The organism is Labilithrix sp. (assembly GCA_019637155.1).
GTDB lineage: Bacteria > Myxococcota_A > Polyangia > Polyangiales > Polyangiaceae > Labilithrix.
Genome location: JAHBWE010000001.1, coordinates 749,149 through 863,826, shown reverse-complemented (window position 1 = coordinate 863,826; position 114,678 = coordinate 749,149). Strand labels below are relative to the sequence as shown.

At 70.6% G+C, this 114,678-nt stretch carries 102 protein-coding genes (2 of these 102 cut by a window edge); 40 read left to right on the top strand and 62 right to left on the bottom strand.

All coding sequences use genetic code 11. The features are described 5' to 3' along the window. On the bottom strand, window positions 1-1,075 hold the 5' portion of the coding sequence (locus KF837_03745) for an OmpA family protein (GenBank protein MBX3226394.1). Its footprint begins 941 nt before the window's first position; only the first 1,075 of its 2,016 coding nucleotides appear in the window; its start codon is at window positions 1,073-1,075; its stop codon lies beyond the left edge, outside the window. A gap of 12 nt (window positions 1,076-1,087) precedes the next feature. On the opposite strand from KF837_03745, the gene KF837_03740 reads away from it, so the two are divergent. The 4 genes from KF837_03740 to KF837_03725 all read left to right on the top strand — a co-directional run bounded on the left by KF837_03740 (window position 1,088) and on the right by KF837_03725 (window position 6,944). Continuing rightward, window positions 1,088-2,698 carry a zinc ribbon domain-containing protein gene (locus KF837_03740; protein MBX3226393.1) on the top strand — a complete coding sequence of 537 codons (1,611 nt, stop codon included), beginning with the start codon at window positions 1,088-1,090 and terminating at the stop codon, window positions 2,696-2,698. A 249-nt stretch (window positions 2,699-2,947) separates the two neighbouring features. Next, window positions 2,948-4,723 carry a zinc-ribbon domain-containing protein gene (locus KF837_03735; protein MBX3226392.1) on the top strand — a complete coding sequence of 592 codons (1,776 nt, stop codon included), beginning with the start codon at window positions 2,948-2,950 and terminating at the stop codon, window positions 4,721-4,723. Window positions 4,724-5,098: 375 nt separating this feature from the next. Beyond that, window positions 5,099-6,436 carry a CAP domain-containing protein gene (locus KF837_03730; protein ID MBX3226391.1) on the top strand — a complete coding sequence of 446 codons (1,338 nt, stop codon included), beginning with the start codon at window positions 5,099-5,101 and terminating at the stop codon, window positions 6,434-6,436. A 40-nt stretch (window positions 6,437-6,476) separates the two neighbouring features. Beyond that, window positions 6,477-6,944, top strand: coding sequence for a DUF2452 domain-containing protein (locus KF837_03725; GenBank protein MBX3226390.1), 468 nt, complete (start codon window positions 6,477-6,479; stop codon window positions 6,942-6,944). 268 nt (window positions 6,945-7,212) lie between these two features. Here KF837_03725 and KF837_03720 read toward each other — a convergent pair whose 3' ends face one another. Next, a complete protein-coding gene (locus KF837_03720; GenBank protein ID MBX3226389.1) occupies window positions 7,213-8,940 on the bottom strand; it encodes an OmpA family protein in 1,728 nt (575 codons plus the stop codon). 219 nt (window positions 8,941-9,159) lie between these two features. Between KF837_03720 and rpmH the strand changes: the two genes are divergently transcribed. The 5 genes from rpmH (at window position 9,160) to KF837_03695 (ending at window position 12,559) form a co-directional block, all read left to right on the top strand. Next, a complete protein-coding gene (rpmH, locus tag KF837_03715; protein MBX3226388.1) occupies window positions 9,160-9,318 on the top strand; it encodes a 50S ribosomal protein L34 in 159 nt (52 codons plus the stop codon). Window positions 9,319-9,389: 71 nt separating this feature from the next. Next, complete coding sequence (gene rnpA, locus KF837_03710) at window positions 9,390-9,794, top strand: ribonuclease P protein component (GenBank protein MBX3226387.1); 405 nt, start codon at window positions 9,390-9,392, stop codon at window positions 9,792-9,794. Between the two features lie 249 nt (window positions 9,795-10,043). Continuing rightward, window positions 10,044-10,265 carry a membrane protein insertion efficiency factor YidD gene (gene yidD / locus KF837_03705; protein ID MBX3226386.1) on the top strand — a complete coding sequence of 74 codons (222 nt, stop codon included), beginning with the start codon at window positions 10,044-10,046 and terminating at the stop codon, window positions 10,263-10,265. A 23-nt stretch (window positions 10,266-10,288) separates the two neighbouring features. Next, window positions 10,289-12,010, top strand: coding sequence for a YidC/Oxa1 family insertase periplasmic-domain containing protein (locus KF837_03700; protein MBX3226385.1), 1,722 nt, complete (start codon window positions 10,289-10,291; stop codon window positions 12,008-12,010). A gap of 18 nt (window positions 12,011-12,028) precedes the next feature. Further along, entirely contained in the window at window positions 12,029-12,559 is a 531-nt protein-coding gene (locus KF837_03695; GenBank protein MBX3226384.1) for a KH domain-containing protein, read from the top strand. Here the strand turns inward: KF837_03695 and KF837_03690 are convergent. Together KF837_03690 and KF837_03685 are read right to left on the bottom strand one after the other, a co-directional pair. After that, entirely contained in the window at window positions 12,546-13,616 is a 1,071-nt protein-coding gene (locus KF837_03690; protein MBX3226383.1) for a proline dehydrogenase, read from the bottom strand. The genes KF837_03695 and KF837_03690 overlap by 14 nt on opposite strands. Before the next feature lie 74 nt (window positions 13,617-13,690). After that, window positions 13,691-14,707, bottom strand: coding sequence for an acyl-protein synthetase (locus KF837_03685; GenBank protein MBX3226382.1), 1,017 nt, complete (start codon window positions 14,705-14,707; stop codon window positions 13,691-13,693). A gap of 163 nt (window positions 14,708-14,870) precedes the next feature. Here KF837_03685 and KF837_03680 point away from each other — a divergent pair, with 163 nt between their 5' ends. Then, the gene (locus KF837_03680) at window positions 14,871-15,437 is read left to right on the top strand and encodes a 2OG-Fe(II) oxygenase (protein MBX3226381.1); all 567 of its coding nucleotides are present in this window, start codon (window positions 14,871-14,873) and stop codon (window positions 15,435-15,437) included. Between the two features lie 2 nt (window positions 15,438-15,439). Here the strand turns inward: KF837_03680 and KF837_03675 are convergent, their stop codons facing one another. From KF837_03675 to KF837_03655, 5 genes are all read right to left on the bottom strand, one after another. Further along, window positions 15,440-16,492 carry a hypothetical protein gene (locus tag KF837_03675; protein MBX3226380.1) on the bottom strand — a complete coding sequence of 351 codons (1,053 nt, stop codon included), beginning with the start codon at window positions 16,490-16,492 and terminating at the stop codon, window positions 15,440-15,442. Between the two features lie 158 nt (window positions 16,493-16,650). Further along, a complete protein-coding gene (locus KF837_03670; GenBank protein ID MBX3226379.1) occupies window positions 16,651-17,421 on the bottom strand; it encodes a hypothetical protein in 771 nt (256 codons plus the stop codon). A gap of 37 nt (window positions 17,422-17,458) precedes the next feature. Continuing rightward, window positions 17,459-18,625, bottom strand: a complete 1,167-nt coding sequence (locus KF837_03665) for a glycosyltransferase (protein MBX3226378.1) — start codon at window positions 18,623-18,625, stop codon at window positions 17,459-17,461. A 27-nt stretch (window positions 18,626-18,652) separates the two neighbouring features. Beyond that, window positions 18,653-20,416 (bottom strand): hypothetical protein, encoded by a 1,764-nt coding sequence (locus KF837_03660; protein MBX3226377.1) that lies wholly within the window; start codon window positions 20,414-20,416, stop codon window positions 18,653-18,655. Beyond that, window positions 20,413-21,768, bottom strand: coding sequence for a hypothetical protein (locus KF837_03655; protein ID MBX3226376.1), 1,356 nt, complete (start codon window positions 21,766-21,768; stop codon window positions 20,413-20,415). The genes KF837_03660 and KF837_03655 overlap by 4 nt, the downstream gene beginning before the upstream one ends. A gap of 93 nt (window positions 21,769-21,861) precedes the next feature. Here KF837_03655 and KF837_03650 point away from each other — a divergent pair, with 93 nt between their 5' ends. After that, window positions 21,862-23,625: a hypothetical protein gene (locus KF837_03650; protein MBX3226375.1), complete on the top strand. Its 1,764-nt coding sequence runs from the start codon at window positions 21,862-21,864 to the stop codon at window positions 23,623-23,625. On the opposite strand, the gene KF837_03645 is transcribed toward KF837_03650, so the two are convergent. Genes KF837_03645 through KF837_03635 form a run of 3 tightly spaced genes read right to left on the bottom strand, consistent with a single transcriptional unit; the run spans window position 23,607 to window position 26,679 of the window. Next, complete coding sequence (locus tag KF837_03645) at window positions 23,607-24,893, bottom strand: aminotransferase class III-fold pyridoxal phosphate-dependent enzyme (protein ID MBX3226374.1); 1,287 nt, start codon at window positions 24,891-24,893, stop codon at window positions 23,607-23,609. The two genes, KF837_03650 and KF837_03645, sit on opposite strands and share 19 nt — an antisense overlap. After that, window positions 24,893-25,804 (bottom strand): diguanylate cyclase, encoded by a 912-nt coding sequence (locus KF837_03640; GenBank protein MBX3226373.1) that lies wholly within the window; start codon window positions 25,802-25,804, stop codon window positions 24,893-24,895. Before KF837_03640 ends, KF837_03645 begins: the two co-directional genes overlap by 1 nt. A gap of 14 nt (window positions 25,805-25,818) precedes the next feature. Then, window positions 25,819-26,679, bottom strand: a complete 861-nt coding sequence (locus KF837_03635; protein MBX3226372.1) for a tetraacyldisaccharide 4'-kinase — start codon at window positions 26,677-26,679, stop codon at window positions 25,819-25,821. Between the two features lie 51 nt (window positions 26,680-26,730). Here KF837_03635 and KF837_03630 point away from each other — a divergent pair, with 51 nt between their 5' ends. Both KF837_03630 and KF837_03625 read left to right on the top strand, forming a co-directional pair. Then, a complete protein-coding gene (locus KF837_03630) occupies window positions 26,731-27,702 on the top strand; it encodes an aldo/keto reductase (protein ID MBX3226371.1) in 972 nt (323 codons plus the stop codon). A 13-nt stretch (window positions 27,703-27,715) separates the two neighbouring features. Further along, window positions 27,716-29,098: a hypothetical protein gene (locus KF837_03625; protein MBX3226370.1), complete on the top strand. Its 1,383-nt coding sequence runs from the start codon at window positions 27,716-27,718 to the stop codon at window positions 29,096-29,098. 365 nt (window positions 29,099-29,463) lie between these two features. On the opposite strand, the gene KF837_03620 is transcribed toward KF837_03625, so the two are convergent. From KF837_03620 to KF837_03575, 10 genes are all read right to left on the bottom strand, one after another. After that, on the bottom strand, window positions 29,464-29,772 hold the full coding sequence (locus KF837_03620; protein ID MBX3226369.1) for a hypothetical protein: 309 nt from the start codon (window positions 29,770-29,772) through the stop codon (window positions 29,464-29,466). Between the two features lie 142 nt (window positions 29,773-29,914). Then, the gene (locus KF837_03615) at window positions 29,915-31,216 is read right to left on the bottom strand and encodes a 2-oxo acid dehydrogenase subunit E2 (protein MBX3226368.1); all 1,302 of its coding nucleotides are present in this window, start codon (window positions 31,214-31,216) and stop codon (window positions 29,915-29,917) included. Window positions 31,217-31,678: 462 nt separating this feature from the next. Beyond that, on the bottom strand, window positions 31,679-32,980 hold the full coding sequence (locus KF837_03610) for a Sun protein (GenBank protein ID MBX3226367.1): 1,302 nt from the start codon (window positions 32,978-32,980) through the stop codon (window positions 31,679-31,681). An 8-nt stretch (window positions 32,981-32,988) separates the two neighbouring features. Further along, window positions 32,989-35,073, bottom strand: coding sequence for a hypothetical protein (locus KF837_03605; protein MBX3226366.1), 2,085 nt, complete (start codon window positions 35,071-35,073; stop codon window positions 32,989-32,991). 5 nt (window positions 35,074-35,078) lie between these two features. Next, a complete protein-coding gene (locus KF837_03600; GenBank protein ID MBX3226365.1) occupies window positions 35,079-37,106 on the bottom strand; it encodes an IPT/TIG domain-containing protein in 2,028 nt (675 codons plus the stop codon). Next, on the bottom strand, window positions 37,103-38,869 hold the full coding sequence (gene rseP / locus KF837_03595) for an RIP metalloprotease RseP (GenBank protein ID MBX3226364.1): 1,767 nt from the start codon (window positions 38,867-38,869) through the stop codon (window positions 37,103-37,105). Before rseP ends, KF837_03600 begins: the two co-directional genes overlap by 4 nt. A 109-nt stretch (window positions 38,870-38,978) precedes the next feature. After that, window positions 38,979-39,773 carry a hypothetical protein gene (locus tag KF837_03590; protein MBX3226363.1) on the bottom strand — a complete coding sequence of 265 codons (795 nt, stop codon included), beginning with the start codon at window positions 39,771-39,773 and terminating at the stop codon, window positions 38,979-38,981. Window positions 39,774-39,925: 152 nt separating this feature from the next. Continuing rightward, the gene (locus KF837_03585) at window positions 39,926-40,561 is read right to left on the bottom strand and encodes a hypothetical protein (protein MBX3226362.1); all 636 of its coding nucleotides are present in this window, start codon (window positions 40,559-40,561) and stop codon (window positions 39,926-39,928) included. A 20-nt stretch (window positions 40,562-40,581) separates the two neighbouring features. Continuing rightward, on the bottom strand, window positions 40,582-40,833 hold the full coding sequence (locus tag KF837_03580) for a DUF1883 domain-containing protein (protein MBX3226361.1): 252 nt from the start codon (window positions 40,831-40,833) through the stop codon (window positions 40,582-40,584). Between the two features lie 7 nt (window positions 40,834-40,840). Continuing rightward, entirely contained in the window at window positions 40,841-40,996 is a 156-nt protein-coding gene (locus KF837_03575; protein ID MBX3226360.1) for a hypothetical protein, read from the bottom strand. A 438-nt stretch (window positions 40,997-41,434) separates the two neighbouring features. On the opposite strand from KF837_03575, the gene KF837_03570 reads away from it, so the two are divergent. Then, window positions 41,435-41,704: a helix-turn-helix transcriptional regulator gene (locus tag KF837_03570; GenBank protein MBX3226359.1), complete on the top strand. Its 270-nt coding sequence runs from the start codon at window positions 41,435-41,437 to the stop codon at window positions 41,702-41,704. Between the two features lie 37 nt (window positions 41,705-41,741). Here KF837_03570 and KF837_03565 read toward each other — a convergent pair whose 3' ends face one another. The 3 genes from KF837_03565 to KF837_03555 all read right to left on the bottom strand — a co-directional run bounded on the left by KF837_03565 (window position 41,742) and on the right by KF837_03555 (window position 44,689). Next, window positions 41,742-43,517 carry a site-specific DNA-methyltransferase gene (locus KF837_03565; protein MBX3226358.1) on the bottom strand — a complete coding sequence of 592 codons (1,776 nt, stop codon included), beginning with the start codon at window positions 43,515-43,517 and terminating at the stop codon, window positions 41,742-41,744. 201 nt (window positions 43,518-43,718) lie between these two features. Next, window positions 43,719-44,033, bottom strand: coding sequence for a hypothetical protein (locus tag KF837_03560; GenBank protein MBX3226357.1), 315 nt, complete (start codon window positions 44,031-44,033; stop codon window positions 43,719-43,721). Continuing rightward, on the bottom strand, window positions 44,033-44,689 hold the full coding sequence (locus KF837_03555; GenBank protein ID MBX3226356.1) for a hypothetical protein: 657 nt from the start codon (window positions 44,687-44,689) through the stop codon (window positions 44,033-44,035). The genes KF837_03560 and KF837_03555 overlap by 1 nt, the downstream gene beginning before the upstream one ends. A 271-nt stretch (window positions 44,690-44,960) precedes the next feature. On the opposite strand from KF837_03555, the gene KF837_03550 reads away from it, so the two are divergent. Both KF837_03550 and KF837_03545 read left to right on the top strand, forming a co-directional pair. Beyond that, entirely contained in the window at window positions 44,961-45,725 is a 765-nt protein-coding gene (locus KF837_03550; protein ID MBX3226355.1) for a Uma2 family endonuclease, read from the top strand. A 76-nt stretch (window positions 45,726-45,801) separates the two neighbouring features. Then, the gene (locus KF837_03545) at window positions 45,802-46,368 is read left to right on the top strand and encodes an NAD(P)H-dependent oxidoreductase (protein MBX3226354.1); all 567 of its coding nucleotides are present in this window, start codon (window positions 45,802-45,804) and stop codon (window positions 46,366-46,368) included. A gap of 507 nt (window positions 46,369-46,875) precedes the next feature. On the opposite strand, the gene KF837_03540 is transcribed toward KF837_03545, so the two are convergent. Then, entirely contained in the window at window positions 46,876-48,693 is a 1,818-nt protein-coding gene (locus KF837_03540) for an OmpA family protein (GenBank protein MBX3226353.1), read from the bottom strand. A 109-nt stretch (window positions 48,694-48,802) separates the two neighbouring features. Here KF837_03540 and KF837_03535 point away from each other — a divergent pair, with 109 nt between their 5' ends. After that, entirely contained in the window at window positions 48,803-50,356 is a 1,554-nt protein-coding gene (locus KF837_03535) for a hypothetical protein (protein ID MBX3226352.1), read from the top strand. 6 nt (window positions 50,357-50,362) lie between these two features. Here KF837_03535 and purQ read toward each other — a convergent pair whose 3' ends face one another. After that, complete coding sequence (purQ, locus tag KF837_03530; GenBank protein ID MBX3226351.1) at window positions 50,363-51,043, bottom strand: phosphoribosylformylglycinamidine synthase subunit PurQ; 681 nt, start codon at window positions 51,041-51,043, stop codon at window positions 50,363-50,365. Window positions 51,044-51,110: 67 nt separating this feature from the next. Here purQ and KF837_03525 point away from each other — a divergent pair, with 67 nt between their 5' ends. The 5 genes from KF837_03525 to KF837_03505 all read left to right on the top strand — a co-directional run bounded on the left by KF837_03525 (window position 51,111) and on the right by KF837_03505 (window position 57,935). Continuing rightward, window positions 51,111-53,288 carry a diguanylate cyclase gene (locus KF837_03525; GenBank protein MBX3226350.1) on the top strand — a complete coding sequence of 726 codons (2,178 nt, stop codon included), beginning with the start codon at window positions 51,111-51,113 and terminating at the stop codon, window positions 53,286-53,288. Further along, entirely contained in the window at window positions 53,285-53,722 is a 438-nt protein-coding gene (locus KF837_03520; GenBank protein MBX3226349.1) for a hypothetical protein, read from the top strand. The genes KF837_03525 and KF837_03520 overlap by 4 nt, the downstream gene beginning before the upstream one ends. A gap of 15 nt (window positions 53,723-53,737) precedes the next feature. Next, the gene (purL, locus tag KF837_03515) at window positions 53,738-56,062 is read left to right on the top strand and encodes a phosphoribosylformylglycinamidine synthase subunit PurL (GenBank protein MBX3226348.1); all 2,325 of its coding nucleotides are present in this window, start codon (window positions 53,738-53,740) and stop codon (window positions 56,060-56,062) included. A 25-nt stretch (window positions 56,063-56,087) separates the two neighbouring features. Further along, window positions 56,088-57,116 carry a hypothetical protein gene (locus KF837_03510; GenBank protein ID MBX3226347.1) on the top strand — a complete coding sequence of 343 codons (1,029 nt, stop codon included), beginning with the start codon at window positions 56,088-56,090 and terminating at the stop codon, window positions 57,114-57,116. Window positions 57,117-57,191: 75 nt separating this feature from the next. Continuing rightward, window positions 57,192-57,935 carry a hypothetical protein gene (locus KF837_03505; protein MBX3226346.1) on the top strand — a complete coding sequence of 248 codons (744 nt, stop codon included), beginning with the start codon at window positions 57,192-57,194 and terminating at the stop codon, window positions 57,933-57,935. Window positions 57,936-58,146: 211 nt separating this feature from the next. Here the strand turns inward: KF837_03505 and KF837_03500 are convergent, their stop codons facing one another. Continuing rightward, window positions 58,147-59,787, bottom strand: coding sequence for a hypothetical protein (locus tag KF837_03500; protein MBX3226345.1), 1,641 nt, complete (start codon window positions 59,785-59,787; stop codon window positions 58,147-58,149). Window positions 59,788-59,872: 85 nt separating this feature from the next. On the opposite strand from KF837_03500, the gene KF837_03495 reads away from it, so the two are divergent. Beyond that, window positions 59,873-60,574, top strand: coding sequence for a hypothetical protein (locus tag KF837_03495; GenBank protein MBX3226344.1), 702 nt, complete (start codon window positions 59,873-59,875; stop codon window positions 60,572-60,574). Here the strand turns inward: KF837_03495 and KF837_03490 are convergent, their stop codons facing one another. The 4 genes from KF837_03490 to KF837_03475 are packed head-to-tail and all read right to left on the bottom strand — an operon-like array spanning window position 60,575 to window position 64,585. After that, window positions 60,575-61,753 carry a hypothetical protein gene (locus tag KF837_03490; GenBank protein ID MBX3226343.1) on the bottom strand — a complete coding sequence of 393 codons (1,179 nt, stop codon included), beginning with the start codon at window positions 61,751-61,753 and terminating at the stop codon, window positions 60,575-60,577. It abuts the gene before it with no gap. Beyond that, window positions 61,750-62,217, bottom strand: a complete 468-nt coding sequence (locus KF837_03485; protein MBX3226342.1) for a hypothetical protein — start codon at window positions 62,215-62,217, stop codon at window positions 61,750-61,752. Before KF837_03485 ends, KF837_03490 begins: the two co-directional genes overlap by 4 nt. Next, the gene (locus KF837_03480) at window positions 62,214-62,678 is read right to left on the bottom strand and encodes a hypothetical protein (protein ID MBX3226341.1); all 465 of its coding nucleotides are present in this window, start codon (window positions 62,676-62,678) and stop codon (window positions 62,214-62,216) included. Before KF837_03480 ends, KF837_03485 begins: the two co-directional genes overlap by 4 nt. A 17-nt stretch (window positions 62,679-62,695) precedes the next feature. Beyond that, window positions 62,696-64,585, bottom strand: a complete 1,890-nt coding sequence (locus KF837_03475; protein ID MBX3226340.1) for a protein kinase — start codon at window positions 64,583-64,585, stop codon at window positions 62,696-62,698. A gap of 46 nt (window positions 64,586-64,631) precedes the next feature. Between KF837_03475 and KF837_03470 the strand changes: the two genes are divergently transcribed. Beyond that, on the top strand, window positions 64,632-66,884 hold the full coding sequence (locus tag KF837_03470; GenBank protein ID MBX3226339.1) for a hypothetical protein: 2,253 nt from the start codon (window positions 64,632-64,634) through the stop codon (window positions 66,882-66,884). Window positions 66,885-67,146: 262 nt separating this feature from the next. Here KF837_03470 and KF837_03465 read toward each other — a convergent pair whose 3' ends face one another. The 5 genes from KF837_03465 to KF837_03445 all read right to left on the bottom strand — a co-directional run bounded on the left by KF837_03465 (window position 67,147) and on the right by KF837_03445 (window position 72,568). Continuing rightward, window positions 67,147-67,896: a hypothetical protein gene (locus tag KF837_03465; GenBank protein ID MBX3226338.1), complete on the bottom strand. Its 750-nt coding sequence runs from the start codon at window positions 67,894-67,896 to the stop codon at window positions 67,147-67,149. A 192-nt stretch (window positions 67,897-68,088) separates the two neighbouring features. Then, window positions 68,089-68,373 carry a hypothetical protein gene (locus tag KF837_03460; GenBank protein ID MBX3226337.1) on the bottom strand — a complete coding sequence of 95 codons (285 nt, stop codon included), beginning with the start codon at window positions 68,371-68,373 and terminating at the stop codon, window positions 68,089-68,091. 940 nt (window positions 68,374-69,313) lie between these two features. Beyond that, the gene (locus KF837_03455) at window positions 69,314-70,669 is read right to left on the bottom strand and encodes a cytochrome P450 (GenBank protein MBX3226336.1); all 1,356 of its coding nucleotides are present in this window, start codon (window positions 70,667-70,669) and stop codon (window positions 69,314-69,316) included. After that, entirely contained in the window at window positions 70,662-71,810 is a 1,149-nt protein-coding gene (locus KF837_03450) for a DUF1343 domain-containing protein (protein ID MBX3226335.1), read from the bottom strand. Before KF837_03450 ends, KF837_03455 begins: the two co-directional genes overlap by 8 nt. A 20-nt stretch (window positions 71,811-71,830) precedes the next feature. Beyond that, window positions 71,831-72,568 (bottom strand): neutral zinc metallopeptidase, encoded by a 738-nt coding sequence (locus KF837_03445; GenBank protein ID MBX3226334.1) that lies wholly within the window; start codon window positions 72,566-72,568, stop codon window positions 71,831-71,833. 129 nt (window positions 72,569-72,697) lie between these two features. Between KF837_03445 and KF837_03440 the strand changes: the two genes are divergently transcribed. The 3 genes from KF837_03440 to KF837_03430 are packed head-to-tail and all read left to right on the top strand — an operon-like array spanning window position 72,698 to window position 76,103. After that, window positions 72,698-74,062, top strand: coding sequence for a sigma-54-dependent Fis family transcriptional regulator (locus KF837_03440; GenBank protein ID MBX3226333.1), 1,365 nt, complete (start codon window positions 72,698-72,700; stop codon window positions 74,060-74,062). Further along, the gene (locus KF837_03435; protein ID MBX3226332.1) at window positions 74,059-75,006 is read left to right on the top strand and encodes a hypothetical protein; all 948 of its coding nucleotides are present in this window, start codon (window positions 74,059-74,061) and stop codon (window positions 75,004-75,006) included. Before KF837_03440 ends, KF837_03435 begins: the two co-directional genes overlap by 4 nt. Beyond that, window positions 74,994-76,103: a hypothetical protein gene (locus KF837_03430; GenBank protein ID MBX3226331.1), complete on the top strand. Its 1,110-nt coding sequence runs from the start codon at window positions 74,994-74,996 to the stop codon at window positions 76,101-76,103. Before KF837_03435 ends, KF837_03430 begins: the two co-directional genes overlap by 13 nt. On the opposite strand, the gene KF837_03425 is transcribed toward KF837_03430, so the two are convergent. Then, complete coding sequence (locus KF837_03425; GenBank protein ID MBX3226330.1) at window positions 76,104-76,604, bottom strand: TerB family tellurite resistance protein; 501 nt, start codon at window positions 76,602-76,604, stop codon at window positions 76,104-76,106. A 54-nt stretch (window positions 76,605-76,658) separates the two neighbouring features. On the opposite strand from KF837_03425, the gene KF837_03420 reads away from it, so the two are divergent. Further along, on the top strand, window positions 76,659-78,992 hold the full coding sequence (locus tag KF837_03420) for a hypothetical protein (protein MBX3226329.1): 2,334 nt from the start codon (window positions 76,659-76,661) through the stop codon (window positions 78,990-78,992). Window position 78,993: 1 nt separating this feature from the next. Here KF837_03420 and KF837_03415 read toward each other — a convergent pair whose 3' ends face one another. After that, window positions 78,994-79,545, bottom strand: coding sequence for a hypothetical protein (locus KF837_03415; protein ID MBX3226328.1), 552 nt, complete (start codon window positions 79,543-79,545; stop codon window positions 78,994-78,996). 37 nt (window positions 79,546-79,582) lie between these two features. On the opposite strand from KF837_03415, the gene KF837_03410 reads away from it, so the two are divergent. The 3 genes from KF837_03410 to KF837_03400 are packed head-to-tail and all read left to right on the top strand — an operon-like array spanning window position 79,583 to window position 82,543. After that, the gene (locus tag KF837_03410; GenBank protein MBX3226327.1) at window positions 79,583-81,097 is read left to right on the top strand and encodes a serine/threonine protein kinase; all 1,515 of its coding nucleotides are present in this window, start codon (window positions 79,583-79,585) and stop codon (window positions 81,095-81,097) included. Beyond that, window positions 81,094-81,945: a hypothetical protein gene (locus KF837_03405; GenBank protein MBX3226326.1), complete on the top strand. Its 852-nt coding sequence runs from the start codon at window positions 81,094-81,096 to the stop codon at window positions 81,943-81,945. The genes KF837_03410 and KF837_03405 overlap by 4 nt, the downstream gene beginning before the upstream one ends. Before the next feature lie 55 nt (window positions 81,946-82,000). After that, window positions 82,001-82,543: a hypothetical protein gene (locus KF837_03400; protein MBX3226325.1), complete on the top strand. Its 543-nt coding sequence runs from the start codon at window positions 82,001-82,003 to the stop codon at window positions 82,541-82,543. A gap of 27 nt (window positions 82,544-82,570) precedes the next feature. Here the strand turns inward: KF837_03400 and KF837_03395 are convergent, their stop codons facing one another. The 10 genes from KF837_03395 to KF837_03350 form a co-directional block, all read right to left on the bottom strand. Then, window positions 82,571-83,161, bottom strand: coding sequence for an ABC transporter ATP-binding protein (locus tag KF837_03395; GenBank protein MBX3226324.1), 591 nt, complete (start codon window positions 83,159-83,161; stop codon window positions 82,571-82,573). Beyond that, window positions 83,158-84,306, bottom strand: a complete 1,149-nt coding sequence (locus tag KF837_03390; protein ID MBX3226323.1) for a hypothetical protein — start codon at window positions 84,304-84,306, stop codon at window positions 83,158-83,160. The genes KF837_03395 and KF837_03390 overlap by 4 nt, the downstream gene beginning before the upstream one ends. A gap of 162 nt (window positions 84,307-84,468) precedes the next feature. Then, entirely contained in the window at window positions 84,469-86,745 is a 2,277-nt protein-coding gene (locus KF837_03385; protein ID MBX3226322.1) for a DUF4388 domain-containing protein, read from the bottom strand. Between the two features lie 46 nt (window positions 86,746-86,791). Next, entirely contained in the window at window positions 86,792-87,445 is a 654-nt protein-coding gene (gene udk, locus KF837_03380) for a uridine kinase (GenBank protein MBX3226321.1), read from the bottom strand. Next, on the bottom strand, window positions 87,430-88,146 hold the full coding sequence (locus KF837_03375) for a hypothetical protein (GenBank protein MBX3226320.1): 717 nt from the start codon (window positions 88,144-88,146) through the stop codon (window positions 87,430-87,432). Before KF837_03375 ends, udk begins: the two co-directional genes overlap by 16 nt. 63 nt (window positions 88,147-88,209) lie before the next feature. Then, entirely contained in the window at window positions 88,210-89,088 is an 879-nt protein-coding gene (locus KF837_03370; GenBank protein MBX3226319.1) for a hypothetical protein, read from the bottom strand. A gap of 17 nt (window positions 89,089-89,105) precedes the next feature. Then, on the bottom strand, window positions 89,106-90,002 hold the full coding sequence (hemC, locus tag KF837_03365) for a hydroxymethylbilane synthase (GenBank protein ID MBX3226318.1): 897 nt from the start codon (window positions 90,000-90,002) through the stop codon (window positions 89,106-89,108). Between the two features lie 268 nt (window positions 90,003-90,270). Then, a complete protein-coding gene (gene hemA / locus KF837_03360) occupies window positions 90,271-91,638 on the bottom strand; it encodes a glutamyl-tRNA reductase (protein ID MBX3226317.1) in 1,368 nt (455 codons plus the stop codon). Next, window positions 91,635-92,468: a cytochrome c biogenesis protein CcsA gene (gene ccsA / locus KF837_03355; protein ID MBX3226316.1), complete on the bottom strand. Its 834-nt coding sequence runs from the start codon at window positions 92,466-92,468 to the stop codon at window positions 91,635-91,637. Before ccsA ends, hemA begins: the two co-directional genes overlap by 4 nt. Next, on the bottom strand, window positions 92,468-92,887 hold the full coding sequence (locus KF837_03350) for a hypothetical protein (GenBank protein ID MBX3226315.1): 420 nt from the start codon (window positions 92,885-92,887) through the stop codon (window positions 92,468-92,470). The genes ccsA and KF837_03350 overlap by 1 nt, the downstream gene beginning before the upstream one ends. Between KF837_03350 and KF837_03345 the strand changes: the two genes are divergently transcribed. Together KF837_03345 and KF837_03340 are read left to right on the top strand one after the other, a co-directional pair. Next, window positions 92,886-93,530: a hypothetical protein gene (locus KF837_03345; GenBank protein MBX3226314.1), complete on the top strand. Its 645-nt coding sequence runs from the start codon at window positions 92,886-92,888 to the stop codon at window positions 93,528-93,530. The genes KF837_03350 and KF837_03345 overlap by 2 nt on opposite strands. Then, window positions 93,531-94,247, top strand: a complete 717-nt coding sequence (locus tag KF837_03340; GenBank protein MBX3226313.1) for an FAD-dependent oxidoreductase — start codon at window positions 93,531-93,533, stop codon at window positions 94,245-94,247. It begins immediately after the preceding gene. Here KF837_03340 and KF837_03335 read toward each other — a convergent pair. Next, a complete protein-coding gene (locus KF837_03335) occupies window positions 94,244-94,489 on the bottom strand; it encodes a hypothetical protein (protein MBX3226312.1) in 246 nt (81 codons plus the stop codon). The two genes, KF837_03340 and KF837_03335, sit on opposite strands and share 4 nt — an antisense overlap. Here KF837_03335 and KF837_03330 point away from each other — a divergent pair. Further along, window positions 94,488-94,982, top strand: coding sequence for a hypothetical protein (locus tag KF837_03330; GenBank protein MBX3226311.1), 495 nt, complete (start codon window positions 94,488-94,490; stop codon window positions 94,980-94,982). The genes KF837_03335 and KF837_03330 overlap by 2 nt on opposite strands. Window positions 94,983-94,990: 8 nt before the next feature. Here the strand turns inward: KF837_03330 and KF837_03325 are convergent, their stop codons facing one another. After that, on the bottom strand, window positions 94,991-96,376 hold the full coding sequence (locus KF837_03325) for a LysM peptidoglycan-binding domain-containing protein (GenBank protein MBX3226310.1): 1,386 nt from the start codon (window positions 96,374-96,376) through the stop codon (window positions 94,991-94,993). Then, window positions 96,373-97,146 (bottom strand): tol-pal system protein YbgF, encoded by a 774-nt coding sequence (ybgF, locus tag KF837_03320; protein ID MBX3226309.1) that lies wholly within the window; start codon window positions 97,144-97,146, stop codon window positions 96,373-96,375. The genes KF837_03325 and ybgF overlap by 4 nt, the downstream gene beginning before the upstream one ends. Before the next feature lie 94 nt (window positions 97,147-97,240). Here ybgF and pssA point away from each other — a divergent pair, with 94 nt between their 5' ends. Beyond that, window positions 97,241-98,065, top strand: a complete 825-nt coding sequence (gene pssA, locus KF837_03315) for a CDP-diacylglycerol--serine O-phosphatidyltransferase (protein MBX3226308.1) — start codon at window positions 97,241-97,243, stop codon at window positions 98,063-98,065. Here the strand turns inward: pssA and KF837_03310 are convergent. Further along, window positions 98,062-98,748: a YceI family protein gene (locus KF837_03310; protein ID MBX3226307.1), complete on the bottom strand. Its 687-nt coding sequence runs from the start codon at window positions 98,746-98,748 to the stop codon at window positions 98,062-98,064. The genes pssA and KF837_03310 overlap by 4 nt on opposite strands. 69 nt (window positions 98,749-98,817) lie before the next feature. On the opposite strand from KF837_03310, the gene KF837_03305 reads away from it, so the two are divergent. Together KF837_03305 and KF837_03300 are read left to right on the top strand one after the other, a co-directional pair. After that, window positions 98,818-100,647 carry a HEAT repeat domain-containing protein gene (locus tag KF837_03305; protein MBX3226306.1) on the top strand — a complete coding sequence of 610 codons (1,830 nt, stop codon included), beginning with the start codon at window positions 98,818-98,820 and terminating at the stop codon, window positions 100,645-100,647. A 231-nt stretch (window positions 100,648-100,878) separates the two neighbouring features. Beyond that, window positions 100,879-102,000, top strand: a complete 1,122-nt coding sequence (locus KF837_03300; protein ID MBX3226305.1) for a protein kinase — start codon at window positions 100,879-100,881, stop codon at window positions 101,998-102,000. Window positions 102,001-102,434: 434 nt separating this feature from the next. Here the strand turns inward: KF837_03300 and KF837_03295 are convergent, their stop codons facing one another. The 3 genes from KF837_03295 to KF837_03285 all read right to left on the bottom strand — a co-directional run bounded on the left by KF837_03295 (window position 102,435) and on the right by KF837_03285 (window position 106,631). Then, window positions 102,435-104,102: an HNH endonuclease gene (locus KF837_03295; GenBank protein MBX3226304.1), complete on the bottom strand. Its 1,668-nt coding sequence runs from the start codon at window positions 104,100-104,102 to the stop codon at window positions 102,435-102,437. 574 nt (window positions 104,103-104,676) lie between these two features. After that, window positions 104,677-105,555, bottom strand: a complete 879-nt coding sequence (locus KF837_03290; GenBank protein ID MBX3226303.1) for a hypothetical protein — start codon at window positions 105,553-105,555, stop codon at window positions 104,677-104,679. Between the two features lie 140 nt (window positions 105,556-105,695). After that, complete coding sequence (locus tag KF837_03285) at window positions 105,696-106,631, bottom strand: TIGR01777 family oxidoreductase (protein ID MBX3226302.1); 936 nt, start codon at window positions 106,629-106,631, stop codon at window positions 105,696-105,698. A gap of 155 nt (window positions 106,632-106,786) precedes the next feature. Here KF837_03285 and KF837_03280 point away from each other — a divergent pair, with 155 nt between their 5' ends. Continuing rightward, window positions 106,787-107,704, top strand: a complete 918-nt coding sequence (locus KF837_03280; GenBank protein MBX3226301.1) for a hypothetical protein — start codon at window positions 106,787-106,789, stop codon at window positions 107,702-107,704. A gap of 8 nt (window positions 107,705-107,712) precedes the next feature. Here the strand turns inward: KF837_03280 and KF837_03275 are convergent, their stop codons facing one another. The 4 genes from KF837_03275 to KF837_03260 all read right to left on the bottom strand — a co-directional run bounded on the left by KF837_03275 (window position 107,713) and on the right by KF837_03260 (window position 111,190). Beyond that, on the bottom strand, window positions 107,713-108,471 hold the full coding sequence (locus KF837_03275) for an ABC transporter ATP-binding protein (GenBank protein MBX3226300.1): 759 nt from the start codon (window positions 108,469-108,471) through the stop codon (window positions 107,713-107,715). Then, window positions 108,471-109,448, bottom strand: coding sequence for an ABC transporter ATP-binding protein (locus KF837_03270; GenBank protein MBX3226299.1), 978 nt, complete (start codon window positions 109,446-109,448; stop codon window positions 108,471-108,473). Before KF837_03270 ends, KF837_03275 begins: the two co-directional genes overlap by 1 nt. Continuing rightward, window positions 109,448-110,407 carry a branched-chain amino acid ABC transporter permease gene (locus KF837_03265; GenBank protein MBX3226298.1) on the bottom strand — a complete coding sequence of 320 codons (960 nt, stop codon included), beginning with the start codon at window positions 110,405-110,407 and terminating at the stop codon, window positions 109,448-109,450. Before KF837_03265 ends, KF837_03270 begins: the two co-directional genes overlap by 1 nt. A 132-nt stretch (window positions 110,408-110,539) precedes the next feature. Beyond that, complete coding sequence (locus KF837_03260) at window positions 110,540-111,190, bottom strand: hypothetical protein (GenBank protein MBX3226297.1); 651 nt, start codon at window positions 111,188-111,190, stop codon at window positions 110,540-110,542. A gap of 54 nt (window positions 111,191-111,244) precedes the next feature. Here KF837_03260 and KF837_03255 point away from each other — a divergent pair, with 54 nt between their 5' ends. Further along, window positions 111,245-111,916 carry a hypothetical protein gene (locus tag KF837_03255; GenBank protein MBX3226296.1) on the top strand — a complete coding sequence of 224 codons (672 nt, stop codon included), beginning with the start codon at window positions 111,245-111,247 and terminating at the stop codon, window positions 111,914-111,916. Here the strand turns inward: KF837_03255 and KF837_03250 are convergent. Together KF837_03250 and KF837_03245 are read right to left on the bottom strand one after the other, a co-directional pair. Continuing rightward, the gene (locus KF837_03250; GenBank protein ID MBX3226295.1) at window positions 111,877-113,424 is read right to left on the bottom strand and encodes a protein kinase; all 1,548 of its coding nucleotides are present in this window, start codon (window positions 113,422-113,424) and stop codon (window positions 111,877-111,879) included. The genes KF837_03255 and KF837_03250 overlap by 40 nt on opposite strands. Further along, complete coding sequence (locus KF837_03245) at window positions 113,421-114,242, bottom strand: hypothetical protein (protein ID MBX3226294.1); 822 nt, start codon at window positions 114,240-114,242, stop codon at window positions 113,421-113,423. The genes KF837_03250 and KF837_03245 overlap by 4 nt, the downstream gene beginning before the upstream one ends. 42 nt (window positions 114,243-114,284) lie before the next feature. Between KF837_03245 and KF837_03240 the strand changes: the two genes are divergently transcribed. Next, on the top strand, window positions 114,285-114,678 hold the 5' end (the start) of the coding sequence (locus KF837_03240; protein ID MBX3226293.1) for a hypothetical protein. The gene runs 791 nt beyond the window's last position; 394 of the gene's 1,185 nt are visible here — the first part of the coding sequence; it begins with the start codon at window positions 114,285-114,287; its stop codon lies off the right edge, out of view.

Here is a 114,678-nt window from a genome sequence, read left to right as displayed (position 1 = left end):
CGTCGCGGTCGCCGATCGACGGCTCGAAGATGAAGCCGATGAACGCGCGGATGTCCGCCGCCTCGAAGCCCTGCGTGTAGCGCGGACCGCCGCCGAGGAGGAGGTAGCTGTTGCGCTCGACGAAGACCTTGATGCCGCCGGTGACCTCGTTCGACGGCTTGATCTTCGAGGCCGCGTCGGAGAGGAGGTACGTGCCGTACGTATCGGCGACGAGATCGAGGGCGGGGAGCACGCGGTACGAGAGGCCGAGGCCGTAGGTCACGCGGTTTCCGTCGCGGAGCCGGCCGTCCTTCAGGTCGATGATCGTGTCGCTCACCGCGTGGCCGCGGAAGCCGGCGTTGAGGCCGATCCGGAACTGCCCCGTCGAGCCGAACCGCTTCTCGCCGATGACCTGCGGCCAGTACCAGAAGCCCGGATCGCCGGCGCCGTTCTGCGGCGCGTCCGCGATCGGGACGCCGACCTGCGCCGCGACCGCGAGGCCGAAGCCGCGCTCGACGCGGAGGATGCGCGCCTTCGCGTGGAGCGCGATGAAGCCCGCGTTCTGGAAGTCGACGAGCTCGGGCCGCCACTGCGTGCCGTTCGGGGTGCCGTTGCCGAGCGGGCCGGTCTGCGCGGGGGCGCCGGAGCGATCGGTCTGCGCCTCGCCCGACATGAGCTGGATCGGGAGCGTGACGCCGGCGACGAGGAAGTTCGCGAAGCCGTAGTTGAAGGAGAAGCTCCCCTTGAACGAGTGATCGATGAGGTTCGTGCTCTCCTGCCCCTTGTCGGCGGTGCGGAGGAGGCCGTGGCCGTAGTCGATGACGAGGCCGAGCGAGAGGTCGTTCGCGCCGAGGACGTCGGTGCCGTTCGTGTGGAAGAAGCCCTTCGAGTCGAGGGCCGGACGGAAGAGGTGCGTGTCGAAGCCCTTGCCGTTCTCGGTCGGGATCGTCTGCGCCGCGGCGTCGTGCTCGAAGCCGACGACCGCAGTGCCGAGCCCTACGGCGGCTGCCAGGAAACGAAGACCGGATCGAATGCTCGGAGCGCGCACGGGCGCGACCCTAACACAACAGGAATCGACGCGACAAAATAGGTACACTGGGGGTCGCGCATGCGCGTGTGGCTGATTTTTGCGGCGCTCCTCGCGCTCGTCCTCGGATGGTCGGGCGAGGCCCGCGCCGATCTGAAGGTCGACAGCAAGTGGCGCCAGAGCGCGCTCCGCGAAGACTTCACCGTGGTGCAGTGGCTCGACGCGAGCTGCGGCGCGCCGCCGAAATCGTCGACGAGCGGCGGCGGCGAGAGCATCGACATCAAGGTCGAAGGCGACGAGCTCGCGTTCATCGGCGGCGGCCGCGTCTACCGCACGAACATCTGCTACGACCCGATGCCCGGCCTCCAGCGCGCCTCGCACTCGCGCGACGGCAAGACCTGGCGCACGCGCTGCGCGACGCCGCCCTCCGACGCGCGCAAGGTCGTCCTCAACACGCTCGTCGTCGCGACGTCGGACACGCACATCGAGATCGTGGAGACGGGCCGCTACGAGATGTCGCTCGAGAGCGGCAAGTGCGTCGCCGACGTGAAGCGCACACGCAGCTTCGACGCCGTCGGCGACACCGCGCCTGCAGCCGGCACGAGCACCGAGACCGGGCCGTCGCCCGCGCCCGCGAAGAGCAACGCGCCCTCGGAGGCGCCGCCGCGGCCCGCGCTCTGCGGCGTCGTCGGAGAGGCGCAGAAGCTCGAGGTGCGACCTTCGCAGAAGCTCCTCCGCCCCGGCGAGACCTTCCGCTTCCGCGCGGTCGTGCTCGACGCGAAGGGCTGCGAGACCAGGACCGGCACCGCGTTCCGCCTCGCGCCCGACGCGACCGGCAAGGGCGTGAAGGTCGACGCGCTCGGCAACGTGACCGCGGCGAAGGAGGCGACGGAGGGCGCGCTCGAGATCATCGCGTCGGCGGGCGGGAAGGAGACGCGCGTCACGGTCGAGATCGTGAGCGCGGCGCGCTACGACGAGCTCCTCCAGCGCTCGGGCTTGAACGCCGAGGGCGAGAGCGACGAGGCGGCGTCCGTCGTCATCGCCTCGCAGTCGATCGGCGCGGACGAGTCCGTGGTCGAGGACGGCGCGCGAAAGCGGCGGCTCGTGTTCCTCGGCATCATCGGCGCCGCCCTCGCGGGCCTGCTCGTCGCGGGGATCTTCGTCCTCCGGCGCAACCGGCGCGCGAAGGAGCTCATGCACGCGGCGGAGGAGCGGCACGAGGAGCGCGTCCGCGAGGTGCTCGAGCGCCGGCGACGGCGTGAGGCCGAGCACGCCGCGCAGCAGCGCGCGCACGAGGAGAGCGTGGCCGCCGCGCGCGCGGTGTCGAGCTCACGCAGCGTCGCGGCCGAGCCTGCTCCGCCCCTCCGCCGCGCGGACCTCGTGTGTGCCTCGTGCGGCCGCGAGATGGAGCCGGGGACTTCCTTCTGTCCTCACGACGGCACGCCGCTCGTCGCGGCCGGCGCGCCGGAGAAGCGCGGCGGTGGCATCTGCCCGGTGTGCAACACGGTGTTCGGGAGCGAGGTGACGCGCTGCCCGAAGGACAAGCAGGTGCTGATCCCTTATCCGGTGCAAGCGATGGCGCAGCGCAGCGACGCGCCGCGCGGGAAGATCTGTCCGTCGTGCGGTGAGCGCTTCGACGGCGGCGCCGACTTCTGCGGAAAAGACGGGACGCAGCTGGTGCTGCTGAACTGACCCAAGGTCCGAGGGGCCTCGCGCGTCCATTCTGAGTCGCGCTTTGTCTGCGAGACCCACACGTCGGGCCATGGACACCATTTCGCAACCTCACGAGAACTCTCCATCTTCTCGGACGTCGCTAGCTTGATCATGCGGATCGCGGGTCGCTATACTCGGCAAGCCGGTCGGATTCCGCGCTCGCTGATTTCCACCAATCCGCGCTTCGCTCTCAACTCTACACACGCCCTTTCTCGAGGACGGTAGGCGATGAAGATTCAGTGCCAGTCGTGCCAGGCCAAATACACGATCGCGGATGAAAAGGTCCTGGGGAAGGTCGTCAAGATCCGCTGCAAGAAATGCAGCTCGACGATCGTCATCAACGGCAACGACCAGGCGGCCGACGCTGGCGGCGATCAGAACGCGTTCGACTACGCGGGCGGTGGCGGCGGCGATCAGTGGACCGTGAACGTCGCCGACGGCGATCAACGCACGATGACCGTCGGCGAGATCGCGACGGAGTATCGCGACGGCGTCGTCAACGACGAGACGTATTGCTGGAAGGACGGGATGGCCGACTGGCTGCCGCTCCGCGAGATCGATCAGATCTACTCCGCGGTGAAGAGCGCGACCCGCGCCCCGGAGGAGATGATGTCCGTCGCGCCGTCGGCGTCGGTGCCTCCTCCCGCGGCCGCTCCTCTCTTCGCGGGCGGCTCCACCGCGCCGGCCGACGCGTTCTCGGGCAGCGTCTCGCCGGGCGGCAACGGCGCGGCGGGCCTCTTCGCGAGCCCCGCGGCCGAGCCGGCCCCGGCCGCCGCGGCGCGCCGCGCGGGTGGGCGTGCGCAGGGCGCCGACCTCTTCGGCAACGTCGAGAAGGCGGGCGGCGAAGACGAGGTGATGACGAGCGCGTCGAACGCCGCGGTGGCGGCGAACGCGGCGGCGGCGGCGGGCGTCTCCGGCGCCGACGAGAAGCTCACCGGTCAGCGCAACGAGAACAGCGTCCTCTTCTCGCTCTCGGCGCTGACGGAGAAGGCGCCGGCGAAGAACGGCGACGTCGGCGGCGGCGCCGGCAAGACCACGGCGACGGGCGACGGCTCGGGCCTCATCGACATCCGCGCGCTCAGCGCGAACATGGATGACGACAAGAAGAAGGACAAAGGCGCGCGCGTCGACGACATCATGAACCTCAGCGGCGGCGGCGCGTTCGGCGCCGCCCTCGCCGCGCCGATCCTCGCGCCCCCGCCGCTCGAGGCGGTCGACCTCGGCGTCACGGCGCCGGTCGAGCAGCCCAAGTCGAACAAGGGCATGATCTTCGCGATCCTCGGCGGGTGCGCGTTCATCGCGATCGGCATCGTCGCCGCGGTCATCCTCACGCGTCCGCCGGCCGCGGCCGACGGGGCGACGCCCACTCCGTCCGGCGCGCTGACCCCGGAGCCGGGCACCGGCGACAACAGGCTCGCCGGCAACGACACGACCTCCGGCGGCAGCGACAACCCCAGCACCGGCACCTCGTCGGGCGGCACCGCCGCGAACGAGCCGGCGCCTCCGGGCACCGGCAGCAACGCGGGCAAGACGCCCACGGTCAACCCGGGCGCTCCGGCCCCGAGGACGGGCCCCGCCGTCGCGGCTGCACCGAAGGCGGGCGGAGACTCGCCGGCGCCTGCAGCGGCCCCTGCCCCCGCACCTCCTCCGAAGCCCGCCTCTCTGGCGGAGGGCATCGCGGGCGCGGTCGGCCAGCCCGCGGGTGGTGGCGGTGGCGGTGGCGGCGGTGGCGGCTCCACCGCGTCGTTCGACAAGGGCGCAGCCGCGGGCTCGCTCGGCAAGATCGACGTCCAGAGCTGCAAGAAGGCCGACGGCCCGACGGGCCCGGGCCACGTGACGGTCACGTTCAACCCCGACGGCTCGGTCGGCACCGCGGTCGTCGATCAGGGCCCGTACCCGGGCACCGCCGTCGGCGGCTGCGTCGCCGGCAAGTTCCGCGGCGCACACGTCCCGGCCTTCGCGGGCGCGCCCGTCCGCGTCGGCAAGTCGTTCGTGATCAACTGAGCTCTCAAGTCAACGTCGGGGGCTTCGCCCCCGACACCCCCACCCCAGACACGGCCCTCGCGCTTTGCGCGAGGGTCGCTTCGCGACCGCTTGCGCGGCCGCTTCTGGGGCCCCGGCGTGAAGCACGCGTTAGGGAGGGGGCATCGTGAATGGTCTCTTGGCCGCGCTGTGTGCTGTCGCGGGGTTCATTCTGGGCGTGCGCGTCGGCTTTGCCCTCGCGCGCCGCAACGACGCGAAGCGGCGCGCGAAGAAGTGAGCGGTCTGTCAACGCCGGGCTTTGCGCGGCAGGCACCCCGAAGGAGCCGCGTTTCATGCACTCCCCGTCGGCCACTCGCCGCCGGCGCTGCGGAGTCCGTATGCGCACCCGCGGCCGGCATGCTCGCGGCGACCCGCGCGCTCGCGACTGCCGAGCACCGCGAGCACGGCGGCCACGCGCACGTGCTCGCGACCTGCGGGCACCGCGCACGCGCGCTCGTGGTCGGAGTGGTCGCCGCGTGGTTGGTTGGGTGTGCGGCGGAGCCGGTGCCGGTGACGCCGCGTGGAGGGGCGAGCCTCGCGCCGATCGGCGACGTGCCGGCGCCGGCGAGCTCGTGGCGGGACGTGACCGAGTCGCCGCAGGAGGCCGCGCCGCCGGCCGATCCACGCGTCGCGGCGATCGCGAAGTCGTGCCGGACGCTCGACGCGGCGCTGATGCGCGTCGCGGAGAGCGTCGTCGCAGACGGCGCCGACGTGGACGTGGAGCGCGTGACTCTCCTCCTCCGCGAAAACGGCGCGCCGTACGTCCGCCCACGCGTGCTGATCGGTGCGTCGATCGAGAAGGCGCTCCAATCGTTGCATGGCGCAAGCACCCGCTGCGGTATCGCGACGGCGACGGCGACGGCGGCAGCAGCGACGACGGCATCCGCGCCGCCGACGACGACCGCGGCGGCGGCGACGACGGGCACGCGGGAGCTCGCGATCGTCGCCGATGCGCTCGCCGATCTCGAGCCGCTGCCGGTCCGCTCTCGCACCGGGGCCTGGCTCGATTTTCGGGCGCGCGTGAACGTCCCCGCGAAGGGGGCGCGCGTGGTGCTGCTCGGCGCGCGCGGCGCACCGCGCACGGTGGCCACGGCCTTCGACGCGACGAGCGGAAGCGCGCGCGCGCGGTTCGCGCTCGACCGGCCCGGTCCGTTCACCGTGCAGCTCGTCGCCGATCTCGAAGAGGGACCACGCCCCGTGCTCGAGGCGCGCGTGTTCGCCGACGTCGCACCGTCGCACGCCAGCGACGTGGCACCAGGCGAGGATGCCGCCAACGACGACGTCACCGGCGGCGACGTCACCGGCAAGGGCGCGTTCGACGACGCGACTTCGCTCGAACGCATGATCGCGGCGGTGCGCGCGAACGAGTCACTGGGTCCGCTCCAGCGTGATCCGCGCCTCGACGCCATCGCGCGCCGCCACGTCGAGGGCCTCGCCCGCGTCCGCGCCGTCGCGCACGACCTCGGCGACGGCGACCCGAGGGCGCGCTTCGAAGCGGAGAACCTCCACGCCGGCGTCATGGGCGAAAACGTCGCGCGCGGACGCACGCTCGCACTCGCTCACCGCGCGATCCACGCGAGCCCGTCCCATCGCCTCAACCTGTTGAATGCAAAATACACCCATCTCGGCGTCGCGGTGGCGCGTGACGCCGACGGTCGCGTTTACGTATGCGAGGTCTTCTCTTCGCCGCTCTGAGCTCTTCTCCTCGCTCCTCTCGTGATGGCATGCTGAGCACGTGAGCGACGACGACGATCCGCCGCGTCCGATGACGAGCCCGCCACCCGAGGTCGATCCCGGGCGCTACGACGGACCCGCGCGCGCGGCGCCCTATCCGCTGAGCCGGATGGCGCCCGCGTTCGACCTCGTGAACGTCGCCGCCGCGATCCAGGCCGCCGACCAGACGCTGGCGACGATGACAGGCGGGAAGCTGAACCTCATCGCCGACCAGATCAAGCGGCTCCAGGCCGAGGCCCACGCGCTCCTCGCGAAGGCGAAGCGCGACGCCGAGCTCCATCGCGTGAGCTGCGCGTTCGAGAAGAAGCCGGGCGGCACGTACCACCTCTATCGCCGCGCCGACGGCGCCCTCTGGTTCTCCCGCCTCGCCCCCGAGGAGTGGCTCACGCCGCAGCCACAGACCTACGAAGGAACCTACGTCCTCGAGCTCGATCAGTCCTTCACACGCATCGACTCCACTGAGGAGTAGGGGGGCTTCTCAACGTCGGGGCTTCGCCCCGACACCCCACCCCAGACACGGCCCTCGCGCGTTGCGCTCGGGGCGCTGCGCGCCCGCTTCCGCGGCCGCTTCTGGGGCGCTTCTCAACGTCGGGGCTTCGCCCCGACACCCCCACCCCAGACACGGCCCTCGCGCGTTGCGCTCGGGGCGCTGCGCGCCCGCTTCCGCGGCCGCTTCTGGGGCCCCTTCGAGGTGGGGCCGACGGGTCCGGCCTCCTTCGAGGCGGGCCCGAGGGCTCCTACTTCGAGTCTTGCTTTACGATGTTGAACTCGACGCGGCGGTTCTTCGCGCGGTTCTCGGCGGTGTCGTTGTCGACGAGCGGCTTCTCCATGCCGTAGCCGTTGGCCTCGAGGCGATCGGCGGCGATGCCGTGCGAGGTCAGCCAGTTCATGCACGCCGCGGCGCGCTCTTGCGACAGCCTCTTGTTGAGCGCGGCGGAGCCCTTGTTGTCGGTGTGGCCTTCGACGGCCATCTTCTTGATGCCCGGCGTGGCCTTCAGGTAGTCGGCGACCTCCTGGAGGATCGGGAAGCTCGCGGGGCTGAGCTTCGCGGTGCCGAACTCGAACTCGACCTTCTGGAGGACGCGGATGTTGCCCGACTCGTCGACGTCGATCGTCGTCGGACAGCCGTTCCGCTTCGGGTCCTTGTTCGGCTTGCCCGGCACGCGCGGGCACGCGTCGGTGACGTCGGGCACGCCGTCGTTGTCGACGTCGTCCTCGGGGCAGCCGTCGCCGTCGTCGATGCCGTCCTTGTCCTCCGGCTCGTCGGGGCACTTGTCGTACTGATCGGGGATGCCGTCGCCGTCGCGGTCCTTCGGCATCGGACAGCCGTCGTTCGGATCGTTGCCGAGGTGGTCCTCGGGCTCGTCCGGGCACGCGTCGATGTCGTCGGGGATTCCGTCGCCGTCGCGATCGCCGACGTGCTCCTGCCGCCACTTCTTCGTCTCGGCCTTCCGGTCCGGCGACTTCGGATCGGTGTCGAGGATCGGAATGTAGAGGCCGAACACGCCGAGGAGGCGGAGGTCGGGCGCGCCGTAGCCGCGGAGGATCGAGGAGCCGGCGCCGGCGCCGAGGTACCAGTGATCGGCCGGGCCGAAGCGCATGCGGCCTTCGATGTTGAACTCGACCGGCGTGTTCCGCTTCGTGAACGCCGTCTTGCCGATGACGTTGTCGCTCTCGAAGCCGGTCTGGCCGAAGATGCTGCCGCCGAGGCGGTACTTGCCGTCCTTGAACGGGATGAACGCGCCGACCGCCCAGCGCCACTCGTTGCCGACGCCGAGGCCGTTGCCGACGTTCGGATCGTTGATCGAGTGACGCGGCCGGAAGTGGAGGCCCGTGTTCGCGGTGAGGATGAGGAACTTCACCTGCGTCTCGGCGGTGACCATCGCGAGGACCGACGCCTTGTCGTCGCCGCCGAAGTTCGACGGCGTGCCGGTCGGGAAGAACACGTTGAGCTGGGCGCCGAGGGCGCTCTTCCTGTCCTCGCTGCGCACGAGGACGCCGCGGAGATCGAGGCGGAGGTCGCCGGCCGCGGGGCCGCCGGTCACGACGTTGGTGGTGCGCGTGACGCCGGGCGACGGGAGGCCGCCGCCGGCGGTGTAGATCGGGTTCTCGCCGGTCTGGACCGGCCACCACGGAAACGAGAGACCGATGGTGGCGCGATCGAAGAGCTGGAACCCGGCGTTGCCGTAGACCGCGAGCTGGTCCTGGACGACGGTGGACGACGAGCGGTTGATCGTCGCCTGGTCGGTCGTGACCGTGCTCGTGCGGAGAGGCCGGAGCTGGTAGCCGATGCCGAGCTGGCCATAGAAGATCGTGCGCTGGTTGGTGACCGGACGGAACAGCGTGAGCCCGTCTTCCGGCGCGCCTGGCATCTCGAGGCGGTCCAGCTTGAAGGTCTTCTGTTGAGCTTCGGCGGTACCAGCCGTCGCGCCAAGGAGGAGCGCGCCGACCGAACCGGCGACCATTGCACGTGATTTCAGGCTCATGGGGTAAAAGCTCGCGCGCGGCGTTTTTGGGTCAGAAGGAGCGCGGCACCATCGCATCACTTCGGACGCGGCAGGAGCAACTATCCGGCTCTTACTCAAGTCGCGGCCTGCTGTCGCTCGCGTTCGACATGACGCGACCCGCTTGACAGCCAGGCGCCGCAGTGGTTGTTTCCCCGGCCCCCTCACGGGATACGAGTCATGGCAAAGCCGAAGCGTACTTATCAGCCCCACAACAAGCGCCGCCTCCGCACGCACGGCTTCCTCGCTCGCATGGCGACGCGCGGCGGCGCGAAGGTCCTCGCGAACCGTCGCCGCAAGGGTCGCGCCCGGCTGACCGTCTCGATCTACAAGAAGTAGATCGCATCGACGCCGCCGCCCTTCGGCTGACGTTCGGAAAAGAGCGACGGATCCGCCGTCGCGCCGACTTCGTGCGCGTTCAATCGCAAGGCGAGCGCGCGACGAGCAGGCACTTCGTCTTCCTGGCGGCCGCCGGCACCGCGCCGGACGCCCCCTCGCGCATCGGCATCGTCGCGACGAAGAAGGTCGGCGACGCGACGATGCGGAACCGCATCAAGCGCGTCTGCCGCGAGTGCTTCCGCCAGTGGCCGGACTTCGTGCCGCGCGGCATCGACCTGGTCGTCATCGCCCGCGAAGGCGCCCACGCCCTCCCCCTCGCCCAGCTCCGCGACGAATGGTCGCGCGCCCGCCCCTCCCTCCTCAAGGCCTGCACCAAGGCCCTCACCAAGCCGCCGCCCGCCCCCGCGAAGCCGCCGCCCGCCCCCGCGAAGCCGCCGCCCGCCCCCGCGCGTGCAGAACCGGTTCGCAAGCCCTGACCTTCCCGTGCACCCTTGCGCGATTCGCGCACGAAACCGGTGCAAAGCTCGACCGCGCAAGCGGGCGACTGTCGCACCCCCGCGAACATCGCACCGCCCCCATCGGCGAGCACCGGAGGATGCGTGCGTCTTCGCACGCGTCCTACGGGTGCGAGCGGGGTGCAGGGGGCGTAGCCCCCTGCGTTGGGAAGATTCGTGTCGACTGGCCTGGCGCGCGGGGCGATCTCGACGCATGGTGGCGCGGGTCGGATGGTCGCCCGCTGTCTTCTCGCGCTCATTCGCTTCTACCAGCTCGCGATTTCGCCTTGGTTGGGGCGCGCCTGTCGCTTCGAGCCGTCGTGCTCGCGGTATGCGTTCGCGTGCATCGAAGGGCACGGCGCGGCGCGCGGCAGCTTGCTTTCGGTGAAACGCCTGTGTAAGTGCCACCCGTTTCACGCTGGCGGGTTCGACCCTCCCCCACCGGCTCGGTAACGCGAAGAGGAACAAGCCGCCGAATGGACCGTAACAGTCTCCTCCGCGTTCTCGCGATCGCGGGCGCCCTCCTCCTCTTCTGGAAGTTCGGCATGCCGCTCATCAGCGGCTCGAACGACACGGTCCAGGCCCTCCCCGCCGAGGAATACGCGAGCGCGCCCGGCTTCGTGCCCGACGTGCTCGATCCCCCCGCCGCCCCGAACGAGCCCAACAAGCCCGTCGAAGGAGAGCTCTGCAAGATCGACGGGCGCCGCTTCGACGCGACGCTGTCCACCCGCGGCGCCTCCGTCGTCGCCTGGCACCTCGAGGGCGGCAAATACGAGGGGATGGACCTCTCGACGACGCCGGACCACGAGCGCTGGCGCTCGCTCCGCACCCTCTTCCGCGGTCCCGAGGGCAACGACCAGCTCAAGTTCGATCGCTTCCCCTGGAAGCTCGAGGACCACGACGGCCGCGTCTGCTCGTTCTCGTACGAAGACGAGGACGTCCGCATCGTGAAGAAGTTCACGGCGGGGGAGCGTCCGTTCGAGCTCGAGGTCGCGACGACGGTGACGAACCTCGCGCAGGAGCCGCGAAAGCACCAGCTCTCCATCGGCGTCTACGCGTTCCGCAAGAACGTGGACATGAAGGGCTCGCTCGGACGCCAGTCGCCGTGGGAGACCGAGGTCGCGTGCGCCGCCGGCGGCGACGTCGTCCGCAAGACGAAGGACGAGTTCAAGTCCGGGTGGTTCGCGCTCCCGAGCAGCGATCGCTACGCGGCGGTGAACAGCCACTTCTTCACGCAGGCGCTCATGCCGAACGCCGGCCCCAACATGGTCGCGGACGTGCCGCGCTGCGAGCTCCTCGCCGAGGAGTGGCTCGCGCCGGGCCAGGGCCGCGACGACGATGAGGCGCCGACCATCTTCCACGCCAAGCTCGTCTACGCCGGCAAGGAGCTCGCGCCGCAAGCGTCCGCGACCTACGGCGAGACCGCGTTCTTCGGTCCGAAGGAGCGCGAGGTCCTCACCCACGCGGGCGGCAGCGATCGCCTGAAGGACACGATCAACCTCGGGTTCTTCCGCCCCGTCGCGCGCGTGCTGGTCGGGTTCCTCGTCTTCCTCCACGACAAGGTCACCTTCGGCAACTGGGGCGTCGCGATCATCCTGCTGACGGTGTGCCTCCGCACGCTCCTCTTCCCGCTCACGTTCAAGTCGATCAAGACGACGATCGCGATGCGGAAGCTGAAGCCCGAGGTCGACGCCTTGAACGAGAAGTTCAAGGACGACGCGCAGGCGAAGAACCTCGCGATGATGGAGCTCTGGAAGAAGCACGGCGTGAACCCGTTCGGCGGGTGCCTGCCCCAGCTCGTCCAGATGCCGGTGTGGTTCGCGATGTACACGACGCTGCGGACCGCGGTCGAGACGTACCACGTGAACTTCCTGTGGTTCCGCGACCTCTCCGCGCCGGACCCGTTCTACATCCTGCCGCTCCTGCTCGGCGCGTTCATGATCATCCAGCAGCGGATCGTGCCGCAGCAAGGCATGGACCCGGTTCAGCAGAAGATGATGATGTGGATGATGCCCATCGTCTTCACCGTCATGATGTTGTTCCTTCCGGCGGCGCTCGGTGTTTACATGCTGACGAACAGCATCCTCGGTATCGTCCAGCAGCTCGTCCTCGAGCAGGTCGCTCCCCGCGGCAAGCCGCCCGGCGAGATCGTCGTGAAGCAGACCGGCGAGAAGAAGAAGCTGCAGACGTCGTCGTGATCGGAAAGGAAGAAGCTCGTGTCTGAAGTAACGCAGAAGGACGACGGCGCGATCAAAGGCCCGTCCGACGAGGTGACCGATCCGCAGGCGCTCCGCGCGCTCGGCTTCGTGCAGATGCTGATCGAGAAGATGGACATGGACGCCGAGGTCTCGCTCGCGCCGGATGACGGCGAAGGCTCGGCCGACGAGATCCGCCTCGAGATCGAAGGGCCCGACGCGGGCCGCATCATCGGCAAGCGCGGCAACGTGCTCGAGGCGATCCAGTATTTGACCACGCGCGTCGCCCACAAGCCGGGTGAGCCGCGGAAGCACATCGCGGTCGACGCCGAGGGCTACCGCGCGCGCCACGAAGACCAGCTCGCCGAGATGGCGCAGAAGCTCGCGCGCCGCGTCGCGAAGGAGGGCAAGGTCATCACCTTCGACCCGATGACCGCGCGCGATCGGCGCGTCGTCCACATGGCGCTCAAGGAGATGACCGACGTGCGGACGGAGAGCCATGGCGAAGGTCCGGACCGCCGCGTCCAGATCATCCCCGTCAACAAGAACTGATCGCGTACGGGTCGCGCAGATCGACCGGACCGTCGAGGGGCGGTCGTTGCATCGCGCCGAGCGAGGCCAGGCGGGCCCAGCTCGGCGCGATTCGTTTGGCGGCCTCGAGGTCGTCGCTGCCGACGCCGGTGATCGCCTTCGCGAGCGGGGTGAGCACCGCGCGCGCGGCGTCCTCCGTCGCGACGCCCGCGACGACGTGCACGTGGCGGTACGCCGGCGCCGGCACGAGCGGCGCGCCGGCGGGGGCGATGCCGATCGCGTGCGCCGCGCCGACGAGCGCGCGGCACGCGTACGTCATCGTCGCGACGTAGCGATCGGACGCGGCGCGCTCCTCGGCGGAGAGCTGCCCGCGCGGGACGGTGCGCTCACGCTCCTCGAGCTCGGCGTGGAGCGCCTCCGCGAACGCGTCGGCGTTGCGGCCGCCCCCGACCGTGACCGCGACCGCGTCCTCGTGCTCGACGAGGACGATGCGTGGGCTGAGGCAGCCGCGTTGATCGAAGACGACCACGTCGTCGGCGACGAGACGCGCCGCCTCGGCGGGAGACGCGCGCTTCGAGATCCACACGACGCCCATCCCGGCGCCGTGGCCGCGGACGGGGACCTTCGCGCGGGCGCGGACGTCCGCGATGGTGTCGTCCGTGCCGTAGACGTGGAGCTCTCCGCGCGTGACGGCGGCGAAGTCGAGCGACTCGTCGAGCCGCAAGCGATCGGAGCCGACCGCCGCGACGAGGGCGCGCGCGAAGGCGGGATCGCGGCGCGAGGGGCGAACGACGACCTCCGGCGCGGCGGCGCGCGCGAGCGCGAGCGCGCGGAGGGCGCCGACGAACACGTTGGACGAGAGCACCACGAAGACCGCCTCCGCGCTCCCCGCGCGCTGCAGCAAGCGCGCGAGGTCCACGTCCGTCGCGTCGAGCTCGAGGTGCCGGTCGAACGCGAGATCGACGCCGGCGCGCGAGAGCCCGCTCGCCTCGACGACCGCCTCGCGCAGCGCCGGATCGCCCGCGACCGACCGCGCCGCGCGGAGCAGAGCTCGGATGTCGTCCTCGCCGCGCGACATGCGACTTCATTCTAGATCGCCAGGCACGATCGAGGAGGCCGCAATTCGGCGCGGTCGCGCGCAGACACCCGCGCTCAACCGCCGAGGAGGTCGTCGATCGCGATCGAGCATCCGCGCGACGGGGCGCCGGGGGCGCGGCCGAGGAGCTCGAACGAGTCGCCGATGCGGCGGACGCGGTCCTGCGTGAGGATCGCGACGGCGCTGTCGACGTTGAGGAGGTCGATCACCTTCGCGATGCCGATCTCGCCGTCGGCGACGGGGGCGAGCGTGTCGGGATCGACCGGGACGACGCGGGCCCACGGAGGCTCGGCGTAGCGGTTGTGCGGCGTGTCCGGCTCCCAGAGCGTGCGCTCGTAGAACTGGCTCGAGAGCTCCGTCATCCCGTACTCGGCGACGATCGCGCGCGGGTCGACGTCGAACACGCGCGCGAGCTCGGACCGCAGCTGCTCGGCCCCCACCTCCCGCGATCGGCCCTTGAAGCCGCCCGTCTGCATCACGCGTGAGCCGGGCGGGAGCGAGAACGTGTCGTCGCCGACCGCGTCGAGGAAGTGGACGAGCGCGAACGACGTCGCGAGGACGAGCATCGGCCGTCCGTGCGCGAGCGCGGCGGCGACGCGCTCGTCGAAGACCGAGACGTCGATGACGTCGCCGTCGATGAGGAAGGTCTCCTCGTGCGAAGCGGGCTCGCCGAACGCCTCCGCGAAGCGAGCGCACATGTGCTGGAGCGACGAGTCCGTCACCGCGCGCGGTCCCAGCACCGCGATCGAGATCCGCTCGCGATCACGGAGGAGCCAGCGCCGGCCGAACGCGATCGCGCCGCGATCGTAGGTCGACACGTCACGCATCTGGTGCGTGCCGCGCACGTCCGCGGTCGTGCCGCTCGTGCGGAAGGTCGCCTCCGCCTCCGCCTCCGGGAACGTCGCCACGCGCGTGAGCTTGAACGCGTCGGTCGGGACGGCGGGGATCGCGCCGGCGTCGGTGAGCGCGGCGGGATCGACGCCGCGCGCGTGACAGAGGCGCGCGAAGCCCGCCGTCGCGCGCGCCTGGAACCGCGCGAGGTCGCACGCGAGCGCGTCGAAGGGCTCCGGCATCGGCGCGCCGGCCTCGAACGCGGCGACGAACGCCTTCGCCCGCGCGTGCAGCGCGCCGCTCGATGCCACGTTGGAATCCACGCCCCGTCCTTACCACGGTCGCCGAGGGAGCGCGTCGCGGGGGAGCGCGTCGCGGGGGCGCGCCGTCCGCTATGATCGCGGCGTGTACCTCGGACACCTCGACCTCGACGCGCCGCTCGTGTGGACGGTCGACGACGCGCTCTCGCCGGCGGAGTGCGCGGCGTACGAGGCGAAGCTCCGCCGCGAGGAGCGTGAGCTCGCGCCGATCGTCGGGCACGACGGGCAGCCCGCGATCGACCTCGCGGTGCGGAACAACACGCGCGTCATGTGGGACGACGAGGCGGAGGCGAACGCGCTCCTCGCGAAGGTCGCGCGCTCGGTCCCGACGACGCTGAGCGGCAGGACGCTCGCCGGCGCGAACCCGCGGCTCCGCCTCTACCGCTACGAGCCGGGGCAGCGCCACGGGACGCACTGGGACACCGTCGTCGAGCTCGGCGACGGCGTGGAGAGCGCGCTCACCCTCGTCTTCTATTTGAACGACGGCTTCGAGGGCGGCGAGACCGACTTCCCCGAGCTCGGAAAGAAGATCGCGCCGCGCACCGGGCGCGCGCTCCTCTTCCAGCATCGCATCCTCCACGAAGCGACCGCCGTGCACGCGGGCACGAAGCACGTGCTCCGCACCGACGTCCTGTATCGAGCCCGGCGCTGAGATCAGCGACCGAGCGCGTCGAGGCCGAACGCGACGCGGCGATAGAACCGGATGTGATCGAAGCGCGACCAGAGCGCGGGCCTGCCGGCGCCGATGCGCTGGCCGACCTCGTCCATGTGATCGGCCGGGATGCAGCCGCGGAACACGCCCCACTTCGCGCTCTCGACCGAGACCATGCCGTCGTTCGCGTCGCCGCCGACGATGGGGGCCGCGAGCTGGAGCTGCGCGCTCGAGATCGGACCGTGATCGAAGAGCTGGTCGTGGCGGTTCTTGTAGCTCTCGACCTTGCCCTCGCAGACCGCGATCTCGCGATCGTCGATGTGCGTGTCGACGTAGCTCGTGATGCCGGCCCACGACTGGTAGTAGACGCCGGGCGCGTTCGTCACGTCCGCGTTGAACGCCGGCGCGTTCGCGACGCTGATGCCGTGGAGCGCCGCGCGCACGTCGCTCCCCGCGGCGAGGTCGTCGTCCGTGAACGTCCGCGCCCACAGACCCGCCGCCGCGTTCACGATCGGGTCCCCCTTCTTCGGGAGGACCGAGAGCACCTTGTCGGCGAAGGCCGAGCCGCGGTGCGGCGTCGAGATCGTCGTCACGCTCGCGACGAGGTCCTTGTACGGCTTGCCCTCCGGGCTCGAGAGCTTCGCGACGACGTAGCGGCTGTCGAGGCCGCCCATCGAGTGCGCGATGATGTGGACCTTCCGCGCGTCGCAGCCGCGCTTCGCGGCGCACTCGGCGCGCGCTTGATCGACGTGCTTCGCGAGCTCCTCCGCGCGCGCGGCGACCGACTGGTACGGCTGCACGCGCGCCGAGTGGACGAGATGCCCGTCCTGCGTGAGCGCCTCCGCGACACCGTTGAAGGACCAGCGGTTCGTGTCCGACGCGTCGAACCCGTGCGCGAGGACGATCGCGTGCTTCGACGCGACGCCGCGCGGGTCCTCCCCGATCTCGGCGAGCTGGTCCTCGCTCGTCCCCGTCTCCTCCTCGTCCACCGGCTCCGCCGCGCACGCCGCCACGCCGAGGACGAGAACCAGCCCAACCGACCGAAGGACGCTCATGGCTCCGATGTGTGCGAAGGACATACCAAGGAGCCCCTATGGAAATCATTCACCATTTCGGCCCGTTCATCGTCGCCGCGGCCGGACACGGCGGATCGCGAGGAACCCAGCTCACGCATCGGCGAGCAGCGGAGGATGCGCGCGTCTTCGCGCGCGTCCTACGGCTGCGAGCGGGGTGCAGGGGGCAGAGCCCCCTGCGTTGTTGAAGAGCGGACGAAGCGGACGGCGTCGCCGCAGGCGTCGCGGAGGGCGTGGTCGACCTCGCCCTGCGGCGCGGCGACGTGAAGCGTGAGGAGGAGATCGCACGTGAGGATCGTCCGCTGCTCCGGCGCGGGGCGCACGGTGAAGACGAGGTGCATCCCCTTGATGTTGCCTTTGACGAACTCGCCCTGAATGACCTCGCCCTCACCAGGGACGGGCCGCGGATCGCCGAACCGCGCGACGTACCAGATCGTGACCGCGCCGCGCATGATCGGGAGCTGGAAGTAGAGGTCGCTCCCCGCCGCGCTCTTGTCGACGAGCGACACCTTCTTGAACTTCGGGCCCGCGAGCTCGTCGTAGTGCGCGAAGTCGGCGAGCCGGCCGCGCACGGCGGCGTAGTCGGCCGCGATCAAGCCCTCCGCGTGGCCGTAGCGCTCTCTCTTGCCCGGCGGTGTCCAGTTCGACTTGATCGGACCGGCGTCCTTCTCCAGCCGCTCGAGCTGCGCGCGCTTCTCTTCCTCCGTCTGGCCGACGAGCGGCCACGCCTCGCCGGCGCGCGCATGAGAGTTCGCGACGGGCGCGGCGCCGGCGTCTGCGTCCGTCGCGGGAGCGTTCGCGGTCGCAGGCGGCGCCTGGCTCGCCGGGCTCGCGTTGGGCTCCGGCGAAGCGCCTCCGCACGCGAGGAACAGCCAGGCCGCCGAGGCCGCGACGAGTCGATGACGAATCATGCGGACGCGATGATAGTCCGGACCGGCGCCCGGCACGCTATTGCGTGACCGCTCGGCTCCGCCGCCGCAGCTCTTCCTCGTAGAGCGCGAAGAGCTCGTCGAAGTGCTCGGTCGAGGTCCGGAGCCGGCCCGCGACGTCGGGCGCGGCGCCCGCCGGTCGATCGAGGCTGCGCAGCAGCGCGTCCGCGATCGCGCGCGGTCCGCCGTAGGCGGGGTAGGCCTCGCCGAGGCCGGGGCCGACGAAGTCGTACGCCGCCCCCGCGTCGGGCACGACGATCCGCGTGCCGGCGAGGAGCGCCTCGCCGAGGACGAACCCGAACGTCTCCGCCGCCCCCGCGTGCACGAACACGTCCGCGCTCGCGACGAGCTCCGCGAACTCGGAGCGCGGGAGGAAGCCGGGGAACACCACCTGCGGCAGCTTGCGGGCCTGCTTCTCCAGGCGCGCGCGCTCGGGTCCGTCGCCGAGGACGACGAGCGCGAGCGGCCGCTCCTCGTTCACGAGCGCGACCGCGTCGATGATCTGGTTGACGCGCTTCTCCACCGCGAGCCGGCACGCGACGAGCGCGAGCGCCGCGTTCGGCTTCGCGGCGAGGTCGCCCATCATCTGCCGCCGCCGCTCGGCGCTCGGCGGACGCGGCTGGAAGATGTCCGCGCGCGATCCGAACTTCACGAGGCGGACGCGCTCGCAGCCCGCCTCGACGAGGATCTTCGCGATCGTCTCGCTCGGCGCGACGGTGAGGTCGAAGCGACGCGCGAGCGCGCGCGGCCAGGCGTTCACCGCGTGGAGCACCGAGCGACGCAGCCGCTCGCTCCCCACCTTCTGGAGGATCGGCTCGACGTAGGTCGCGATCTGATCGGAGTGATAGACGAACACGCGGAGCGGCGCCTCGAGCCGCGTCGCGAGGAGCGCCGGGAGATAAGGGCTGCTCGCCTGGAGCACGTCGGGACGGACCTCGCGGACGAGGGAGACGATCCGATCGATCCGCCAGAGCAGGTGGTAGCTCGGATCGTACGGCATCGGCGGCCCCGCGAGGCGGACGAGGCGGCCGCCGCCGGGGAGCGCGTCGTCGGCGTCGCGCGGGCCGGGCGCGACGACGGTGATCTCGTGACCGCGCTTCGCCCCTTCGCTCGCGAGCTCACCGAGGTACGAGCGCACCCCTCCGCCGCGCTCGGAGAAGAAGTCGCAGATGTCCAGGACCTTCATGGCGGCGGGCTACGACGTTTAGCACGATCAGTCGCGCTCGAAGGTCGTCGCGCGGCAGTTCAGGCTCGCGTGGAATTCGACCGGCTCGAACCAACCGGGGAACGGCGGGGCCTCGTGCGCGACGTGGTAGCCGAGCCTCCCCGCGAAGAGCCCCTGGAAGAACTCGTTGGGATCGCGGTCGACCGCCTCGCGCTGCTGGCCGACCGGGTACATGCGCCCGGGGCCGGCGTCGCGCGCGGCCTCCTCGGCGAGGTAGCGCCAGACGAAGCACTTGCTCACGACGATGAAGCGCGGGCGCCGAGACGCGATCTCGGAGTATGGGGCCTCGACCTCGACGACGCCGGGGAGCGGCGCGCGCCGCTTCGGATCCGACGGACCGACGCGGACGATCCGCGCGGGCGGAAAGCGCGGGAGGTACACGTTGAGACCGTGGATCTCGATCGTGTCGTCGGGGCCGACGTTCGCGGCGAGGAACGCCTCCGTCGCGTAGCGCGGCTCGTAGAGGAGCATGAAGTCGACGCGGAGCGACGTCCACAGCGACAAGAGCAAGAGCGTCACGACGATCGCGCGCCCCCCGAGCCGGCCGAGCGTCCAGACGCGCTCGAGGCCGATCCCGGCGTAGACGGAGAGGAAGAGCATCTGCGGGAGGACGAACCGATCGTCGGTGCGCCGCGCCGCGACGTTGAACGCGAGGGTGAAGGAGAGCCCGAAGAGGAGGGGCGCGAGCGCGATGGTACGGCGTCGCGTCGCGCGGAGCGCGAGCACGATCCCGCCGAGCACGAACGGCGCCATCGCGAGCGGATAGGAGCGATCGAACCCACGCGCGACGTCGACGAAGATCGCGACGACGCCACGCACGCCGCGCTCGTAGTTCGAGAAGTCCTGGCTCGCCGGCCCACGCAGGAACGCGACCCGCCGCGCGAAGCCGCTCGGGTTCGTAATCGCCCCATCGACGAGCAAGAGGACCCCAGCCCCAAGGAGCACCGCAATCCCAATCTCCCGCAAAAGAAGCTTCTCTTGTTCGAGAGGGCTCTGCCCTCTCGAGCTCTCCCGCCAGGGGCCTCTCCGCGCGCGGAGCGCGCTCCGCCGCCCCTGGACCCCCGAGAGGGTCTTCGCGAACCATGGGGCGAGGAGGATGGGGATCGCGACGATGAAGAGGGCGTAGGTTTGGTCCTTCGTCGCGACCGCGCACGCCGCGAGGAGCGCGGCGCCGCGCAGGCGGCGAGGCTCCTGCCGCGCCGCGGCGCGCACGAACGCGAGCGCGGCGAGCGACGCCCAGAAGAGCGACGGCATGTCGAGGTTCGACATGTGCGCGTAGTAGTTGAACGTCATGCCCACCGACGCGACGGCGGCGGTGAAGACGCCGGCGCGCCGCGCGGACGGATCGTCGCGTCCGGCGATCTCCTCCGTCATCTTCGCGAGCGCCACCGCCACGCCGAGCGACATCACGAGCGACGTCACGCGCGCGGTGAGCGAGAACGCGGTCATGTACGGCGGCTGGAGGATCTCCGCGATGACGTCCGGGAGCGCGGTGGTGGGCGCGCGGAAGACCGCGATGAGCGTGACCGGCAGCGTCAGGAGCGCGAGGAGCGCGAGGTGGAGCGGCGGGTACGTATAGAACTGCCCCGGCGTGAAGGTCGCCGCGAGCCCGGGCAGGATCTCGCGCGGCGCGACCCCGTCGTTGTCCCACCCCGTCGACGACGGCAGCCCCCACGAGAGCCCGATGACGTGCAGCACCGCCGCGAGGAAGAGCACGATCCGCAGCGCGCGCGGCAAGCGCGGCAGCCTCACGACTCGAGCCCGTCGTAGCGGCCCCACGCGCCGACCGCGCAGCAGAGCGCGCCGAAGACGTTGTAGTACTCGTTGCAGAATGCATGCGTACTCCAGATGTACAAGCTGAAGTGCGTCACGCCCGCCATCAACGCGAAGCCGCCCGGAGTGCGCGGCGCGCGCAGCGAGCCGAGGAGCATCACCGGCACGATCGCGACGAGGCCCGCCCACTTCGAGAGCGTCACGATCCCGTGGTTGTGGAGGAAGGCGACGAGCCCGAGCGAGTCGACGCGGAACATCTCGCGGATGTCGAGCACGCTCTTCGCGAAGGCGTGGAAGTCCCAGAGCGCGAGCGGGAGCGTCACCAGCGCGGCGACGCCGGCGGCCTTCGCGGTGAGCACCGCCGTGTCGCGCCAGCGAATGGGGCGCGGCAAGAGCAGGAACAGCGCCGGGACGCCGATGAACATGTGCTGCTTGAGGCACACGTAGAGGCCGATCGGGACGAACACCCAGCGCGGTCGCCGGAGCGCGAAGAAAGAGACCGCCGCCGTCAGCATGACGACGAAGGGATCGGTCCAGGCGCGGTCCATGACGAAGAACGACCGCGGCATGAAGAGGAGCAGGAGCGCGGCGAGCTTCGGCAGGCGGCCCTCCCGCGCGTACCCGATGAAGAGCGCCGAGATCGCGATCGCGGCGAGCGTCGACCAGCGCGTGTCGCCGCCGAGGACGTAGCCGGGCACGCACAAGAGGAGCGCGAGCGGCGGGTACACGAACCCGAACTGGAGCCGCCCGCCGACGGAGGTCCCTTCCGGGAAGTAAGGAGACGTCCCGGCGTACGGATCGACGAACGTCATCGCGAACGGGTTCTCGCCGCGGAGCAGCGCCGGCACCGCCTCCATCTCGATGCTCCACACGTCGATCGACGGCTTCTTCGCGACGTGGATCACGACCGCGCCGAGGACGAAGTAGAGCCCCACGAGCGCGGGGAACAGGAGGCGCTCGAAGCGCGCGGGGCCGAGCGCGAGCGCGCCGCAGCCGATCAGCGCGACGACGACGCCGGCGTAGAACGGCACGAGCCCGGGGCGCCACTCCGGGAGGATGTCGTCGGTGGGGACGTTCGTGAGGAGGAGCACGACGAACGTGCCGAGCGTGAGCGTGACGAGGCGGGGGAGCCAGACGTCGGCCCGCGGGACGCGTACGCGGCCGAGGAGCGCGACGAGCGCGAGGACCCACGCGATCGCGACGAGGACGACCGCGAAGGAGCGGTACATGCCGTTCGTCCGCTGGAGGACGCCCGCCATGATCCCGAGGACGAGCACCGCGAGCAGCGGCGTCGTGGATTCCGTCGCCGAAGCGTCACGCCCTGTGCTCATCGCGCCGCGGAGGTCGGTTTAGCCGGCGGCACGGCGAAGAGTCAACGGAACTTCGTGGTTGCGCGGCGGGGCGCCCTCGTCGATCGTGCGAGGGTGAGCGGTCTCCGCGTCGCGCCGTTCATCGCCGCGCTCTTGCTCGTGGCGGGCCCCGCCGCGGCGGACAACTCGCCGAAGTCCGTCACGACCGAGTACTCGGCCTACGAGATCGAGACGATCAAGGGCGCGGAGAAGTCGCTCGGAGCGACGGTGGACCCGAACGCGGAGGGGAAGATCGTCGAGAGCATCGAGCTCGTGCGGCTCGATCCGATCGAAGAGCGCGACCCCGCGCCCGTCGCGCTCAACAAGGCGCACGTCACGACGAAGGAAGACGTCATCCTGCACGAGGTGCTCCTCGGCGTGGGGAGGCCTTACCGCGCGTACCTCGCCGACGAGACGGCGCGCAACATCCGCCGCTTCATGCACGTCAGCGTCGTCGTCGTCGTCCCGCTCCACGGCAGCGCGCCGGACCGCGTGCGACTCGTCGTCATCACGAAGGACGTCTGGAGCCTCTTCCCCGACGTCGACTTCCGCGTCACGAGCGGCGGCCCCGAGTACCTGATGTTCGAGCTCAAGGAGACCAACCTCCTCGGACGTCAGGTCGAGATCACGACGCGCTCGATCGTCCAACCCGAGAGCTATTCGCTCGGCGGCGCGTACGTCGCGCCGCGCTTCGCGGGCCGCTTCCTGTCGCTCCACGCCGAGGCCAACGTCATCCTCAACCGCCGGAGCGGCGATCCGGAGGGCAGCTACGGCGACACGAAGGTCGAGAGCCCGCTCTTCTCCACCCGCACGAGCTGGGCGTGGGGTCTCGGCTTCGCCTGGCGCGACGAGATCTACCGCCGCTACACCAACGCCGCCGTCGCGCAGTACGACGACACGTTGCCGTGGGTCTACCGCTCGCGACGGATCGAGGAGGGCTTCTACGCGACGCGCTCGTTCGGCTGGGCGCGGAAGCACGACATCTCGCTCGGCGCGTCGATCGTCCGCGACGAGTACCTCGTCCCCAACATCGCCGACCACGATCCCGCCGTCGTCGGCGAGTTCACGCGCAGGTTCCTCCCGGTCGGGGAGCGCCGCACGTCCGCGTACGCGCAGTGGAGGCACTACGGGAACGACTTCCTCCGGATCGTCGACTACGAGACGCTCGGGCTGCAGGAGGACTACCGGCTCGGCTACGACGTCGTCGTCCGCGCCTACCCGGTCGTGAAGTCGTTCGGCTCGACCCGCGATTTCGTCGGCGTGCGCGCGGGCGCGCTCTACACCGTCGCGCTCGGCGACGGGTTCGTGCGCGCGCTCGTCGACACCGTGACCGAGTCGGAGAAGACGCGCATCGCCGACGCGTCGATCACGACCGAGCTCCGCGTCGTGAGCCCGCGGACGCCGCTCGGCCGCCTCATCTTCGACATCGACCTCGTGCAACGCTGGCGGAACTACCTGAACCGCCTCACCCTCCTCGGCGGCGAGGATCGCCTGCGCGGGTGGCCGACGCGCTACTTCGTCGGCGAGGACATGTTCTCGATGAACCTCGAGTTCCGGACGCGTCCGATCAACCTCTTCTCCGTCCTCTGCGGCGGCGCGTTCTTCTACGACGTCGGCCGCGCCTACACCGGCCGGCTCGACGAGGTCTCGCCCGTCCAGTCCGTCGGCGGCGGCTTCCGGATCGTGCTCCCGCAGATCGATCGCTCCGTCATCCGCGGCGACTTCGGGTTCCCGATCGTCAACGGCGCGCTCCCGGCCGGAGTCCAGCCGATGTCCTTCTTCTTCGCGTTCGGTCAGGCCTTCCGCTCGAAGGGCATGCCTTACCCGTTCGGGCCCTGACGAAGCGCGGCCGCGAACGCGGAGAGCTGCGCGGGCGCGATCGTGAGCGGCGGCGACAGCGTGAGGATTTCGCCGCGCGCGCCGCCGGTGAGCACGATGAAGCCCACGGCGAGGAGCGCGCGTGACGCCGCGAGCGCCGCGCGTGCGTCGGCGAGCCGGACGCCGACCATGAGCCCGCGCCCACGCGCGGCGTCGCCGAGCTCGCTCCGCCACGCCTCGCCGAGCTCCGCCGCGCGCGCCGGGAGCCGGAGACTCGCGATCGCCTCGAGCGTCGCGAGCGCGGCCGCGCACGCGGGCGGCGATCCGAAGTGCGTGCCGGTGTGGACGCGCGTGCCGCCGTGCCCGCCCCACGCCGCCATCACATCCGCGCTGCCGACGCACGCGGAGATCGGGAGGCCGCCGCCGAGGCCCTTGCCGAGGCAGAGCACGTCCGGGACGACCGGCGCGCTCGCGAGCATCGCGCCGCTGCGCCCGAGGCCGCTCCAGATCTCGTCGACGACGAGGAGCGCGCCCGACTCCGTCGCGAGCGCGCGCAGCTCCGCGAGGAACGACGCCGGCGGCACGACGCAGCCGCCGCGACCCAGGATCGGCTCGACGAGGATCGCGCCGGCGTCGCCACGCCGGAGCATCGCGCGCACCGCGCTCAGCGACGCGTCGAGCTCGGGCTCGGCGGCGGGGTACGGCGCGAAGGTGACGGGCACGCCGAGGTGCGGGGCGAACGGCTCGCGGAAGCCGGGGGCGAAGCCGAGCGCGGCGAGCGGCCCGTACGAGAGGCCGTGGTAGCTCCCCTCGAACGCGACGACGGCGGGCTTGCCGGTGGCGAGGAGCGCGGTCTTGAGCGCGCACGTCACCGCGTCGGCGCCGGAGAGGCCGAGCATCACGCGCGCGCCGGGCGAAGGATGCAGCGCCGCGATCGCCTCGCACGCGCGGACCTTGATCTCCGACGCGTAGACGTCGCCGAGCGCGAGGGTGAGGTCCGCCGCCGCGCGCGCCGCCGCCTCCGTCGCCGCGTTCGGACCGTAGCCGAGCAAGAGCGCGCCGAAGCCGGCGGTGAGGTCGACGTAGCGGTTGCCGTCCGCGTCGAAGACGTTCGCTCCTTCTCCGCGCTCGTAGACGATCGCGGCGTGGTCCTCGCCCGAGAGCTCCTCGCGCGCCGCGCGGCGCGCGTCGAACGCCGGCGACTCGACCGCGGAGAGCCGAGCCGCGAGCGCGCGCGACCGCGGACCCGGCGGCGGGACGACGACGTGCGGGAGCTCGTCGCCGGACACTACGCCGCGACGACGCGGTTGCGGCCGCCGCGCTTCGCTTCGTAGAGCTTCCCGTCCGCGTTGCGGATCAGGTCGAGCGCGGTCTTGTCGCTCGCGAGGAGCACCGCGACGCCGATCGAGATCGTGACCGGGATCGTGTCGCCCTGGAACACGAAGCGGCTCTGCTCGATCTTCTCACGCAGCCCCTCCGCGAGCGCGCGCGCGCCCTCGAGGTTCGTCTCCGGGAGGACGATCGCGAACTCCTCGCCGCCGTAGCGCGCGAAGACCTCGTCGCGACGGATGCGCCCCTGGACGATGCGCGCGAGCTCCTTCAGCACGAAGTCGCCGGCGAGGTGGCCGTGGTGGTCGTTGATCTTCTTGAAGTGATCGATGTCGAACATGATGAACGCAAGCTCGCGTTCGTGCCGGCGCGCGCGGATGATCTCCTTCTCGAGGGCCTCCAGCAGGTAGCGCTTCACGTGCGCCTGCGTGAGGCCGTCGATGATCGTCATCCGGTAAATTTCTTCGTGGTACTGCGCCTCGACGTCGGCGCCGGAGAGGTACTTGAAGATGGTGGGGCCGACCTTGATGCGGTCGCCGTTCTGAAGCCCGAACTCGTGGTTGATCTGCTCGTCGTTGACGTAGGTGCCGTTCGTCGATCCGTCGTCGACCGCCCACCACACGTTCGCCCTCTGCTCGAGGTGCGCGTGCCGGCGCGAGACGCTGTCGCCCTCGAGCACGATGTGGTTCTCCGCGCCGCGGCCCACGCGGATCGGCGTCGTGTCGAGCACGAAGCGCTTCCCGAGGAGCGTGGGCTCCTTGGTGTAGATGACGACGATGCAGTCGTTGTTGCGCGGGCCGCCCTCGACCGCCTCACCGGCAGGTTTTTGGACGATCGTCGTTACGCGTGTCTTCTCGTCCAGCTCACTCACAGGCTTCGGAAAGACTATTCGTGGGGCCTCGGCACGGTCAAGGCAGCCCATGTAGGTGTGAGCTTGAAATCATCACGCAAGACGTGCGCGGCGACGCCGAGCTCCTCCAGATGAAGGGCACATTTCGGGGTCGCGACCCACGCGACGTCCCGCGAAATCGCGCGCGCGTCGGCCGGACCGTGGTCCGGCGCCGACACGACCACATCGGGCTCGAGCGCACGGATGAGCCTCTCGGGGCGCGCGAGCGCGGTGAAGAGCCCGAACGGCCGCGGCGGCAGCGCGGCGAGGTCGATCGATCGCGGGACGTGGATCACCTCGTCCGCGAGCGCGAGCAGGACGTCACGCGGCGCGCGGAGATCGCCCGCCGGAGCTTGCCGGCCGTCGCCCCACGGCGCGTCCGCGTCGAGCGCGAGGATCGAGAGCCGGCGCGGCGGCGGGCTCGTGATCGCGAGCGGGCCGTCGAGGACGAGGGTGTCGGTGTGACGCGACGCGAAGTCGATCGCGCGCTGGCGGCTCTCCGCGATCACGACGCGGAGGCCCGCGCGCGCGGCGACGAGCGCCTCGTCGCCCGCCGCCGCGACGCTCTCGCGCGGATCGACGAACCGCGCGGTGCGATCGCGCGCGCAGTAGCCGTGCCCGACGAGGATGCTCCCTTCGAGCGCGCGCGCGCACGCCATCGCGATCCGCGACTTCCCGGAGCCGCCGAACGTCGCGCCCCCGACGCACACGAGCCTGACATGCGGCGGCACGACCGCCGGCCGCACGAGCCCCCGCGCGAGGAGGGGGCCCACCACCTCCGCGATCGATCGCGACACCGGGCCTGCGCGCTTGCTCTTCTCCGCGAGCCAGGCCGCAGCTCTTCGTGCGCGCGTCACGGCGCCACGATATACCCGACCCGACAGCTGCGAACGAACGAGGACGATCTGATGGACTACGTGCATCTCGGCCGAACCGGCCTCAAGGTGAGCCGCCTCTGCCTCGGGACGATGAACTTCGGCCCGCAGACGACGGAGGAGAATTCCTTCGCGATCATGGACCGCGCGCTCGAGCTCGGGATCAACTTCTTCGACACCGCCAACGTCTACGGCTGGCGCAAAGGTGAAGGTTGGACCGAGCAGATCATCGGCCGCTGGCTCGCGCAGGGCGGCGAGCGGCGCGAGAAGGTCGTCCTCGCGACGAAGGTCTACGGCACGATGGGCGACTGGCCGAACCAGTCTCGGCTCTCCGCGCTCCACATCATCCGCGCGTGCGAGGCGTCGCTGAAGCGCCTCCAGACCGACGTGATCGACCTCTACCAGATGCACCACGTCGATCGCGCGACCCCGTGGGACGAGGTCTGGCAAGCGATGGAGACGCTCGTCCGCCAAGGCAAGGTGATCTACGCCGGCTCCTCCAACTTCGCGGGCTGGCACATCGCGCAGGCGTCGGAGCGCGCGCGCCAGCGCGGCTTCCTCGGCCTCGTGTCGGAGCAGAGCCTCTACAACCTGCTCGATCGGACGATCGAGCTCGAGGTGCTCCCCGCGTGCGAGGAGTACGGGCTCGGCCTGATCCCGTGGAGCCCGCTCAAGGGCGGCGTCCTCGGCGGGGTCATGAAGAAGACGGCGGAGGGCCGGCGCGCGAGCGACCTCGCGCAGAAGGCGATCGCGAAGCACGGGCCCGCGATCGAGAAGTACGAGGCGCTCTGCGACGAGATCGAGATGCCGCCGGCCGACGTCGCGCTCGCGTGGCTCCTCGCGAACCCGGTCGTCACCGCGCCGATCGTCGGGCCGCGCACGCTCGAGCAGCTCGAGGCCGCCCATCGCGCGCTCGGGCGCAAGCTCGACGAGGGCACGATGAAGGAGCTCGACGCGATCTTCCCCGGCCCCGGCGGAGCGGCGCCGGAAGCGTACGCGTGGTGATACGATAGCCGCCGTGAGACGCTTTCTCTTCGCTTCCGCGGCGGCGCTCGCCCTCGTCGCGGCGTCCGGCGACGCGCGCGCCAACGGCCGGTTCCCCGAGTCGAACCAGATCGTCTTCGGGAAGAACGAGCCCGACCTCGTCCTCGTCCGCGTGACGTTCGGCATCCTCGTCTCGCACGACCGCGGTCAAACCTTCGACTGGGTCTGCGAGACCTCGATCGGCTACACCGGCGTCGAGGATCCGATGTACACGGTGACCCCGTCGGGGCGGTACATCGGCTCGACGTTCCAGGGCCTCACGATGACGAGCGACAAGGCCTGCAACTGGGCCCTCGTCGGCACGCCGCAGCCGTACATCGATCTCGCGGCGAACCCGAACGACGCCCAGAACGTCATCGCGCTCTCCACCGTCTACAAAGGCCAGGACGACGCAGGGAACGTGAAGTTCGCGTCGAGCGTGGCGGAGACGAAGGACGAGGGCAGCACGTGGAGCGACATCGGTCCCCCCCTCGACGACACGATCCTCGGGCACACGCTCGACTTCACCGCGTCCGATCCGGACCGGCTCTACGTGACGGCGATCCGCTACAACGGCAGCACGCCGGTCGGCCTGCTCTACACGTCGAAGGACCGCGGCAAGAGCTGGTCGGAGCAGGTCGTGCCGCTCACGGGCACGGAGCGCGCGGTCTACATCGCGGCGGTCGATCCGCTCGACGCCGAGATCGTCTACCTCCGCACCACGAACAACCCGGACAAGCCGGGGCGCGTCATCTTGCGCGAGCGGAACCCGAGCGGCGACGACGGCGTCTTCCGCACGATCTTCACCGGGCTCGCGCCGCTCGAGGGCTTCGCCCTCACCCCCGACGGCAAGAAGGTCTACGTCGGCAGCCCGCTCGACGGCGTGTGGGTCGCGAGCACGGCGGACTTCCAGTTCACGCAGAAGTCGAAGGTCGAGGTGAAGTGCCTCGCGCTCCACGGCGAGGAGCTATGGGCCTGCTCCAACGAGAAGATCGGCTTCATCGCCGGCGTCTCGAAGGACGACGGCGCGACGTTCACGTCGATGCTCAACTTCTGCAAGATCCGCGGCCCGCTCTCCTGCCCCGCCGGCTCGACGACGGAGACGCAGTGCCCCGCGCTATGGGCCGCGCAGCGCGACGTCCTCGGCTGCGACGGGACCACCCCGAACCCCGAGGGCGGCGCCTTCACGGACGGCGGCGGCTTCCAGCCACCGTCCAACGGCGACAACGCCGGCGGCGGCGGCTCGTGCGACTGCCAAGCGGTGCTCCCCCCCAGCGGCTGGAGCACCGCCGGCGGCACCCTCGCCTGCGCCCTCGGCGCCGCCGCAGCCCTCTTTCGCCGCCGCGCCCGCGACCGAAAACCCTCCCCGCGCAAGTAACGAGGCCCGCGCGGCGGCGGCCAACGGCCCACGGTCATGCGAGCAAGCAACCGGGGCCCCAGAAGCGGCCGCGAAAGCGGGCGCGAAGCGCCCCGAGCGCGCAGCGCGAGGGCCGTGTCTGGGGTGGGGCGTCGGGGCGAAGCCTCGACGTTGGGAGCGCGGGTGTCGGGGCGAAGCCCCGACGTTGAAAACCAGGTGATGGACTCGGGGAGGGTGCGTCGGCTGGGGCGCGGGCGTGATGTGGAGCGGAAGGCAGAGGCCTCGCGACGCCGCATACCGAAGGCAGTTGTGGCGTGCTGGAGAGTCGTGCACGCCATAAAAATGGCTTGTTCGACGCCTGCGCGCTGGGACGCGCGAGTGCGTCCCTACTGGTCGCCGGCGTCGGCGGTGCTGGGGTTGCTGCCGCTGCTGCCGGGGCCGCCCGAGGAGGAGGAGCCGCCCGACGACGAGCCGCTCGACGAGCCGTTCGAGTTGCTGCCCGACGTTCCGTCCGACTGACCGGGCCTCGTCACCTCACCGTCGTCGTCGTCGTCGGTGATGACCGGCGGGAGCGGCTGCGGGTTCAGCGGATCGATTTGCGGGCCGGGGTCTGGCGTGCTCTCGGCCGCGCAGCCCACGACGGCGGCGGAGAAGGCGACCGCCAGAATCGCAATCCGATAGAGGCTTCGTTGCATCCTTGTGCCTTTCCGCTTCCGCGATGCTCCCGTAGCTCGCTGACGCAAGGATGAGTCCATGTTCAGTTCCCCTGGAATTCTAGCAAACGGGGAGGCCGGCCCCGCTGCGGGTTGTGCCGTTTTTGGCTCAACCCGGCACAGTCTACACCTCGAAGTCCGCCTTTTCGAGGATCTCGCGGACGCGCCAGAGGAAGGTGTTCGCAGCGACGCCGTCCACGATCCGGTGGTCGTAGCTGAGCGCCATGTACATCACCGGGTGGATCGCCATCTGGTCCTCTTTGCCGGGGCCCTCGACGACGACGACGCGCTTCTTGATCTCGCCCATGCGGAGGATGCCGACGTTGGGCTGGTTGATGACCGCGACGCCGAAGAGGTTCCCCTTGAGGCCGGGGTTCGAGACGCTGAACGTCGAGCCCGAGAGATCGTCGATCGTGATCTTGCCGTTGCGCGCGCGCGTCGCGACGTCGTCGATGCCGCGGACGATGCCGCGGACGCCGAGCTCGTCGGCGCGGCGGATGACGGGGACGACGAGGCCGTCGGGCGAGTCGACCGCGACGCCGAGGTTGATGTCCTTGTAGACGACGTACGCGTCGTCGAGGACACGCGCGTTCATCGTCGGGTTCTCGCGCAGCGCGCGCGCGACCGCGACCGCGACGAAGGCGAGCATCGTGAGGCTCATGCCCTCCTTCTTGTAACGGTCCTTGTGCGCGTCGCGGAGCTTCGACGCCGCCCACAGATCGCACTCGGCCACCGTCACGACGTGCGGCGACACCTGCTTCGAGTACGTCATGTGATCGGCCGTGATGCGGCGGCGACGCGTGAAGGGGACGACCTTGTCGCCCGGCTTCTCGCGGTACGCCGGCAGCTTGAACGAGCCGAAGCCGGCGCCGGGGACGGGCGGCTGGAACCCGCCGCCCTCGTTGATGATGCGCGCGATCGCCGGCGCGTCACCGCCGCGATGAACGACGGTCGGCGCCGGGGACGAGGCGGGCGCCGCCGCGCGCGCGACGTCGTCACGCGTGATGCGGCCGTGCTCGCCGGTGCCGGTGACGCTCTTCAGATCGACGCCGTGCTCGAGCGCGACCCGGCGCGTCGACGGCGTCGCGAGCGGCGCGCTCGCCGGCGGCCGGTTCGACGGCGGCTGCGGCTCCGCCGTCTTCGTCGCGATGTTCGGCGACGCGGGATGCGGAGCGGTGCCCGTGCCGGCGGCGCTCTCGTCGATCTGGCAGATGACGGTGCGCACAGGCACGACGTCACCTTCCTTCGCGAGGAGCTTCGCGACGCGACCGCCCGCGGGCGCGGGGAGCTCGCTGTCGGCCTTGTCCGTCGCGATCTCGGCGATGGTCTGGTCCTTCGTGACCACGTCGCCTTCTTTGACCAGCCACTTCGTGATGGTCCCCTCAGTCACGCTCTCGCCGAGCTGCGGCACCGTAACGTCGATCATTTCGGGGCCAAGCTACCTTAGGCACGGGCCGAGTTCACGCGCCTTTTCGGCCCGTTGAATCGCGCCACGCCCGGCCCGTCCCTCCCCTTTGGTGAAAAATCCCGCCGCTCTCGCCGCCGCGGGGTCGCCGCCGCAGGCCGCGCCGGGGGCGCCGATCCGGCCGGTCGGCCCCGTCACCGCGAGCTCCACGATCGCGCTCGGCCTCGCAGGCGAGCGCCGCCTCGCCTTCGTCGCCGACGAGGACGCGAAGGCGGTGCTCACCTTCGACGACCGACGCGAAGCGCGAGCTCGCGACGACGCCGGTCGGCGGGACGCCGGCGCAGGTGCTGATCGCGAACGACCGCGTCCTCGTGACGCGCGGCCCGAACGCGGCCGTCGATACGCGACTGCAGTCGCTGCGCACGACGATGGATCATGCCCACCAATGTAGCGCATGCCTCGCACCGCGGGCCCCCCTGCGGATCACGTCCTGACGAACGACGCGAGGAAGTAGCCGTCGGTGCCGTGGCGGGACGGCAGCAAGCGGAACGTCGTCTCGCCCGTCGCGATGCTCGCGTCGAAGGGGGCGGGCGCGAGGCTCGGCGCGTCGGCGACGACGTCCTCCGCCTCTTCGCGGAGGACGCTGCACACCGCGTAGACGAGGCGGCCGCCGGGGCGGAGCAGCGTCGCGGCCCGGCGCACGATCGCGCGCTGCGTCTCCGCGAGCGCCGCGACGTCGCCGAGCGCGCGGCGCAGCGCGAGCTCGGGGCGCCGCCGGAGCGTGCCGGTGCCGGAGCACGGGGCGTCGACGAGGATCCGATCGTACGGCCCCGTCGCGCCGCCGGCGCCGCGCGCCCAGTCGACCGCGAAGGTCGCGCGCGGCGCGAGGCCGATGCGCTCGAGCTCGCGCGCGAGGCGCTCCAGCTTCTTCGGGTGGAGGTCCGCCGCGTCCACCGCGCCGCCGGGCAGGACCGCGCGCGCGAGGAGACCCGTCTTGTTCCCCCGCCCCGCGCACGCGTCGAGGACGACGTCGCCCGCGCGCGCGCCGAGCGCGAGCGCGACGACCTGCGAGCCCTCCTCCTGCGCCGTCCACGCCTCCGTGCCCGCGCCCGGCAGCTCCGCGAGCTTCCCCGCGCCACGCGCCACGATCGCGTGCGGCGACGCGCGGCCGGCCTCGAACGTCGCGTGCGGCCGCGCCTCGCGGAAGCGCGCGAGCCACGCGTCGCGCGCGGACGCGTCTTCGATCCGGAGCCCGAGCGGCGGCGCGTCGCCGGCGAGGAAGATCGCGCGCGCCTCCTCCTCGCCGATCGCGCGCACCACCGCGTCACGCAGCGCCGGGTCGACCGACGCGAGCGCCGCGCGGGCGAGCTCCTCCTCGCTCGGCCGCGGCTCGGCCGCGATCTTGCGGAGGACCGCGTTCGCGAACCCCGCCACCTTCGCGCCGCGCAGCCCGCGCACCGCGGTGACCGCCTCGTTCACCGCCGCGAACGCAGGGACCCGCGTGAGGACGAGGACCTGGTACGCCGCGAGGACGAGGTGCGCGCGCACGAGCGGCTCCACCGCGTCGAGCCCGCGCGTGGCGTGGCGCGCGACCCGCTCCTCGAGCCACGGCAAGAGCCGCAGCGCGCCGTAGACCAGCTCCGTCGCGAGCGCGCGATCGCGCGGCTCGAGCTGCACCGCGCGCTCGAGCTCCGCGTCGAGGGCGGCGGCGGCGAAGGCCGCGTCGGACGCGACGCGCGCGAGGACGGTCGCGGCGACGCCGCGCGCCGTGGGCGGAGCAGGCATACGCGGAGCTATTCGCCCTTGATCTTGAGGCTGAGCGGCGACGAGTACGCCGCGTCCTCGTGGCGGAACGTCTGGATCTGCACGACCGCGCGCTCGCACGCCTTCAGCACGAGCCCGCCGCCGTTGCCCTTCGTGAGGCCGGGGCAGAACGCGCTCCCGCCCGACTCCGGGCTCTTGTACGTCGAGCCGCCCTCCGACACGACGCCGGTGCACGCCTTGCGCTCGGCCTCCGTCGCCGGCTCCGTCGCTTGCTTGTAGAATGCAAGGAATGCGTCGCCCTTGCCGTCGTCCGCGCACTCTGCCCACGCCGACAGGGTGAGGTTGCCCGCGGTCGCGTTCTGGACGATGACGTAGTGCGACGGCTGCTCGGCCGGGATGAACGGGACGTTCGGGCACTGCCCGCCCTGCGCCGCCCAGCGCGTGAGCTGCGGCGAGAGCGCCCAGTCGATCGTGCGCGTGTGCGTCGCCGTGTCCATGTGCACGTGCACGCCGGTCGACTCGCACTGCACCAGGATCTTCGACTCCGGCGTAACCGTGCTCGTGCCGCCGCCGGGCGTCGGGTTCGTCACCGTCACGTTGATCGACGTGCCGCCGTTCTGCAGCATCGACGCCGGCACCACCACCGTGAGGCGGCTGCCGTCGACGTAGGTCGCCGGGACCGACGTGGTGCCGAGCTTCACCGTGCTCGTCGCCACGAAGCCCGCGCCGAGGATCGTGAGCGGCGTGTCGGGGCTCCCGAGCGCGATCGCGGACGGGTTGACCGCGTTGATGGTCGGCTTGCCGTTCGTGACGGAGACGTCCTTCGTCGCGGTGGTGGGGCCGCCGCCCGGCTCCGGGTTCACGACCTTGATCTTGAGCGTGCCCGCGGTCGCGAGCTGCGCGGCGGTGATCGTCGCCTTGAGCTTCGTCGGCTCCGCGAGCGTCGTCACGGCGGGCGCGTCGTCGATGGTGATGACGGACTGCTCGAAGAAGCGCGAGCCCGTGACCGTGATCTCGGTCGGCCCCGAGCCGGCCGGGATCGTCGACGGCGCGACGGGGCTCACCGTCGCGAAGAGCGGGGTCGGGTACAGGACCTTGAACGCGACCGGGTTCGACACACCGCCGCCGGGGGGCGGGTTCGACACCGCGACGGGGACCTCTCCCGGCGCCGCGAGCGCGGCCTGCGGGACGCTCGCTCGGAGCTGGTTGCCCGCGACGAGCGTGGTGGTGAGCGGCGCGCCGTTGAACACGATCCCGCTGCCCGGCACGAAGCCGGTCCCGTTCACGGTGAGCTCGAACGTGGCCGCGTTGATCGCCTTGTTGTCCGGCGTGATCGAGGTGACGGTCGCGCTCGGGTTCGTGATCGTGAAGGCGATCTCGTTCGAGGCGCCGCCGCCGGGGACCGGATTGAGCACCTTCACGAGCACGCTCGTCGACGCGCTGAGGAGCGCCTGCGGGATCGTCGCCTCGAGCTCGGTCGCCGACTTCACGGTCGTGGCGAGCTCGGCGGTGCCGAAGTGGATCTTCGCGCCCGCGACGAAGCCGCTGCCCGTCACGGTGAAGGGCGTGTTGCCGGCGCCGGCGAGGGCGGCGAGCGGGGCGAGCGCGGTGAGCGCCGGCTTCGGGTTCTCGATCGCGAACACGAGGTCCTTGCTCGTGCCGCCGCCGGGCGCGGACGTGTGGACGGTGACGCTGGGCCGCCCGACCGCCGCGAGCTTGGCGCTCGGGATCGTCGCCTGGAGCTCCGTCGCGCTCGTGAACGAGGTCGGGAGGTCGGCGCCGTCGAGCTGGACGACCGAGCGCGGCTCGAAATCGCTGCCTTTCACGACGATCGTGAGATCTGCGGACCCCACGATTCCCTTCTCCGGCGCGATCGACGCGAGGACGGGCTCCTCCGCCTTGTCCGGCTCCTCCGGCGGCGGCTTGTCCGTGATCGGGCGCGGCGGCGGATCCTTCTTCGCCGCGTCCGGCTGCTGCGCGGGGGGCGGGCCGCCGCCGGCGTCGGGGTTGGCGGCCTCGGGGCCGGGCTCCGTTCCGCCGGAGCAGGCGGCGACGAGGAGGACGAAGGCGGCGACGACGCCGACAAAGAAGGAGGAGAGACGGTGAAGGCTCATGGTGCTCACTCCGCCCTGATCTTCAGGGTCGGCGGTGGGGTGAAGGTCGTGCTCGCGAAGTCGAAGGGCTGGATGTGGACGACGGCGCGCTCGCACGCGGCGAGGGTGATGCCGCCGCCGTTCGCCTTGGTGAGGCCGGGGCAATTCGCGCTCCCGCCGGAGTCGGGGCTCACGTGCGGCGAGCCGTCGGCGACGAAGCCGGTGCACTGCTGCCGCTCGGGATCGGAGGCCGGCGCGCTCGCGCGGCGATAGAGCGCGAGGAACGCGGCGCCCTTGCCGTCGTTCGTGCAGTCGGCCCACGCGGACAGCGTGATCGGGCCCGCGGTCCCGTTCTGGACCACCGCGAAGCGCCCCGGCTGCTTCGTGATGACGGGCGAGAGCGTGACGTTCGGGCACGTCCCGTCCGAGGTCCACCGCGAGAGCAGCGGCGCGCCGGCGAGCTCGGTGTCGAACGCGTGGATCGTCGTCGTGTCGGTGAGGTTCGCGACGACGTCTCCGCCTGGATCGCACCCCACCGTCACGTTCGCCGGCGCGCTCGAGCCGCCGGTCGCGCCCGCGTTCGTGACCACGATCGGGATCGGCCCCGGCTGCGCGAGCAGCGCGGCGGGGAGCACCGCCGAGAGCTCCGAGCCGCTCTTGTACGTCACCGCGAGCGGCTGCCCTCCCGCGGTCGCGGTCGTCGCGGCGACGAAGAGGCTCCCGCGGATCGTGATCGGCGTGTCGGCCGCGCCGGCGACGAGCGACGACGGCTCCACCGCGGTGACCTTCGGCGCCGCGACCGGGAGCTCGAGCGTCACGTCGGCGGAGGTGCCGCCGCCGGGCGCGGAGGTCTGCACCTTCAGCGCGAGGCTCCCGACCTTCGCGAGGTGCGCCGGCGTGAGCGTGACGCGGAGCTGCGTCGCGCTCACGAACGTCGTCGCCGCGACCGGCGTCATGCCGATCACCTTCGATCCGTTGACGAACCCGCTCCCGTTCACGGTGACCGGCGTCTGGCCGGAGCCGGCCGGGATCGACGGCGGCGTGACCGACGTGGCGACCGGCGCCGGGTTGGTCACGCTGAAGACGACGGGCTCGCTGACGCCCCCGCCGGGCGGCGGGTTCTCGACCGCGACGGGGAGGTCTCCCACGAACGCGGTCGCGCTCGCGGGGACGGTCACCTTCAGCTCGCCGGCGGTCCCCCCCGCCATCGGCGTGAGCTTCGTCGTGTTGAAGAGGACCGTGCTCGTCCCGACGAATCCAGTACCTTTGACGATAAGCTCGAGCTCGCCGGATCCAACGATAGTCCCGTTGGGCGTGATGCTCTCGATCGTAGTGCTGGGGTTCGAGATCGTGAACGCGATCTTCGTCGACGCCCCGCCGCCGGGCGCGGGCGTCGTGACCGACACCGGGACGCTCGCCGACACCGTGAGCGCGGCGGGCGGGATCGTCCCTTCGAGGTGCTCCGCGTCCTTGAAGGTGGTCGCGAGCTCGGTCGTGCCGAACATGATCTTCGAACCGCGCACGAAGGTGGTGCCGACGACGGTGACCTTCGTCGCGCCGGAGCCGGCGACGACGGAGAGCGGATCGAGCGCGATGACCTCCGGCGGCGGGTTCTCGACCGCGAACGGCAGCGCCTCGCTGTCGCCGCCGCCGGGGGCGGGCGTGCGCACCGACACCGCGAGCTCCCCCACCTCCGCGAGCTTCTCGGTCGGGATCGTCGCCGCGAGCTCGGTCTCGCTCCGGAAGCTCGTCTCGAGCGCGACGCCGTCGACGCGCACGACCGAGCGCGGCACGAACCCGGTCCCGGTGACGACGACGGTCGGGCCGATCGATCCGAGCGCCGCGGCCGCGGGCTCGAGCTTCGCGGCGGTCGGTTTGTCCGCCTCGTCCGGATCGACGCGCGAGACGGGCTCGGTGATCGGGCGCGTCGGCGCGGTGGTGGTCCCGCCGTCGGGCGCGGGCGCGGGCGCGGCGCCGCCGCCGTCCTCGCAGCCGGCGGGCGCGACGAGGCAGAGGAGCACGAAGAGGCAGGCAAAAAAACGTTGGGCGCTCAATTGACCATCTCCCGGACTTGGCTGACGACGGCGTCCCAGTGCCATTTGCGGGACACGTCGTTCTTGAAGGCGACGAGCATGAGCAGCGCGAGGACGCTGATGCCGACGAGGCTCGAGAGCGCGCGGGTCCGCACGCTGACGGGGCGACGGCGGATCCACTCGATGAAGAAGAGCAGCAGGTGCCCCCCGTCGAGGACGGGGATCGGCAGCAGGTTCAAGAGCCCGAGGTTCACGCTCGTGACCGCCATCGCCCACACGAAGTAGGTGGTCCCCTTCGCGCCCGCGTCCCCCGCCACGTCGTAGAGCGTGATCGGCCCGCTCACGGTCGCGAGGCTCACGCGCCCCTGCGCGATGCGCACGAACCCGACCGCGATGAACTTGATCGCGTTCAGCGTCTCCTCGAACCCGCGCCGCACCGCATACAGCACGGGGTGCGGGTTCGGCACGAGCTTGGCCGCGACGCGCGGCTGCCAGTGGGTGGTGCGGAACACGTAGCGCTCGTAGTGCTGCCCGAGGTCGTCGTCCCACCGCTCTTTCCGCAGCTGGAACGTGCCGGACATGCGCTCGCCGTCGCGCGTCCACACGAGCTCGTGCACGCGGTTCGGCTCGCGCAGGAGCGATCCGACGAGCGAGTTGTCGGCCATCGTGTGGCCGCCGCGCCGCTCGACCTTCCACATCTTCTGCGGGACGCCGTCGAGGAGGGCGATGCGGTCGCCGGCGCGGAGCCCCATCTTGTGCTCGCTCGATCCTTCCGGCACGAACGCGGCGTACATCTCGACGCCCTCGATCCCGGTCCGCTCGAACACGTCCTTCGCGCGCGCCTCGGGGTCCCCCTCCTTCACGATCGCCCCGTCCGCCCGCGCGCGCGGCGCGAGCGACGCGATGCCGGTCTCGAGCACCGCGAAGTCGGCCAACCCTCCAAGCCCTTGCGGCACCGGCACCGGCCGCACGTACGTGAGCACGACGTTGTCGCCGCGGTTCTGCGAGAGCATCTTCATCAGGTCGACGAGCGTCTCGACCTTGCGCCCGTTCACGGCGGTGATGCGGTCGAACGTCCGGAGCCCCGCGCGCCACGCCGGCGAGTCGGTGCGCGGGATGCCGATCACGGACGCGGCGAACGTCGGCGCGATCCCGACGCGCCCGACGTGCTCGAACAGCTCGAGCTCGCTCGGCTCGACGACCTCGATCTCGTCGCTCGGCGTGACGTCGACGTCGACCGTCTTCCCGTCGCGGTCGAGCGTGACGCGGAGCGACTTGCCGGCGTTCTTCGCGAACGCCTTCTGCACCTCGGGGAAGCTCGCGACGGCGTTCCCGTCGATCGCGGTGATCGTGTCGCCGGGGAACAGCTTCCCGTCGGCGGGCTTGCCCGGCAGCACGGCGCCCACCGTGGGCGGGAGGAACTCTTTGTCCTCGAGGTACACCGACGTGTAGAGCGCGACGGGGAACACGAGGTTCATCGCCGGCCCCGCGAGCACGATGACGACGCGCTTCCACAGCGGCTGCGCCTCGAAGGTGCGGTGCTTCTCCTCGGGGAGGATGGGCTGCTCGGCCTTCCCTTCTTCGAGCATCTTCACGAAGCCGCCGAAGGGGAGCAGGCCGATGCAGTACTCGGTCTCCTTGCCGCGGACCTTCAGCACCTTCGGCCCGAAGCCGATGGAGAACGTCAGCACCTTCACCCCGAACAGCTTCGCGAACGCGAAGTGCCCGAACTCATGGATGAAGATCAGGATGCTGATGAAGAGGACGAAGTAGAGGAAGTCCACGCGGCGCGGCCCGCCTCCTCATCCGTTCGCACGGCCCCGGCGTCAAGCTCCCACGCGAGCCACCGCCGCGCCAGCAAGCACGACGACGACAAGGGCGGCGGGAGGAGCCTCACCTTCCCCAGACGTAGGCCTGCGTGACGGGCGAGCCGCCGCGGTACTTCGAGGTGCCGGCCGCGCGAACGGGTCGTGCCGCGGCACGTTCGCGAACGCTGGTCTCTCGCCCCACGGCCTCGAGCGCGCTCGCGGCGCGTGCGCGGGTGGCCGGATCGCGCGCCGGCGCGGCGGCGAGCACCGAGGCGCGATCGACGCGAGGGAGGAGCGCGACCGCCTGGTCACGGGCGGCATCGGTGACGAGCACGTCGCCGCCGGGGCCGAGCCAGACGGCGGCGACGACCGCGGGTGGCAGCGCGCGACGAAGCGCCCGGACGACGGCGACGACGTCACCGTCGTCGTCGGTCGAGAGCAGCACGTGCGCCGCCGCGGCGCGCTGCTCGATGTCGGCGCGCGCGTCGTCCAGGATCGCGACGAGCGCCCCCGCGTCGAGGGACGCGCTCCGGTAGCCCTCGACGCGCCTCCGCGCGATCCGGCGAAGCCAGCCCACGAAATCGCGATCGGCGCGGGCGAGCGCGGCGATCGGCGCGGGGCGCTCGGCGACCCGCCACACCTCGACGTCGTGCATGATCGACGCCATGACGCGAGGGCTCGCCCGCACGACGCATCGCGCCCCGCCGGCTCGCTCGAGCCTGAGCGCCCCCCCACCCAGCCTCTCGACGACGGTGGCCGCCTCGATCTCCGCGAAGGGCACGTACACGCTCGGGCCGCGCGCCCTCGTCAGCCGCACGCCGCCCTCGTCGACCGCCACTTCGGTCCGCTGAAAGACGCGGTGCAGGAGCGACCGAAACATGTCCGATCACCATAAGGCGCCATACGCATCGCGCCACGGCTTGGGTTGGCTTTGCCCTCAAAGCTTCTACCCCGGCCACGTTTCGGTGCGCACCCCGGACTTTCGGTGCAGCCGCGTCACGGACGCTCCGGTCGGTGTCTCGGGCAGGCTACCTAGGTCAACTTCCTCTGAAACACGTGGGGAGCGCCCCCACAGGTTTTTTCGTGGGGAAAGTGCTGGTGCGGGCCGCTCGCGCGTATGCCTTCACGGATCAACTCCGAAACGCGGAGGTTGAGATCCTTCTGTTTCATCTGTTTGAAGTTCATCGTGCCGGCCAGTTTCGCTACCGCCGCTCTGGCCGGTCCGTCGCCAAGTGCGCGCATCTCGGGTCCCGTCCAAGACTCAATGCCGGGGGGCGTTTGCACCTCGTAGCGGTCAAGAACCCGCTCGATACGAAAAGCACGTAACTCGCCGAGTCCTCTCGCTGTGGAAGTCGCGCGACCGATGAGCAGAACCTCGATCGCCTCTTGATGGTCGGAGGCGCGAAGGCGTTCGATGATTGCATCCGCCGCGAGTCTTGCGGCGGATTGCACATTCGCGTCTGTCGATGCAGGACCCGCCGAGCGGATCAGCGTTTCGAGCTTCACGCCACCGATTTCGAGGAGGCCCGCATGCGCAATGAGCAGATCCTTCGTGAGCCTGAACGCCTTCGGATAATCATCGCGGTGAGATCCGTCGATCTCAAAGCGTCGTTGGTCGCTGCCAACAGCGATTCCTTCGGCTCCATGGACTGCGACGATGATCGTCATGATGGCCGTTACACCATTGCTTACCCGCGAACGCTGATCTTGACGTCCGTTCTTCCGCCTTGCGGATCGACGATCACGAACCAGTGTCCTCGACCCGGACGAATGACGGCGGGCGACTGCTCAAAGAATCCGCCCTTGTAGCGGACGGATCCTCCTCGCTTCCATGTGTGGAGGTTCTGCTGGTCGACTACGAGAACATCTGCGGCGCTGCCGCTCATCTCCACGACGATGGCGCTCGTCGGGCCTGTGTTCACTTCCCAAACGCCAGCCATCGGATGCCTACTTGCCCTTCTTGGGCGACGGGTTCGGGATCCGCTCCACCGTCGTCGTGTTCGGACGGCGCTCCGCTTCCTTCACCGGGATGAAGTGCCCCGTGCGCGCGTCACGACCGATCTTGTGAGAACCGTTGCCACCACCCTTGCTCTTTCCAGCCATCTCGAACCGTCCCTTCTCGATACTGATCGTCGTAGCAGGCCTGAACGGACGATCAAGCTCATCCGGCAGACTTTTTCGACGACTTCCCCAGGATGGCGCCGAGGATCGCGAACACGGCGCCTCCCATCGCAGCGAGGACCAGCTCGGCTTGGTTCGGCTGGGAGTGAGCCCCGAAACCGGCCCAGACGACGAGCCGATGGCGCTGGTTACGTGCGTGGATTGCTCAACGGAGGTCTCGGATCAGGCTGCGACTTGCCCGAAGTGCGCCCGGCCGATGAAGGTCGAGGAGGCCGAGGAGAAGGCTTCCGAGGCGAAGGCGAGCGAAGACATGGGCCCGATGATCGGGGCCATGGTCGGCGGAGCCGGTGGCTTCTTCCTCCCTCGATCGAAATCACATACGAGGGTTTTTGAGAGGAGGCAACGAGGGCCCTCTTCTTCGTGGTGGAAGACGCGGAGAAGCTGAAATCCCACGTCGGAAGGCGAATCGCGGAGCTACGTGAGCGACACGGTCTGACGCAGGCGAACGTTGCTGAGGCGATCGGAACGACCGTGCCGAACCTTCAGCGCATCGAGTACGGGACACAGAACGTCACGCTCGAGACCCTCGTGAGGATCGCCAACGCGATCGGTGTCCGGGTGGTCGAGATGTTCGAGGAGGAGTTGGAGGGGCCGAAGAAGAAGCGAACGAGGGGACGCCCTCGACGCTAGCGAGGCGCCGCCCAAGCAAGAGCACGGCCCGCGCTTGCTACTTTGATGCTCGCTTCTTGGGCCGCGCGACGGCCGGGATTTCAAGCTGACCAGGAAGAGCCTTTTTCGGCGGTCGTGGGGCGACTTTCGGGTTCCCGAGCGCGTCGAACAGTTCCTCGCTCGCCCCCGGCGTTCCAGGGGGCGGCGCGGAAATCCTCGTCGTATTCTCGCCTGGGATGTTGACCCCGCGCCAACCGTCGGCAAACAGGTCTTCCAGTGTGACAATCTGAATCACCGGATACTTCTTCCCATAGGTCTCGGAGGTCCAATAACCGTAGCTCGCCGCCCTCTTGTATGTGGTCTCGCTGGGACGGTGCGACACCAAGAGAGCACCGAGTACCGCACCATGGCGTTGCATCGCGCCGCCAAGCGAGTCCACGGTCTCTTGTGGCTTATTGACATATGAATCGCCGGCCTTCACCGACAGCAGCATCCTCTTGCTCCGTGCGGCCTTCGGATCGTCTCGAAACAGAATGAATCCGTCCCGGTTGTCGTCCCCACCCCCTCTGGCAACCTTCTTCTGCTTTTCGGCCTCGGTCGGCATTCCGCCAACTCTGTCGACGATCCACGCCTGAAACTCCAACGGCTTTTCATCGGCGAGGCGGAGAGCGCTCGCGATGTCCTCGGGCTCCCCTCGCACGCGGAAGGTGAGACCTGGGAACTTCTTCTCCATACGTGTCTTCAGGACGCTCACGGCCACATGCGTGATGTCGATGCCGATCCACTGCCGCTTCAACTCCTGCGCAGCGACAATCGCTGTTCCACAACCGCAAAATGGGTCGAGGATTACGTCACCCTCTTTGGACGAAGCGAGAATGATCCGCTTCAGCAGAGCCAATGGCTTTTGCGTCGGGTAGCCAGTCTTCTCTTCGTGCCAGGAGCGAAGAGGCTCAACGTCCGTCCAAAGGTCGGGCGCTGGTAGGCCCTTAGCCTCGTCAAGATAGCGCTTTCGGCGTGGCATCCCATTCTTCGTATAGAAGACCAGGCCCTTTCGATCCAGATCACTCATCGTTGATTCCGGACAACGCCACTCACGAGTAACGCCGTTCCATTCGTATGTGTACCCTCCTCCCGCGAGGCCGGCGGCGCTGAGATTGTCGGACATGAAGCGTCGACCCTCTGGGAATTCGCGAGTAGGCTTGTCGCGATAGCGATAGTACTTTTCGGCGTATTCCTCGTCATACTCGACGTGTTGCTGGCTCCAGGTCGCGGTGTCGCTATTCGTGTAAAATAGAATCGTGTCGTGAATGCTTCCGTATCCGACGGCATCGCTGTGGCCGCTCGTACGCTTCCAGATGATCTCGTTGCGAAAGCACTTCGCGCCAAACAACGCGTCGAGGACGAGTTTGACATAGTGACTCGCCGTTGGATCGCAGTGCAGGTAGAGAGATCCGGTCGGCTTCAGCAACCGTTTCATCTCGACCAGGCGCACCGCCATCATCGAGAGGTACGCCATCATATTGTTCTGCCCGAGGACGCGACGAAGCATCTGCATGGTCTCGATGAACATCGCCGACACGAGGTACTTGCGGCGGGGGCGCGTGCACTGATCGAAGGCGTCCTCTGCTTCCTTTCCCCAGCGCCAATAGTCGGCGAACGCTTGGAGTTGTGCCTGAGACGGGGAGCCGTCCTCCTCCGTCAGCGGTACGTTGTACCGGCGCTCCGAATTGAATGGAGGGTCGAGGTAGATGAGGTCGACCTCGCCATCACCCGTGAGGTACTCGCGCATGACGGTGAGGTTGTCGCCGTACCAGAAGATCCCCGTCTCAAGCATGTAGGGAATTGTCGGATGCCATGACCGAACGAGTCCACTTCTTGGCCCTTCTTGGGAGATGAGGCGTTCAAATTTCGACGGGAGGACGGAAACATCGCTGGTGCGGACGGAGATGGTCATCCCGGTGGTGACACCGGCCGTCGTCCCTCAGGGCCGCGTGGTTGCTCCTTTTTTCGGCTTATCGAACTCGCCGCGCAGAGGTCAGGCTCGCGAGGTCGCGACTCCGTCCCCAGGACTCCGGTACCCACACCTCGGGCACGTTCCTGGCTCAGGCCACCGGCCTTCAAGAAGATCGCTGATCGAGACGCCGACGACCTTCGCGACTCGAAAGGCCAGCTCGGGCGATACGCCCCTCCGCTTGCCCGCGACGTCGCCGAGGGTCGGCTCTTTGAAGCGGACCAGCTTCGCCACGTTCTTCCATCCTCCGAGCTTCGCCCGCAGGAATTGAAGCCCGCGAAGAACCGCGTCTTGTTCCTCCAGCGTGAGCACTTCGGTCGAGATCGTTCGGTAGCTCATCACGCCACCTCCCGCGGCATCCAGAAGGCCGGCTCGATCCCAAGCTCATGGATCTCGTGAACGAGGACCGAGAGGTTGTGGCAGAGCATCTTCGCCAAGACCTCGTTGAACTGCGCCGTCTGGTTCTTCGCTCGAACGGCTCCGCCGAACTTCCCGATCTTGAAGTGCTTCCCGAGCTTCAACATGTAGAGGGCACCGTCGACCGTGGCTGTGTCCGGCCCTTCCTCGGGATCGGTGGACTCTCCAGAGGGGAGGAGAACAAGCACGTCTTCGTACTCCGGGTGCTCGCGGACGAAGGTTCGGAGGAGTCCGATGCGAGCCGGCAAGGTGCCCAGCTTCCGAAACCGATGCTTGTGCGGGAGGGGTGCGCCGTTCACCTTCGCCAACGACAAGTCTGCATCCGTCGGAAACCGGCCGTGCTCTCTCGTCAACAGAGCGAGATGGCGTAGGAGGTCGTCGCGTTCAACCGGCTGCGACGGGGCATTTGGAGTGAAGCCGGCCTCTTGAACGGCATCGTTCCACCTTCGCCAGAACTTCCCGAGCCAAGCGTCTCGAGTGATTCCGGTCTCCTTCTGGAAGCGATGCATCCCGAGCGGAGCACCTCCGTTCTCAGAGGCCGTGCGCTTGATCTCAGCGAGAATCCGTTCCTTCTGCATCCGTCAGGAACCGAGCGTACCGCTAGGGTCGCCCTGACGCAGCCCGTCACGGTGTCCTAGGTTTTGGTGCAGCACGGTGGGGTTACGGGGCGCGGTACCCGTTCTAGGGCAAAGCCGCTTGGGTTGGCCCCTGGCATGGCCCTGTCTGGCCCCGGCCACCTCGGGCGCGCGACAACGACGCGAAAACATTGAGCCGTGGTCGGGGCACGCGACGTGCTCGTGACCCGCGCGGTCATGACGACGATGCAGGCAGGAGGTACGATCGATGTCGATGTCACAACGCGAGCAACGCGAGCAGGCGCCGTTGCCGGGCGCGCCGGACGTGAGTCACCTCGTCACCGAGGACGGCGCGCCCGTGGATAGCTTCCTCGCCGAGAAGCAGATGCGGCTGCTCACGGCGCCGCTCGACTGCTGGACGGCTCCGCGAGGACGCCGCTTCATCGCCGCCGCCAACGTCGGGTTGTTCGCGGTCGCGAAGAATCCGGCCATCGTGCCCGACGTCTTCGTCAGCTTCGACGTCGACCCACCCGCCGCGAGCGGTCCCGAGAAGCTCAGCTCGTACTTCTTCTGGGAGCTCGGAAAGCCGCCCGACATCGTCATCGAGATCGTCTCCGAGACCCTCGGCGGCGAGCTCAGCACCAAGCTCCGCGACTACGAGCGCATGAGGATCACGAACTACGTCGTGTTCGATCCGCTGCGCAGGCTCGGCTCCGAAGAGGTCGTCGCGTTCTCGCTCCATAGCGGGGCGTACGTACAGAGGAACGACACCCGCTTCGTCGCCGAAGGCCTCGCGCTCGTCCGATGGGACGGCACCTTCGAGGGGATGCACACGAACTGGCTCCGCTGGACCGATCTCGACGGAAACCTCCTTCCGACTCCGAGAGAAAGCGAAGAGCGAGCGCGCCGAGAGGCCGAGCGAGCCGACCGCGAGGCCCAACGAGCGGCTGCCGCAGAAGCGCGCGCCGAGAGCTCCGCCACACGCGCCGAGGCGCTCGCCGCACGGCTACGCGCGCTCGGCGTCGATCCTGACGCCTGAGCGCACCAGCACGCCCGCGGATGCGTATGGCATTCACGTTTCGCTCTGGGCGCGGGCTCGTGCTGGACTGGCGGGCATGACCACCATCCTCGCCGTCTCTGGGAGTCTTCGCGTCAATGGGTTCAACTCGATGTTGCTGCGGGCGGCGGTGGCGGCGGCGCCGGAGGGAGCGACGATCGAGGTGGGTTCGATCCGCGAGATCCCGCTCTACGACGGCGACGTCGAGGCGGCGTCCGGGTTGCCGGCGGCCGTCGTCGCGTTGAAGGAGAAGGTCGTGGCAGCCGACGGGCTCCTCATCGTCAGCCCCGAGTACAACAACGGGATCCCCGGCGTCCTCAAGAACGCGATCGACTGGCTCTCGCGCCCGGGCGCCGACATCCCGCGCGTCTTCGGAGAGCGCGCCGTCGGCGTGATCGGCGCCACCCCCGGACGCGGCGGCACCGCGATGGCGCAAGCCGCATGGCTCCCCGTCCTCCGCACCCTCGGAATGCACCTCTACACCGGCGGACGCCTCCAGGTCCCGAGCGCAGGCAAGGTCTTCGACGCCGACGGCGCCCTCATCGACGACACCACCCGCACCCAGCTCGAAAAATACATGACCGGCTTCACACGCTTCATCACCCGCAACACCACCCCCACCTGAAACACCAAGGGCCGACCTCCTCGAAGGAAGCCGACCCTTTCAACCACACGCCCCCGCTCCCAGAAGCGCCCGCGCAACCAAGCGCGAAGCGCCCCGAGTCGAAGCGAGGCCGTGTCTGAGGCGCCCATCCAACCCGGTGCCCCAAACGGCCGCGCAACCGAGCAACCCAAGCGCAAGCGCAAAAGCGCGAGGGCCGTGTGTCCACGGCCCAGAGCGGCCCCGCAAACGGTCGCGAAGCGCCCCCTCGCGCAAAGCGCAAAGCCCGTGTGCCAGGTCACCCCGGGCCCCAGAAGCGGCCGCACAAGCGCGAAGCGACCTCGCGCAAAGCCCCCTCGCGCAAAGCACAAAGCCCCCTCGCGCAAGCGCAAAGCCCATGTGCCCGGGGGCGTCCCGGGGCCCCAGAAGCGGCCGCGCAAGCGGTCGCGAAGCGACCCTCGCGCAAAGCGCGAGGGCCGTGTCTGGGGTGGGGGTGTCGGGGGCGAAGCCCCCGACGTTGACTCGAGTGCGTTACTCGATGTGGAACTCGACGCGGCGGTTGTTCTTGCGCCCCGTCTCCGTTTCGTTCGTGTCGATGGGCTTCTCGAGGCCGAAGCCGGTCGTCGACATGCGGTCGGCGGCGATGCCCTTCTTCACGAGCCATGTCTTCACGCTCGCCGCGCGATCGGCGGAGAGCTTCTTGTTCATCGCGGCCGCGCCCTTGTTGTCGGTGTGGCCTTCGATGCGGATCTTCTTGATCTCCGTGTGCGTCTGGAGGACCGCACGCACCGCCTCGAGGACCTCCTCGCTGTCCTTGCCGTTCTCGATCGCGGCGCTGCCGGTCTTGAACTTCACCTGGTCCAGGATCTTGATCTGACCCTGCGAGATGAAGGCCATCGGGCAGCCGTTGCGCTTCGGATCGGGGCTCGCCGGGCCCGGCTCGTCCGGACATGCATCGACGTCGTCCTTGATGCCGTCCTTGTCCTTGTCGCCGATCGGGCAGCCGTTCTTCTTCGGGTCCTCGCTCTTCGGGCCCGCTTCGGTCGGGCACGCGTCGACCTTGTCGAAGATGCCGTCACCGTCGGTGTCCGGGCAGCCGTTCGTCATCGGATCCTGGCTCGCGATGCCCTTCTCCGTCGGGCAGGCGTCCTTCGGATCGAAGAAGCCGTCGCCGTCGGTGTCGCGGCAGCCGTTCGTCGTCGGGTCGTCCGTCTTCACGCCCGGCACGTCGGGGCAGGCGTCCTGCTGATCGGGGATGCCGTCGTTGTCGCGATCGGTCGGGCCCGCGACCTGCTGCGGCGCGACCTCGGGACAGCCGTTGCGCGACGGCTCGGCGCTGCGCACGCCCTTCTGATCGGGGCACGCGTCCTCGTTGTCGGGGATGCCGTCGCCGTCGCGATCGTCGACGACGCCGGGCGCCCACTCCGCCATCGCGATGATGCGATAGACCGGGTTCGACCACGCGCGGACCGGACCGCCCATGAGCGCCGCGCCGACGCGGACCTGGTTCGCGATGAGGTAGTGCGCTCCCGCGCCGACCTCGAGCGGGGTCCACTTCTTCTCGAGGAAGCGGTTGTTCGTCATGACGGACGACATCCACATCTCGGGGCCGACCGTGAGCGTCTTGTCGAGGACCTTCGCGCCGAGGGCGGCGGTGAGGTTGAGCTCGTGGCCGATGCCGGCCGGGCCCATGCGCTCGTAGCCGCGCGTGCGGAAGTTGACGCCGACGCTGCCGGCGTACGTGAACGCGCCGATGTCGCCCGCGACCATGACGCGCGGCTTGAGGCGCGCGTGGCCGTCGCTCGCGTAGTTGGCAGTGCTGCCGGTCGGCGCCCAGACCTGGAGCCCGGCCGCGACGGTGAAGGGATCGCCGTAGACGCCGGCGAGGCGGACGTCGGCGCCGAAGCGGAGGTCACCCATCGCGCTCGAGTTCGCCGGCTCGGCGAACGACGTGGTGACGACGCCCGCGCCGGTCTCGTCGCGGAAGACGGTCGCGGAGTTGCCGTCGACGAACACCTGGATCGGCACGTTCACCGCGAGGCGCAGCCGGTCGAAGAGGACGAGACTTCCGCCCGGATGGAGGAAGACCTGGTTACGGATGACCGAGCCGCGGACGTTGTCGTTGTCCTCGAAGATGATGAGCGAGCGGCGCGAGAAGTCGGACACGACGCCGACCGCGGGGCGGATCTTGCCGCGCAGGTCGAGCGACTCGTTGCCGAACCACTCGCTGCCACGCTCGGACGGCTCGAACTTCTGAACCGCAAAGCCTTCGAGGACGCGCTGTGCGCTGGCCGTTTCGGAATACAAGGTCGCGCCGACGAGGGCCACGGCGCCGAGCAAGCTCTTCATTCGCATGGCCGCGCACCCTACCACAATCGGGGCTCCGCCTGGTTTGTCCGATCGGCGCGGCAATTCGGGCGGGGTCCGGCGCCCCGGACGGGTGTAGATAGCTCCGTTCATGCAGCCCGAACGCCGTCTCTTCGGGTTGCTCGCCGCGCTGGGGATCCTCCTCGGAGCGGCGCGCGCGGACGCGCAGCTCAGCTACCGGCTCGCGCCGATCGGGGGGCGATCGCAGCTCCTCGGCGGGACCGGCATCACGTTCGGGCGGGACGCGAGCGCGTCGTTCCTGAACCCCGCGACCGCGGTCCTCGTCGACGACCAGCGGCTCTCGTTCTCCGTCAACTTCTACAAGCTGACGTACATGCACGCGTCGAACTGGTACGCGCCCGGCCCGGTCGACCCTCGCTTCGGCAACATCGACGTCCGCGACCGCTCGATGACGGACATCGACTTCGACACGCCGCCGTCGAGCCTCTGCTTTTACTTCTTCTCGTCGAAGCTCAACCCGCTCGCGGCGCGAGGGCGGGACGAAGCGCTCAACAACGCGCACGTCGGCCTCTGCCTCGCGACGATCCAGAGCGAGGAGTTCAACTACGGCGCGGAGGACTTCAGCAAGGTCCAGCCCAACAACGGCGTCACGCGCCAGGCGCAGACGCTCTCGCAGCGCTACAGCCAGTTCGCCGCCGGCCCGACCTACGCGCTGCGCGTCAACAACTGGCTCTCGATCGGCGCCTCCGTCCACGCGAGCATCATCACGCACCGGAGCCTCCTCACCGCGAGCGCGGTGACCTACGGGACGCCCGCGTCGGCGATCACGTCCTCCTTCTACGGCGCGTCGAAGGGCACGAGCTTCCAGCTCGCGGGCACCGCCGGCATGACCGCGCGCTTCGGCAAGCAGACGCTCGGCCTCTCCGTCCGCAGCCCGACCGTGCACGTCTTCGGCGTCGGCGGCGTGAACCGCGAGGCGACGTACGACGGCGCGGGGTCGGAGACGTTCCAGCTCGCGGCGAACGGCTCGTTCCTCGCGCGGCAGCCGATGCGCGTCGGCGTCGGCACCGGCGTCGAGGGGACGTGGGGATCGCTCGAGATCGACGCCTTCTACTTCCACCACCTCGACGCCGCGTACCGCGCCGAGCTCGAGGGGTTCCAGACGACGAAGCAGAACGGCACGATCGTGGACCAGCCGGTGACGCTCGACCTCGCGCAGCGATCGAACGGCGTCGTGAACCTCGCCGCCGGCGCGGAGCTCTTCATGTCGCCGCGCATCAGCCTGCTCACCGGCGTGAGCGGAGACGTCAGCGGCGCGCCGGCGGGCACGCTGCGCGGCACGCTGTTCAACTACTTCGCGCTGCGACAGAACCGGCTCACCGCGTCCCTCGGCATCGGCACGCACGGCGCCGCCGGAGAGCTCATGCTCGGCACCGAGCTCGCGTACGGCTGGGGCGAGCGCCTCGCGGTGAACTCGTACCAGCTGCCGCCCGAGATCGGCACCGCGCGGCACGAGACCTACCAGCTCATGTTCGTCGTCGCGGGCTCGACGAGCCTCCGCGCCCTCAAGCGCGCCGTCGAGGACATGAAGGAGGTCGTCCGCGAGCCGACGCGGCAGAAGCCGGTCCTCGAGCCCAAGCCGCAGAAGCCGATCGAGCTCCCAGGACGGCGCGAGGCCGATTGAGCCCGACTAAGCCGCGCGGACGACGGCCTGGAACAGCTCGAGCCCGCCGGTGCCGCCGAGGCAGGCCTCGCTCATGCGCTCCGGATGCGGCATGAGCCCGAGCACGTTCTTGCGCGGACCGCCGTAGATGCCGGCGATGTTGCCGATCGAGCCGTTCGGGTTGGAGCGCTCGTCGACGTCGCCGGACGCGTCGCAATAACGGAGCGCGACGAGCCCCTCCCCTTCGAGCCGCCGCACGACGTCGGGGGTCGCCTGATAGCGGCCTTCGCCGTGCGCGATCGGGAGGCGCAGGACCGAGCCGGGCTTCGGCGAGAACGGACCGTCCGCCTCGACCTTCACGTGGACGTCGCGGCACTCGAAGCGCAGGCCCGTGTTGCGCGTGAGCGCTCCCGGCAAGAGGCCGCACTCGGTGAGGATCTGAAAGCCGTTGCAGACCCCGAGCACGTACCCGCCCGCGGCGGCGTGGGCCGCGACGGATTTCATGATTCCACCGACTTTCGCGATTGCTCCGCAACGCAGGTAATCGCCGTAGCTGAAGCCCCCGGGGATCGCGACGAGATCGGTCCCCGCCGGCAGCGCGGTCTCGGCGTGCCAGACGACCTCCACCCTCGTCCCCGCGAGCTGCAGCGTGCGGACCATTTCGGTGTCGGCGTTGAGACCGGGGAACAGGACGACGGCGGCGCGCATGAGCGAGCGTCACTACCACGCGACCCACCGCTGGTCACGACCCGAAGGCCGCTCTAGCCTGGAGGCGATGGCCGACGCGCCCCGCTCGTCCGATCCGCTCTCGTCTCCGCGCCGGCTGGCCTCGCTCGCGGCGACGCGGCTCATGAATACGGAGAAGGACGAGGTCTTCGACCGCCTTACCCGGCTCGCCGCGAGCGTCCTCGGCGTCCCGGTCGCGGCGATGTCGCTCCTCGACGCCGAGCGTCAGTTCATCAAGAGCGGCGTCGGCCTCGGCGACTCGCGGCAGGGCCTGGTCGCCCACTCCTTCTGCCAGCACGCCGTCCGCAGCCGTGAGCCGTTCGTCGTCGAAGACGCGCGCGTCCACCCGCTCGCCAAGGACAACCCGTTCGTCGAGGACGGCTCCCTCGTCGCGTACGCCGGCGTGCCGATCATGGTCGACGAGGGCGAGGCGGTCGGAGCCTTCTGCATCGCGGACGCGAAGCCGCGGAAGTGGACCGAGCGCGAGCTCACGATCTTGAAGGACCTCTCCGGCGCGGTGGAGGCGCAGATCGCCGCGCATCGCGCCATGATTCAGGCCGAGGAGCGGCGGCAGCTGCTCGAGGTCGTCCTCGACACGATGGGCTCGGGGCTCATGGTCATGGACGCGGACCGCAAGCTCACCGTCATCAACGCGGACGCGAAGCGAATGATCGACGAGGGCGCGCTGGAGAGCCCCACCCACGAGCGGCCCGTCACGGTCGGGCTGTACCGCGCGGACGGGCAGACGCACCTCCTGCCCGAGGAGCTTCCGCTCGTGCGCGCCGCGAACGGCGAGGTCGTCTCGAACGTCGACATCGTCGTCCGCCCGCCGAAGCGTCCGTGGACGGAGTACTGCGTGAACGTCGCCGCGCGGCCGCTCCCCGCCGGCGGCGCGGTCATGGTCATGCACGACATGACCGAGCGGCGCGCGCTCGAGCGCAAGGCGCGCATGAACGAGGCGCTCTACCACAAGCTCGCCGGCAACATCCCGAACGCGCTCGTCTACCTCATCGACCGCCGCTTCGAGATCCTCCTCGCGGAGGGCGCGCTCTTCGCGAAGCTGGACCTCAACCCCGCCGAGATCGTCGGCAAGAGCTTCTCCGCCGTCGCGAGCCCGAGCAACTGGCTGCGGACGGAGGCGGCGCTCCGCACCTGCTTCGAAGGGCACTCCGCGTCGTTCACCGCGATCCGCGCCGACCGCACCTACGAGGCGCGCTGCGAGCCGGTCTACGAGCGCGCCGACGTCGTCGCCGCGATCATGATCTACTTCGACGTCACCGATCGCGCGAACGAGGCGAACGAGCTCCGCACCCTCACCGCGCGTCTCACCGCGCTCCTCGAGCACATGCCCGAAGGCGTGCTCTTCGAGGACGAGAGCTTCCGCGTCCAGCTCGTGAACCGCGCCGCGCTCGAGATGTTCGGCGTGAGCAGCGCGAGCGCGCTCCTCGGCGCCGACATCGCGGCGCCGGCCTCGATCACGACCCCCGGCGCGCGAAGCAGCTTCGCCGATCCCGCCCTCGCCGCCTACGCGATGGACGAGAAGCGCCGCGCGGGGGAGCGCGTCCTCGGCGAGCGCATCGAGCTCGCCGACGGCCGCATCCTCGAGCGCGACTTCATCCCCGTCATCGACGGCGGCGCCCACCGCGGCAACCTGTGGATGCATCGCGACGTCACCGAGCGCGAGCGCACCGCCGCGCGCCTCGGCGAGCTCTCCGTCCGCGACGAGCTCACCGGCCTCGTCAACCGCCGCGGCTTCATCGCGCGCGGGCAGAAGCTGCTCGACGCGGCCGAGAGCGCGCGCCGCGCCCCGATCCTCTTCTTCGTCGACCTGAACGGCATGAAGCCGATCAACGACCAGCTCGGCCACCACGAGGGCGACCGCGCGCTCGTCGACACCGCGCGCCTCCTCGAGAAGGCGTTCGACGACGACGCGCTCATCGCGCGCCTCGGCGGCGACGAGTTCGTCGTCCTCGTCCCGGAGCCCGACGGGAAGTCGCCGACCGCGTGCGAGCGCGCGCTGAAGAACACCGTCGCCGCGTTCAACGACGGGTGCACGCGCCTCTACCGCGTGTCGGTCAGCGTCGGCTACACGGAGTTCGACCCGCACGCGCCGCGGACGATCGAGCAGCTCCTCAACGCCGCCGACGCGCAGATGTACGCCGCGAAGCGGGAGCGTCAGGCCCGCGGCAACGTCTCCCTCCCTCCCCCCACGAGCAAGCGCGGATGAGCATCACCCCCGAGATGATCAAGAAGGTGATCGGCACCCCCGATCTACGAGGCGACGACGCGCGGCGCGTGCTCGAGATCGCCGCCCTCGCCGTCGCCGCCGACGACAAGCTCGCGCCGGAGGAGCTCGACGTGATCTATGCACTCTGCAGGGAGCTGCGCGTCCCGATCGCCTCGCTCGATCCCGTCCTCGCGCTCGCGACGCGCGAAGACCGCCTCGAGCACCTCCGCGCAGCCGCCTCCGCCCTCGCGAGCACGGTCGCGCGCCACACCGCCTACAAGACGACGGTGCTCACCGCCGTCGCCGACCTCGCCGCCGCGGACGAGGAGTTCGAGTTCGACCTCGACGTCCAGGACGCGCTCGAGCTCGACGGCGCGGTCGCGGACCGTCTCGCGGGCGAGGTCCATCGAGCGCTGACGCCGGACGAACCTTGAACTAAGAGACGGGGCATGCCGAACGCGTTCCCCGGTGACGTCGCGATCACGCCCGAGATCGTCAAGCAGCACAAGGTCTCCCCCGACGAGCTCGTCCGCCTCGAGGAAGCGCTCGGCCGCAAACCGACCTACACCGAGCTCGGCGTCTTCAGCGTCATGTGGAGCGAGCACTGCTCCTACAAGTCGAGCCGCGTCCACCTGAAGCGCCTCCCGACGAAGGGGCCGCGCGTCATCCAGGGGCCGGGCGAGAACGCCGGCGTCGTCGACATCGGCGACGGGTTCGCGGCGGTGTTCAAGATGGAGTCGCACAACCACCCGAGCTTCATCGAGCCGTACCAGGGCGCCGCGACCGGCGTCGGCGGCATCCTCCGCGACGTCTTCACGATGGGCGCGCGCCCGATCGCGGGCCTCAACTCGCTCCGCTTCGGCCGCCCCGATCACGCGCGCACGCCGGAGCTCTTGCGCGGCGTCGTCGCCGGCATCGGCGGCTACGGCAACTCGATCGGCGTGCCCACCGTCGGCGGCGAGGTGCAGTTCGATCCGTCGTACGACGGCAACATCCTCGTCAACGCGTTCACGTGCGGCGTCGCGCGCGCCGATCGCATCTTCTACGGGCGCGCGGCCGGCATCGGCAACGCGATCCTCTACATCGGCGCGAAGACGGGGCGCGACGGCATCCACGGCGCGACGATGGCGTCCGACGAGTTCGGCGACAAGAAGGAGGGCGCGGGCGAGCTCGCGACCGCGTCGAGCATCAAGAAGGGCGTCCGCTCCACGATGCAGGTCGGCGATCCCTTCATGGGCAAGCTCCTCCTCGAGGCGTGCCTCGAGCTGTTCTCCGCGGACGTCCTCGAGGGGATCCAGGACATGGGCGCGGCGGGGCTCACCTCGTCGTCGGTCGAGATGGCGGGGCGCGCCGGCAACGGCATCGAGCTCGACCTCGACAAGATCCCCCGCCGCGCGCGGAAGATGACGCCGTACGAGATCCTCCTCTCGGAGTCGCAGGAGCGCATGTTGCTCGTCGCGAAGCCGGGCAAGGAGCAGCGCGTCTTCGACATCTGCAAGAAGTGGGACCTCGACTGCGCGATCGTCGGACGGGTCACCGACACGAAGCGCTGGGTCGTCACCGCGACGCCGGGCTTCGACCCGCTCGACGGGAAGCCGCCCGCGGGCGAGAAGGTCGTCGTCGCCGACATCCCCGTCGACGCGCTGACCGACGCCGCGCCGGCGTACGATCGACCGCGCAAGCCCGCGCCGCCGCCGGCCGACGTGCCGGTGCCGGAGACGACCGATCCGAAGGCAGACCTCCTCGCGCTCTTGTCGAGCCCGAACGTCGGATCGCGCGCCTGGATCTGGCGGCAGTACGATCACATCGTCCGCGGCGGCACGATCGTGCGGCCCGGCTCCGACGCCGCCGTGGTGCGTGTACCCTGCACGAAAGACGGCGCCACGATCATGAAGCACCTCGCGTTCGCGGTCGACTGCAACGGCCGCCACGTGGAGCTCGCGCCGGAGGAAGGCGCGAAGATGGCGATCGCGGAGGTCTGCCGGAACCTCGTCTGCTCCGGCGCCGAGCCGATCGGCATCACGGACTGCCTCAACTTCGCGAGCCCGGAGGACCCCGTCACGATGGACACCTTCGCGCGCGCGATCGACGGGCTCGCGGCCGCGTGCGACGCGCTCGGCGTCCCGATCGTGAGCGGCAACGTGAGCCTCTACAACGAGACGACGGACGCGTCGGGGCGGCGCCCGATCCTGCCGACCCCCACCGTCGCGGCGGTCGGCCTCGTCCGCGACGAGGCGGACGTCCTCCGACAGTGGTTTGTCCGACCGGACGAGGAGATCCTCCTCCTCGGAGCGCCGACGGGCGACGGGCTGGGTGGGAGCGAATACCAGGCGCTGAAGGCGAAGAAGCTCGGCGGGCCCGCGCCGTCGATCGACCTCACGGCGGAGGCGGCGCTCCAGTCGCTCGTGCTCGAGCTCGCACGAGCGCACCTCCTCTCGAGCGCGCACGACGTCGCGGACGGCGGCCTCGCCGTCGCGCTCGCGGAGTGCTGCGTGACCGGCCCGGCGCCGATCGGCGCGGAAATCACGCTGGATGGCGCGCCGACCGGCGTCCTCTTCGGCGAGGCGCCGTCGCGCGTGATCGTGTCCACCTCGAAGGCGGCGGAGGTCCTCGAGCGGGCGCGACGCACGAACGTCCCCGCGCGATCGGTGGGCCGCACGTCTGCGACGGGCCGGCTCGGGGTCCGTGTAGGCACGGTCGCGCTCGACGTCGCGCTCACCGACCTCGAGGCGGCGCGGGAGAGCTGCCTCGTTTCGATCGTGGGTGCCAGCTGAGAGGTGGTAACTTTGTGATCGCCCAATGGCGAAGTTCCAGTCGCCCCTCCTCGGGTACAACAACAACGTCCGCCACCGAGGGCGCGTCTTCCACATCCAGACGGAAGACTCGGGCGTCAATCATCCGCACGTCATCACGCACCTCTTCATGGATGGCGGGCGCATCCTGAAGAGCGTGAAGAAGTCGTACGCCGAGCACGTCGGCAGCGACGGCATGAACGAGACTGTGCGCGTCCTGATGAAGGAGCAGCACAAGGCGATGTTCATCGCCTTGCGGGACGGCCAGTTCGACGAGCTGGTCGAGGGGGCGGGCGCGAAGAAGGGCTCCGACCCGAAGGCGCCGAAGGTCGTACCGCCGGCGCCGGCGTCGGAGACGAAGCCGACCGACGCGACGGCCGACGCGAACGCTGCGACGGCTGCGACCGCGGAGGTCGTGCCTCCGCCGGCGCCGAGCCACGTCGAGATCGCGGCGGTGGCGGAGGAGCCGGCGCCGAACACGATCGACGAGAGCCGTCGTCCCTCGATGCCGGCGGAGCCGTTCGCGCTCGAGGCGAACGGCCCGAACACGGTCCCCGAGCGCGCGGTGGCGAGCGCCCCGCCTCCGGAGATGCGCCGTCCGTCCGCCGCGGAGCTGACGCTGGACTTCGACGCGCTCGAGCGCGACTCCGCGGTCGGCGTGAACCCGCTCTTCCAGCCCAACGATCTCCCGCCGCCGCCGAAGAACCTCTTCGCGAAGGAGCGCGGCACGGGCACGTACAGCACGGTGGAGCCTCACCACGACGACACGCGCGCGCCGGCCCGTCCGTCCGCCCGACCTTCGACGCGCCCCTCCGCCCTTCCGCCGCGGAAGACGCTCCCGCCGTCGCGGAAGGACGATCGACGCGAGGACTCCGGCCGCTACGCCCCCGCGCGCCCGGCGAACATCTTCGGCTCGACGCTGAAGCCGCAGAGCCCGGCGGCGCCGTCGATCTTCGGCGACGACCTCGTGAGCGACAAATCGCTCGACGAGGTGATCCTCAGCTACCTCGCCGAGGACCTCGATCCGAAGCGCTGATCAATCTCAACCGTTCCGGCGGGAACGTGCGAACATCGGCAAATGGCTACAGGTGTTGCGCTCGTTCTGACATGCATGGATCTCCGGGTGATGGACGAGGTCGCCGAGTACCTCGGCACCAAGCCGTACGCCGCGCCGCGCGCGTACAACGGCACCGAGCCGTCACGCGGCACGGGGCTGAAGGACCGGTACGATCACGTCGCGATCGCCGGCGCGGCGCTCGGCGCGGTGACGCCGCTCAAGCCGCACTGGAACGAGACGTTCTGGGATCACGTCGACCTCGCGATCGCGCTTCACAAGGTGAAGAAGCTGATCATCATCGAGCATCAGGACTGCGGCGCGTACAAGGCGTTCTTCCTCCCGGCCGCGCGCCGCGACGTCATCGGCGCGAAGAAGGGCAAGGGCTGGACGGACGCGGTCGGCGAGGGCGCCTGCCATTACCGGATGGCGCGCGAGCTCCGCAACCAGCTGCTCCAGCGCGGAAAGAACCTCGAGGTCCAGGTCCTCTACGCCGCGCTCGCGGGCCCGGACAGCAAACACGCCACCATCCGCCACTTCTCCGCCGCCGAGATCAAGCGCGCGCAGGTCGACGAAGCCGCCGACGAAAAGACCCTGCTCACCATCGCCAACGCCGACAAGGACGACGCCGCCCACGGCGCCAAGACCGACGCCCTCCCCGAGCCGGCCTTCGAGGCCCCGCCCGCAGCGGCGCCGGCGCCGAAGAAGAAGGCCGCGAAGCCCCCCGCACCCGCACCGAAAAAGAAGCTCGCAAAGACCCCCCCCGCCACACCCGCACCGAAGAAGAAGCGCCCGCGATAACGAGGGCACCAAGCAGGGCGCCAGAAGCGTCGCGCATGCGGGTCGCGTAGCCGCCTCGAGCGCGTTGCGCAACGGCCGTGTCGCGGGTGGGGTGTATCGGGGGCCCCAGAAGCGGCCGCGAATGCGGGCGCGTAGCGCCCCGAGCGCGCAAGCGCGAGGGCCGTGTCTGGGGTGGGGTGTCGGGGCGAAGCCCGACGTTGGGCAAAAAACCTCACGGCGCTTCGATCGCGCCGGCGGTGCAGCCTTCCGGTTTGCGGGGGTTGCCGAGTTGGTCGGTCGGTGGGCAGGACTTGCCGAGGCCGAGGGCGGGGCTGCCTGCTTGCGGGGTCGTCGTGAGCATGTCGGTGCCGGAGAGCGGGCCCATCTTTGGGTCGGCGCGCTGGATGGCCGTCACGCACGCGAGGTCGTTGTTGCCCTTGTTGGTCGCGGGCCATTGGAGGTTGTCGCTGCCGTTCGCGGATGCGCCGTTGCAGTTGAGCGGCGTGTAGTCGTTGAGCCATTCGTTCGCGATGATGCTGTTGCGAATCGTGAGGCGCGTGCTCGCGCCGCCGATGCCGGAGGCGAACTGGGCCTTGTTGCCGACGAGCGTGACGTTGAGCCACGTGCCCGTCACGCGGTCGCCGACCTGCACGCCGCCGACGAGGCCCGTGTCCGTGAACGGGTCTCGCTCCCACACCGTGTTGTTCGCGACGGTGACGTTCGTCATGTCGATGACGCCCGGCGCCGGGCCGCCGTGCTCGTAGATCGACATCGCCGCCGCGAAGCGCGCGCGGTTGTTCGTCAGCGACGTGTTCGTCATCGTCACCTTCGTCCCCTGGAGATAGACCGCGCCGGACTGGCTCGGCGGCTCGACCGGGACCTCGTTGCGATCGAAGACGCTCTTGTCGATCGTCGTCGCCTCGTTCTCGTACGACGTGCGGAACACCGCGCCGCCGAACGCGCGCGCCTTGTTGTTCGTGAACGTCGATCCGCAGATCGTGAGCGTCTTGCCGCGGCCGTCCATCGTCGACGCCCCGCCGTTGCCGCCGTTGCCCGGGTTGCCGCCCTGGCCCGTCGTCGCGTTGGCGTCGAGGACGGTGTCGACGATCGAGAGGTTCGAGCCGAGGACGCTCACCGCGCCGCCGTTCGAGCAGGTGTTGCCGGCGAACACGCTGCGCACGACGACGACGGAGCCCGCGCCGACGGAGTAGATGCCGCCGCCGGCGACGTCCTGCCCGGTGAGGGGCCCGTGGTTGTCGACGAGCTTCGCCTCGATCGCGTGGACGTTGCCGCCGAGCGTGTAGATCGCGGCGCCGCCCTTCGTCGTCGCGGTCGTGTTCGGGACGTCGGTGGTGCGCCCCTTCGTGAGCGTGATGCGCTGCACCGTGAGCGTCGGCGCGGCCTTCTCGAACGAGTGGACCAGCTCGACGATGCGCGTCGTGTCGCCGCCGCTGAGCGTGATCTTCCCGCCGCCGTCGATCGTCGTGTCCTTGTTCGTCGGCGCCGCGAGCGGGCTCGTCACGACGATGGTGTGCTCCGCCGCGCCACAGTCGAACGTGATGACGCCGCCGGCGGTGACCGCCGCGCGGAGCTCGGCCTCGGTGCACGACGCGGGCGTCCCCTTGCCGACGACGGTGGTCGGCTTCGTCACGTCCGCGAGCGCGATCGGCGGGGTGCACTTCGGTGGCGGGAGCTCCGGCACCGCGCCGTCGAACGGCGAGCCCGCGTCGGTCGGACCGCCGGGCGGAGGCGACGAGCCGCTGCTTCCGCTGCTTCCGCCCGCGTCACCGCCGTCGGCGGGAGCGACGGTGTCGTCGGACGACCCGCATCCGGGGGAGAGTACGACCAGCGCGATCCACGCGGCCCATCGCATTCCCAGATGAAAGCACACCCTCTACGCTTGCGCTCGATCGGCGAGAAATATGCGAGCATCTGCAGCAATGGGAACCATAGGAACGATGAAGACGATGGGAATGAAGGCGTACGAAGGTGAAGCGCTCGTCCTCACCTGCATGGATCTCCGGCAGATGGATGAGGTCGCTGAATACCTCGGTACGACGCAATACGCCGCGCCGCGCGAGCACAACGGCACGAAGCCGTCGGCCGGCGCGGGTCTGAAGGACCTCTACGATCACGTCGCGATGGCGGGCGCCGCGCTCGGCGCCGTCTCCCCGCTGAAGCCGCACTGGAACCAGGCGTTCTGGGATCACGTCGACCTCGCCGTCGCGCTCCACAAGGTGAAGCGCCTCATCATCATCGAGCACCAGGACTGCGGCGCGTACAAGGCGCTCTTCATGCCCGCCTTCCGGCGCGGGTGCATCGGCGCGGCCAACGCGACGAAGGACGGCTGGGCGGACGAAGAAGAAGAGGCCGCGTGCCACTACCGCATGGCGCGCGCGCTCCGGAACGAGGTGCTCCGGCGGACGCACAAGCTCGACGTCGAGATCCTGTACGCGGCGCTCCCGTTCGGGAGCACACACGCGACGATCCGCCTCTTCAACGAGCGAGAGATCGAGCGCGCGCTGCGCGAGGAGGCGGAGGACGAGAAGGAGGCCGAGATCCGGAAGCTCGTCGCCGCCGCGGACCAGGCCGACAAGGCACGCAGCGTCAACGGCCTCCCGCCGCCGCCATCCGACAACGAGAAGCGCGCGACCGCGTAGTCAGAACGAACCGGCGAGGGCCGCGTGGATCGAGAGCTCGATCCGGCGGCCGTTCGAGAGGTCCTTGTCCGAGAACTGCCACAGCTCGGTCGAGAACTTCACGCGGAGGCCGCGCTCGATCGCGTAGGCGCTGCCGAGCGTGTAGCGGACGACGCTCGCGCGGCGGCCGAGCTCGCTGCCGGCGGGGATGTTGCCGAGGCGCTGCATGCCGTCGACGCGCGCGATGAGGTCGAGGTCGGGCGTCAGGCCCTGCTCCACCTCCGCGTAGGCGCCGTGCTTCAGGAAGAAGCTCCCGCGGTTCGGGGCGACGTCGTACTTGAAGACGCTCTTGTCGCTGATGTCGAAGGTCGTGCGGCGCGCGAGGTACTCGAGCCGTATGTTCGTGCGGTCGTAGCGGAGGGAGAGGTCGGCGCCGCCGATGTAGTAGGTCTCGTGGTTCTCGGGATCGTACGTGCCGCCCATCCCGCTCACGCCGGCGGTGACGTCGCCTGCGTCGCCGAGCTTGTACGTCAACGCGACGCGGGCGCCGACGGTGGGGCGCGCGTTGTTGTCGACGTAGTAGTTCTGCGGGCTCCGCGAGAGCTGGAAGTTGATGTCGGTGGGGCGGAGGTCGGCCTTGAAGCCGCTCACGGCGTAGACCGCGTAGTCGAGCTGCGCCGACTCGCCGATGAACTTCGTGCCGTCGATCTCGACGCCGTTGTCCGGGAACGGGCTCGGCAACACGCTCATGTTCCACTGCCGGAGGCGGAGCATGCGGCCCATGTCGTAAGGGAGCGGCTTGTCGCTGAGGCGATGGTTCGCCGGATCGTGGCGGAGGTTGAACGCGCCGAAGCTCGGGCTGAAGCGGCCGACGCGGAAGTTCAGCTCGTCGACGACGCGGATGTCGAAATACATCATGTCCGCTTCGAAGCCGTGGCAGCCGTAGCAGACCTTCATGTTCGCGGAGACGTGGTCCGAGAAGTCGACCGCGATCTTGCCGGCGAGCTCCATCGTGAAGCCGTCGAACGCGGACGGGAACGTCTTCATGTTCCGCGCGGTCGGCGCGAAGTTGTAGTCGAGCTGCGCCGAGCCCGCGAAGTTGCGCTCGAGCGCGCGCGCCGGCGTCACGAGCGCGACGAGCGCCGCGACGAGCGCCGCCAGCGCGACGAGCAACGTGCTCCGATGACGACGGACCTTCACGGGCCACCGTCCTGCGCGTCGACGGCGGGCGGGCTCGGAGGCGCGGGCGGCGGGCTCGGAGGCGACGCAGGAGCAGAAGCAGGGGCAGGGGCAGAGGCAGAGGCCGAAGCCGAAGCCGAAGCCGAGGGCGCGCCGCCGCTTCGCTTCTCCTCCTGGATGCGCCGCAGGTCGGCGGCGTACCACTTGAGGAAGCGAAGGATGTGCGCCTGATCGTCGTACGAGATGCCGCTGCCCGGCTGGCGGCGCATGCGGTTCACGTACATGACCCACTGGTCGTCGTCGGTGATGTTCGACGAGAGCGGGCGCGCGAGCGAGTGGCACTTCGAGCACTTCGTCGTGAAGAGCTGGTAGTCGGAGCGCAGATCGTCGGGGATCTTGCTCGTGTCGAGCCCCTCGCTGCGCGCGCCGCTGCACGAGAAGGCAGCGAGCGCGAAGGCCAAGGCCGTGAGCGTGCGGCGCATCATTCGTCGGCTCCTGCCGCTCCCTCCGCGATCCAATCGCGGACGAGCTGGATCTTCGTCGCGTCCCAGAACGGTCCGCCGCGCGGCATGCGGGCGCCGGTGAACGTGCCTTCGAGCTTCTGGACGATCGCGGAGTCGCACGGCTTCCCCGGCACCACGATCAGGTTCGGGGGAGTGGAACGTCCGCCCTGGCGGAGCGCCTGGAGCTTCGAGAGATCGAGGCCCGTCGCGACGAAGCCTTCCATGCTGCCGCTCGTCGAGGAGTGACAGCCGATGCAGCCCCGCGTGCCGTCGACGTCGCCGTCGATGAGCGGGCGGATGTCGCGCGCGAAGTCGACCGCGACGGCGGGGTTCGAGTCGGCGTCGCTGCACGTAGCGCGGAGGTCCCCCGTCTCGGGATCGAGCTCCTTGCAGGAGCCGAGCGCGAGGAACGCGATGACGATCGCCAGCTGCCCACCCTTCATGGCGTGCCCGCTTTACTTCAATCGCAGCTGAATGTCACCGGAACGTCGAACTCCGGATCGCCCGTGACGTCGCCGCCGCGGAAGCTCACCGACGCGACGCGCGGCGCCGCCGCGTTCACGCACTGCGCGACGGCAGGGGGGCAGCCGTTGCACGTCGCGCCGCGGAACGCCTTCGTGTCCGAGAAGCGGAGGTGCACGGTCGCGCTGATCGGAGCGGCCGGCTTCTCCTTGAAGCCGCTCCGCGCGCACGACGTCCACGCGGCGTCCGCCCCGTTCAACGTGAGGTCCTTCGCGTTGTAGCCCGACGTCGCCTTCTTCGCGCCGACCGCCGCCTTGCAGAGCGAAGCGTTGAACACGGGCGCCGCCGGCGCGGGCGCGGGCGCCGGTGCGGGAGGCGGCGCGACGGGCAGAGGCGCAGGGGCAGGCTCGGGGGCCGGCGCAGGCGCAGGCGCAGGAGCGGGCGCGGGCTCGGGGGCCGGCTCGGGGGCCGGCGCAGGCGCGCCGCCCGACGTCGTCTTGACCGGCGTCTTCGGCGGGAGCGTCACGTTCGCGTTCGTGTTCGTGCTCGCGTGCTCCTGCGAAGACGCGGGCGACGCGGAGGCCGACGCCGACGCCGGCGGCTCGGGCGCGATCGGGTGGGCGCTCGGCTCCGCGCTCTTGCTCGCCGGCGTGGGGACCACCGGCGTCGTCGTCGTATTCGTCGTCGCCGGCGGCGGCTTCGACATCGCGGGCTTCACGACGAACGCGAAGAGCGCGGCGCCGACCGCGATCGCGCCGACCGCGACGCCCGCGTAGAGCGGGACACGCGACGGAGGCGGCGGCTCGGCCGCGACCGCGGTGCCGAGCGGCGTGATCTTGCTCGTGCCGGGCGCGCCCTTCATCGGCTGCGCGGGTTGCGCCGACCGCATCGGCTGCGAGATCGGCGCCGGGTTCGGGCCGGTCGACGTCGCGCCGGGCTGCGCGGGCATCGGCAGCGTCGCCTCCGTCGCCGCGTGCATGTCGACCGGGAGCGGCCGCCCTTCGATCGCGGCGCGCACCGCGGAGCGCATGTCACGCGCCGACTGGAAGCGCTCCTCCTTCGCCTTCGCGAGCGCGCGGACGCAGATCTGCTCGAGGCCCTTGTGCACGCCCGGGTAGTGGACCGACGGCGGCTCCGGGACCTCGGTGATGTGCTTCAGCACGACCGCGAGCGCGGTCTCGGCGAGGAACGGCGTCCGCCCGGTGAGGAGCTGATAGAGGATGACGCCCATCGAGTAGAGGTCGGAGCGCGGGTCGAGCTTCTCGCCGCGGGCCTGCTCCGGCGACATGTACTCGGGCGTCCCGACGACGAGGCCCGAGGTCGTGAGCTTCGCGCCCGTCCCCGCGCGCGACTTCTCGTCGTCGCTCTCGGTGATCTTCGCGATCCCGAAGTCGCAGACCTTCACGATGTCCTGCCCCTCGTCGTCCTTGCGATCGAGGATCATGATGTTCTCGGGCTTCAGGTCGCGGTGGATGACGCCCATGTCGTGGGCGACCTGCATCGCGGCGAGGCCCTTCATCATGATGTCGGCGATGCGCGCCTCCGGGAGCGGCCAGTCCTCGTGGATGACCTTGTAGAGGTCGCGGCCCTCGAGGAACTCCATCGCGATGTAGAGGAGGCCGTCCGGCTCCTCTCCGAACTCGATGACGCGCATCGCGTTCGCGTGGTCGATGCGGCTCGCCGCGCGCGCCTCGCGGTGGAAGCGCTTCACGAAGCTCGGGTCGACCGCGACCGAGGGGTGCATCACCTTGAGCGCGATGTTGCGATCGAGGGTGGTGTCCTTCGCGCGGTAGACGGCGCCCATCGCCCCGCCGCCGAGGAACTTCTCGACGAGGAACTTCGCGGCCACGCGGCGGCCGATGAGCGCGGGATCTCCCGTCTCGGACATCGCCGGGCAGCATAGCCCTGGCACGCAGGCATGATAAAGAGGCGCCATGCCTCTTCTCCGTGCGCGGCGCTCCGTCGAACGCATCCGCTCTCTCGCCAACGGTGCTCGCATCGAAGCGCCGCGGCTGACGATCGACCAAGGTGTTGCGAAAGACCTCTTCCTCTCGCAGCTCTTCTGCCGCCTGACGGACGTCGAGGCGCACGAGCTCCGCGCGAAGAACCAGGGTTACTACACGATCTGCAGCGCGGGCCACGAGGGCAACGTCGCGCTCGGGGCGCTGACGCGCGCGACCGACCCGGCGCTCCTCCACTACCGCTCCGGCGCGTTCTTCCTCGCGCGCGCGCGGGCGGCGTCGAACGGGGCCGAGGAGCGCGCGGGCGTGCTCGAGCTCCTCCTCTCGCTCGCCGCGTCGGCGGACGATCCGATCTCGGGCGGCCGCCACAAGGTGTTCGGCAGCGTGCCGTGGGGGATCCCTCCGCAGACGAGCACGATCTCCTCCCACCTCCCGAAGGCGGTCGGGATGGCGCTCGCGATCGATCGCATGAAGAAGCTCGGTGTCGACGGCGGCACGTCCGCCGGCGCGATGCCGACGGCGCGCGACTCGATCGTGCTCTGCTCCTTCGGCGACGCGTCGCTGAACCACTCCACCGCGCAGGGCGCGATCAACGCGGCGTCGTGGGCGGCGTACCAGAAGGTGCCGGTCCCCGTGATCTTCGTCTGCGAGGACAACGGCATCGGCGTCTCCGTGCGCACGCCGAACGGCTGGGTCGAGGCGCGGATGAAGGCGATGCCGGCGCTCACGTACGTCTTCGCCGACGGCCGCGACCTCTCCGACGCGTACACGAAGACGAAGCAGGCGGTCGACTTCTGCCGCGAGAAGCGGAAGCCCGTGTTCCTCCACCTCGCGACCGAGCGCGTGTGGGGCCACGCCGGCAGCGACGCCGACGGCGAGTACCGCTCGAAGGACGACATCGCGCGCGCGGAGGACAACGATCCCGTACTCGTCGCCGCGCAGTCGCTCCTCGACGCGGGCGTCCTCACCGGCGCCGAGCTCGTGGAGGAGGTCGACCGCGCGCTCGAGATGGTGAAGCGCCTCTCCGCCGAGGCGGTGAAGCGCCCGAAGCTCACCACCCGCGCCGCGGTCATGGAGTCGATCGCGCCGTCGCACCAGAGCGCGGTGCTGGCGGAGGCGAAGCGCGCCGGCTACGCGCCGATGCCGGCGGACGCGGACAAACCGAAGACGCTCGCCCACTCGATCAAGGCCGGCCTCGGCGACCTGATGCGCAAGTACGGCGAGATGATCATGTTCGGCGAGGACGTCGCGGAGAAGGGCGGCGTCTACGGCGTCACGGTCGGGCTGTGGAAGCAGTTCGGCCCCGGGCGCGTGTTCAACACCCTCCTCGACGAGCAGACGATCCTCGGCGTCGCGATCGGCGCGGGCCAGGTCGGCCTCCTCCCCGTCCCCGAGATCCAGTTCCTCGCTTACTTGCATAATGCAGAGGATCAGCTCCGCGGCGAGGCGGCCACCCTCTCCTTCTTCTCGCGCGCGCAGCTCAAGAACCCGATGGTCGTGCGCATCGCGGGCCTCGGCTACCAGAAGGGCTTCGGCGGCCACTTCCACAACGACGACTCGCTCGCGGTGCTGCGCGACATCCCCGGCGTCCTCCTCGCGGTGCCGAGCCGCGGCGACGACGCGGTGAAGATGATGCGCACGCTCGTGGCGGCGGCGAAGGTCGACGGCCGCGTCGCGGTCATCGTCGAGCCGATCGCGCTCTACCACACGAAGGACCTCCACGCCGCGGGCGACAACGGCTGGATGTTCCCGCTCCCGCCGCAGGGCGAGGCGATCGACGTCGGCGAGGTCGGCGTCTACAACGGCGAGGCGCGCGACCTCGTCGTCTTCACCTACGGCAACGGCGTGCCGATGTCGCTCCGCGTCGCGAAGAAGCTCGCGGCAGAGAACGTGCAAGCGACGATCATCGATCTGCGCTGGCTCGCGCCGCTGCCGGCGGAGGCGATCGAGACCTACGCGCGGGAGGCGGCGTCGATCCTCGTCGTCGACGAGTGCCGCAAGTCCGGCAACGTCGGGGAGGCGATCGCGGCGCTCGTCGCGGAGAACCCCGCCCTCCGCGCGAAGCCGTTCGCGCGCGTCGCCTCGGCCGACTCGTTCATCCCGCTCGCCGACGCCGCGAACCTCGTCCTCGTCTCGGAGGACGAGATCCTCCACGCCGCCCTCGCCGTCGCCGGCGTGAAGACGCACGCCTCCGCGGTCGTCACGACCGTCGCGCACCCGAGCTGAGTCGCCTCGCGATCGTAACGACCGTGTGACGCGACCGTCTCGAGTCGCCTCGCGACCGTCTCGAGTGCCGCGCGACCATCTCGAGTCGCCGCGCGACCGTCTCGAGTCGCCTCGCGATCAGTCTCGACTGCGGCGCGACGTCGTAAGGCGCCTCGCGATCAGTCTCGACCGCGGCGCGACGTCGTGAGGCGCCTCGCGGCAGCGGCTCGCAATCCTCGCGCGTGCGGTCGTTCACTGCGATGACGGTGACGATGACGTTTCGTTAGCCGACCTCATTCAGCTTCTTCGCCTGCGTTCGCAGGAGCGCCTGCAGCTTCACGGCGCGCACGACCACCAGCTCGGGCGGCAGCGCGCGCAGCATCTGCACGGCCCGAGCCCCGATCTCGAGCACCTCGCTGAGGGCCCGGGTCGGCACCTCCTTGCCCGCGACGTGGACGGCAGCGCGGCGTGCCCGCGCGAGCTCGTCTCCACGTCCTCGAAGGTCAGGCAATGCGAAGACGGCCGCTGCAGCGTCTGCAAGCACACGCAGATCGATCGGCCGCTCCACGAAGGCTCCCGCCGGGAAGTGCTGCATGAGGTGCTCCGGGCGCAGTCGCGGCAGGTGCTCACGAACGCGCTCCGCGATCGAGCTCCCAACCAGGCGGATCGCGAGCATGTCTGGGAGGCTGGTCCCTTCGCGCATCGGATCGCGGTCAAGCCCGTGACGCGCGTCCTGTCGCTGCACGTAGTGGAAGGTCCGGAGCGCGTGGTCTTGGTTCTGCAGCGGCACGATGTGAGCGCTCTGAAACCGCGAGCCGAGCCCGAGCAATCGGCCGAGCGCGATCTCGACATACCGAGCGAAGTCCCCGACCGCCGGCCGGCTCGCGGCGAGGACGGCGTGCAAGTGATCGTCCGCCAGACCGTGTGCGAGCAGCCCTCGGTCCTCCCCTTGCGAGAGCACCACGCGCGAGACGGTGCGCACCGCCGCCCGTGTGGTGGCGATGGGCCGGCCGTCCATGAGCCGCATCACCACGTGAAACCCAAGGGGTGCCAGAGCACGAGCCACGGACCTCGAGTCGGAGACAGGCATTACGCCCGCAGTCGTCCCTCCCCCCCGCGAAGTTGCGCAGTATCACCATTCACTTCCACAAGACGCCCGATAGTTCGGACGCAACGTCAGCGAAGCGGCTGCACGCCACTCACATCGCGCGCCCCCGCGCGACCCCTACGCGAACTCCAGCGGGGTGGCTGCGCTCACCGACCCCCTCCACTTCGCATCGCGCGTCCTCAACGCGAACTCCAGCGGGGTGGCTGCGCTCACCGACCCCCTCCACTTCGCATCGCGCGTCCTCAACGCGAACTTCAGCGGCGTGGCTGCGCTCACCGACCCCCTCCACTTCGCATCGCGCGTCCTCAACGCGAACTTCAGCGGGGTGGCTGCGCTCACCGACCCCCTCCACTTCGCATCGCGCGTCCTCAACGCGAACTTCAGCGGCGTGGCTGCGCTCACCGACCCCCTCCACTTCGCTTCTCGCCAGCCCTACGCGAACTTCAGCGGGGTGGCTGCGCTCACCGACCCCCTCCACTTCGCAACCACCGCTGCAGCGAGGAGAGCTCGCAGACTGGACACGAAGTTCCTGCGCGGAGGGCGATGGATTCCGCCCCTTCCGACCAGCTCAAGTACATGTGGACGCGTGGCCCGACGTGGCCTCTTGTGCAAGGTGCTTGCAAGGCCACGCCTCATGGCGCGAAACTCAGCGGATTGTGGAGGGGAGCTTGTCGCCCGAGGATTCTCTTCGGGCTCTCCTTCGTCCGCGCGAAGGACACCACGCAGGGAATCAAGTGGGAGCTTGCGCCATGAGAGGACCTGCTTCGCTGGCGTACTTTGCGATCAGCGTAGTCGGATTGCGAGCGTTCATGGCGTGCGACCCTTCCCGCTTTGATGATTACGTGCTCGACATTGACGGCGCGGCGCGCCCCGAAACGAACAATCCTAGCTCGAGCGGCTCTCCGTCCGTGGACACGGCGAGTAGCACCTCTTCGTCAGGCGCGGCGTCATCATCGAGCTCCTCATCCGGCAGCAATGGGGAAGAAGCCCTGCTCTCATGCCGAATAGGAGAGAGAGGCAACCGGGCTAGAGCTGCCCTCCCGGATATGAAAATCGAACCGACGCGTTCAACAACGTTTGCGGCGCTGAATGTCGGGTGCTGCAGAGTCTCTGCTTCGCGAAGGCGTGACCGCGACGGTGGTGCGAAGAAGCGCCTGTCCCGCCGGCACTCATGAAGCTGTGCGAGCGTACAGCGACTGCGCTCTTCGGCCCGGGGGGTTCGACACGATAGATGGTGGCTCGGTGTCCCTCTGCGTTGCCGATTGAAGCGCGAACATCGCGAACGCCGACGAGGCTACGTGGTGGACCCAGCGCATCGTGGCGGCGCGCGCGGCGCGCGGGATCACGTCGCGATCGTATCGCTCCGCCTCCGGACCTGCATCGGGAGGCCGCCCTTCGGCCGGAGCGTCACCGACGGCACGAGCTTCGGCTCGGCCTCGGGCGACAGGTCGAAGCGGCGCGCGATCGTCACGAGGACGAGCACCATCTCCATCGTCGCGAAGGCGTTGCCGATGCAGACGCGCGGGCCCCCGCCGAACGGGAAATACGCGTGCTTCGGCACCGCCGGCCCCGTCAGCCAGCGCTCGGGGTCGAAGCGCTCGGGCTCGGGGAACCAGCGCGGATCGCGGTGGACGACCCACTGCGCCGCCCACAGCTGCGCGCCCTTCTCGACGTCGATCCCCGCGACGCTGAGCGGCTGGGTCGCCTCGCGCCCGATCGCCCACGCCGGCGGGTAGAGGCGCATCGACTCGCGGATGACGGCGTCGGTGTACTTGAGCGCGGAGACGTCGGCCGCGGTCGCGGGCCGGTCGCCGAGCACGCTCGCGACCTCGTTCCGGAGCTTCGCGAGCGCGAGCGGGTGCCGGCCGAGGAGGTGGAGCGCGTAGCCGAGCGAGAGCGCCGTCGTCTCGTGTCCGGCGAGGAGGAGCGTGATCGCCTCGTCGCGGAGCTGGCGGTCGTCCATCACGCTGTCCTCGCCCTCGCTCGCGTCGATCAGCATCGAGACGAGGTCGCCCCCGTCGGTGCGCGCGCGCCGCTCGCGGATGATCCCGTAGATGATCTCGTCGAGCTCGGCGATCGCCTTCTTCGTGCGGAAGTTCTGGGGGATCGGGACGGAGAGCGGAATGATCGCGCTGATGCCGGAGAAGCGCTCGGCGAGCACCTCGAGGCAGCGCTCGACGCGCCGCGCGACCGCGGTCACCTCCACGCCGAAGAGCGTCTTCGCGACGATGTCGAGGGTGAGCCGCATCAGGTCGACGTGGACGTCGCGCGTCTCGCCGTCGGTCCACTCCTCCGTCGCGCGCTCGGCGTAGCGCACCATCACGTCGGCGTACGCCGCGATGCGCTCGCGGTGGAAGCCGGGCTGGACGAGCCGCCGCTGCTTCTTCCAGAGCGCGCCCTCGCTGAGGAGGAGGCCCTTTCCGACGATGACGCCGAGCTCGCGCGTGAGCCAGTCCTTGACGAGGAGGTCCTTGCGCGCGACGACGAGCTCCTCGATCGCGTCGGGGTGGTTGAAGAGGAAGACCTCGTTCTGGAGGAGCGGGAAGCGGACGACGTCGCCGTGCTCCTTCGAGATCTCGGTGAGGAACTCGAGCGGCCGCCGCACCATCGCGTCGGCGCAGAGGACGATGGAGTTGGGGCCGGGCACGTCCGGCCGCGGCGGGAAGCCGAGGAAGGAGCGGACCTTCTCCCTAAGCACGCGCCGCCTCGACGATCGCGCGCTCCTCCGCGCCGACGTGGCTCACGTGCTCGGCGATCTCGCGCGCGTCGTCGCCGGCGAGGATGCGCTCGCGCGCGATCGCGGAGCCGGTGAGGATGTCGAACGCCGGCTTGTCGTCGACGTACTCGTACTCCTCGGTGCGGAAGCGGAAGTGGTCCGGCGCGGCGTGGTGCGCGAGCGCGACGAGCGCGACGTAGGTGGCGACGGGGCGGAACACCTCCTCGTCGGTGACGTGGATCTGGACGCCGCCGCACGCCTGCTTGGCGTGTTTGTGGAACGTCGGCTCGAAGGAGAGCGGCCGCGCGATGAAGCCGGGGAGCCCCGTCTCCGCGAGCGCGCGCGCGAGCTCGGCGCCGTCGATCCACGGCGCGCCGGTGATCTCGAACGGCTTCGTGGTGCCGCGTCCGTCGGAGAGGTTCGTCCCTTCGAGCAGGCATCCGCCGGGGTACACGAGCGCGGTGTCGTACGTCGGCATGTTCGGCGACGGGAGCACGAAGGGGCGGTCCCACTTCGGCGCGTGGGTGTGGCGCGCGACGCCGCGGCACGCGATGACGTCGACGTTCGGCGCCCAGCCATCGACGCGGCCGCGCCACATCACGATCTCGCCGAGGGTGAGCCCGTGCCGGATCGGGATCGGCTCGAGGCCGACGAAGGAGAGGAAGCCGGGCTCGGGGAGGCGCCCTTCGACGACGCTGCCGATCGGGTTCGGCCGATCGAGGACGACGACGCGCACCCCCGCCTTCGCGCACGCGCGCGCGACGAGCACGACCGTCCACACGAACGTGTAGTACCGCGCGCCGACGTCCTGGAGATCGACGACGACCACGTCGAGCCCCTCGAGGTGCTCCGGCTTCGGCGAGAGATCGTCGAACGTCTCGCCGTAGAGGCTGACGACGTCGCCGCCGCCGGCGACCCCGACCATGTCCTGCGCGTGCCCCGCCCACCCATGCTCGGGCCCGAACAACCGCGCGGGCACGATCCCGATGCTCTTCAGCACCTCCACCGCGTGCACGAGCCGCCGCGTCACCGACGCCGGGTGCGCGAGGAGCCCCACCCGCGACCCACGCAACCCGCGCGCGAGCCCGGGATCCACCAACAACCGATCGAGGCCGACGTCCACGCGTCGAGCCTATCCCATCGCTAGAGGCCGCTCGCGGAGAACGTGTCGCACGAGTCGACCGCGCCGTGCTCGAAGCCGGCCTTGAACCAGCGCCGGCGCTGGTCGCTCGTGCCGTGGGTGAAGGTCTCCGGGGACACGCGGCCGCCGGTCCGGCGGTCGGCGCCGAGCGCGGCGGCCGCGCGGAGGGCCTCGTCGACGTCACCTTCCTCGAGGAGGCCGCGCTTCTGCGTCGTGTGCGCCCACACCCCGGCGTAGCAGTCGGCCTGGAGCTCGAGGCGCACGTTCGCGCCCGGCTCACCCTCGCGCTGGGAGCGGCGGAAGATCTTCACCGTCGCGGTCGCGCCGAGGAGGTCCTGCACGTGGTGGCCGATCTCGTGCGCGAGGACGTAGGCCTGCGCCGGCCGCGCGAGCTCCTCGTGGAAGGAGAGATCGACCGACACCCGATCGTCGGTCGGGCAGTAGAACGGGCCCGTCGCGACCTTGCCGAAGCCGCACGCGGCCTCCGTCTCGTCGCGGTAGAGGACGAGCTTCGCGTCCTCGTAGCGCTTGCCCGCGCGGGCGAAGAGCATCCGCCAGGTCGCCTGCGCGTCGTCGAGGACGAACGCGGCGAAGCGCTCCTGCCTCTCGTCCTCCACCTCCACCGAGGCGCCGGTCGTCGCGGTGACGCCGACCGGCTCGTCCTCCGCGCCGCCGACGATGAAGCCCACCCCGACGACGAGGAGCGCGATCACGATGCCGACCGGAACGAGGAACCGCATGCCCGAGGGAAAGCAAGGCCGGGACCGGCGGCGCGTCCGTCCGTGCAAGGATTGCGAGGTGCGGCGGAACGCGGCCACCGCCGCGCGAAGAAACTGCTAGGATGCCTCTGCAAACTTTGCGGAGGACCGATGCGCCGCGTCCTGGTCGTCGACGACGAAGAGAACATCCGCCTCGTCCTCAAGACACTGCTGAAACGCCACGGGTACGACGTGGAGGTCGCAGACAGCGGCGAGTCTGCGCTCGCGCTCGTCGACTCGTTCGGGCCCGACTTCATCCTCACCGACGTGCGGATGCCGAAGATGAACGGCCTCGACCTCCTCGCCACGCTGAAGGCGAAGCAGAACCCCGCCACCGTCGTGGTGATGAGCGCGTACGGCAGCGTCGACCTCGCGCTCGAGGCGATGAAGGCGGGCGCGTACGACTACGTCGGCAAGCCGTTCAAGCCCGACGAGATCGTCCTCGTCCTCCGCAAGGCGGAGGAGCGCGAGTCGCTCCGGCGCGAGAACCGCGCGCTCAAGGAGCAGATCCAGAAGGAGAGCCAGTTCGAGTCGATCCTCGCGAAGAGCCACGCGATGGGCGAGATCTTCCGCACGATCACGAAGATCGCCGACTTCAAGACGACGGTCCTCATCCAGGGCGAGAGCGGCGTCGGCAAGGAGCTCGTCGCGCGCGCGGTGCATTTGCGATCGAGCCGCAAGAACCACCCCTTCGTCCCGATCAACTGCGGCGCGATCCCGGAGAACCTCCTCGAGAGCGAGCTCTTCGGCCACAAGAAGGGCGCCTTCACCGACGCCCACTCCGATCGCCGCGGCCTCTTCGAGGAGGCCGACGGCGGGACGCTCTTCCTCGACGAGATCGGTGAGCTCCCGCTCAACCTCCAGGTGAAGCTCCTCCGCGTGCTGCAGGAGGAGACGATCCGGCGCCTCGGCGACACGAAGGACGTGAAGGTCGACGTCCGCATCATCACCGCGACGCACCGCGACCTCGCGGCGGAGGCGAAGGCGGGCCGCTTCCGCGAAGACCTCTATTACCGAGTCAACGTATTGCCGATTACGATCCCCCCGCTCCGCGCGCGGCGGGAAGACATCAATCTCCTGATTGACCACTTCCTCGTCCGCAACAACGCGCGATTGGGGACGAGCATCCGCGCCCTCACCGGCGACGCGCGGAAGCTCCTCCTCGAGTACGCGTGGCCCGGGAACGTCCGCGAGCTCGAGAACACGATCGAGCGCGCGATGGTGCTGTGCGACGGCGACGTCATCGACGCGGGCGATCTCCCGGAGCGCCTGCGCGAGGCGCTCGATCCGGTGCAGGTCCAGCTCGCGACGGGAGAGCTCTCGGTGAAGAAGACGACCGCCGCGATCGAGGAGATCCTCATCCGCCGCGCGCTCCAGAAGACGCGCGGCAACCGCACCCGCGCCGCGGAGCTGCTAGAGATCAGCCACCGCGCGCTGCTCTACAAGATCAAGGACTACAAGATCACCGATCTATGAACCGCTCCGGGCTCTCGGTCTCCGCCTTCGCTCTCACGCTCCTCGCCGCCGCGCCGGCGGGCGCGCAGGCGACCCCGCGCGACCAGGCCACCGCGCAGACGCTGTTCGAGGAGGGCCGCCGCCTCATGCAGGCCGGCTCGTACCCCGAGGCGTGCCCGAAGTTCGCGGAGTCGAACCGGCTCGATCCCGGCGCCGGCACGCTCCTCAACCTCGCCCTCTGCTACGAGAAGAACGAGCAGCTCGCGAGCGCGTGGGTCACCTACACCGAGGCCGCCGCCGACGCGGATCGCTCCGGCCGCCAGGAGTGGGTCAAGAAGGGCAAGGACAAAGCCGCCGCGCTCGCGCCGCTCCTCACCACCTTGACCGTGCTCGTCCCTGCGCGCACGCGCGTGAGCGGGCTCGAGGTCACGCGCGACGGGCAGCCGGTGAGCCGCGCGGAGTGGGGCGTGAAGGTCCCGATCGACGGCGGAGACCACGTGATCGAGGCGCACGCCCCGGGGCACGAGGCGTGGAGCACGCGCGTGACCGCCCCGCCGAAGAGCGGCGCGCTCGCGATCGAGGTGCCGCCGTTGCCGAAGGCAGCGGCGCCGGTGGAGCCGCCGCCGCCGGATCGCGGCGCGCCGGAGCGCGCGGGCGGGACGCAGCGGACGATCGGCGCGGTGCTCGCCGTCGCCGGCGTCGCCGGGCTCGGCGCGGGAGGGTTCTTCGCGTTCCGCGCGACGTCGAAGCACGACGACGCGAAGTCGGACTGCAACGCCGACGAGACGCGCTGCGGCCCGGCGGGGCTCGCGAGCTACGACTCCGCGCGCCAGAGCGCCGACGTCGCGACGATCGCGCTCATCGCCGGCGGCGCGCTGCTCATCGGCGGCGTCGTCCTCTACCTCACCGCGCCGCGCGGCGCGCGCGCCCCCACCGCGCTGCGGGCGCCGGGATGGACGTTCTGATGTGGCGGCGCGCGCTCGCGGCGAGCCTCGTCCCGGCCGTCCTCGTCTCGTGCCGCGCGGTGCTCGGGCTCGGCGATCCGCTCCCCTACGAGGACGGCGGCGGGAACGAACAGCCGGTCGTGACGGAGGACAACTCCGCCTGCGGCGGGGCGAACCTCGTCGTGGATCCGAGCCACTGCGGCCGCTGCAACCACAGCTGCCGCGGCACGCGCTGCGAACGCGGCAAGTGCGTCCCGCTCGGCGTCAGCGTCGGGCCGCACGTCTACGCCGTGTCCGACGGGCGGCTGTTCGCGATCGTGAACGACGAGATCGTGCGCGTCGACACGAGCGGAGACGCGGTCCGCATCGCGGAGAAGGCGCTCGTCGGCGCGAGCCCGCGCGCGATGATCGCGAACGCGCAGCACGTCGTCTGGTCCGGCGACGACGGCGTACGCGTCTGCTCCGCGACCGGCTGCCCGGCCGACGGCCCCGAGATCCTGAGCGCCGCCGGCAAGCGCACCGGCCCCGTCGTGCACGTCGCGCCGGTGCACCCGACCTACCCGTACGTCTGGGTCAACTTCACCGACGCGACGGTGGAGAAGTACGGCGGCGCGATCCCGCTCTCGACCGACACCCGCGTCGAGCGCGCGCTGTGCCCGAGCGCGTTCGCGTCGGCCTCCGGCGGCGCGTATCTCTCCGACGCGCCCGGCGACCGCGTGTGGCTCTATCGCGCGACGGAGCAAGGGCGCATCGCGGCGAACGTCGAGGACCAGTGCGCGATCGCGGCGGCGGGAAACAATGTATTTTACACCGATTCGGCGAACGTCTGGCGCTCGGAGGTCAACGCCGACGGGACCCTCGCGCCGCGCGTCGCGATCGCGACGAACCTCGTCGCGCCGAAGGCCCTCGCGACCGACGACGAATACGTCTACTGGGCCGCGTCCAGCGCGGAGACGTCGATCCTGCGCTGCCCGCAGACCGGCTGCGAGGGACCGCCCGAGGTCGTGGTCGAGGGGATCCCCACGATCGAGTCGATCAAGAGCGACGGCCCCTTCCTCTACTTCAGCGCCTTCCTCAACGCGACGGTCGGGCGCTTCATCTATCGCGTCGCGAAATAGCTACGACAGCCCCACCAGCTTGTCGCGATGGCGCGCCTGCGAGGCGACGTAGTCGTCTTGCGTGAGGCCGAGGACGTCGGTCAAGCGGCGGAGGTGGTTCACCTCCGCGACGCTGACGCGCTCGTCCGCCGCGGCCACGTCGAGGAGGAGGTCGAGCACGTGCAGCCGCAGGTCCCGATCCGCGAGCTCACGGAGGAAGCGCGCGTACTCGCGCGCCTCCAGCTCCGCGATGTTCACGATCGACGCGCGGAGCGTCGCCACGATCGCGTCCACACCGGCGCGGCCGACGCCGCGGACGTCCTCGAGCACGGCGCGGATGCGCGCCTCCTCGACCGGGAGGTACGGTCGATCGACGACCGCCACTTGCCCGAGGAGCCCGACGATGGACGCGACGATCTTCACGTCCTCGTCGGCGGCGTCGGGCATGTGCTCGCGGACGGTGCGGAGGAGCACGAGGCCGCGTTTGTCCTCGCTCGAGCGAAAGAAGCCGAGGATGCTCATCGGAGGAAGCATACTACCGGTCGGGGTCGACGACCTGCTACGCTCCGTGGATCGATGAGGGTCGTAGCACGAACGTGGCGCACGGCTCTCGTGCTCGGCGTCGTCTCGGGTTGCTCGCTCACGACCTCGTTCGACGGCTTCACGGGAGGCGGGAGCGGCGTCCCCGACGGGGGCAACGTCACGGCGGAGGGCGGCGACGGCGCCGACAGCGGGGCGCCGGATGCTTCGGGCTCGATCGCCGTCGCGCCAGCCGAGAGCACGCTCGCGCCGGGCGCGGAGCTCCAGCTCACGGCGACGCCCGCGGCGACGGCGTGGGCCGTCACCGAGCCCGGCGGCGGGACGGTCGACGCGAACGGGCGTTACCGCGCGCCGTACGCGGCCGGCACCTTTCACGTCGTCGCGACCGGCGCCGGAGGCGCGACCGCGACCGCCACGATCACGGTGACGCCGGGCATCGTGCTCCTCGCGGGACAGACCGACGGCCACGTCGACGCGACCGGAGCCGACGCGCGCTTTCGCGGTCCCGACGGCATCGCCGTCGACGGCGACGGCAACGTCTACGTGAGCGAATGGGGCAACCGCGTCATCCGGAAGATCACGCCGGGCGGACAAGTGACGACCCTCGCCGGCGACGGGACGGCGGGCAGCGCCGACGGCGACGGCAAGACGGCGCGCTTCCGCTCGCCCGCGGGCCTCGCCGTCGACGCCGCGGGGAACGTGTACGTCGCCGATCACGAGGACCATACGATCCGCAAGGTGACCCCGGCGGGCGAGGTCTCCGTCTTCGCGGGTCGACACGGCACGCCCGGCAGCGCCGACGGAGCGGCGACGGCGGCGCGCTTCCGCTACCCCAGCGACGTGACGATCGACGCGAACGGCGACCTCTACGTCACCGACAACGGGAACCACACCGTCCGGCGCATCAAGCCCAACGGGGCGACGAGCACCATTGCCGGGAAAGCCGGTGAAGACGGGGCAACCGATGGTACCGTGGACGCGCGGTTCGGCTGGCCGTGCGGCCTGGTCACGTCCGGGACGGACATCTACGTCGTGGAGGAGCAGGCGACCGTCCGCAAGATCACGAGCGAGGGGGTGGTCTCCACCCTCGCCGGCCTCGCCGGAGAAGAGGACGACGACGACGGCACCGGCGCCGACGCGCGCTTCAAGTCGCTGTGCGGCGTGACGGTCGCGTCGAACGGCGTCCTCTACGTCGCCGACACGTACAACCATCGCATCCGTCGCGTCACGACGGAGGGCGTCGTGACGACGCTCGCGGGCTCCTCCCGCGGCACCGACGACGGCGCCTTCGACGACGCGCGCTTCACGGAGCCGGCGCGCCTCGCGCGCGGCCCGAACGGCGACGTGTTCGTCACGGACTGGATCGGCCACGCCGTGCGCCGCTTGAGCACGAACGGCACGGTGTCGACGTTCGCCGGCCCCCTCTTGCTCGGCGGCAAGAACGGCACCGGCGCGCGCGCCTCGTTCCGCGACATCTGCGGGATCGCGGCCGACGCCGAAGGGAACGTGTTCGTCGGGGACGTCGGCGCGATCCGCAAGGTCTCGCCCCTCGGCGACGTGAGCACGCTCGCGGGCAAGGACACGTGGGACTGGGGCCACGACGACGGCGCCGGATCCGCGGCGCACTTCGCGAGCCCGTGCAACCCGGCCGTCGACCGCCGCAACGGCGACGTGTACGTCGCGGACTACGGGAGCCACACGATCCGCAAGGTCACCCCCGCCGGGATCGCGACGACGATCGCGGGGATCCCTTGGACTGCGGGCGCGACGAACGGGCCGGCGGCGACGGCGCGCTTCGACAACCCGAGCGGCGTCGCGATCGACGGCGCCGGCAACGTCTTCGTCGCCGACACGGAGAACCACCTCGTCCGCAAGATCACGCCGGGCGGGATCGTCTCGACGTTCGCCGGGAAGGCGGGGACGAGCGGCGCCAACGACGGTCCGCTCGGGACGGGGACCCTCTCCACGCCGGGCGGCATCGTCGTCGAGCCCGACGGGAGCGTCCTCGTGAGCGAGTACGAAGCGCAGATCGTCCGTCGTATCAGCCCGGCCGGCGTGCTCTCGACGCCGTTCGGCGCGGCGTGGGAGCGCGGTCATCAGGACGGGACCGCCGCGCTCCTCAACGATCCGTGGACGCTCGCGATCGACGGCGCGACCGGAGACGCCGTGCTCGGCGAGTGGGACGGCTCGACGGTGCGGCGGCTGCGAGGGAGCACGACGACGACGCTCGCCGGCACCCCGGGCGAGCACCTCACGCGCATCGACGCGCTCCCGGGGAGCTTCGACCACGTGACGGGGATCGCGATCGGTCCGACGAGCATCATCGTCTCGAGCCGCGCGGCGGTCTTCCATATCGTCCTGCCGAAGTGAGCTACGGCAGGCACGAGGGCATGTCGTGGAGGCAGCTCTGCTCCGTCGTGCACGCCACGAAGTTGAGGCGGCCTCCGAACGAGAGGCCCGCCATCAGCACCGCGCACTCCTCCACCGAGCGCGTGGGGCACGTCTCGGCGAGCTGCTCGCACGCGCCGACCGCGATCGGATCGTCGCACGAGGTCGCGAGCGCTTCCCCCGCGCACGGACGGCAGCTGTCGCCGGCGGGGATGTGGCGCCGCAAGCACGCGATGGCGCGCCGCGCGATGCGCGTCTTCATCCGGCGGAGGTAGCGCTCGCAGGTGGCGCGATCGCACTGGCGCTCCGCGAGCCCGTCGATCCCGTCGCAGCTCGGGAGGAAGCCGTCGTCGTCCTGGCACGTTGCCTCGGCGTCACCGGCGTCCGGCGCCGCGGCGTCCTCGCCGGCCGGCCCGGCGTCGGGCGGCGGGGGCGGCGGGGGCGTCGGGTCGGACGAGCAGGCGAGGCCCGCGACGAGGGCCAGAAACGTGCCTCGTTTCAAGAGGATCCATCCCGTCTCGTTCACGCCGGCCACGGGCGGACGGTAGCACATGCGCTATCATCGGCTCCGGATGTCGTCCGCTCCGGAGAACATCACGGCGACGCTTCCACTCGCCGATCGCAGAGCGCTCGAGGCGGCGGGCCTCCGCGCGGGCGACGTCCTCGACGGCAAGTACCAGATCGAGCGCGTGCTGGGGCATGGCGGGATGGGCCTCGTGGTCGGTGCGCTGCACCTCATGCTCCGGCAGCCCGTCGCGGTGAAGCTGCTCCTCCCGACCGTGCTCGGCGACGCGACCGTGGTCGCGCGGTTCGAGCGCGAGGCGCGGGCGGCGGCGATGCTGCGGAGCGAGCACGTCGCGCGCGTCATCGACGTCGGCCGCGTCCCGAACGGCTCGCCGTACATGGTGATGGAGCTGCTCGACGGTCGCGACCTCGATCAGGTCATCGAGGACGGAGGACCGATCGCGCCCGACCTCGCGGTCGACTACGTCCTCCAGGCGTGCGAGGCGATCGCCGAGGCGCACGCGCTCGGGATCATCCATCGCGACCTCAAGCCTCACAACCTGTTCGTCGCGAACAAGGTCGACGGCTCGACGACGGTGAAGGTCCTCGACTTCGGGATCTCCAAGCTGCCCGACGAGCGCGAGGACCTCTCCCTCACGAAGACGCGCGACGTGATGGGCTCGCCGCTCTACATGGCGCCGGAGCAGCTCCGCAGCGCGCGCGAGGTCGACGTGCGCGCCGACGTCTGGGCGCTCGGCGCGATCCTCTATCGCCTCGTGACGGGGCGCACGCCGTTCGACGGGGAGACGATGGCGCAGCTCTGCGCGCGCGTGCTCGTCGACGACCCGGCGCCGGTGCGCCGCCTCAAGCCGGAGGTGCCCGAGGCGCTCGCGTCGATCATCGAGCGCTGCCTCGAGAAGGATCCGGACAAGCGCTACGCCGACGTCGCCGCGCTCGCGAAGGCGCTCGATCCGTTCACGACCTCGCAGCCGCTCCGCCCGGCCGATCGCGTGATCGCGATCTCCACCCGTCCGCCGCCGCCCTCTTCGTCCGCGCCCGCGCCGCCCTCGATCCCGGCGCCGCCGATCTCGATGCCGCCGGCGGCGGGTACGGTCCGCATCTCGCAGCATCCCGGCGCGTTCACCGGCAAGTCGCTGCCCGCGATCACGCAGGGCGAGCTCCATCCCTCGGTGCCGCCGAAGCGACGCGGCCGCGCCCTTGTGCTCGCGCTGCTCGCGGTGGGGCTCGCCGGCGGCGCGGCGTACGGGCTGCGCGGCAAGTGGCGACCGGCGATGACGCCGCCGGCGCCGGCGCAGACGAGCGAGCCGGCGCCCGACGTCTCGGCGTCGGCTTCGGCTTCGGCTTCGGTCTCGGTCGAGGCTCCCGCGCCGCCGCCTTCGGAGGTCCCCTCCGCCGAGCCGGTCGTGAGCGCGACGGCCTCGCACGCCGTAAAGCCGCCGATCAAGCGACCGCCGCCGGTGAAGCGACCGCCGGCTCCCGCGCCGGGCCCGGCCGCGCCGGCGCCCGCGCCCGCGCCCGCTCCCGCTCCTGCCAACGACGACGCGCCGGACCTGCGAAAGTGATCGACGCGCTCCTCGGAGAAGACGCGGCGCGCCGCAAGACCGCCCTCGACGCGTGCGAGGCGCTGGCCGATCACGAGCGGTTCACGCTCGCGAACGAGATCGCGGTGATCGCGCGGCGCACGGCGGACGCGCTCGCGCACGCGGACGAGCATCGCGGCCCCACCACCGCGCACGCGGCGGTGCTCGGGCGCGCGGCGCTGACGCTCTCGATGCTGCGCGGCGAGGTCGCGCGGAGCACGTTGATCCGCATCGCGGAGGAGCGCTCGTACGCGGTGAAGTCCGCGCTCGCGCGGGCGCTGCGCGAGACGAAGACGGCGGAGGGCCGGAGCGTGCTCGTCTATCTCCTCTCCGACGACGACGCGCAGGCGGACGCGATCGTCGCGATCGGCGCGGCGCCGTGGCCGGAGATCCTCCCGTCGCTGATCGAGGTCGCGGAGGCCGACGATCGCGCCGCGCGCCTCGCCGCGCGCCCGATCGCGCGTTGCGGCGCGACGGCGGGGGCAGCGGAGGCGAACGCGGCGGCGAGCTTCCTCTTCGAGCAGCTCGACGACGACGCGGTCGTGATCGCGGCCGCGGACGCGCTCGTCCGCTACGGCGCCGCGTTCCCCGGCGTGGAGGAGCAGGCGCGGCGCCTCGTGAAGGAGGACAACCCGAAGCGCATGGCGGGCCTCTGCTTGCTCGCCGCGACGACGGCGATGGACGCCGCGACGCTGCGCGCGCTCGCGGGCCCGAAGCGGGAGACGGACGAGCGTCTCGCGCACTCCTTCCTCCGCCCGCTCCGCGCCGACGGCGGCCCGAAGGCGCGCGAGGCGGCGGAGCGCACGTGGCGCGCCTTGAAGATGGCCTGATCGCGCGGGCGCCGCGATTTGGGCCCGGCCGACCCGGGCCGGTATACTCCCGCACATGGGCCGTCTTTTCTTGTGCGGGGTTGTCACGGTCATCGGGCTCGCCGCGTGCGGGGGCAAGAAGGAGGAGGCGAAGGACCCGAGCGACGAGAAGTCGTCGGTGGGCGACGAGACACCGAAATGGGACAGCTCGTCGTCGACGGTGGCGCAGCAGGCGGAGGACAAGAACCGCCCGCCCCGACCGGCCGGCGGCATCGCGCCGAACGAGCAGCCCTCGCGGCGCACGGATCAGTACGACAAGGAAGGCACCGAGGTCGCGCTCAAGCGCGCGGCGCGTCAGGTGAAGGACAACTGCGGCCAGGCGAAGGACGAGAACGGCAAGGCGGTCGGCCCTTGGGGCAACGTCACGATCCAGGTCATGCTCGGTTCGAACGGCCGCTCGAAGGGCGTCACCGTCCCACAACCGTACGCGGGCAAGCCAGTCGGCACGTGCATCGAGCGATCGTTCACGGGCCTCCAGTTCCCGCCGTGGGCCGGCAGCGACACGCAGGTCGACTGGGAGGTCGAGCTGGTAGAGCCCGGCAAGGAAGGGAAGAAGTAGCGAGCGCGCGCGCGGCGCGAGCGCGCGTCAGCCGAGCTCGACGATGCGCGTCGCGACGCGGTCGGCGAGCTCGCGATCGTGGGTCGCGACGAGCGCGGTCGCGGCGGCGATGCGCGCGAGCACGTCGTCGCGGGTCGTCGCGTCGAGCGCGTTGGTCGGTTCGTCGAGGACGAGGAGCTCGGGCGCGCCGAGCCACGCCGTCGCGAGCGCGACGCGCTGCTTCTGACCGAGCGAGAGCGCGGTCGTCTTGCGGCGGCGAAGCTCGTCGACGCCGAACGGAGCCACCCCGGCGCGAACGCCTTTGAGCGCCGCGACGGCATCGAGCCACTCACCGACGGAGAGGTGCTCCGGCAGGTCCGGCTTCTCCGGCGCGAAGCCGATCGCGACGTCCGGCGCGAGCTGCACCGTGCCTGCGTCCGCGTCGAGCACGCCCGCGACGACGTGAAGCAGCGTCGACTTCCCGCAGCCGTTCGCCCCGACGAGCACGACCCGTTCGCCGCGAGCGACGGTGAGGTCCATGCCGCGAAGGACCATCCGCCCGCCGAGCGCCTTGCGAACGCCGCGAACGGAGACGAGCGGCGTGTTCGTGTCCGTGTTCGCGCTCATGCTCGTGCTCATGCGATCACCATCGCGGCGACGGCGGCGGCGATCGCGATCGCGGCGACGCCGACCGCGAACGACGACGTATGGCGTCGGCCCCACGCGCCGACGACGCTGCTCAGCACGATCGCCCACGCGCCGAGCGCGCCGCCGAGCGCGAGGCACGGCGCGGGGGAGACGAGGCCGGCCGCGACGCCGGCGGTCGCGGCGAACGCGGAGGTGGGAGTCGCGAGGGCGGCGAAGAAGGAGGCGACGATCATCCATCGCCGCACGCGGAGAGAGCGGAGCCACGGCATGAGGCGGCGCTCGAGATCGAGGAGCGGCGCGACGAAGAGCGAGGCGGCGAGCACGAGCGGCACCGCCATGATCGCGAGCGCGCGCCCGACCGGTCGCGGCGTCGGGTCGGAGCGCAGCGTGAGGAGCCCCGAGGCGCCGAGGCTCGCGATCATCGTCGCGAGCAGCCCCCGAAACCGCTCCGCCCGCACGAGCCGCAGGAGATGAACCACGACGAGCACACCGGCGCGCGGCAGCGCCATCCCCGCGGCCCCCTCCGCGCTCCTCTCCGCCGCCACCCTCCACGCACGCCCCATCCCGCTCGCCGCAAGCAACGCCCCGACCAACGGCGAAAACCCCGCCCCCACGAACGCCGCGAGCGACGACCCCGCGAGCGGACCCAGCAGCGCGGAGGTTGCGGCGGCGACGAGGATGCCGCCGGTCGCGAGCTCGCGCCGTCGTGTCAGCGCGAAGATGCTCGCGGCGAGCGCGATCGCGTGGGTGACGGCGGCGAAGGCGGCGCCGGGCCCCGCGCCGCGCAGCCACAGCACCGCCCACGGCGCTTGCACGACGCTCGCGAGCACGAGCAACGCGGCGACGACGTGCCCGCGCCGCGCGCGCGCGACGCGAAGGACGCTCATCCCGGGCGCCGTGAGCGCGGCGTTCGCGGCGTGCGCGGAGAGCGCGAGCCACCCGGCCCAGACGACGGCACGAAGCGGCCACGACGCCGCCATCGAGCGCACGAGATCGCGCGCGCTCAACCCCTGCGGCGAGAACACGATCGCAGCGGGCAACAGGATCGCCGCGATCGTCGCCCCGGCGCGCACGAGCACCGGCCGCCTCGCGACGACGAACGCGACCCGAAACACCCGGCGGAGGGGGATCGCCACGCGAGCCCAAACCGCGAAGCAACCCGCGATATTCCGCCTACCCCCGAGGCGAAGTCACGCAGGAGCGAAGCCATCGTTCGAGCGTCTCTTGCGACGAGGACCTCACGCGCGAGCCACAGCGTGCGCCGAGCGGAGCAGCGTGCGCCGATCGTCGCGCGGCGCTCAGATCCCCTCGTCCATCCGCCGCATGCCCTCGAGCAGGAGCGCCTCGGCGCTCTCGGCGACGAGGCGCTTCGGAGGGACGAAGCTCGGATCGAGCGAGAAGTCGCCGTCGGTGAAGCGGACCATCGCGTAGAACGCGTCGGCGCCGGAGAGGGTGCCCAGCACCGCGTTCGCGATCGCGCCCTCGAGGAAGTGGATCTCGCCCGCCTTGCCGCCGGTGCCGTTGACGGTGAGCTTGCCCGTCTTTCGGCCGTGGAAGAGGACCTGCACGATGTCGGGGAGGCCCATCTCGCGCAGCGAGCCCGAGACGCCCTTCGCCGCCGGCGCGCCGTTCTTGCCCGCCGTCTTCGACTTCTGCTCGAGCATCGCCTTGATCTTCGCGACGAGCACGTCCGCCTGGACCGGCTTCGCCACGAAGTCCATCGCGCCGAGGTCGAACGCGCGCTGCGCCTCTTCGCGCCCCTGCTTGCTCGTGTGGATGACCCACGCGAGGTCCTTCCCCCACGAGAACTTGCGCGCCTCGGCGAGGAACGTGAGGCCGTCGGTGTCGGGGAGCTCGACCTCGCTCACGACGAGATCGAACTCCACTCCCTCCATCGCGAAGAAGCGCCGCGCGGCCTCGGCGGAGCGCGCGATCTTCACGTCGAAGCCCTGCTCCACCATCCGGAGCTCGAGGACGGTCGACTCCTCGGGATCGTTGTCGATGATGAGCGCGCGATGACGGTTCGCGAGGAGCTTCGCCTTCATGTCCTCGCCGAGGACGAGCGCCTTGAAGAGGTCCAGGATCGCCGCGTCGAAGATCGTGCCCGAGTGTTTCCCGAGCACGTCCATCGCCTCCTGCGGCGAGAGCACCTTGCGGAACGGGTTGCGCGGGTTCTGCGTGAGGTCCGCGTACGTGTCCGCGACGGCGAGGAGGCGCGCGCCGAGCGGGATCTCCTTGCCGACCAGCTTGTCGGGGAAGCCCTTGCCGTCGAAGCGCTCGTACATGTGGAAGACGGTGTTCTTGACGAGCGGCGGGAGGCGCACCGCCTCGAGCAAGCGGAGCGGCGTGTCGTACGCCTTCTGCGCCGCCTGCCGATGCCCCTCGTACTCGCTGCAGTTGTACGAGGTGAGGTGGAACTGCCCCATCTTGCCGATGTCGTGGATGTGCCCCGCGACGACGACCGCGAACGTGTCGTTCTTGTCGAGGTTCATGCGCTCGGCGACGCGCTTGAGGAGGCGCGCGACCTGCGAGGAGTGACCGCGCAGCTCCTGCCGCGCGTTCTCGAGGAGGCTCACCATCACCGCGAGCAGCTCCACCATCGTGTCGTTGTGGAACGGGTGCTGGCCCGCGCTGTCGATCGTGTTGCCGGTCGGCTGCGGCTGCGGGCGCTGCATGTGGAGCGCGGACGGCTCCTGCGGCGGCGGCAGATCGTCGAGCTGCGCGATCGATGGCATGCGCGAGCGCACCGGCATCGGACGCTCGAAGTCCTCACGCGGCTGCTGCTGGATCGTCTGCCGCCGCGGCGTGGGTTGCGGCGGCATGTCGAAGTCCGGCTCGCTCCGCATGCGCGCGCGCGGCGCCGCCGAGCCCATGAACTCGGCCGCCTCGGCGTCGAGGTCGGGGCTCGAGCGACGCGCCGGCGCGGCGGCGGGGATCCCGCGCTCGGAGCCGTAACCGGAGCCGTACGCGGCCGGGTTGTTCGCGAGGTCGTCGTCGATGCTCGAGCGATCGCGCTTCAGCGAGTCCTTCGCCGCGGTGACGCGCCCGTCGGCGTGGACCTGCTGCCCGAAGTCGTACGCCGAGGCGCGCTCGAAGCGTTCGAACGCCCGAACGTTCCCCGCGTGATGCTTCTGGATCGCGGCGTGGATCGCGGCCGGTCGCGCGACGAAGGCCTTCACGTCGCGCGCGCCGGAGACGAGCTTCACCTCGCGGAGCATGTCCCCGTTGTCGGGATCGGGCGTGACGACGCTGAGGACGTTCGCGGCGCGATCGAAGACGACGGGGAACACGCCGAGCGTCTCGGCGACGCGGCGCGGGATCATCTGCACGGTGGCGCGCGGGATGTCGGCCTTGGAGAGCTTCTCCGCCGAGACGAAGTTCGTGCGGTAGATCGCCGCGAGCGCCTTCAGGAGGTCGGGCTCGGTGATGACCTCGTTGTCGATGAGCACGTCCTCCGCGCGCTCGCTCGTGGCGTGGAGCAAAGAGATGGCCCGCTCGTACTGCGTGCGCGAAAGGACGTTCGCACGGAACAGCAGATCGACGGCCTTCGTCTTGTTGGACGTCTGCGCGCTCACGTCGGGCTTACCAGCCGACAAGTCTACCCAGGTTTTGGGTTATTCGTCAGCCCTCGCTCGCGCGTTGACGCACGAAGCTGAGGAGAAAATCGAGGGCGACCTGGTTCTGGCCGCCTTCCGGGATGACGATGTCGGCGAAGCGCTTCGACGGCTCGACGAAGGCGAGGTGCATCGGCCTCACCGTCTCGTAATACTGCTTCCGGACCTGCGCGAAGGTGCGACCGCGTTGCTCGAGATCGCGCCGGATGCGGCGCATGACGCGGATATCCGGATCCGTATCGACGAACAGCTTCACGTGGAAACGCGACCGGAGCCGCTCGTCCGCGAGGACGAGGATCCCCTCGACCACGATGATCGGCGCCGGCTCGATGCGGACGCCCTCCTTGAGCCGGTCGTGGATCGTAAAATCGTAGGTCGGCCGGAGGATCGGCTGGCCGGTCCGGAGCTGGTCGAGGTGCGTGGTGAGGAGGTCGAGCTCGAGCGCCTCCGGGTGGTCGTAGTTGACCGCCGCGCGATCGCTCTCCGAGAGGTGCGCCTGCGAGCGGTAGTAGTGGTCCTGCTGCAAGAGGACGCCGCGACCGGCCGGCAGCGCCGCGAGCACGGCCCGCGAGATGGTGCTCTTCCCGGAGCCGGAGCCGCCCGCGATCCCGATGACGAGGGGCGCGCGGGCCGAAGCTGGTGGCGTCACTTGAGGAGCCACGCGAGCGGGCGCCGATACGTGCTGATCATCCGGTCGCTCGGGACCTCGTGACCGAGGCCGGGGACGAGCTTGACCTTGTTCGGGACCTTGAGCTTCTTGAGCGTCGCGCCGACCTTCACCGTGTTCTTGGCGACGCCGTCGTTCTCGCCGGTGAGGAGGTAGACGCGCTGGACCTTGCGCTTCTCCTCGTCGAGGGCCTCGCGCACGTCGCCCCAGTACGCCTCGGACGCGCCGAGGATGAGCCAGCGCGACCACGTCTTCTGGTCGTTGAGCCCGACGTTCATCGCCGCCCACGCGCCCTCGCTGAAGCCGATGAGGACGTTGCCGCGGAGCTGGACCTTCGACTTGTACTTCGCGCGGAGCGACTTCAGCGTCGCGTTCACCACCTGCTGCGCGCTGCCACTTGCCCACGAGCGGCCGGCCTCCGTCGTGGGGGCGGACGGGCACACGACCCACCCGAACTCCGAGGCGACGCGGGCCCACTTGCGGCAGTCCTCGGCCGGGTTCCCGCCGCGGCCGTGGAGGTACATGACGACCGGCTGCAGGCCCTTCGCGCGCGGCTTGTAGAAGTACGCGTCCGACGCGCCCGGCACCTCGAGGCGCTGCGGCTCCCCGATCGACGCCTTCTTGGCGAGGGCGACGCGGGGGAAAAGCGCAATGAAAGCGCCCGCAAAGAGTGCGATCAGGAGGATCCGCTTCATCGGGCGCCGGAGCCTAATCCATCCCCGCCGTGAGGCAACCCCTTCCCGTCATCAGGCCCGCCATCAGGGCGGGAGCGCCACGACGAGCTCGTCGAGCTGGACCGTCGCGATCTCGTACGTGGAGGACGTCGGAGCGGGGCCCGCGAGATACGAGCCGAGGCGCACGGCCATCGGATGCGGGCCGAGCGGTTCGAGGTAGCCGTCCAGACCGCGCGGGACCTTGTCGATGAAGAGGTGGTGCCGGCCGTCGGCGAACGCGGTGAACGTCACCTCGTGCCAGCTCCCGTCGATGAGGAACGCGGCGCTCTGCGTGCCCTTGCCCGCGACGTCGACCCAGACGATGAGCTGATACCCCTGCGTGCCGTCGCTGATGTTGAGGTGGAAGCCGTTGCCGCCGCCGACGTCGACACGAGCGAAGTCCGCGCCGTTCTTGATCGTCGCGATCCGGAAGCGGAACGAGACGTCCACCTGGCGCGGGGTCGTCACCTTCTCGAGCGCGCACTCGATCGAGGCGCCGGCGCCGCGCGTGCCGGCGTCGACGCCGGCGAGGTTCGGGAGCACCTCGAGCGCGGTGGGCGACGTCGACCCCTCCACCCAGCGCGTCGTCCCGTAGTGCGTCGGCGGGAACGTGCACCCTGTCGGCGGCGCGATCCGCTCTTCGAAGTCGACGCACAGCGCGGCGGACTTGCCGGTGCAGAACGTCGGGTCCGCGGCGGCCTCCGCCACGTCGATGCCCGCGTCGCTCGCGTCGCTCGCGTCGCTCACGTCGCTCTCGGCATCGGCCTCCGCCCCGCCGTCGGGATCGGGCGCCTCCTCGACGTCGGCGGCGACGTCGGAGCCGCCGTCCGCGCCGGGCGCCTCGTCCTCCGCGTACTCGTCAGCGCACGACGCGGCCGCGAGCAAGAACACCGCGCTCCCACCCAGGACGTACCAACGCAGCACCGGACGACGATAGCAGATCACGCCCCGATCAGCTCGCGCCCGAGCCGATCGCCGAAAGCGGCCGCGTCCGCGTCGGTCGCCGGCCACGCGCCGGTCTCTTCCCGCTTCGTCGTCGTGCCGTCGGGGGCGACGACGAAGGCGCGGAGGCGCATCACGCCGTCGATCTTCTCCGCGAAGGCGCCGAGCGGCGTCTTGCAGTCGGCGCCGAGCGCGATGAGGACGCCGCGCTCCGCGTGGACGCAGCGGCTCGTCGTCTCGTCGGCGAGGACGGCGAGCCGCGCGTTCGTGTCCGCGTCGTCGACGCGCGACTCGATCCCGAGCGCGCCCTGCCCCACCGCGGGGAGGCTCACGTCGGGCGAGAGCACCTCCGTCGCGCGCGCCTCGAGCCCGAGGCGAACGAGCCCCGCGCGCGCGAGGACGATCGCGTCGAACTGCCCCTCGTCGACCTTGCGGAGCCGCGTATCGACGTTCCCGCGAATGGACTCGATGACGAGATCGGCCCGCACCGCGCGGAGCGCAGCCGCGCGCCGGAGCGAGCTCGTCCCGACCTTCGCGCCCTTCGGCAGCGCCGCGAGCGTCCCATGTTTCGGCGCGACGAGGACGTCACGCGGATCCTCCCGCCGCGGGATGCACGCGATCGCGAGCCCGGGCGGCAACTCTGCCGGCACGTCCTTGATCGAGTGGACCGCGATCTGCGCGCGCCCTTCGAGGAGCGCCTCTTCGATCTCCTTCACGAAGAGCCCCTTGCCCCCGACCTCGGAGAGCGGCCGGTCCTGGATCCTGTCCCCGGTCGTGACGACCTGCTCCTCCACCAGCTCGAGCTCCGGATGCGCCTCCTTGAGACGAGCGACGAAGGCACGACACTGCGCGAGCGCGAGCGCAGAGCGACGCGTGGCATAAACGAGACGCGGCATTGCCCCGCGACCTTACCCGCCTCTGCCCTCTCGTTCTCGTCCATTTTGACGTTGCACGACCGTCATCTCCACCGGCGAGCTCTTCGCATGCGGCGCTGCCACCGCCCTCTGACCGGCAAGGTTCGGCCGCCACCCCACGCCCACCCCACCCCCACCGCGTGGCCACACACCTATCGATGCATCACGCGCCACACGTACACGGACGCGCAGCGATCATCGCGGTGACGGCTTCACCGTCGACCCACTGCGGGTCGCTGCGAGAGCCGCCTCAGTGAGGAAGGCGCTTCTCGCTCTCGTCGGCGGAGGGGGGCAGGCTCGGGGTCGACGGCTCCGGCGCAGGCGCGGAGGGGAGGTCGAAGAGGTGCTGCGCGGCGCGGACGAGGTCGTTGCCGTCGCTCACGCCCGCGGCGGCCTTGAGGCGGGTCGTCGGGGCGTGGAGGAGCTTGTTCGTCGCGCTCTCGATCATCTGCGTGAGCGCCTGGCGGTCGCCCTCCGGGAGGTGCTTCAGGCGCGTGCCGAGCGTGCGTTCGAGCTCGGCGACGAGGACGCCCTTCGTCTTGGCGCGGAGCGCGACGATGGTGGGGTTCACGTTGAGGCCGCGCGCCCACTGCGACCACGCGGTGAGCTCGACGTCGACGATCTTCTCCGCCGCCGCGACCTCCTTCTGCCGCGACTTCATGTTCTCGGCGACCTCGTGCTCGAGGTCGTCGACGTTGTAGACGTACACGTTGTCGAGGCCGTGGACCGCGGGCTCGACGTTGCGCGGCACCGCGATGTCGACGAAGAAGAGCGTGCGGCCCTTCCGCTGCTTCATCACGCGCTTCACGAGGTCCTTCGTCACGACGAAGTTCTTGCTCGACGTGGACGCGACGACGACGTCGGAGAGCACCAGCTCCGCCTCGAGCTGCTCGATCGGCGCCGCGGTCGCGTTGAAGTGCGACGCGAGGTTCGCCGCGCGATCGAAGCTGCGGTTGCAGATGCGGATCGCCCGCGCCTGCTGGCCGAGGCTCTTCGCCGCTTGCTCCGCCATCTCCCCCGCCCCGACGAGGAGCACGGTGTGATCGGCGAGCTCGCCGAAGATGCGCTTCGCGAGATCGACCGCGACGCTCGAGATGCTCACCGTCCCGGCGCCGAGCTGCGTCTCGGTGCGGATCCGCTTCGCGACGGTGAACGAGCGGCTCACGCACCGCGCGAGGTGGCTCCGGAGCGCGCCGGCCGCGATCGCGGCGTCGTACGCGTCCTTCACCTGGCCGAGGATCTGCGGCTCGCCGAGGACCATCGAGTCGAGGCTCGACGCGACGCGGAACACGTGCCGCACCGCCTCCTCGCCGCTCCGCTCGTAGAGGTACTCGCGGAGCTCCTCGACCGTCGCCGCGCCGATGTGCTCGCGCAGCGCCTCACGCACCGCGTGCGACGCGGCCTGGACCGCCTCCTCCTGCGTCGCGTGCGCCGTCGGGAGCGCGAGGACCTCGACGCGGTTGCAGGTCGAGAGGAACATCGCCTCCTCGATCTCCACGCGGGAGGTGATGCGCGCGAGCACCTCCGGGAGCACCTCGCTCCCGCTCGCGAAGCGCTCGCGCACGTCGACGGGCGCCGTCTTGTGCGAGAGTCCGATGACGACGACGGGGAGGGTCACGGCAGATAGGCGGTGGGCTGCGCCGGCGCGGAGCGCAGGAGATAGACCATGAGGACGACGACGGCGAAGCCGAAGCCCGCGATCGTGCCGTACGCCGCGCGGCGCCCGCGCCAGCCCGCGGCCGCGCGGAGGAACAGCACCGCCGCGATGACGAGCCACGTCACGTAGCCGAACACCGCGCGGAGCACCTCGCTCTGCCCGCCCATCTCGACGCGGCGCGCCCAGAGCGTGCCGGTGACGATGCCGATCGTGAGGAGCGGGAAGCCGGCGAGGAGGAAGCGATGCTCCGCGCGGTCGAGCACGTCGAGCGCGGGCAGGCGGCGGAAGACGCCGTCGATCTGCTTCTTCTTCAGGAGGTGCTCCTGCACGAGGTAGAGCGTGGCGGCCGACGACGCGAGGGTGAAGAGCGCGACCCCGAAGAGGTTCGTCGCGACGTGGAACGGCAGCATCGCCTCCTTTATCCGCGCGGTCGGCTCCGCGCCGCCGCCGACGAAGTGCGACGCGAGGAGCGACGTCAGCGCGAGCGGCGCGACGAACGCGCCCGCGACCTCGAGCTTGTACCGCCTCCGCACGACGATGTACGCGACGCACATCGCCATCGCCCCCACGCTCATCGGGAAGTGGATCCCCTCGACCGGGCAGACGCGGAGGTAGAGCGAAGCGACGCAGATGTGCGCCGCGTGGAGCGCCGCGCCGGCGCCGATGAGGCGCGGGCCGAGCACGCCGACGTCGCCTTTGCCCTGCGCGAGGAAGCGGAGGAAGATCGCCGACGCGACGACGTAGAACGCCGCCGTCAGGTAGAACAAGACGTCGGCGACGGGCTCCGTGATCACAATAGCCCGTCCGCGAAGCGCTTCAGCATCTCCTCGTCGCTCTCGGGGAGCTTGCCGGCGTCGGTCTTGCCGCGGCGCGCGCGCATGCGCTCGCCCGAGTCGAGGTGGACCGCGAACGCGGTCTTCGGCGCGCCGGCCCACCCCGGCACGACGTCGTACGCGTTGTCGCCGATGATCATCGAGCCCTCGAGGATCTCGGCCTTCAACGCGACGAGGTCCGTCATCGGCTTCACCTTGCCGACGAGGCCGTGCGGGTCCTCCGCGCCGGTCACCTCCCGGTCGACCCTCACGACCTCGACGATGTCGTAGCGCCGCCCCTCCGCGACGATGACGAGCTCGGTCGGTGTGACTTCGATCTTGCCTTCGACTCCCCACTGATCGAGTAGAGCTTGAGGGAAGAAGACCCGGTTTTGCATGGCCAGACAGACGGAGGGTACCACGCCCGCGCAGATCGCCGCAGCGTACGAGGCGATCGTCGGGCTCGGAGACAGGGGCGACCTGGGGGCCGCCGCGGCCGAGATGCGGGCCGAGTTCCAGCGTCGCACCGGCGCCTACGGCCCGGACGACGCGTGGTTCGAGAACCGCTCGCGGGCCTTCTGGGACGACGCGCTCACGACGCAGGGCTTCGCCGTCCGCGCCGCGGAGGAGCTCGGGGACGCGGAGCAGGCCATCGCGCGCTGCTTCGCGCGGGCGCACCGCGGCTTCTTCCTCGTGGAGGAGGTGGACGAGCGGCGCGCGCACCTCGTCGACGCCTGGTCGGGCGCCGAGCTCATGGTCCGCGTCATCGACGAGACCCAGGCGCTCACGCTCGAGCACGCCGAGGGCCCGATGGACGCGCGCGTCACCTCCGCGCCGGGGACGAGCGATCTCTTCGTCCTCCCCGGCGCCTACCATCACCCCGCCGACGCGCTCGAGCACGCGATCGACGTCCTCATCGAAGCGAAGACGCGGGCCTACACGACGAAAGACGCGCTCGACGCCCTCCTCCGCATGGAGCTCGTCCTTCGCAGCTCGTCGCGCGTGAAGGCGCCGTTCGCGTATCGGGTAGAGAATCTCTAGATGCCCCCGCCGCCGACGTTCGACCTCCGCCTCGCGACCTCACGGATGCTCACCGTGAACGTGCGCGAGCTCGACTTCGAGCGCGTCGACGGCGCGCCGTTCGAGTTCCAGGCGGGCCAGTGGATCTCCCTCGTGCTCCCCCTCCCCGACGGCGAGGGCCGCCGCGCCTACTCCATCGCGTCGCCGCCGAACGGCACGTCGCGCCTCTCGCTCGCGGTGACGAAGGTCGAAGGCGGCCCGGGCTCGACGTTCCTCCACGAGCTCTCGCCCGGCGCGATCGTGCGCGCGATCGGCCCGCAGGGTTTCTTCACGCGCGACCGCGGGCTCCCCTCGCTCTTCGTCGGCACCGGCACCGGCGTCACGCCGCTCCGGAGCATGATCCTCGACGCGGTCGCGAAGGGCGACGACGCGCCGATGACACTGCTCTTCGGCGTCCGCACGCCGGAGGACCGCCTCTACGCCGACGAGCTCGACGCCCTCGCCGCGTCGCGTCCGAGCTTCCAGGTCCACTACTCGCTCTCCCGCGCCGGCGACGACTGGACCGGCCGCCGCGGCTACGTGCAGACGCACGTCGAGGAGCTGTATCGCGCGCTCGGCGCGCCGAACGCGCACGTGTGGATCTGCGGCCTCGAGCGGATGGTCGGCGCGGTGCGGGACCTCTTGCGCAAGCAGATGGGTGTAGAGCGCAAGCAGGTCCACACCGAGCGCTACGACTAATCGCGGAGCTTGCCGAGGAAGGCCTCGACCTTCTGGATCGCCTCCTGGAGCTTCGCGCGCGACGCGTCGGTGATCTCCTTCGCCGCGGCCTCGGCGTTCACGACATGCGGGGCGATCTTGTCGTCCCACTCCTGCTTGGCGTCGAGCGACGCGAGGTGCAGCTTCACCTTCACTTCGTCGCGAAGTCCTGCGAGCTTCTCGATGTTCTTCTCGACGTCGGCCTTGATGGTCTCGGTGTTCATGACTCCCCGCGTTACAGGACTCGTGCCGCTGCTCCTCACGCTCGCGCTCACGTCGTGCGCGCGACGCCAGCAGTTCGAATCGTTGGCGCGCGACCTCGCGGAGCCGGTCAAGGCGCTCTGCAGCATCCAGCGCGGCGAGGGCGGCGGCTGCCACGGCGACTGCCTCGTCTGGTCCTCCGCCGAGGACGCGTTCACGTGGCACCTCGCGGCCGCAGCGATCGCGGAGCTCCCGAGCTACGACCTCGGCCCCGACGCCGCGCGCCGCTTCGCGGAGCTGCGAACGCGCGCAGCGGAGCTCGATCGCGCGCTCGGCCCGGAGTGCGCGACGCGCTTCGACCGCGGCGAGCCGATCGACCGAGCCGCCACCTGCGCCGCCCACCGCCGCAGCGCGAGCACGAAGCCCTTCTCCGAGGCGTTCGCCGCCCTCGTCGCGACCCCCGACCGCCCGATCGGGATCACGATCCCCGATCCCGACCGCTGCCCGCGCGAGTGACGCGCGCCTCAGTACCCCTTGCGCGCGTAGGCGCGTTCGCCGATCTCGACCTCGCGGCGCGAGAGCGTGACCAGCGTCATCGCCGTGTTCTTCTTCACGTTGATGACGCGGAGCTCGGCGATGACCTCCTCCGGGAGGGCGCCCTCGTTGCGCGGCTTCGTGATGCTCTCCATCGCGGCCGGGGACTCGTCCTCGAGCGCGATGCGCTGCGCGGCGGTGCGCGTCGGCTGCGTCGCGTGGAAGCCGTCGCCCTTGCGGATGATGAAGAGGCGGTTGCCGGGCCTGAGACCGGCTTCCTCACCTTTGTCGATGAACACGACCTGGTTCTGCCCGTAGAACGCGTGCGGGCGGACGCTCGTGAGCACCGTCGCCTCGACGTCCTTGTCGTTGCGCGCGGGCGGCACCACCTCGAAGCGACGCGAGATCGGCCCCACGCGCGCGCCGCGCTCGATCGTGTCGAGCGCCTCCGTGACGCGCGCCCGCGCGACGTGCTCGTTCGGGTTCCACTGGTCGACCTTCACCGTGCCCTGGATCTCGATCAGCTTGCCGCCGCCGACCGACTTGATCGGGCGATACACCGTGAGCTCCTGGCCGACCTTGATCTCGTGGTTGCCCGCGACGCGGATGTAGACCTCGTCGTAGTCGGTGAGGAACATCTTGTCCTCCCGCGCGCCGTTGATCTCGCCCCAGTCGTTCGAGTCGTCCTCGATGAAGCCCTCGTTCCGGAGGAACACCGTGTCGGGCGGGACCTGACGGCGGCGATCGAGGATCGTGCCGCGCGTCGGCGCCTGCGGGCTCGCCACGACCTCGTTGCCGGAGCGGAGCTTCACCTGATCGCCCGGGTAGATCCAGTGCGGGTTCTGGATCTGCGGATTGAACGACCAGATGCGCGGCCACTGGTACGGGTTGTGGAAGTAGTAGCCGCAGATCCCCCACAGCGTGTCGCCGCGATGGACGTTGTGGACGTTCGGGATGACGCCGGAGTAGCCCGCGCCCTGCGCGTTGCCGCCGCCGACGATGAACGAGCTGTTCTCGTTGCCGCGCACGGTGCCGCCGCCTCCGCCGCCGGCGCGGAAGTCGAAGCCGTCGCGCTCGTTGCCGGTGATCGGCTTCGACGACGAGAACTGCGCGTTGCCGCCGCCGAGCACGCCGCCGGGAGGAGGAGGCGCGACGCCGCCGGGGAAGAACGTGGTCGTGTTGCTCGACGACTGCGTCGTGGTCGTCGTCGTCGTCGTTCCGCCGCCCGGAGCGGCGGAGCCGCCGCCTCCCGGCGCGGCGCCTCCCGCCGGCGCGGCAGGCTGCTGCGCGAACGCGCTCCGTTCGTCGAGGACGAATGGGATCGCGAGACCGATCGCCAAGACGATCGTGGTTGTTTTGATGCGCCCGCTGTTCATCGCGTCTCCTTCGGGCCGGAGCCCCGATTCGTCTCGCCGGCCGGGATCTTCTTCGTCACGTCGCTGTGCGGGAAATCGCGCCGCAAGCGGTCCCAGTACTCCCGCGCGCGATCGCTCGCGCCGAGGCGGTCGTGGCACATGCCGAGCTTCAAGAGCGCGTCCGCGCCCTTCTTGCCGGCGCCGTAGCGGGTCACGACCGCCTCGAACTGCTCGGCCGCGCGGAGGTACTCGCCGCGCGCGTAGAGGCACTCGCCCTTCCAGTAGAGCGCGTTCTCGACGTACGGGTGGTCGGGCCACCGGCTCAGGAATGTCGAGAGGACGTCGAGCGCGCGGTCGAAGCTCTTCGCCTGAACGAGGTGGATGCCGTCCTCGTACATGCGCTTCGCCTCGGGATCGAAGGCGCGCGGCCCGTCGCTGCGAGGCGACTCCGTCGCGCGCCTCGCGGGCCGCACCGCTCCGCCCCCGCTGCCCTGCAGCTTGATCTCGGGGCGCGCGGTCGGATCGTCGGGGTCCGCGCTCGCGCCGTCGTCCGCGCCGTCGTCGAGCTGCACCGTGCGCGGCGGCGGCAGCGCCGGCGTCTTCGCGGCGGCCGGCCGGGCCGACGCGACGGGCGCGGGCTCTTCCATGAACGCGCGGTTCTCGCGGTCCTGCTCGACCTGGACCTTGCCGATCGTCTCCTTCATCTCGTGGAGCTGCCGGTCGGCCGCGGCCTCGTGAGCACAGCCGGCGATCGCCGCTCCGAGGAGAACGAACGAGAGAGCCCGAGGCATGGGTGAAAGCGTAGGCCCCCGCCCGGTCCGCGGGCCAATTTCACGTGATCGAGAGCTTTACGCTTCGCTCCTGCTAAGGCAGAGTTCGGTCTCGATGGGCGCCCCTGCGATCAAGAAGAAGAAGCTCGACCTCCGGAAGACGCTCTTCCTGCTCCCGAACCTCATCACGTTGACGAGCATTTTCTGCGGGTTCGACTCGATCCGGCTGTCCGCGTCCGCCCAGAGCGACGAGGACTACTACCTCGCCGCCCTCCTCGTCGTGTACGCGCTCTTCTTCGACATGCTCGACGGCCGCGTCGCGCGCCTCACGAAGACGCAGAGCGCGTTCGGCCTCCAGATCGACTCCCTCGCGGACGTCGTGTCGTTCGGCGTCGCCCCTTCCCTCCTCGTCTACAAGTGGTCGCTCGAGCGCCTCGGCACGGCGGGCATCGTCATCGCCTTCCTCTTCACCGCCGCGGGCGCGGTGCGCCTCGCGCGCTTCAACGTCCTCAGCATGGGCGAGAACGGCCAGCCGACGAAGCCGGGCAAGTACATCGTCGGGCTGCCGGTGCCGGGCGCGGCGGGCGTGCTCCTCTCGCTCGTCATCGCGAACCACGCGATCGGCGGCGACCTCGGGAGCGTGAAGTACCTCTACGCGATGGCGGGGCTCGTCGTCTTCCTCTCCTTCCTCATGGTCTCGACCGTGAAGTTCCGCTCGTTCAAGGACCTCAAGCTCAACGCGCGCTCGATCGGCCTCGTGATGTTCGCGGTCGTCTCGAGCGCGGCGGTCGCGCTGAAGACGAAGCCCGCGTTCGTGCTCGTGTGGCTCCTCGGCTGCTACGTCGTCATCGCCCTCGTCGAGACGATGATCATGGTCCCCCGCGGCATCGCCGAACGCCGCCGCGCCCGCGCCGACCGCACGAGCATCCCGCCGACCTAGCGCGCGGCGTCGTCCGGCGCGTCCTCCTCCGGCGCGGGCTCGGGCGGCGGAGGCGGCGGCTTCGAGGCCGGGACCGCGACGACGTCGAGGACGACGCGCACGTCATCCTTGAGGAAGGGCTCCGCCGGCGCGTAGCGGATGCCGAACGTCTTGCGCGAGATCACGAACGACGCGACGAAGTGGAACGTGTCGCCGTCCTGCGTGAGGAGGCCGGTGAAGCGGAGGCGCTTGCGCACGCCGTGGAGCTCGGTGACGCCCTCGACCAGGTGCTCGCCGCGGCGCTCGCCGGTCTTCTTCATCGTCGCTTCGAGGGTCGAGAGCGGGAACTTGTCGACCTCGAGGAGGCGCGCGCGCAGCGTCCGCGTCCCGCGCGGCGGATGGAGCGTCGCCGTCGCCATCTCGAGCTCGGCCGCGATCGACGGCACCGGCTCCGTCTTCACGCGCGCGCGCCAGCTCCCGAACGTGATCCTGTGATCGCCGCCCATGATGTCCTGGCTCCAGACCTCGAGCTTCGACCGCGCGACGTCGACGACGTACTCCTTCTCCGCCGGCGCCGCGTCGAGGAGCGACGCGCCGTTCGCCGCCGGCGGCGCGGCGGACACCGCCGCGCGCTGCGTGCTCCCGCCACACGCGGCGAGCGCGGCCGCGAGACCGACGAGGCCGAGGAGCGGGAGATGCCTCATCGTCCTCACGCTACCCGAGTCGCGGGCGCGCGGCTCGCCGTCGATTTCTGATCTAGACTCGAGGCGCGAATGCTCGACGACCTCTACCACCTGCGCGAACGCGCCCGCGCCTCGATGGCGCGCGGCGACCTCGACGACGCGGCGAACTCGCTCGTGTCGGCCGCGCAGCAGACCCACGTCGCCGAGCACGACTACGTCTCGATCCTGAAGCCGCTCGCGGAGGTCCTCACCCTCCGGAACGACCACCGCTCCGCCCTCACCGTGCATTGGTACATGGCCTTCTCCGAAGCCGACGGCTGGAAGCGCGCCACGCAGCACCTCCAGGGCGTGCCCTCCGTCGATCGCGCGCGCACCCTCGCCTCGACGAACGACATGGCGGGCGCGGCGCGCGAGATGGAGAACGCCGGCCTCGTCGCCGCGGCGGCGATCTACCGCGAGAAGGCGGACGACTGGCGCGGCGCGCGCGCGCTCTGGTCGCGCCTCGCGCAGGTCGTCGGCGGCGGCGCGGACGCGTACAACGCCGCGCTCGTGCAGTTCAACCTCGCGCGCTGCGCGAAGAAGTGCGGCGACGGCCGGCAAGCGCGCGAGGCGAACGTCGCCGCGGTGCGCCTCCTCGAAGAAGCGGCCGACTACTTCGAGAGCGTCGGCCAGCGCGAGCGCGCGTTCGACTGCTTCCAGGTCCTCGTCCAGATCGGGCGCGAGGGCGGGATGTTCGAGGACGTCCTCGAGGGCTTCGTGAACTGCATCCGCATCCTGCGCGAAGACCACCTCAAGTACTTCGCGCTCCAGTACTTCGAGGACGCGCTCAACGCGGCGAAGGAGCGCGGCGAGCTCTCCGCCGCCGCCACCCTCGCGCGCGAGGCCGCCGACTACGCGCGCGTCCTCGGCATGGCGAGCGCGTCCGCACATTACGTCGTCATGCAAGCGGACCTCTGGCGCGACGTCGCGCGCCAGCACCTCGAGCGCGGCGCGCCGCCGGAGATCGCGGAGAACGCGCTCCTCGCCGGCATCCTCGCGTTCGGCGAGGTCGGTCACTACGCGCGCGTCGGCATGCTCTACCAGGAGCTCGCGCAGATGGACCTCGAGGACGCGCGCCGCAAGCACTACGCGCGCGCGGCCAAGCGCTACGACGGCGTGCGCGACGAGGCGACCGACAGCGCGCCGCTCCCCTCCCACCTCCGGCAGGAGAACCACTTCCCCGACGTCTGGCACGTCGACCTCATCGAGTGGGAGCAGCAAGGCTCCGCCGCGGAGGCGTGCGCCGACGTGCTCCTCGATCGCCGCTGGCCCGATCTCATCCGTCGCAAGGCGATGCTCGCGCGCCTCACCGCGTTCGCGGTCGAGGGCCGCCCCGAGGACGCGAGCGGCCCCGCGACCAACGCGCGCGTGCGCCTCGCCGATCAGCTCGCGCAGCTGCAGCTCTACGCCGTGCTCTCCCCGCTCGAGAAGCTCTTCGAGCGCAACGAGCGCCCGGTGCGCGTCGCGGTCCTCGCCGCGATGCAGCAGCTCTTCTTCAAGCGCAGCTTCGTCACCGTGCGCGCCGGCCTCCGCGACTCCGACCCCGCGGTGGTGGAGCAAGCATCGAAGGCGGTCGAGTCGCTCTACTTCCAGCACGCGTTCGATCCCCTCTCGCGCATCGTGCGCGAGTCGCCGCAGCCGTCCGTCCGCGCGTCGGCGCTGCGAGCGCTCGCGCGCGTCGACACGATGGAGGCGGCCGAGTTCCTCCTCGGCGTGCTCGAGCACGGCGCCCCCGCCGACCGCAGCGCGACGCTCGAGGGCCTCAAGAAGTCCCGCGGCGCCCGCTTCATCGAGCTCGCCCGCAGCGCGATGCACACGACGACGCCAGAAGTTCAGAACGTCCTGCGCGACGTCCTCCGCTCCCGCGGCATCGCCGCCTGACACGCGCCTGGCCACACGCGCCTGGCCACACGCGCCTGACCATGGCGCCCGACCATGCTGTGTTCGCGCATGTAGGCCGGAGGCGCTGACGGATCCGCGCAGATCCAGACGTGTCGCCCGCGCGAGTCGCGTCACGGCGATCCGGGCGAATGGTCCCATCGGATTTTTCCAGCATGTTCACACTGCGGTAACGAGTCGATCCGCGGCGCGCTCGTTGCAACACCAGAGGACGTGCAGTGCCGCAAGCCCGCATCCGAGAACATCCTCACGCTGAGTGACGGCCGTACGGTCACGCTGCACGAGGTCCTCGGCGCGGGTCGTTACGGCATCGTGCACCGCGCGTTCATCGAGGGCGGCTGGGGGATCCGCCGCCCCGCCGCCGTGAAGCGGATGCAGCTCGCGCCCGACTTCGATCCGGCCGACGCGATGCGCGCGCTCGGCGCGATCGCCCGCCGTCTCGTCTGCATCCGGCACCCGTCGGTCATCCAGCTCTTCGAGCTGGACCGCACTGATCGCCTGCACGCCGACCCGCACATGCCGTTCATGGTCACGGAGATCGTGGAGGGCGAGTCGCTCCAGAGCCTCATCGCGAGCTGGCAAAAGAGCGGCGTCCGCGCGCCGGTGGACTTCGCGCTCGTCGTCGTCCTCCGCGCGGCCGAGGCGCTCGGCGCCGCGCTCTTCACCGAAGGCCCCGACGGCGCGCTCACCGGCCTGATCCACGGCGACCTCTCCCCGCGCCAGGTCCTGGTCTCGAGCCAGGGCGAGGTAAAGGTCGGCGATTTCGGGCAATTCATGCTCGGCGAGGGCCAGTCGCACGTCCGCCAGCGCGCCGCGCTCGGCTACGCGGCGCCCGAGGTCGTGTGGGGCAACACGCCCGACGCGCGCTCCGACGTGTTCTCCCTCGGCGCGATCCTCCGCGAGCTCCTCGTCGGCCCGCGTTTCCGCGAAGGGACCAGCACGCGCGACGCGATGCGGATGATCCGCGACGGCCAGTTCCACGCGAGCCTGCTCGAGCCCAACATCCCGCGCGCGATCCGCGACATCCTCGATCAAGCGCTCGACCCGAACCCCGCCGCCCGCTACGGCCACGCCCGCGCGTTCGCCTTCGATCTCCGCCGCGAGATGCTGAAGCTCAACCTCACCGACGCGCAAGTCTGCATCCGCCACGCGATCGTCGGCTGGTGCGAGGCTCCCGAGGCTCCCGAGGACACGAGCGAGCCCCCGAAGACGGAGCGCATGCCCGACCTCGAGCCCCCGCCGTCGCGCCAGCACAGCGACGTCGTCCCCCGCGGCACGGGCCTCGAGGATCAGGAAGAAGACCTCCCCGAGTTCATCTTCGGCAGCCTCCCCTGAGGACTTTTTCTCAACGTCGGGGGCTTCGCCCCCGACACCCCCACCCCAGACACGGCCCTCGCGCGAAGCGCGAGGGTCGCTTCGCGACCGCTTTCGCGGCCGCTTCTGGGGCCCCGGTCGTGGCCCCGCCCAGACACGGCCCCGCCCAGACACGGCCCCGGTCGTGGGCCCTCGCGCGGCCGCTTTCTGGGAGCCGTTCGTGCGACGCGCAGGTGGCGTGGGGTGCGGTATCCACGTGTTCTTTTCTTAGGCGTGCACGACGCTCCAGTCCGCTGCAACGCCTTCGGTATGCGGCGTCGCGAGGATCTGCCTTTCCGCTACGCATCGCGCCCCCTCACCGAGCCCACAACCCAACAACGACCAATCGCATCCTCGGTCCTGCAGGTCCCGAGGCGAACGAGCGCCGCAACGAACGACCGCGTCGCCTCCGGCTCTCATGATCGCTTGGGTGCTCTACGTAAGCAGCCGAAGCGCGGCACGCATGGCGACATCGAGCGGCTCACACCACACGGCCGCGGGCAGCCGCACGAGCACAGCCCCAACCTCTCGATCCCGAAACCCGAGACGAACAAGCGCAAAGCGAACGACCTCACGCGCCGTCCGGTGGTCATGCGGCGGCGCGAACGCACCAAGCGATCCGCACCGGCGCGGATCAATCTCGCTGTCAACGTCGGGGCTTCGCCCCGACACCCCACCCCAGACACGCCCCTCGCGCTGCGCGCTCGGATCGCTTCGCGACCGCTGGCGCGGCCGCTTCTGGGGCCCCGGGACGCGGAGCCGACGCTCACGTCCGCGTCGTGGACAAGCGCATTCGTCGCGCCAGCGACGCCCTTATCGCCCGCCGAAGGGATGGTCGCGCACGCGCCTTCATAGGCATGCGCGTTCGTTGCGACGGCGACGAGCGTGTCGACCTCCGCCGAGAGCGTCGCGCTCGCGCCTTCGTGGGCGTGCGCGTTCGTCGCGACGGCGACGTTCGCGACCGTCGGTGCTGCTGGGCGCGGCGGCGTTGGTGAGGCGTGGGTGTGGGCGGTCGGAGAGGTTGTCTCGGCTCGCGAGGCGATCAGGTTCGGCTGGGCGCTGCGTTCGGCGGTGGTGATGCGCGTGGCGCGGGCTTCCTCGATCTTGTGCGCGACGTGCTCGGTGCCGAAGGTCTGCTCTGCGGCGAGCCGGTTGTGCGCTCGGCAGAGGAGCCGAACGTTCTCGAGCGTGCCTGCGCCGCCGAGCGCGCGTGGCTGACGATGATCGACCTCGAGCCACTCTCGCGCTGGGCAGCGCTCGCCGTTTGCGCTGACGAAGGTGCACTGGCGCGCGTCCCGCTCATGGACCTCGCGCAGCGTCTCGCGCGAGACGTCGTTCGGATTCGCGCGGCCCTTGCTCCGTCGCGGATGTTTCACTTTTCCAAGCTTCGTCTTCGCGAGGTGCAAGAGCAGCAGATCGATGGCGCGCTCGATCACGACCGCCAGGTCGCCGTTCGGATTCACGTGCCGAGAGAGAGCACGCGCCAGCTCGAGCTTGTCGCGCAGCTCCACCGCAGCCGTGAACATGATCTGGAACCGCTCGACCGTGAGCGGCAAGACCTGCACGCTCGGCGACGACGACATCGGCGCGGACGCCGACACTGCGGGCGCCCGTGTGCCGCCGGCCGGCCCATCGGTCACGAGGTCGCGTTGCGCGGCGATCGGTCGAATCGTGTCGGGCACGTCGGGCTTCGGCGCGTACCTCGCGACGAGGAGATCGAGGTGCGTGCGCGTCCTGCCGCTCGCTTCGGCGACGAGCTCGTCGACGTTCGCCTCCGTGAAGAGCGCGCGGAGCTGCAGCACGCCGGAGAGATGCATGCGTCCGTCACCGATCGCCGCGATGAGCTCCGGAAAGCGCGCCCCCAGGCGCGCGGCGGCGATCCGGCGAGACGCCTGATCCTCGCTCAGCCCGAGCTTCCGTGTGCAGAAGTCGTGCATCGACGAGCACGCTTGCTCGAGATGGATCGGACGTTTCTCGACCTCGATGAGGTAGGCGAGCATCGCCGCGACAGCGCGACGCTCATCACCGAGGACGCGCCGAAGCGCCGACAGGAGCTGCTCGTTCGTGAGGTCATCGATGCGCATGACCTCTCGTACCACGCCATTTTTCAGCCTCTTCAGCGCCCCGAGGACGCACGCGCGCGGGCATCGATCCGAAATGAATCGTCGCCCTTCCGAAACGCGCACCACGTGTCTGCCATGCGCGGCGTGGGGCCATCGAAACGGTCATTCGCTTCGTCGCGTCCTCGTCACTCCAAAATCCGTCAAGCGCCACGAACCAGGCGGAGGCATTTCGCTCCCACTCACGCTCCTCAACGCTTGTGCACATCGATGAACGAGATTCGTGAAGAGACGGCGTCCCTCTTCGCGGCCCCAACCGCACGTGACGACGAACCGACGCGACCATCCAGCTTCTTGGTCCCGAACTCGCGCGCGCGGAATGGGGCACAACACTCACGCGCGCGCGGCATAGAAGAGCGCGCCCCATCATCGACGTCGCCATAAGCTTCGAGCTCGTCCCGATGGAACACGCCAACAGCTCGACCACCGCCAAACCCAAGCACAAAAGGCGAGCCGCGGCTCTTGCGCCCGCCGTGCCGTCTGACGGCCGCGGCGCTCGCAGTCCGCTGTCCGACGGCCAAGCGATCGTCGCTTCTCGTCAACACCCGTTGGGGCCGAGCTGCGCGGAGCACAAGGTCCCCGCGCCGCTGAGGCCCCACGTGCCGCCCGGGCGGGCCGGGGTGCCGCTGCGGGCCATCATGTAGTCGTGCCCCGCGAGGCCGTCGTCGTCGATGAGCGCGCGGATCGCGACGAGGACGTTCTCGTCGGCGATCGGATCGTCGGGGCGGCGGCGGACGAAGATCTCTCCCGCGGTGTCGCCGTCGGGGCGAAGGCGCGTGCTCTGGAGCGGGTTCGAGTGGAGCTTCGGCGGCGCTCCGATGCTGATCGCCGGCGCGGTGAGGATGCCCTTCTGCTGGCCGAAGTCGACGACCGCGCCGCCCCAGCTGTGGCCCACGAGGAGCACGTTCTTCAGCTTCGCCGCGTCGATCTCCTCCTGCAGTCGCTTCGCGTCGGCGCGCGCCTGCTCCGTTCCGAAGCTGAGCGGCCCGGGGGACGCGCCGGGCGAGACCGACGCGCGACCGAGGTACACGACGTCGAGCACGCGTCCCGAGCGCGCGCGGTACGTGTACTTCTTCCCCGGCGTCGGGGCGGAGCCGTAGCCGAACGCGTAGACCACGCGCGCGCGATCGCCGGTGAGGTCGAGCACCGTCGCGGCGGCCTCGAGGGCCTGCACCCGCTCGAGCGGGCGCGCGGCGGTGCCCTCGCCACGCGCGAGCGCGCTCTTCGTGTCGGTCGCGGCGTTCGTCCCCGCCACCGCGACGAGCGTCTTCCCCGTCGCGCGCTTGATCCACGCCGCGGGCAGCGAGCCCGACGCCGGGTTCGGCGCGGACACGGCGTTCGACACCTCCGTCTCGGGCTCCTCCACCTCTTCCGCGTCGAAGGCGGCGCACCCGGCCATCACGACGAGACCCAACACGTAGAACCTCATACCCGCTCGAAGGAGCAACCGCTGGGCCGCCATGAAACCCCGCAAATCAAGGCCTCCCGCGCGCTCCCGGCCTGGTTCGGCCACGGGCGGGCGATCCTGGCGGCGCGCCGCCGGTGTTGCTCAAGAGCTCAAGACGCGAGGTCGGCGAGCGCGGAGCGGAGATCGGGGAAGAGGAAATCGAAGCCAGCGTCGACGAGGCGCTTCGGCACCGCGCGCTGGCCGGTGAGGACGCAGCTCGCGGCCTCGGTCCCCATCACGACCTTCACCGCGAACGCGGGGACGCGGAAGACGGCGGGCCGCCGGAGCGACGTCGCCATCGCGTCGGCGAACACGTTCATCGTCACCGGCTCGGGCGACACGACGTTGTACGCGCCGGAGAGATCGCTCCGATCGATCATCGCGATGAGCGCGCGCACCACGTCGCGGACGTGGATCCACGGCATGTACTGCTCGCCGTCGCCGACCGGACCGCCGATGAAGGCGCGGAAGATCTTCCCGAGGCGCTCGTAGACCCCTCCCCCCTTGCCGAGGACGAGGCCGATGCGCGCGAGACACACGCGAACGCCGGCCTCCTCCGCCGGCTTCGTCGCGTCCTCCCATCGCTTCGTCAGCTGCGCGAGGAAATCGGTCCCCGTCTTCGCGGTCTCGTCGAGGAGCGCGTCGCCGACGTCGATGCCGTAGTGGCCGACGCCGGAGGCGCTCACGAAGACGGCCGGCTTCTTCTTCGCCTTCGCCGCCGCCTCCGCGAGGAGCGCGGTCGGGACGGTGCGGCTCTCGGTGAGCTCGCGCTTGCGCTCGGGGGTCCAGCGCTCGTCGGCGACGTTCGCGCCGGCGAGGTGCACGACGGCGTCCGCGCCGTCGACGACGTCCATCCAAGCGCCGGCGCTCTTCGGCGACCACGTCACGAACTCGAGCCGGCCGCCCTTGCCGCACTCGGAGCACGCGTGCTCGAGACCGCGAGGGGCGCCGCGCGTGAGGATGACGACCTCGTCGCCACGCGCGGCGAGCGCATGGCAGAGCGCCTTCCCGATCAATCCGGTTCCTCCGCTGACGACGATCCGCACGACACCCTAGGATGCCGGACCCCGCGCTTTCGTCCCACCTTTGTGTAGTCTCGGGCTGGATGCGACGGCTCCGTTCGGTTTTGTGCCTCTTCGCAGTTCTTTCCATCGGCGGGTGCGGTCCGCGAAACGCGAGCGAGGCGGAGAGCCGCCGGGACGTGAAGTGGCTCGCCGACAACCCGAGCTCGGACTCGGTCGCCGCGCTCGGCCGCCTCGCCGACACCGACGAGAAGGCCCGCGCCGCGCTCGAGGTCCGCGCCGCGAAAGGCGACGTCAACGCGTTCCTCGCGGCGTGGACCGCGGTGACCCGCGACGCCGAGTGGGGCACCACGTTCCTCCGCACCTCGCTCGCCGATCCGCTCCGGGCGGAGGGCGTCGCGACCGCGCTCCCGCGGAAGGACCTCCGCCTCGTCCCGTTCATCGTCGACATCGAGAACGCGGTCGTGCGGCTCTCGGCCGGCCACCGCGGGAGCACGGTCCTCTCGAGCCTCCTCGCGAGCCTCGGCGTGCCCGCGCACGCGGCGATCGAGCGGCGTCTCGTCGACGCGAAGACGCGCGGCGCGATGTGCGAGGCGATCGCGACGCCGGAGGCGAGCGGCGACGCGAAGTCCGCCCTCCTCGCGGTCCCCTCCGAGGCGCGCGACCACGCCGCGTGCGTGACGGCGGTGATCGACATCGCGGCGACGGAGAACGTCGTCGTCGACTGGCTCGCGATCAGCGCGGAGCCGGGCCTGCTCAGCGTCGCGGCGAAGAGCGCCCTCCCCTGCCCGCGCGTCGTCGCGATCTGGAACAAGGCCCTCGCCGAGCGCCCGCCGGAGTCGCAGCCGGCGCTCGCGGTGCCGCTGAAGAACTCGATCGCCCGCTGCGGGACGGCGCTCGATCCCGTCCTCGGCGAGCTCCTCGGCAAGGCTCCGCGCGCGCGCGCGACGATCGTACAGGCGATCGATCCGTTCGGCGCCGAGCTCGCCGCGATGAAACAAACGTGCTCCGCCCTCCGCTCCGGCGCCGCTCGCAACGAGAGCGCGGTCGTCCGCGAACGCGCCGAGGACGCCCTCGCCCGCGGCTGCGCGCTCTGATCCCGACCTCACCCGCCGAGGTAGGCCGCCTGGATCTCCTCGTTCGCGGCGAGGTCCTTCGACGCGCCCTCGAGCGCGATCTCGCCGGTGCGCAGAACGTACGCGCGCTGGCTCGTCGCGAGGGCGATGCGCGTGTTCTGCTCGACGAGCAGGATCGTGACACCCGACTTCGCGATCTGCCCGATCGCGGCGAAGATCTGCTGCACGAGCTTCGGCGCGATGCCGAGGGAAGGCTCGTCGAGCAAGAGGAGCTGCGGGCGCGCCATCAGCGCGCGGCCGATCGCGAGCATCTGCTGCTCGCCGCCGGAGAGCGTGCCGCCCTCCTGGCGCATGCGCTCGCCGAGGCGCGGGAACAGGCTCGTCACGTCCTCGATCGTCTCCGCCATCGCCTTCGGATCGCGATGGAGGTACGCGCCGAGCTCGAGGTTCTCGCGCACGGTGAGGGTCGGGAAGATCGCGCGGCCCTCGGGCGCGAGCGAGATGCCGCGCGCGACCCGCTCCTCCGCCGCGACGCCGGCGAGGTCGCGGCCGCCGAACGAGATCGCGCCCTCGCCGAGCGGGACGAGCCCCATGATCGTCTTCAGCGTCGTCGTCTTGCCGGCGCCGTTCGCGCCGATGAGGGCGACGATCTCGCCGGGCATGACCTCGAGGTCGATCCCCTTCAGCGCCTTGATGCCGCCGTAGGCGACCTTGAGCCCGGTGAGGGCGAGGAGCGGCGCGCCCTCGGTGACGACGATCCGCGCGCGCGTCGGGTGAGCGACGCGCATCAGAACTTGTCCTTGTCGGGATCGCGCTTGAACTCGGGGAGGTCCGGCTCCTTGATCGCCGAGTCGAGCGCCGCCATCAGGTTGTCGGAGAGCGCCTTCTCCTCCTTCGCCGAGAGCTTCTCGCTCACCGGCACGCGATCGGACGAGGTCGGATCGGCGAGCGCGGCGAGGCTCGGCCGCGAGCGCTCGAGCGCGGCGGAGAGCACGATCGGCGACGTCTCCTCCTCGCCGAGGTACGCCGCGAGGACCTTCGGGTGCGCGCGGATCTCGGCCGGCGAGCCGTGCGCGATCGTCTCGCCGTGGTCGAGGACGTGGATCTCCTCGCACACGCCCATCACGACCTGCATGTTGTGCTCGACGAGGACGATCGAGAGGCGGAACGTGTCGCGGAGCCACTGGATCTGCGTCTTCAGCCCCTCCGCTTCGCCGTAGTTCATCCCCGCGGCGGGCTCGTCGAGGAGGAGGAGCGAGGGCTTCAGCATCATCGCGCGCGCGATCTCGAGGCGGCGCTGGTTGCCGTACGCGAGCGACGTCGGCGCCTCGTCGGCCTGCGCCTCGAGCTCGAAGATGCGGAGGAGATCGAGCGCGCGCGTCTCCATCTCCGCCTCGTCCTCGTAGTGCACCGGCGCGCGCAGCACCGCGGCGGCGAGGTGCGCCTTCTTCTGCAGCTCGCACGCGACGAGCAGGTTCTCGAGGACGGAGAGCTGCCCGAAGAGCCGGATGTTCTGGAACGTGCGGCCGACGCCGGCGCCCGCGATCTGCGCCGGCTTCAGCGGCACGAGGTCGACGTCGCCGAGCGTGATCTTCCCGCGGTCCGGTTTGTAGACGCCGGTGATCAGGTTGAAGACCGTCGTCTTCCCTGCGCCGTTCGGGCCGATGAGGCCGAAGATCGTGTCGCTCCTCACCTTGAAGCCGACGCCGCCGACCGCGCGGAGGCCGCCGAAGCTCTTCGCCACGTTCTCGAGGACGAGCTCCATCAGGTCGTCTTCCGCCGCGAGTTGAAGAAGAGCTCGCGCTCGCCGAGGAGCCCCTCCGGCCGCCAGATCATCAAGAGGATGAGGACGGCGGCGTAGACGATCATGCGGAGCGCGTTGAGATCGAGCGAGGGCACGCTGACGACGAGCTCGCGCACCACGTCGCTGCCCTGCACCTGCTCGATCGCCTTGATCGAGAACGTGATGAAGAGGCCGCCGAGCACCGCGCCGGTGACGCTGCCGGAGCCGCCGAGGATGACCATCGTGATCGCGTCGAACGAGGTCTGGAACGTGTAGTTGTCGGGGTTCTGGACCGGCATCCCGTCGCGCATGATCGCCATCAGCCCGCCCGCGATGCCGGCGCCGGTCGCGGCGAGGACGAAGGACGTGACCTTGTAGCGCGTCGGATCGACGCCCACCGCCGCGGCGGCGATCTCGTCCTCGCGCAGCGCCCGCAGCGCGCGCCCCCACCCGCTGAACTTGATGCGCCACGCGACGACGCCGAGCACGAAGACGACGCCGAAGACCCAGAACGGCCCCGCGTAGAGCGGCACCCCGACGTTGCCGACCCCCTGGTAGCCGTTCTGTCCGCCGAGCCGCGCGAGCAGGCCGCCGCCTTCGCCCGCGCCCGCGGTCGCGATCGAGAGGCGGAAGATCTCCGCGAAGCCGAGGGTGACGATCGCGAGGTAGTCGCCGCGGAGGCGGAGGCTCGGCAGCCCGACGACGAAGCCGAACGCGCCCGCGAGCGCGGCGGACGCGACGAGGCACACCGGCACGACGATGAACGAGCGCGCGAGGGTGGGCTCGCCGCCGCCGAGCGCGTGATGCAGGTTCGACGCGATGACCGCGCTCGTGTAGCCGCCGATGCCGACGAAGCCGGCGTGGCCGATCGAGAACTGCCCCGCCATGCCGTTGATGACGTTGAGCGAAAGCGCAACCGCGACGTTGCACGCCGCCGCCATGATGAGGTAGCGGATCGAGCTGTCGGGGATGAGCCGCTCGAGGAAGAGGTCGAGCACGAGCACGACGACGAGGACCGCTCCCCCGATCCAGAGCCACGCCGCTCGCCCTCGCCCCTTCACGGTCACGTCACGTTACTTGACGACGCGCAGGTACGGCGGGAGCTCGCGCTTGGGGCGGCCCGGCACGGCGGGGGCGCGCGCAGGCGCGGCGGCGGGCTTGTCCGCCGGCTTCTCTTCGCGCAGGGGCTTCTCTTCCTTCTTCTCGACCTTCTCCAGCCGAGCCGAGCTCGGCGGCGGAGACGGCACCGCGACGAGCATCGGCCGCGGCGCGGGCTCGTCCTTCTTCTTCTTCGTGCGCTTCTTGCCGCGCTCCGACGGCTCGCCCTCCGACTTCGCGCCGCCGCGGCTCGACGGCGGCGGGGGCGCCTCCGCGAGCACCGGCCGGCGATCGTCGACCTTCACCGCGAGCTCCTCCGGCACGTCGTCCGGCCAGACCATGCCGCGCCCGTCGTCCCCGACCATCGCGAAGACGCTGAGCCACGGGACGACGCAGAAGAACTTCGCGCGGTTGAACGAGAGCGTGCAGCTCATGCTCTCGTCGTCGAGCCGCAGGTCCGGGATCGGCACCGGCATGTTGAGGCCGATCTTCAAGATCAGCGGCGGCTTCTTGAACTGCGGCGGCACGACGACGCCGTCGGCGCGCGGATCGAGGTAGATGTCGACGTTCGACCTCTCGAGCAACGCGAGCGCGACCTCCTTCTTCGGCGGCAGGAGCTGGGTCATCGGGCATCTCCCTTCTAGCGCGCCTTGTCATCTCCTGCCAGTGTCGTCGTCGGGATGCACGACGTCGTCATGCTCGAGACGCCGCCCTTGCCGCGCGTGGTCGACGACGGGGTCTTCGACGCCTACGGCTGGTGCGCGAGCGACGTGCTCGAGTGGCGTCGCCCGCGCGTGCTCTCGACCGAGCGGCGCGTCGAGAGCGCGAACCCGCCCGGCCTCGTGTTCGTGCTCCGCGACGCGTCCGCGCACGCGTTCCTCCCGCGTGAGCTCGCGCGCCTCCACGCCTTCGGCTACGGCCTCGACGACGAAGAAGCGCTCGCGCCGTGGGCGATCGACGATGCGACCGATCGCCTCTACGAACATCGCGCGCGCCCCCACGACGTGTTCTGGCTCGCCGCGCCCGCGCTCGACACGCTCGTGTGGGGCCTCCATGACTGGGCTCACTTCCACAACCACGGCCCCTTCGATCGACCCGCGATGACGGAGCTCCAGTGCGATCTGCTCGCGCTCGCGTGGCTGCGACGCAACGCGCGCGCGATCGGCCTCGATGACGCAGCGCTCGGACGCGTCGCGCACGATCTCGCCGCGCTGTCGCGAGGGCGCTTCGCCGACGAAGGCGTCGCCGCGCCGGTCCCCGATCTCGACGCCCTGTTCTCCGGCCCCTACCCGGCCGCGCCGCTCGCGCAGGGTCACGGAGGATCGACCGCGTCGTTCCACTCGAGCGTGTAGGTCACCTCGGTGCGCCCCGACATCGCCACGTCGACGCGGCCGCCGAGGAAACCCTGCGTCACGCCGTCGAGCAGGCAGCGGCCGACGCGCCCGCCTTCGGTCACCGTCGCGCGCTCCGCCCGTCCGTCCTCCATCACCCACCGCAGCTTGGCGCGACCGGGCTCCTCCGCGCCGCGCACGCAGCGGGCGTCGAGCGCGGCGAAGCGCGCCTCGACGTCGTGGCGGATCTCCTGCATCGGGTAAGGCCCGTTCGCGAACGTGCCGCTCTCCACGGTGCAGAGGCGGCACAGCACGGTCGGCGCCGGCGGATGCATCGCCGCGCGGACCGCGAGCGCAAACAGCGCGACGACGCCGACGGGCAAGAGGAAGAAGAGCCACCACGGCGCGCGGCGTCCCTCCGCGAGGAGCGGCGCCGCCTTCGGCGCGGGGAGCGGCGTCGCGATCGGGCGCGGCCTCGGCGCGAAGGTCGGAGGCGGCTCGAAGATCCGCGGCGCGGGGTTCGGGCTCGGCGTGACCGCGAGCTCCAGCGACGGCGCGTCGGTCGCGGGCTCCTCGAAGTCCACCCCCGCGATCGCGCCCGCGCCGGTGACGAGCGGAGGCGCGGGCGCGGGCCGGCCGGAGGCGGCGTCCTCGAGCGCGGCGAAGAAGGCGTCCGCGTCGGGCAGGCGCGCCCCGGGCGCGCGGACGACGGAGCGCGCCACGACCCACTCGAGCGCCTTCGGGAACGAGACGCCCTGCTCCGCCGCGCGCGCGCTCGGCGTCGGGATCGGATCGAAGAGCATCTCGCGCATGATCTGCTGGAGCGACGTCGCCGCCCCCGCGCCGCGCCAGAACGAGCGACCGGTGAGGCAGGTGTAGAGCATCAAGCCGAGCGCCCAGACGTCGGCCGCGGGCGTGACGGGGACGGAGTCCGCCTGCTCGGGCGCCATCCAGAGCGGCGTGCCGATCATGCCGGTCTGCGCGCCGCCGATCGTCGCGTCGCGCGTCATCTTCGCGATCCCGAAGTCGAGCACCTTCACGTGGAACGGCGCGGACGACGATCCGCGCGGCGTCGCGAGGAACACGTTCGCCGGCTTGAGGTCGCGGTGCACGATGCCGGCCCGATGCGCGAGGCGGAGCGCGTGGCAGACCTGGCGGAACAGCTCGAGCGTCTCGGCGAGCGGGAGCGGACCGCCGCGGCGCTCGAGGTGGGTCGCGAGGTCCGCGCCTTCGAGCAGCTCCATCACGAGGAAGGGGGCGCCGGTCTGCTCGTCGACGCCGGCGAGCTGCACCTCGACGACGTGCTCGCTCGCGATGTTCGCGCCGATCTTCGCCTCGAGGAGGAAGCGGCGCCGGAGGTCGTCGTCCTGCACGAGCTCCGGCTGCATCAGCTTCAGCGCGCGGAGGCGTCCGGTCGACACCTGGCGCGCGACGTACACCGCGCCCATGCCGCCCTCGGCGAGCGGGCGCTCGATCAGGAAGTCGCGCGCGAAGAGGCGTCCGGGCTCGAGGGAGAGGAGCGCGCTCATCGGCGCACGTGCGTGACGAGGGCGGTGACGAGGTTCGCGGCGGACGGGTTGCAGCCGCCGTTGATGACGTTGACGGAGCAGAGGTCGTCGGAGACGAGCTGGCTGCCCTTCAGCATCCACACGAGGCGCGAGCGGTCGGACGAGACGTCCGCCGAGAGCGCCGCCCACGCGAGGAAATAGGCGTGCCCGCGCTTCGTCAGCGTGCACGTCCACAGCGTCACGTCGCGATCGTCACCGAACGAGAGCTCACCGAGCGTCGCGCGCGCCGATCCCTCCTCCGCGTCGGTGCGGCACGGCTCCGACGGCGCGGCGAGCGGACGGTAGGTCGGCGCGGCTTGCATCGACGCGACGACGTCGTCGACGAGGCTCGGCGGCGGCGCGCTGGCGGCGCGGTACCAGCCGGCGAGGCCGGCCGCGGATCCGGTGGGCATGCGCCGGAGGAGGATCGCGCCGTCGTCGAGCACCTCGGACGCGTAGTCGCTCGTCACGCTCGCGATGACGAGGCGGTTCGGCGCCTGATAGGGCCGCGTCGCCGCCTCGTCGACCGCGGACTCGACCGCCGAGCGGAGCTTCATCACCCCGAGCCCGATCGCGACCGCGACGAGCACGACTCCGATCGCGACCCGGACGGCGAAGGAGGAGACCCCGGCGCTGGGCGGCGGCGGGAGCGGCGGGGTGGGCGGTCGCGGCGGCGGCGGCGGGTGCACGGGCACGGGCACGGGCCGCGCGGGAGGAGCGCGGCGATCGAGATCGAGCTCGAGGCCGACGCACGAGCAGGCGTCACGCGCGGCCCCACAAACATCGCAGCGCTCGATCACGCCGCGAGGGTATCAGCTCTCGAGACACGCTAACGTGGGCGCGTGCAACGGGCGCTTCTCCTTCTTCTTCTCGGCTGCAGGGCGCCCTCGGCGCCTGCGGCGACGCCGCCCGCCGACGAGATCGAGCTCGTCGAGTCGTGGCCGATCGAGACGCCGCTCGATCATTCCGACGTGCGCGACGCGGAGAGGGTATGGCCCGAGATGATCGATCGCGCGACGAAGAGCCTCGTCTTCGAGGAGTTCTACGCGAGCGACGTGGAGGACGCGCGGAGCGAGAGCCCGCTCGCGCCGACGCTCGCCGCGATCGGACGCGCGGTGAAGCGCGGCGTCCGCGTGCGTTTCCTCGCCGATCAGGTGATGGCGCCGAAGTACCCCGCCACCCTCGACGTGCTGCGCGCGGCCGGCGTCGAGGTCCGCATCCTCGATTGCAAGCCGC

Excerpts from the sequence above, each read along its gene's own strand:
- KF837_03575 (MBX3226360.1), bottom strand. The coding sequence starts at position 40,996 with ATGGCTGGAAAGAGCAAGGGTGGTGGCAACGGTTCTCACAAGATCGGT.
- purL (MBX3226348.1), top strand. The coding sequence starts at position 53,738 with ATGCCGAACGCGTTCCCCGGTGACGTCGCGATCACGCCCGAGATCGTC.
- KF837_03620 (MBX3226369.1), bottom strand. The coding sequence starts at position 29,772 with ATGCAACGAAGCCTCTATCGGATTGCGATTCTGGCGGTCGCCTTCTCC.
- KF837_03330 (MBX3226311.1), top strand. The coding sequence starts at position 94,488 with ATGACTCCCCGCGTTACAGGACTCGTGCCGCTGCTCCTCACGCTCGCG.
- KF837_03605 (MBX3226366.1), bottom strand. The coding sequence starts at position 35,073 with ATGAGCCTTCACCGTCTCTCCTCCTTCTTTGTCGGCGTCGTCGCCGCC.
- KF837_03730 (MBX3226391.1), top strand. The coding sequence starts at position 5,099 with ATGCTCGCGGCGACCCGCGCGCTCGCGACTGCCGAGCACCGCGAGCAC.
- pssA (MBX3226308.1), top strand. The coding sequence starts at position 97,241 with ATGGGCGCCCCTGCGATCAAGAAGAAGAAGCTCGACCTCCGGAAGACG.
- KF837_03675 (MBX3226380.1), bottom strand. The coding sequence starts at position 16,492 with ATGAGCGTCCTTCGGTCGGTTGGGCTGGTTCTCGTCCTCGGCGTGGCG.
- KF837_03500 (MBX3226345.1), bottom strand. The coding sequence starts at position 59,787 with ATGCGATGGGCCGCGTGGATCGCGCTGGTCGTACTCTCCCCCGGATGC.
- KF837_03565 (MBX3226358.1), bottom strand. The coding sequence starts at position 43,517 with ATGCTTGAGACGGGGATCTTCTGGTACGGCGACAACCTCACCGTCATG.
- KF837_03665 (MBX3226378.1), bottom strand. The coding sequence starts at position 18,625 with ATGAAGGTCCTGGACATCTGCGACTTCTTCTCCGAGCGCGGCGGAGGG.
- KF837_03555 (MBX3226356.1), bottom strand. The coding sequence starts at position 44,689 with ATGCAGAAGGAACGGATTCTCGCTGAGATCAAGCGCACGGCCTCTGAG.
- yidD (MBX3226386.1), top strand. The coding sequence starts at position 10,044 with ATGGTCGCCCGCTGTCTTCTCGCGCTCATTCGCTTCTACCAGCTCGCG.
- KF837_03690 (MBX3226383.1), bottom strand. The coding sequence starts at position 13,616 with ATGTCGCGCGGCGAGGACGACATCCGAGCTCTGCTCCGCGCGGCGCGG.
- KF837_03630 (MBX3226371.1), top strand. The coding sequence starts at position 26,731 with ATGGACTACGTGCATCTCGGCCGAACCGGCCTCAAGGTGAGCCGCCTC.
- KF837_03685 (MBX3226382.1), bottom strand. The coding sequence starts at position 14,707 with ATGCCGGAGCCCTTCGACGCGCTCGCGTGCGACCTCGCGCGGTTCCAG.
- KF837_03250 (MBX3226295.1), bottom strand. The coding sequence starts at position 113,424 with ATGAGCGCGCTCCTCTCCCTCGAGCCCGGACGCCTCTTCGCGCGCGAC.
- ybgF (MBX3226309.1), bottom strand. The coding sequence starts at position 97,146 with ATGCCTCGGGCTCTCTCGTTCGTTCTCCTCGGAGCGGCGATCGCCGGC.
- KF837_03260 (MBX3226297.1), bottom strand. The coding sequence starts at position 111,190 with ATGACCCAGCTCCTGCCGCCGAAGAAGGAGGTCGCGCTCGCGTTGCTC.
- KF837_03410 (MBX3226327.1), top strand. The coding sequence starts at position 79,583 with ATGTCGTCCGCTCCGGAGAACATCACGGCGACGCTTCCACTCGCCGAT.
- KF837_03475 (MBX3226340.1), bottom strand. The coding sequence starts at position 64,585 with ATGTCCGAGACGGGAGATCCCGCGCTCATCGGCCGCCGCGTGGCCGCG.
- KF837_03510 (MBX3226347.1), top strand. The coding sequence starts at position 56,088 with ATGGCGAAGTTCCAGTCGCCCCTCCTCGGGTACAACAACAACGTCCGC.
- KF837_03420 (MBX3226329.1), top strand. The coding sequence starts at position 76,659 with ATGAGGGTCGTAGCACGAACGTGGCGCACGGCTCTCGTGCTCGGCGTC.
- KF837_03610 (MBX3226367.1), bottom strand. The coding sequence starts at position 32,980 with ATGCCTGCTCCGCCCACGGCGCGCGGCGTCGCCGCGACCGTCCTCGCG.
- KF837_03485 (MBX3226342.1), bottom strand. The coding sequence starts at position 62,217 with ATGATGCGCCGCACGCTCACGGCCTTGGCCTTCGCGCTCGCTGCCTTC.
- KF837_03560 (MBX3226357.1), bottom strand. The coding sequence starts at position 44,033 with ATGAGCTACCGAACGATCTCGACCGAAGTGCTCACGCTGGAGGAACAA.
- KF837_03270 (MBX3226299.1), bottom strand. The coding sequence starts at position 109,448 with ATGGAGCTCGTCCTCGAGAACGTGGCGAAGAGCTTCGGCGGCCTCCGC.
- KF837_03585 (MBX3226362.1), bottom strand. The coding sequence starts at position 40,561 with ATGACGATCATCGTCGCAGTCCATGGAGCCGAAGGAATCGCTGTTGGC.
- KF837_03480 (MBX3226341.1), bottom strand. The coding sequence starts at position 62,678 with ATGAAGGGTGGGCAGCTGGCGATCGTCATCGCGTTCCTCGCGCTCGGC.
- KF837_03535 (MBX3226352.1), top strand. The coding sequence starts at position 48,803 with ATGCAGCCCGAACGCCGTCTCTTCGGGTTGCTCGCCGCGCTGGGGATC.
- KF837_03740 (MBX3226393.1), top strand. The coding sequence starts at position 1,088 with ATGCGCGTGTGGCTGATTTTTGCGGCGCTCCTCGCGCTCGTCCTCGGA.
- KF837_03495 (MBX3226344.1), top strand. The coding sequence starts at position 59,873 with ATGAAGACGATGGGAATGAAGGCGTACGAAGGTGAAGCGCTCGTCCTC.
- KF837_03305 (MBX3226306.1), top strand. The coding sequence starts at position 98,818 with ATGCTCGACGACCTCTACCACCTGCGCGAACGCGCCCGCGCCTCGATG.
- KF837_03325 (MBX3226310.1), bottom strand. The coding sequence starts at position 96,376 with ATGAACAGCGGGCGCATCAAAACAACCACGATCGTCTTGGCGATCGGT.
- KF837_03445 (MBX3226334.1), bottom strand. The coding sequence starts at position 72,568 with ATGCGGTTCCTCGTTCCGGTCGGCATCGTGATCGCGCTCCTCGTCGTC.
- KF837_03670 (MBX3226379.1), bottom strand. The coding sequence starts at position 17,421 with ATGATTCGTCATCGACTCGTCGCGGCCTCGGCGGCCTGGCTGTTCCTC.
- KF837_03340 (MBX3226313.1), top strand. The coding sequence starts at position 93,531 with ATGCCCCCGCCGCCGACGTTCGACCTCCGCCTCGCGACCTCACGGATG.
- KF837_03520 (MBX3226349.1), top strand. The coding sequence starts at position 53,285 with ATGAGCATCACCCCCGAGATGATCAAGAAGGTGATCGGCACCCCCGAT.
- KF837_03310 (MBX3226307.1), bottom strand. The coding sequence starts at position 98,748 with ATGAGGCATCTCCCGCTCCTCGGCCTCGTCGGTCTCGCGGCCGCGCTC.
- KF837_03735 (MBX3226392.1), top strand. The coding sequence starts at position 2,948 with ATGAAGATTCAGTGCCAGTCGTGCCAGGCCAAATACACGATCGCGGAT.
- KF837_03655 (MBX3226376.1), bottom strand. The coding sequence starts at position 21,768 with ATGAGCACAGGGCGTGACGCTTCGGCGACGGAATCCACGACGCCGCTG.
- KF837_03265 (MBX3226298.1), bottom strand. The coding sequence starts at position 110,407 with ATGGCGGCGGCGTGCAACGTCGCGGTTGCGCTTTCGCTCAACGTCATC.
- KF837_03435 (MBX3226332.1), top strand. The coding sequence starts at position 74,059 with ATGAACCGCTCCGGGCTCTCGGTCTCCGCCTTCGCTCTCACGCTCCTC.
- KF837_03700 (MBX3226385.1), top strand. The coding sequence starts at position 10,289 with ATGGACCGTAACAGTCTCCTCCGCGTTCTCGCGATCGCGGGCGCCCTC.
- KF837_03540 (MBX3226353.1), bottom strand. The coding sequence starts at position 48,693 with ATGAAGAGCTTGCTCGGCGCCGTGGCCCTCGTCGGCGCGACCTTGTAT.
- KF837_03275 (MBX3226300.1), bottom strand. The coding sequence starts at position 108,471 with ATGCGCGTCGCTCACCCGACGCGCGCGCGGATCGTCGTCACCGAGGGC.
- KF837_03395 (MBX3226324.1), bottom strand. The coding sequence starts at position 83,161 with ATGAGCACGAGCATGAGCGCGAACACGGACACGAACACGCCGCTCGTC.
- KF837_03545 (MBX3226354.1), top strand. The coding sequence starts at position 45,802 with ATGACCACCATCCTCGCCGTCTCTGGGAGTCTTCGCGTCAATGGGTTC.
- KF837_03525 (MBX3226350.1), top strand. The coding sequence starts at position 51,111 with ATGGCCGACGCGCCCCGCTCGTCCGATCCGCTCTCGTCTCCGCGCCGG.
- purQ (MBX3226351.1), bottom strand. The coding sequence starts at position 51,043 with ATGCGCGCCGCCGTCGTCCTGTTCCCCGGTCTCAACGCCGACACCGAA.
- KF837_03400 (MBX3226325.1), top strand. The coding sequence starts at position 82,001 with ATGGGCCGTCTTTTCTTGTGCGGGGTTGTCACGGTCATCGGGCTCGCC.
- KF837_03470 (MBX3226339.1), top strand. The coding sequence starts at position 64,632 with ATGCCTCTTCTCCGTGCGCGGCGCTCCGTCGAACGCATCCGCTCTCTC.
- KF837_03615 (MBX3226368.1), bottom strand. The coding sequence starts at position 31,216 with ATGATCGACGTTACGGTGCCGCAGCTCGGCGAGAGCGTGACTGAGGGG.
- KF837_03335 (MBX3226312.1), bottom strand. The coding sequence starts at position 94,489 with ATGAACACCGAGACCATCAAGGCCGACGTCGAGAAGAACATCGAGAAG.
- KF837_03580 (MBX3226361.1), bottom strand. The coding sequence starts at position 40,833 with ATGGCTGGCGTTTGGGAAGTGAACACAGGCCCGACGAGCGCCATCGTC.
- KF837_03375 (MBX3226320.1), bottom strand. The coding sequence starts at position 88,146 with ATGAAGCGGATCCTCCTGATCGCACTCTTTGCGGGCGCTTTCATTGCG.
- KF837_03430 (MBX3226331.1), top strand. The coding sequence starts at position 74,994 with ATGGACGTTCTGATGTGGCGGCGCGCGCTCGCGGCGAGCCTCGTCCCG.
- KF837_03295 (MBX3226304.1), bottom strand. The coding sequence starts at position 104,102 with ATGCGCATCGATGACCTCACGAACGAGCAGCTCCTGTCGGCGCTTCGG.
- KF837_03345 (MBX3226314.1), top strand. The coding sequence starts at position 92,886 with ATGGCCAGACAGACGGAGGGTACCACGCCCGCGCAGATCGCCGCAGCG.
- rpmH (MBX3226388.1), top strand. The coding sequence starts at position 9,160 with ATGGCAAAGCCGAAGCGTACTTATCAGCCCCACAACAAGCGCCGCCTC.
- KF837_03440 (MBX3226333.1), top strand. The coding sequence starts at position 72,698 with ATGCGCCGCGTCCTGGTCGTCGACGACGAAGAGAACATCCGCCTCGTC.
- KF837_03590 (MBX3226363.1), bottom strand. The coding sequence starts at position 39,773 with ATGTTTCGGTCGCTCCTGCACCGCGTCTTTCAGCGGACCGAAGTGGCG.
- KF837_03505 (MBX3226346.1), top strand. The coding sequence starts at position 57,192 with ATGGATCTCCGGGTGATGGACGAGGTCGCCGAGTACCTCGGCACCAAG.
- hemC (MBX3226318.1), bottom strand. The coding sequence starts at position 90,002 with ATGCCGCGTCTCGTTTATGCCACGCGTCGCTCTGCGCTCGCGCTCGCG.
- KF837_03255 (MBX3226296.1), top strand. The coding sequence starts at position 111,245 with ATGCACGACGTCGTCATGCTCGAGACGCCGCCCTTGCCGCGCGTGGTC.
- KF837_03550 (MBX3226355.1), top strand. The coding sequence starts at position 44,961 with ATGTCACAACGCGAGCAACGCGAGCAGGCGCCGTTGCCGGGCGCGCCG.
- KF837_03350 (MBX3226315.1), bottom strand. The coding sequence starts at position 92,887 with ATGCAAAACCGGGTCTTCTTCCCTCAAGCTCTACTCGATCAGTGGGGA.
- KF837_03425 (MBX3226330.1), bottom strand. The coding sequence starts at position 76,604 with ATGAGCATCCTCGGCTTCTTTCGCTCGAGCGAGGACAAACGCGGCCTC.
- KF837_03720 (MBX3226389.1), bottom strand. The coding sequence starts at position 8,940 with ATGGTCGCCGGTTCGGTCGGCGCGCTCCTCCTTGGCGCGACGGCTGGT.